This window comes from Arthrobacter sp. TJ-170 (assembly GCF_058269305.1).
This window is the reverse complement of record NZ_JBZCNL010000003.1, coordinates 1-112,693: the sequence shown is the minus strand read 5'-3', so window position 1 is coordinate 112,693 and position 112,693 is coordinate 1. Positions and strand designations below refer to the sequence as shown.

113 protein-coding genes, 4 tRNA genes, 1 pseudogene and 1 riboswitch (1 of these 119 cut by a window edge) are annotated in these 112,693 nt (G+C 63.2%); of the genes and pseudogenes, 56 read left to right on the top strand and 62 right to left on the bottom strand.

What is annotated here, in order from left to right:
- Positions 1-240 carry the 3' portion of a response regulator transcription factor gene (locus AC4D1W_RS07445; RefSeq protein ID WP_490898293.1) on the top strand. 531 nt of this gene lie to the left of the window's left edge, so only the last 240 of its 771 coding nucleotides appear in the window; its start codon lies off the left edge, out of view; the stop codon is at positions 238-240.
- Positions 221-1,768, top strand: coding sequence for a sensor histidine kinase (locus tag AC4D1W_RS07440; protein ID WP_490898292.1), 1,548 nt, complete (start codon positions 221-223; stop codon positions 1,766-1,768). Before AC4D1W_RS07445 ends, AC4D1W_RS07440 begins: the two co-directional genes overlap by 20 nt.
- Positions 1,769-1,854: 86 nt before the next feature.
- On the opposite strand, the gene AC4D1W_RS07435 is transcribed toward AC4D1W_RS07440, so the two are convergent.
- Entirely contained in the window at positions 1,855-2,103 is a 249-nt protein-coding gene (locus AC4D1W_RS07435) for a hypothetical protein (protein WP_490898291.1), read from the bottom strand.
- Positions 2,104-2,198: 95 nt separating this feature from the next.
- On the opposite strand from AC4D1W_RS07435, the gene AC4D1W_RS07430 reads away from it, so the two are divergent.
- The 5 genes from AC4D1W_RS07430 (at position 2,199) to AC4D1W_RS07410 (ending at position 6,424) form a co-directional block, all read left to right on the top strand.
- Positions 2,199-2,357, top strand: a complete 159-nt coding sequence (locus tag AC4D1W_RS07430; RefSeq protein ID WP_490898499.1) for a hypothetical protein — start codon at positions 2,199-2,201, stop codon at positions 2,355-2,357.
- 222 nt (positions 2,358-2,579) lie between these two features.
- Positions 2,580-2,654, top strand: a riboswitch (cyclic di-GMP riboswitch).
- A gap of 290 nt (positions 2,655-2,944) precedes the next feature.
- Entirely contained in the window at positions 2,945-4,300 is a 1,356-nt protein-coding gene (locus AC4D1W_RS07425) for an FG-GAP-like repeat-containing protein (RefSeq protein WP_490898290.1), read from the top strand.
- A gap of 256 nt (positions 4,301-4,556) precedes the next feature.
- Positions 4,557-5,717 (top strand): glycosyltransferase family 2 protein, encoded by a 1,161-nt coding sequence (locus AC4D1W_RS07420; protein ID WP_490898289.1) that lies wholly within the window; start codon positions 4,557-4,559, stop codon positions 5,715-5,717.
- Between the two features lie 3 nt (positions 5,718-5,720).
- Positions 5,721-5,918 carry a hypothetical protein gene (locus AC4D1W_RS07415; RefSeq protein ID WP_490891309.1) on the top strand — a complete coding sequence of 66 codons (198 nt, stop codon included), beginning with the start codon at positions 5,721-5,723 and terminating at the stop codon, positions 5,916-5,918.
- 113 nt (positions 5,919-6,031) lie between these two features.
- Positions 6,032-6,424, top strand: a complete 393-nt coding sequence (locus tag AC4D1W_RS07410; protein ID WP_490898288.1) for an Hpt domain-containing protein — start codon at positions 6,032-6,034, stop codon at positions 6,422-6,424.
- On the opposite strand, the gene AC4D1W_RS07405 is transcribed toward AC4D1W_RS07410, so the two are convergent.
- The 4 genes from AC4D1W_RS07405 to AC4D1W_RS07390 all read right to left on the bottom strand — a co-directional run bounded on the left by AC4D1W_RS07405 (position 6,421) and on the right by AC4D1W_RS07390 (position 13,517).
- The gene (locus tag AC4D1W_RS07405) at positions 6,421-9,066 is read right to left on the bottom strand and encodes a LuxR C-terminal-related transcriptional regulator (RefSeq protein WP_490898287.1); all 2,646 of its coding nucleotides are present in this window, start codon (positions 9,064-9,066) and stop codon (positions 6,421-6,423) included. The two genes, AC4D1W_RS07410 and AC4D1W_RS07405, sit on opposite strands and share 4 nt — an antisense overlap.
- A 461-nt stretch (positions 9,067-9,527) precedes the next feature.
- The gene (locus AC4D1W_RS07400) at positions 9,528-10,679 is read right to left on the bottom strand and encodes a mannitol-1-phosphate 5-dehydrogenase (protein WP_490898286.1); all 1,152 of its coding nucleotides are present in this window, start codon (positions 10,677-10,679) and stop codon (positions 9,528-9,530) included.
- Entirely contained in the window at positions 10,679-12,739 is a 2,061-nt protein-coding gene (locus AC4D1W_RS07395) for a PTS mannitol transporter subunit IICBA (protein WP_490898285.1), read from the bottom strand. The genes AC4D1W_RS07400 and AC4D1W_RS07395 overlap by 1 nt, the downstream gene beginning before the upstream one ends.
- 58 nt (positions 12,740-12,797) lie before the next feature.
- Positions 12,798-13,517, bottom strand: a complete 720-nt coding sequence (locus AC4D1W_RS07390) for a TetR/AcrR family transcriptional regulator (RefSeq protein ID WP_490891303.1) — start codon at positions 13,515-13,517, stop codon at positions 12,798-12,800.
- Between the two features lie 111 nt (positions 13,518-13,628).
- Between AC4D1W_RS07390 and ptsP (AC4D1W_RS07385) the strand changes: the two genes are divergently transcribed.
- From ptsP (AC4D1W_RS07385) to AC4D1W_RS07375, 3 genes are all read left to right on the top strand, one after another.
- Positions 13,629-15,314 carry a phosphoenolpyruvate--protein phosphotransferase gene (gene ptsP / locus AC4D1W_RS07385; protein WP_490891302.1) on the top strand — a complete coding sequence of 562 codons (1,686 nt, stop codon included), beginning with the start codon at positions 13,629-13,631 and terminating at the stop codon, positions 15,312-15,314.
- Positions 15,315-15,393: 79 nt separating this feature from the next.
- Positions 15,394-15,609 carry a hypothetical protein gene (locus AC4D1W_RS07380; protein WP_490891301.1) on the top strand — a complete coding sequence of 72 codons (216 nt, stop codon included), beginning with the start codon at positions 15,394-15,396 and terminating at the stop codon, positions 15,607-15,609.
- A 61-nt stretch (positions 15,610-15,670) separates the two neighbouring features.
- Positions 15,671-16,318 (top strand): hypothetical protein, encoded by a 648-nt coding sequence (locus tag AC4D1W_RS07375; protein ID WP_490898284.1) that lies wholly within the window; start codon positions 15,671-15,673, stop codon positions 16,316-16,318.
- Between the two features lie 90 nt (positions 16,319-16,408).
- Here the strand turns inward: AC4D1W_RS07375 and AC4D1W_RS07370 are convergent, their stop codons facing one another.
- The 3 genes from AC4D1W_RS07370 to sigK are packed head-to-tail and all read right to left on the bottom strand — an operon-like array spanning position 16,409 to position 18,546.
- On the bottom strand, positions 16,409-16,831 hold the full coding sequence (locus AC4D1W_RS07370; protein ID WP_490891299.1) for a DUF3151 domain-containing protein: 423 nt from the start codon (positions 16,829-16,831) through the stop codon (positions 16,409-16,411).
- Positions 16,831-17,889: a class II fructose-bisphosphate aldolase gene (fbaA, locus tag AC4D1W_RS07365; RefSeq protein ID WP_490891297.1), complete on the bottom strand. Its 1,059-nt coding sequence runs from the start codon at positions 17,887-17,889 to the stop codon at positions 16,831-16,833. Before fbaA ends, AC4D1W_RS07370 begins: the two co-directional genes overlap by 1 nt.
- 57 nt (positions 17,890-17,946) lie before the next feature.
- Positions 17,947-18,546: an ECF RNA polymerase sigma factor SigK gene (sigK, locus tag AC4D1W_RS07360; protein ID WP_490891295.1), complete on the bottom strand. Its 600-nt coding sequence runs from the start codon at positions 18,544-18,546 to the stop codon at positions 17,947-17,949.
- Between the two features lie 164 nt (positions 18,547-18,710).
- On the opposite strand from sigK, the gene AC4D1W_RS07355 reads away from it, so the two are divergent.
- On the top strand, positions 18,711-19,217 hold the full coding sequence (locus tag AC4D1W_RS07355; protein ID WP_490898283.1) for a MarR family winged helix-turn-helix transcriptional regulator: 507 nt from the start codon (positions 18,711-18,713) through the stop codon (positions 19,215-19,217).
- Here AC4D1W_RS07355 and AC4D1W_RS07350 read toward each other — a convergent pair.
- Positions 19,214-19,861, bottom strand: coding sequence for a TrmH family RNA methyltransferase (locus AC4D1W_RS07350; RefSeq protein WP_490898282.1), 648 nt, complete (start codon positions 19,859-19,861; stop codon positions 19,214-19,216). The genes AC4D1W_RS07355 and AC4D1W_RS07350 overlap by 4 nt on opposite strands.
- A gap of 64 nt (positions 19,862-19,925) precedes the next feature.
- On the opposite strand from AC4D1W_RS07350, the gene AC4D1W_RS07345 reads away from it, so the two are divergent.
- Entirely contained in the window at positions 19,926-20,705 is a 780-nt protein-coding gene (locus AC4D1W_RS07345) for an HAD-IIA family hydrolase (protein WP_490891290.1), read from the top strand.
- 12 nt (positions 20,706-20,717) lie between these two features.
- Here AC4D1W_RS07345 and AC4D1W_RS07340 read toward each other — a convergent pair whose 3' ends face one another.
- The 3 genes from AC4D1W_RS07340 to AC4D1W_RS07330 form a co-directional block, all read right to left on the bottom strand.
- Positions 20,718-21,713, bottom strand: coding sequence for a thioesterase domain-containing protein (locus AC4D1W_RS07340; protein WP_490898281.1), 996 nt, complete (start codon positions 21,711-21,713; stop codon positions 20,718-20,720).
- Positions 21,713-22,276: an orotate phosphoribosyltransferase gene (gene pyrE, locus AC4D1W_RS07335; protein WP_490891288.1), complete on the bottom strand. Its 564-nt coding sequence runs from the start codon at positions 22,274-22,276 to the stop codon at positions 21,713-21,715. The genes AC4D1W_RS07340 and pyrE overlap by 1 nt, the downstream gene beginning before the upstream one ends.
- Before the next feature lie 79 nt (positions 22,277-22,355).
- A complete protein-coding gene (locus tag AC4D1W_RS07330; protein ID WP_490891287.1) occupies positions 22,356-23,399 on the bottom strand; it encodes an ROK family protein in 1,044 nt (347 codons plus the stop codon).
- A gap of 287 nt (positions 23,400-23,686) precedes the next feature.
- Between AC4D1W_RS07330 and AC4D1W_RS07325 the strand changes: the two genes are divergently transcribed.
- The 12 genes from AC4D1W_RS07325 (at position 23,687) to AC4D1W_RS07270 (ending at position 36,222) form a co-directional block, all read left to right on the top strand.
- Positions 23,687-25,192, top strand: coding sequence for a sugar ABC transporter ATP-binding protein (locus tag AC4D1W_RS07325; protein WP_490891285.1), 1,506 nt, complete (start codon positions 23,687-23,689; stop codon positions 25,190-25,192).
- Positions 25,189-26,202, top strand: a complete 1,014-nt coding sequence (locus tag AC4D1W_RS07320) for an ABC transporter permease (RefSeq protein ID WP_490891283.1) — start codon at positions 25,189-25,191, stop codon at positions 26,200-26,202. Before AC4D1W_RS07325 ends, AC4D1W_RS07320 begins: the two co-directional genes overlap by 4 nt.
- Positions 26,199-27,308, top strand: a complete 1,110-nt coding sequence (locus AC4D1W_RS07315) for an ABC transporter permease (RefSeq protein ID WP_490898280.1) — start codon at positions 26,199-26,201, stop codon at positions 27,306-27,308. Before AC4D1W_RS07320 ends, AC4D1W_RS07315 begins: the two co-directional genes overlap by 4 nt.
- Complete coding sequence (locus tag AC4D1W_RS07310; protein WP_490898488.1) at positions 27,308-28,537, top strand: substrate-binding domain-containing protein; 1,230 nt, start codon at positions 27,308-27,310, stop codon at positions 28,535-28,537. Before AC4D1W_RS07315 ends, AC4D1W_RS07310 begins: the two co-directional genes overlap by 1 nt.
- 83 nt (positions 28,538-28,620) lie before the next feature.
- Entirely contained in the window at positions 28,621-29,493 is an 873-nt protein-coding gene (locus AC4D1W_RS07305) for a sugar phosphate isomerase/epimerase family protein (RefSeq protein ID WP_490898279.1), read from the top strand.
- Positions 29,490-30,659 (top strand): Gfo/Idh/MocA family protein, encoded by a 1,170-nt coding sequence (locus tag AC4D1W_RS07300; RefSeq protein ID WP_490898278.1) that lies wholly within the window; start codon positions 29,490-29,492, stop codon positions 30,657-30,659. Before AC4D1W_RS07305 ends, AC4D1W_RS07300 begins: the two co-directional genes overlap by 4 nt.
- Before the next feature lie 44 nt (positions 30,660-30,703).
- Positions 30,704-31,450 (top strand): sugar phosphate isomerase/epimerase family protein, encoded by a 747-nt coding sequence (locus AC4D1W_RS07295; protein WP_490898277.1) that lies wholly within the window; start codon positions 30,704-30,706, stop codon positions 31,448-31,450.
- Positions 31,447-32,550 (top strand): Gfo/Idh/MocA family protein, encoded by a 1,104-nt coding sequence (locus tag AC4D1W_RS07290; RefSeq protein WP_490898276.1) that lies wholly within the window; start codon positions 31,447-31,449, stop codon positions 32,548-32,550. The genes AC4D1W_RS07295 and AC4D1W_RS07290 overlap by 4 nt, the downstream gene beginning before the upstream one ends.
- Before the next feature lie 23 nt (positions 32,551-32,573).
- Positions 32,574-33,572, top strand: a complete 999-nt coding sequence (locus AC4D1W_RS07285; protein WP_490898275.1) for a sugar phosphate isomerase/epimerase family protein — start codon at positions 32,574-32,576, stop codon at positions 33,570-33,572.
- Positions 33,573-33,656: 84 nt separating this feature from the next.
- Complete coding sequence (gene nadE / locus AC4D1W_RS07280) at positions 33,657-34,493, top strand: NAD(+) synthase (RefSeq protein WP_490891275.1); 837 nt, start codon at positions 33,657-33,659, stop codon at positions 34,491-34,493.
- Between the two features lie 76 nt (positions 34,494-34,569).
- Positions 34,570-35,370 carry an exodeoxyribonuclease III gene (locus AC4D1W_RS07275; RefSeq protein ID WP_490891274.1) on the top strand — a complete coding sequence of 267 codons (801 nt, stop codon included), beginning with the start codon at positions 34,570-34,572 and terminating at the stop codon, positions 35,368-35,370.
- Positions 35,371-35,373: 3 nt separating this feature from the next.
- The gene (locus tag AC4D1W_RS07270; protein WP_490891273.1) at positions 35,374-36,222 is read left to right on the top strand and encodes a DUF8083 family protein; all 849 of its coding nucleotides are present in this window, start codon (positions 35,374-35,376) and stop codon (positions 36,220-36,222) included.
- Here AC4D1W_RS07270 and AC4D1W_RS07265 read toward each other — a convergent pair.
- The 5 genes from AC4D1W_RS07265 to AC4D1W_RS07245 form a co-directional block, all read right to left on the bottom strand.
- The gene (locus AC4D1W_RS07265; protein ID WP_490898274.1) at positions 36,219-36,947 is read right to left on the bottom strand and encodes an alanine--tRNA ligase-related protein; all 729 of its coding nucleotides are present in this window, start codon (positions 36,945-36,947) and stop codon (positions 36,219-36,221) included. The two genes, AC4D1W_RS07270 and AC4D1W_RS07265, sit on opposite strands and share 4 nt — an antisense overlap.
- Before the next feature lie 30 nt (positions 36,948-36,977).
- The gene (locus tag AC4D1W_RS07260; RefSeq protein ID WP_490891269.1) at positions 36,978-37,988 is read right to left on the bottom strand and encodes a LacI family DNA-binding transcriptional regulator; all 1,011 of its coding nucleotides are present in this window, start codon (positions 37,986-37,988) and stop codon (positions 36,978-36,980) included.
- Between the two features lie 6 nt (positions 37,989-37,994).
- Entirely contained in the window at positions 37,995-38,939 is a 945-nt protein-coding gene (locus tag AC4D1W_RS07255) for a carbohydrate ABC transporter permease (protein ID WP_490891267.1), read from the bottom strand.
- Positions 38,936-39,901: a carbohydrate ABC transporter permease gene (locus AC4D1W_RS07250; RefSeq protein WP_490891265.1), complete on the bottom strand. Its 966-nt coding sequence runs from the start codon at positions 39,899-39,901 to the stop codon at positions 38,936-38,938. Before AC4D1W_RS07250 ends, AC4D1W_RS07255 begins: the two co-directional genes overlap by 4 nt.
- A gap of 97 nt (positions 39,902-39,998) precedes the next feature.
- Positions 39,999-41,351 carry an ABC transporter substrate-binding protein gene (locus tag AC4D1W_RS07245; protein ID WP_490891263.1) on the bottom strand — a complete coding sequence of 451 codons (1,353 nt, stop codon included), beginning with the start codon at positions 41,349-41,351 and terminating at the stop codon, positions 39,999-40,001.
- A gap of 159 nt (positions 41,352-41,510) precedes the next feature.
- Between AC4D1W_RS07245 and AC4D1W_RS07240 the strand changes: the two genes are divergently transcribed.
- Positions 41,511-43,226, top strand: a complete 1,716-nt coding sequence (locus tag AC4D1W_RS07240; protein WP_490898273.1) for a glycoside hydrolase family 13 protein — start codon at positions 41,511-41,513, stop codon at positions 43,224-43,226.
- Between the two features lie 41 nt (positions 43,227-43,267).
- Here the strand turns inward: AC4D1W_RS07240 and AC4D1W_RS07235 are convergent, their stop codons facing one another.
- The 12 genes from AC4D1W_RS07235 to AC4D1W_RS07180 all read right to left on the bottom strand — a co-directional run bounded on the left by AC4D1W_RS07235 (position 43,268) and on the right by AC4D1W_RS07180 (position 49,456).
- Positions 43,268-43,876 (bottom strand): hypothetical protein, encoded by a 609-nt coding sequence (locus AC4D1W_RS07235; RefSeq protein ID WP_490898272.1) that lies wholly within the window; start codon positions 43,874-43,876, stop codon positions 43,268-43,270.
- Positions 43,873-44,460 (bottom strand): DUF6286 domain-containing protein, encoded by a 588-nt coding sequence (locus AC4D1W_RS07230; RefSeq protein WP_490898271.1) that lies wholly within the window; start codon positions 44,458-44,460, stop codon positions 43,873-43,875. Before AC4D1W_RS07230 ends, AC4D1W_RS07235 begins: the two co-directional genes overlap by 4 nt.
- Positions 44,457-44,831 (bottom strand): hypothetical protein, encoded by a 375-nt coding sequence (locus tag AC4D1W_RS07225; protein WP_490891258.1) that lies wholly within the window; start codon positions 44,829-44,831, stop codon positions 44,457-44,459. The genes AC4D1W_RS07230 and AC4D1W_RS07225 overlap by 4 nt, the downstream gene beginning before the upstream one ends.
- Positions 44,828-45,019, bottom strand: coding sequence for a DUF2273 domain-containing protein (locus tag AC4D1W_RS07220; RefSeq protein WP_490891257.1), 192 nt, complete (start codon positions 45,017-45,019; stop codon positions 44,828-44,830). The genes AC4D1W_RS07225 and AC4D1W_RS07220 overlap by 4 nt, the downstream gene beginning before the upstream one ends.
- 8 nt (positions 45,020-45,027) lie before the next feature.
- Positions 45,028-45,468, bottom strand: coding sequence for an Asp23/Gls24 family envelope stress response protein (locus AC4D1W_RS07215; RefSeq protein WP_490891256.1), 441 nt, complete (start codon positions 45,466-45,468; stop codon positions 45,028-45,030).
- A 67-nt stretch (positions 45,469-45,535) separates the two neighbouring features.
- The gene (locus tag AC4D1W_RS07210) at positions 45,536-46,012 is read right to left on the bottom strand and encodes a hypothetical protein (RefSeq protein ID WP_490891255.1); all 477 of its coding nucleotides are present in this window, start codon (positions 46,010-46,012) and stop codon (positions 45,536-45,538) included.
- A gap of 135 nt (positions 46,013-46,147) precedes the next feature.
- On the bottom strand, positions 46,148-47,596 hold the full coding sequence (locus AC4D1W_RS07205) for a glycosyltransferase family 2 protein (RefSeq protein ID WP_490898270.1): 1,449 nt from the start codon (positions 47,594-47,596) through the stop codon (positions 46,148-46,150).
- An 8-nt stretch (positions 47,597-47,604) separates the two neighbouring features.
- A complete protein-coding gene (locus tag AC4D1W_RS07200; protein ID WP_490898269.1) occupies positions 47,605-48,576 on the bottom strand; it encodes a HEAT repeat domain-containing protein in 972 nt (323 codons plus the stop codon).
- 5 nt (positions 48,577-48,581) lie between these two features.
- Positions 48,582-48,950: a response regulator transcription factor gene (locus AC4D1W_RS07195; protein ID WP_490898268.1), complete on the bottom strand. Its 369-nt coding sequence runs from the start codon at positions 48,948-48,950 to the stop codon at positions 48,582-48,584.
- 163 nt (positions 48,951-49,113) lie between these two features.
- Positions 49,114-49,189 (bottom strand) — tRNA-Phe (locus AC4D1W_RS07190).
- 56 nt (positions 49,190-49,245) lie between these two features.
- Positions 49,246-49,319 (bottom strand) — tRNA-Asp (locus tag AC4D1W_RS07185).
- A 64-nt stretch (positions 49,320-49,383) separates the two neighbouring features.
- Positions 49,384-49,456 (bottom strand) — tRNA-Glu (locus AC4D1W_RS07180).
- 141 nt (positions 49,457-49,597) lie between these two features.
- Between AC4D1W_RS07180 and AC4D1W_RS07175 the strand changes: the two genes are divergently transcribed.
- Both AC4D1W_RS07175 and AC4D1W_RS07170 read left to right on the top strand, forming a co-directional pair.
- Entirely contained in the window at positions 49,598-49,957 is a 360-nt protein-coding gene (locus tag AC4D1W_RS07175) for a metallopeptidase family protein (protein WP_490898487.1), read from the top strand.
- Positions 49,958-49,994: 37 nt separating this feature from the next.
- Positions 49,995-50,912: a cation diffusion facilitator family transporter gene (locus AC4D1W_RS07170; RefSeq protein ID WP_490898267.1), complete on the top strand. Its 918-nt coding sequence runs from the start codon at positions 49,995-49,997 to the stop codon at positions 50,910-50,912.
- Positions 50,913-50,931: 19 nt separating this feature from the next.
- Here AC4D1W_RS07170 and AC4D1W_RS07165 read toward each other — a convergent pair whose 3' ends face one another.
- Positions 50,932-51,948, bottom strand: coding sequence for a universal stress protein (locus AC4D1W_RS07165; RefSeq protein ID WP_490898266.1), 1,017 nt, complete (start codon positions 51,946-51,948; stop codon positions 50,932-50,934).
- Between the two features lie 261 nt (positions 51,949-52,209).
- On the opposite strand from AC4D1W_RS07165, the gene AC4D1W_RS07160 reads away from it, so the two are divergent.
- Positions 52,210-52,902 carry an FAD-dependent monooxygenase gene (locus AC4D1W_RS07160; protein ID WP_490898265.1) on the top strand — a complete coding sequence of 231 codons (693 nt, stop codon included), beginning with the start codon at positions 52,210-52,212 and terminating at the stop codon, positions 52,900-52,902.
- Positions 52,903-52,910: 8 nt separating this feature from the next.
- Here AC4D1W_RS07160 and AC4D1W_RS07155 read toward each other — a convergent pair whose 3' ends face one another.
- Positions 52,911-53,561: a copper resistance CopC family protein gene (locus AC4D1W_RS07155; protein ID WP_490898264.1), complete on the bottom strand. Its 651-nt coding sequence runs from the start codon at positions 53,559-53,561 to the stop codon at positions 52,911-52,913.
- A 112-nt stretch (positions 53,562-53,673) separates the two neighbouring features.
- Here AC4D1W_RS07155 and AC4D1W_RS07150 point away from each other — a divergent pair, with 112 nt between their 5' ends.
- Positions 53,674-55,104, top strand: a complete 1,431-nt coding sequence (locus AC4D1W_RS07150; protein ID WP_490898486.1) for an NCS2 family permease — start codon at positions 53,674-53,676, stop codon at positions 55,102-55,104.
- 105 nt (positions 55,105-55,209) lie between these two features.
- On the opposite strand, the gene AC4D1W_RS07145 is transcribed toward AC4D1W_RS07150, so the two are convergent.
- The gene (locus tag AC4D1W_RS07145; RefSeq protein WP_490898263.1) at positions 55,210-56,034 is read right to left on the bottom strand and encodes a 3-hydroxybutyrate dehydrogenase; all 825 of its coding nucleotides are present in this window, start codon (positions 56,032-56,034) and stop codon (positions 55,210-55,212) included.
- Between the two features lie 2 nt (positions 56,035-56,036).
- A pseudogene (locus AC4D1W_RS07140) lies at positions 56,037-57,427 on the bottom strand (MFS transporter).
- 180 nt (positions 57,428-57,607) lie between these two features.
- Between AC4D1W_RS07140 and AC4D1W_RS07135 the strand changes: the two are divergent.
- The gene (locus AC4D1W_RS07135; RefSeq protein WP_490898262.1) at positions 57,608-58,504 is read left to right on the top strand and encodes a LysR family transcriptional regulator; all 897 of its coding nucleotides are present in this window, start codon (positions 57,608-57,610) and stop codon (positions 58,502-58,504) included.
- A 10-nt stretch (positions 58,505-58,514) separates the two neighbouring features.
- On the opposite strand, the gene AC4D1W_RS07130 is transcribed toward AC4D1W_RS07135, so the two are convergent.
- From AC4D1W_RS07130 to AC4D1W_RS07105, 6 genes are all read right to left on the bottom strand, one after another.
- Positions 58,515-59,351, bottom strand: a complete 837-nt coding sequence (locus AC4D1W_RS07130; protein WP_490898261.1) for a spermidine synthase — start codon at positions 59,349-59,351, stop codon at positions 58,515-58,517.
- A 34-nt stretch (positions 59,352-59,385) separates the two neighbouring features.
- Entirely contained in the window at positions 59,386-59,700 is a 315-nt protein-coding gene (locus AC4D1W_RS07125) for a TM2 domain-containing protein (RefSeq protein ID WP_490898260.1), read from the bottom strand.
- Position 59,701: 1 nt separating this feature from the next.
- Complete coding sequence (locus AC4D1W_RS07120) at positions 59,702-60,256, bottom strand: GNAT family N-acetyltransferase (RefSeq protein ID WP_490898259.1); 555 nt, start codon at positions 60,254-60,256, stop codon at positions 59,702-59,704.
- 91 nt (positions 60,257-60,347) lie between these two features.
- Entirely contained in the window at positions 60,348-60,992 is a 645-nt protein-coding gene (locus AC4D1W_RS07115) for an O-methyltransferase (RefSeq protein WP_490898258.1), read from the bottom strand.
- Entirely contained in the window at positions 60,989-61,342 is a 354-nt protein-coding gene (locus AC4D1W_RS07110; protein WP_490898257.1) for a thiamine-binding protein, read from the bottom strand. The genes AC4D1W_RS07115 and AC4D1W_RS07110 overlap by 4 nt, the downstream gene beginning before the upstream one ends.
- 67 nt (positions 61,343-61,409) lie before the next feature.
- Entirely contained in the window at positions 61,410-61,925 is a 516-nt protein-coding gene (locus AC4D1W_RS07105; protein WP_490898256.1) for a cupin domain-containing protein, read from the bottom strand.
- A 179-nt stretch (positions 61,926-62,104) separates the two neighbouring features.
- Here AC4D1W_RS07105 and pta point away from each other — a divergent pair, with 179 nt between their 5' ends.
- Positions 62,105-64,198 (top strand): phosphate acetyltransferase, encoded by a 2,094-nt coding sequence (gene pta, locus AC4D1W_RS07100; RefSeq protein WP_490898255.1) that lies wholly within the window; start codon positions 62,105-62,107, stop codon positions 64,196-64,198.
- A complete protein-coding gene (locus AC4D1W_RS07095) occupies positions 64,195-65,322 on the top strand; it encodes an acetate/propionate family kinase (protein ID WP_490898254.1) in 1,128 nt (375 codons plus the stop codon). The genes pta and AC4D1W_RS07095 overlap by 4 nt, the downstream gene beginning before the upstream one ends.
- 72 nt (positions 65,323-65,394) lie before the next feature.
- On the opposite strand, the gene AC4D1W_RS07090 is transcribed toward AC4D1W_RS07095, so the two are convergent.
- Together AC4D1W_RS07090 and AC4D1W_RS07085 are read right to left on the bottom strand one after the other, a co-directional pair.
- A complete protein-coding gene (locus AC4D1W_RS07090; RefSeq protein ID WP_490898253.1) occupies positions 65,395-65,706 on the bottom strand; it encodes an AzlD domain-containing protein in 312 nt (103 codons plus the stop codon).
- Positions 65,703-66,422 carry an AzlC family ABC transporter permease gene (locus tag AC4D1W_RS07085; RefSeq protein WP_490898252.1) on the bottom strand — a complete coding sequence of 240 codons (720 nt, stop codon included), beginning with the start codon at positions 66,420-66,422 and terminating at the stop codon, positions 65,703-65,705. Before AC4D1W_RS07085 ends, AC4D1W_RS07090 begins: the two co-directional genes overlap by 4 nt.
- Positions 66,423-66,522: 100 nt before the next feature.
- Between AC4D1W_RS07085 and AC4D1W_RS07080 the strand changes: the two genes are divergently transcribed.
- A complete protein-coding gene (locus AC4D1W_RS07080) occupies positions 66,523-67,698 on the top strand; it encodes a zinc-dependent alcohol dehydrogenase (protein WP_490898251.1) in 1,176 nt (391 codons plus the stop codon).
- Here the strand turns inward: AC4D1W_RS07080 and AC4D1W_RS07075 are convergent.
- Together AC4D1W_RS07075 and AC4D1W_RS07070 are read right to left on the bottom strand one after the other, a co-directional pair.
- Complete coding sequence (locus AC4D1W_RS07075) at positions 67,688-69,490, bottom strand: glycoside hydrolase family 15 protein (protein WP_490891203.1); 1,803 nt, start codon at positions 69,488-69,490, stop codon at positions 67,688-67,690. The genes AC4D1W_RS07080 and AC4D1W_RS07075 overlap by 11 nt on opposite strands.
- Positions 69,491-69,502: 12 nt before the next feature.
- Positions 69,503-70,393: a glycerophosphodiester phosphodiesterase family protein gene (locus AC4D1W_RS07070; protein ID WP_490891202.1), complete on the bottom strand. Its 891-nt coding sequence runs from the start codon at positions 70,391-70,393 to the stop codon at positions 69,503-69,505.
- A 134-nt stretch (positions 70,394-70,527) separates the two neighbouring features.
- On the opposite strand from AC4D1W_RS07070, the gene AC4D1W_RS07065 reads away from it, so the two are divergent.
- Entirely contained in the window at positions 70,528-71,733 is a 1,206-nt protein-coding gene (locus AC4D1W_RS07065; RefSeq protein WP_490898485.1) for a DUF445 domain-containing protein, read from the top strand.
- Between the two features lie 15 nt (positions 71,734-71,748).
- Here the strand turns inward: AC4D1W_RS07065 and AC4D1W_RS07060 are convergent, their stop codons facing one another.
- Positions 71,749-72,522, bottom strand: a complete 774-nt coding sequence (locus tag AC4D1W_RS07060) for a hypothetical protein (RefSeq protein ID WP_490891201.1) — start codon at positions 72,520-72,522, stop codon at positions 71,749-71,751.
- Between the two features lie 111 nt (positions 72,523-72,633).
- A complete protein-coding gene (locus AC4D1W_RS07055) occupies positions 72,634-72,900 on the bottom strand; it encodes a GlsB/YeaQ/YmgE family stress response membrane protein (protein ID WP_490891200.1) in 267 nt (88 codons plus the stop codon).
- Between the two features lie 647 nt (positions 72,901-73,547).
- On the opposite strand from AC4D1W_RS07055, the gene AC4D1W_RS07050 reads away from it, so the two are divergent.
- Genes AC4D1W_RS07050 through AC4D1W_RS07030 form a run of 5 tightly spaced genes read left to right on the top strand, consistent with a single transcriptional unit; the run spans position 73,548 to position 79,439 of the window.
- Positions 73,548-74,315 (top strand): DeoR/GlpR family DNA-binding transcription regulator, encoded by a 768-nt coding sequence (locus AC4D1W_RS07050; RefSeq protein WP_490898249.1) that lies wholly within the window; start codon positions 73,548-73,550, stop codon positions 74,313-74,315.
- Complete coding sequence (locus AC4D1W_RS07045; protein ID WP_490891198.1) at positions 74,312-75,292, top strand: 1-phosphofructokinase family hexose kinase; 981 nt, start codon at positions 74,312-74,314, stop codon at positions 75,290-75,292. The genes AC4D1W_RS07050 and AC4D1W_RS07045 overlap by 4 nt, the downstream gene beginning before the upstream one ends.
- Positions 75,293-75,309: 17 nt before the next feature.
- On the top strand, positions 75,310-77,391 hold the full coding sequence (locus AC4D1W_RS07040; RefSeq protein WP_490891197.1) for a PTS fructose transporter subunit IIABC: 2,082 nt from the start codon (positions 75,310-75,312) through the stop codon (positions 77,389-77,391).
- 23 nt (positions 77,392-77,414) lie between these two features.
- Entirely contained in the window at positions 77,415-79,133 is a 1,719-nt protein-coding gene (gene ptsP, locus AC4D1W_RS07035) for a phosphoenolpyruvate--protein phosphotransferase (protein ID WP_490898248.1), read from the top strand.
- Between the two features lie 30 nt (positions 79,134-79,163).
- Entirely contained in the window at positions 79,164-79,439 is a 276-nt protein-coding gene (locus AC4D1W_RS07030; RefSeq protein WP_490891195.1) for an HPr family phosphocarrier protein, read from the top strand.
- A gap of 217 nt (positions 79,440-79,656) precedes the next feature.
- Here the strand turns inward: AC4D1W_RS07030 and AC4D1W_RS07025 are convergent, their stop codons facing one another.
- From AC4D1W_RS07025 to AC4D1W_RS07015, 3 genes are all read right to left on the bottom strand, one after another.
- Entirely contained in the window at positions 79,657-80,388 is a 732-nt protein-coding gene (locus AC4D1W_RS07025) for a hypothetical protein (protein WP_490898247.1), read from the bottom strand.
- Entirely contained in the window at positions 80,385-81,119 is a 735-nt protein-coding gene (locus AC4D1W_RS07020; RefSeq protein ID WP_490898246.1) for a hypothetical protein, read from the bottom strand. The genes AC4D1W_RS07025 and AC4D1W_RS07020 overlap by 4 nt, the downstream gene beginning before the upstream one ends.
- Before the next feature lie 155 nt (positions 81,120-81,274).
- Complete coding sequence (locus AC4D1W_RS07015; RefSeq protein WP_490891192.1) at positions 81,275-81,487, bottom strand: hypothetical protein; 213 nt, start codon at positions 81,485-81,487, stop codon at positions 81,275-81,277.
- 403 nt (positions 81,488-81,890) lie between these two features.
- Here AC4D1W_RS07015 and AC4D1W_RS07010 point away from each other — a divergent pair, with 403 nt between their 5' ends.
- Positions 81,891-82,367, top strand: a complete 477-nt coding sequence (locus AC4D1W_RS07010) for a hypothetical protein (protein WP_490898245.1) — start codon at positions 81,891-81,893, stop codon at positions 82,365-82,367.
- On the opposite strand, the gene AC4D1W_RS07005 is transcribed toward AC4D1W_RS07010, so the two are convergent.
- The 3 genes from AC4D1W_RS07005 to AC4D1W_RS06995 form a co-directional block, all read right to left on the bottom strand.
- Entirely contained in the window at positions 82,364-83,650 is a 1,287-nt protein-coding gene (locus AC4D1W_RS07005) for an endonuclease/exonuclease/phosphatase family protein (RefSeq protein ID WP_490898244.1), read from the bottom strand. The two genes, AC4D1W_RS07010 and AC4D1W_RS07005, sit on opposite strands and share 4 nt — an antisense overlap.
- Positions 83,651-83,680: 30 nt before the next feature.
- Positions 83,681-84,286 carry a hypothetical protein gene (locus AC4D1W_RS07000; RefSeq protein ID WP_490898243.1) on the bottom strand — a complete coding sequence of 202 codons (606 nt, stop codon included), beginning with the start codon at positions 84,284-84,286 and terminating at the stop codon, positions 83,681-83,683.
- Positions 84,287-84,471: 185 nt separating this feature from the next.
- A tRNA-Lys gene (locus AC4D1W_RS06995) sits at positions 84,472-84,544 on the bottom strand.
- Between the two features lie 141 nt (positions 84,545-84,685).
- On the opposite strand from AC4D1W_RS06995, the gene AC4D1W_RS06990 reads away from it, so the two are divergent.
- Positions 84,686-85,333 (top strand): hypothetical protein, encoded by a 648-nt coding sequence (locus tag AC4D1W_RS06990; protein ID WP_490891188.1) that lies wholly within the window; start codon positions 84,686-84,688, stop codon positions 85,331-85,333.
- Positions 85,334-85,361: 28 nt separating this feature from the next.
- On the opposite strand, the gene AC4D1W_RS06985 is transcribed toward AC4D1W_RS06990, so the two are convergent.
- Positions 85,362-86,768 (bottom strand): hypothetical protein, encoded by a 1,407-nt coding sequence (locus AC4D1W_RS06985; protein WP_490898242.1) that lies wholly within the window; start codon positions 86,766-86,768, stop codon positions 85,362-85,364.
- Positions 86,765-87,373, bottom strand: a complete 609-nt coding sequence (locus AC4D1W_RS06980; protein ID WP_490898241.1) for a class I SAM-dependent methyltransferase — start codon at positions 87,371-87,373, stop codon at positions 86,765-86,767. The genes AC4D1W_RS06985 and AC4D1W_RS06980 overlap by 4 nt, the downstream gene beginning before the upstream one ends.
- 221 nt (positions 87,374-87,594) lie before the next feature.
- Here AC4D1W_RS06980 and AC4D1W_RS06975 point away from each other — a divergent pair, with 221 nt between their 5' ends.
- Complete coding sequence (locus AC4D1W_RS06975) at positions 87,595-89,001, top strand: dihydrolipoyl dehydrogenase family protein (RefSeq protein ID WP_490898240.1); 1,407 nt, start codon at positions 87,595-87,597, stop codon at positions 88,999-89,001.
- A 2-nt stretch (positions 89,002-89,003) separates the two neighbouring features.
- Here the strand turns inward: AC4D1W_RS06975 and AC4D1W_RS06970 are convergent, their stop codons facing one another.
- Both AC4D1W_RS06970 and AC4D1W_RS06965 read right to left on the bottom strand, forming a co-directional pair.
- Positions 89,004-89,639, bottom strand: coding sequence for a CDP-alcohol phosphatidyltransferase family protein (locus tag AC4D1W_RS06970; protein WP_490891184.1), 636 nt, complete (start codon positions 89,637-89,639; stop codon positions 89,004-89,006).
- Positions 89,632-90,309 (bottom strand): TVP38/TMEM64 family protein, encoded by a 678-nt coding sequence (locus tag AC4D1W_RS06965; RefSeq protein WP_490898239.1) that lies wholly within the window; start codon positions 90,307-90,309, stop codon positions 89,632-89,634. Before AC4D1W_RS06965 ends, AC4D1W_RS06970 begins: the two co-directional genes overlap by 8 nt.
- Positions 90,310-90,397: 88 nt before the next feature.
- Here AC4D1W_RS06965 and AC4D1W_RS06960 point away from each other — a divergent pair, with 88 nt between their 5' ends.
- The 8 genes from AC4D1W_RS06960 (at position 90,398) to AC4D1W_RS06925 (ending at position 98,046) form a co-directional block, all read left to right on the top strand.
- Positions 90,398-91,651 carry an ABC transporter substrate-binding protein gene (locus tag AC4D1W_RS06960; RefSeq protein WP_490898238.1) on the top strand — a complete coding sequence of 418 codons (1,254 nt, stop codon included), beginning with the start codon at positions 90,398-90,400 and terminating at the stop codon, positions 91,649-91,651.
- The gene (locus AC4D1W_RS06955) at positions 91,651-92,484 is read left to right on the top strand and encodes an ABC transporter permease subunit (protein ID WP_490898237.1); all 834 of its coding nucleotides are present in this window, start codon (positions 91,651-91,653) and stop codon (positions 92,482-92,484) included. Before AC4D1W_RS06960 ends, AC4D1W_RS06955 begins: the two co-directional genes overlap by 1 nt.
- A 59-nt stretch (positions 92,485-92,543) precedes the next feature.
- The gene (locus AC4D1W_RS06950) at positions 92,544-93,311 is read left to right on the top strand and encodes an ABC transporter permease (protein ID WP_490898236.1); all 768 of its coding nucleotides are present in this window, start codon (positions 92,544-92,546) and stop codon (positions 93,309-93,311) included.
- Positions 93,308-94,354: an ABC transporter ATP-binding protein gene (locus AC4D1W_RS06945; protein WP_490898235.1), complete on the top strand. Its 1,047-nt coding sequence runs from the start codon at positions 93,308-93,310 to the stop codon at positions 94,352-94,354. Before AC4D1W_RS06950 ends, AC4D1W_RS06945 begins: the two co-directional genes overlap by 4 nt.
- A 212-nt stretch (positions 94,355-94,566) precedes the next feature.
- Positions 94,567-95,265 carry a Crp/Fnr family transcriptional regulator gene (locus AC4D1W_RS06940; RefSeq protein ID WP_490898234.1) on the top strand — a complete coding sequence of 233 codons (699 nt, stop codon included), beginning with the start codon at positions 94,567-94,569 and terminating at the stop codon, positions 95,263-95,265.
- A gap of 25 nt (positions 95,266-95,290) precedes the next feature.
- Entirely contained in the window at positions 95,291-96,142 is an 852-nt protein-coding gene (locus tag AC4D1W_RS06935) for an alpha/beta fold hydrolase (protein ID WP_490898233.1), read from the top strand.
- Between the two features lie 275 nt (positions 96,143-96,417).
- The gene (locus AC4D1W_RS06930; protein WP_490891174.1) at positions 96,418-97,035 is read left to right on the top strand and encodes a DUF47 domain-containing protein; all 618 of its coding nucleotides are present in this window, start codon (positions 96,418-96,420) and stop codon (positions 97,033-97,035) included.
- Positions 97,036-98,046: an inorganic phosphate transporter gene (locus tag AC4D1W_RS06925; protein WP_490891173.1), complete on the top strand. Its 1,011-nt coding sequence runs from the start codon at positions 97,036-97,038 to the stop codon at positions 98,044-98,046.
- A 9-nt stretch (positions 98,047-98,055) separates the two neighbouring features.
- On the opposite strand, the gene pstB is transcribed toward AC4D1W_RS06925, so the two are convergent.
- The 4 genes from pstB to pstS form a co-directional block, all read right to left on the bottom strand.
- Positions 98,056-98,835, bottom strand: coding sequence for a phosphate ABC transporter ATP-binding protein PstB (gene pstB, locus AC4D1W_RS06920; RefSeq protein ID WP_490891172.1), 780 nt, complete (start codon positions 98,833-98,835; stop codon positions 98,056-98,058).
- A gap of 28 nt (positions 98,836-98,863) precedes the next feature.
- Positions 98,864-99,967: a phosphate ABC transporter permease PstA gene (gene pstA / locus AC4D1W_RS06915; RefSeq protein WP_490898232.1), complete on the bottom strand. Its 1,104-nt coding sequence runs from the start codon at positions 99,965-99,967 to the stop codon at positions 98,864-98,866.
- The gene (pstC, locus tag AC4D1W_RS06910; protein WP_490891170.1) at positions 99,967-100,899 is read right to left on the bottom strand and encodes a phosphate ABC transporter permease subunit PstC; all 933 of its coding nucleotides are present in this window, start codon (positions 100,897-100,899) and stop codon (positions 99,967-99,969) included. Before pstC ends, pstA begins: the two co-directional genes overlap by 1 nt.
- Before the next feature lie 148 nt (positions 100,900-101,047).
- On the bottom strand, positions 101,048-102,163 hold the full coding sequence (gene pstS, locus AC4D1W_RS06905) for a phosphate ABC transporter substrate-binding protein PstS (RefSeq protein WP_490891169.1): 1,116 nt from the start codon (positions 102,161-102,163) through the stop codon (positions 101,048-101,050).
- A 244-nt stretch (positions 102,164-102,407) separates the two neighbouring features.
- Between pstS and AC4D1W_RS06900 the strand changes: the two genes are divergently transcribed.
- The 4 genes from AC4D1W_RS06900 (at position 102,408) to disA (ending at position 106,957) form a co-directional block, all read left to right on the top strand.
- The gene (locus AC4D1W_RS06900; protein ID WP_490891168.1) at positions 102,408-103,169 is read left to right on the top strand and encodes a DUF8692 domain-containing protein; all 762 of its coding nucleotides are present in this window, start codon (positions 102,408-102,410) and stop codon (positions 103,167-103,169) included.
- A 10-nt stretch (positions 103,170-103,179) separates the two neighbouring features.
- Positions 103,180-104,307, top strand: a complete 1,128-nt coding sequence (locus AC4D1W_RS06895) for an FUSC family protein (protein ID WP_490891167.1) — start codon at positions 103,180-103,182, stop codon at positions 104,305-104,307.
- A 41-nt stretch (positions 104,308-104,348) separates the two neighbouring features.
- On the top strand, positions 104,349-105,725 hold the full coding sequence (radA, locus tag AC4D1W_RS06890) for a DNA repair protein RadA (RefSeq protein WP_490898231.1): 1,377 nt from the start codon (positions 104,349-104,351) through the stop codon (positions 105,723-105,725).
- 155 nt (positions 105,726-105,880) lie between these two features.
- On the top strand, positions 105,881-106,957 hold the full coding sequence (gene disA, locus AC4D1W_RS06885; protein ID WP_490891165.1) for a DNA integrity scanning diadenylate cyclase DisA: 1,077 nt from the start codon (positions 105,881-105,883) through the stop codon (positions 106,955-106,957).
- A 34-nt stretch (positions 106,958-106,991) separates the two neighbouring features.
- On the opposite strand, the gene AC4D1W_RS06880 is transcribed toward disA, so the two are convergent.
- From AC4D1W_RS06880 to hisD, 3 genes are all read right to left on the bottom strand, one after another.
- Positions 106,992-107,657, bottom strand: a complete 666-nt coding sequence (locus AC4D1W_RS06880; RefSeq protein WP_490898230.1) for a DUF4232 domain-containing protein — start codon at positions 107,655-107,657, stop codon at positions 106,992-106,994.
- 80 nt (positions 107,658-107,737) lie between these two features.
- A complete protein-coding gene (locus AC4D1W_RS06875; RefSeq protein WP_490898484.1) occupies positions 107,738-108,526 on the bottom strand; it encodes a nitrilase-related carbon-nitrogen hydrolase in 789 nt (262 codons plus the stop codon).
- Between the two features lie 47 nt (positions 108,527-108,573).
- Positions 108,574-109,926, bottom strand: a complete 1,353-nt coding sequence (gene hisD, locus AC4D1W_RS06870; protein ID WP_490898483.1) for a histidinol dehydrogenase — start codon at positions 109,924-109,926, stop codon at positions 108,574-108,576.
- A 72-nt stretch (positions 109,927-109,998) separates the two neighbouring features.
- Here hisD and AC4D1W_RS06865 point away from each other — a divergent pair, with 72 nt between their 5' ends.
- Complete coding sequence (locus AC4D1W_RS06865) at positions 109,999-110,907, top strand: LysR family transcriptional regulator (protein ID WP_490891162.1); 909 nt, start codon at positions 109,999-110,001, stop codon at positions 110,905-110,907.
- Between the two features lie 129 nt (positions 110,908-111,036).
- Positions 111,037-112,503: a purine-cytosine permease family protein gene (locus tag AC4D1W_RS06860; RefSeq protein WP_490898229.1), complete on the top strand. Its 1,467-nt coding sequence runs from the start codon at positions 111,037-111,039 to the stop codon at positions 112,501-112,503.
- Positions 112,504-112,693 lie beyond the last annotated feature (190 nt).

The following is a 112,693-nucleotide window of genomic DNA, read 5'->3' as shown; positions in this document are numbered from 1 at the left end:
ACGCAGTTCAACCTACTTCGTTTCCTGATGGAAAATTCCCGGCGGGTCTTGAGTAGAAGCCAGATTTTGGAACATGTCTGGAATTACGATTTTGACGGCCAGTTGAACGTCGTCGAACTGAACATTTCCTACCTGCGGAAAAAGATCGACGTGGGCCGTGAACCCATGATTCATACTGTGCGCGGCGCAGGGTATGTCCTCAAGCCAGCAAAGGAAGATCATGGAGAAGCTACCAGCTGAACCCGTAGGGGCTGCACGGATTCAAAATTCCTCCTTCGGCTGGCCGGTTTCCTCATGGAAACTGCGAACCAAACTGTTGCTGATAACTCTGGTCCTGCTCACCGTCATCTGCGGTTCGCTGGGAATTCTGAGCTACGCCGCTATGAATGTGATCCTTACCCAACAGCTCGACAGCCAACTGCATAGAGCCTCGAACCGGACGATTAGGTTTGGAGATCCCATACCCCCACGAAGGTCACAGATGGATCGAAGCTCTGTGGACGTTCCCGCTCAGGGGGCAGGCACACTTAGCGCATACCGATCGGACGGTGAGGTCTTTTATTCCGGGTTGCACTCCATCGGAGGGGAACACCAGGATTTATCGACAGCCGACATCGAGGTGGTCAACAGTCTGCCCGAAAGTCGCGAGCCTGTTGACCGCTCACTGTCTATTGGTCACTACCGTTTGATCGCTGTAGATGACACGGAAGGTCATATCCTCGTCACGGGTATACCGACTGCTGACAGGGACGCCACCTTGAACGCACTGGCCAGCGCAATGGCCACGATCTCCCTAGCCGGACTCATTTTCACCGGGATCTCAGCGGCAATCGTTATCCGCCGGACCCTCCGTCCCTTGGATCACTTATCGAAGGTAGCAACAAATGTCGCCGAATTACCCCTGGATGTGGGTGAAGTTGTCCTGGCTGCGCGTGCTTCCCCAGGTTCTCCTCAAACTGAAATGGGCAACGTGGGACACGCCTTCAATAGAATGCTCGACAACGTTGCAAGCGCCCTAACCGCACGACAACGCAGCGAGACTCAAGTCCGTCAATTCGTCGCAGATGCCAGCCATGAGCTGCGAACACCTTTGGCTGCGATCCGCGGCCACTCTGAGTTGATCCGTATGACAGAACACCTCGGACCAAAAGGCGACGCTTCACTGCGCAGGGTTGAATCAGAAACACTAAGAATGACCACACTGGTCGAAGACCTGCTCCTGCTCGCCTGGCTCGATGAAGGACACTCCGGTGCGGAGGAAGATGTCGATGTAACAGAACTCATCATCGAATCAGTCAGTGATGTGCGGATCACCGCTCCGGAGCAACACTGGAGCGTCCGCCTCCCCGACGAGCCCGTGGTCGTGCGCGGGAATGCGAACCATCTGCGCCAAGTCCTCATAAACCTTCTCACAAACGCTCATAAGCACACCGATCCTGGGACCACCGTCGTTACAAGCCTGACTGTGAAAAGTAGCGAAATCATCCTCACGGTGACGGATGATGGCCCGGGCATCGCCTCCGATTTCGTCGATCACATCTTCTCCCGCTTCACCCGTGCCGACAAAGCACGAACCGGCGGACACGGGACGTCAGGGTTGGGACTGTCGATCGCCCATGCAATTGTCTGCGCTCACCACGGGGCAATCCATGTCGATAGTCGACCCGGTCGCACCACTTTCACCGTCCGTCTTCCAAGGAACACCCAACCGGACCCGGACTCTGTGAACCCAAAAAGAGAACCCAATGCTTGGTCAGGGACCAGTTAACAGGCAGAACGTGACAGCCATTCACTCACGCCCTCGGCGCGTCAAATGGTTGTGACGGCACCGGCAGGGATGCGAAGCGTCGTCTCCTACCTCTTGACTCGTCTGGGCATGCTCCGTGCGAGGTAGGCTGCCGCGCCACCGGCCACGATGACCGACACGACCACTGCTACAAGCATGGCGTAGAGCCCGAGCAGCGCGGACATCGGATCTGCAGGACGTTGAAGGAAGGCCAATCCGCCGGCCATTCCGATCACCCAGAAGAGGACACACGAAAGAAGGGCCACCGCCGCTGTAACGACGGCGGGTTGGCGTCGGTATGACTTCCACTCGCTCATGAATCCATGGTGCGACCGTCAGCCGTGGCCCGGCATGATTGACCAACCCCGTGTCGGTCACATTCAGTGGGGGCAGTTTTTCACCCTGAGCACCATTGACTGCGGCCTCCTCGCAGATCGAACTGGCCGGCTACTGCTCCGTGCTGCACTCCCTGGCCCTGACCGGCTCCACCGGGGACTACGGCCGGAGGCTGAGCGCCGTCGTCATCGGCTTCGGGGCGACTGCACGCTGCAGGACCCCAACGCGCCGTTGACCTCCCTGCGCACCGAGGACCTGGACGCCCGGTAGTTACGTCACCTCCTTGCCCCGTCGCCTTGGGTGACCGCGAAGCCGAGTAGACCGGCAGATCTCCTTGGAAGAAGCTGCGTCATTTTTGCGTGCTAGCTGGGTCTAATTGGCGTCTTCTCCGAGGGGTCACCTCCCATAATCGAGGAGCCGCTATTTCTGATCAGTGCAACGCGTATGGGCAACCGCTCATCGATAAAGGCAAACCCGGTGTGAGCCGGGGACGCAAAGCCACGGGGCCCCAGGGGCCAGCCGGGCTACCAACAGCAGGGGGCCCTCGCTCGAATGTCTTACGCAAGCCGTGCTTCCAGGAGCAAAGCATCTGATACTCGCCGCCCGGCTCGTCCTATGCGATGGCTCAAACCCCTCGCCCTGCTGACTGTTTCGAGCTTACTCATGCTCCCTGCGATAGGAGGGCCAGCGCAGGCGACCGAAAGCACGTCCACGGCCGCTGACCCGGGCCCAGCCGGCAGCTTCGCCTGGCAAGGATTCAATTGGGAAAAACGATTCTGGGGTGGTGCGCCCCAGTACAACGGAGCTTTCGACCCAGGAAATGTGAGTGATCCAGACATCAACGGACACGTCACCCTGACTCTCTCTAACCCGACGGGGACAGCGCCGGTGGGCGCGGAGTTCCAATCGACGCGTGAAGGTTTCGGGTACGGAACCTACAGCACAACGGTGGAGAAGAACCTGGCGTCGCTGCAAAAGGAAGTGGTGTGGGGGTGCTTGTTCACCTACGATCCGGCTGCTGCCCCGGGATACAACGAAATCGACCTGTGCGAGGCATCAGCATGGGGAGGCGGGGCAGCCTACGGCGAATCATGGCCCGTGAGCCAAGGTCACGGTTACTGGTTCGACGCAACCAAACCGCCGGGTCAGGGCAACAACACGATTACCTTCGGGGTGACCAACGATTCCGTCCTGACACACCGGATGATCTGGGAACCCGGGAAACTGACTTTCGAAACCTTCGCCGGCGAGGGTTTCACGGGACGCGTGCTGAAACGCACAGTGCTCGAAGGTGCAACGGTTCCGGTTCCGGCCAAAGAAGCCATCCACTTCAACCTATGGGTGACAGGAGGCGGAGGAGGCAAACCATCCGCAGTGAAGCCCGAGAAAGTTGTGATCCGGGACTTCTCATTCACTCCAGCTCCCGCTGCGGTCCCCTTCAACGGCAACAGCAGTCCGGACGTCCTGGCTCGTGACACCCTAGGCAGGCTGTGGCTGTACGTTGGCAACGGAACCGGCGGATGGCTCGGGCGTACCCAGGTGGGCTCCGGCTGGCTGGGCTTCACAAGCATCCTCACACCCGGCGACTTCAACGGCGACGGAAACCCGGACGTGCTTGGCCGCGACAAGTACGGAGCGTTTTGGCTCTACCCGGGCAACCGTGCAGGCGGCTTGGATTCGCGTGTGAAGGTGGGCTCCGGTTGGCATGGGTTCACGAGCCTGACTGCGCCTGGAGACTTCAACGGCGACGGGAATGTTGACGTGATGGCGCGTGACATGTACGGCGCTCTGCACCTGTATCCCGGCAACGGCAGCGGGGGCTGGAAGTCCCGGGTAAAAATCGGATCCGGTTGGCAGGGCTTCAACGCCATCGTCGGCCCCGGCGACTTCAACGGCGATGGCAACGCCGACGTGCTGGCCCGCGATTCGAAGGGCGGTTTGTACCTGTACGCCGGCAACGGCGCCGGCGGCTGGAAGTCCGGCACCCGGATCGGCTCCGGCTGGCAGGGCTTCTCCAGCCTCGTCGCGCCGGGCGACTTCAATGGTGACGGAACCGTCGACGTCCTCGCCCGCGACCAGTACGGTGCGCTGTGGCTCTATGGCGGCGACGGCTCCGGAGGGTGGAAGCCGCGCGTCCAAGTCGGCTCAGGCTGGAACATCATGAACAGCATTTCCTGACACCGCCACGCGCTGCCGGCCTACTCCATTGGGAGGACTCCGTGCTCCTACTGCCCGGTACGAGTATCACGCGAGTCATACGGGTGCCGAACACCTCCATGCTCCACGTAGTACCCCCGTAGCACCGGGTGAAAACCTTGCTGACTGCACGTAATCACTGCGTAAATTACTCATATATTCGCGTGAAAATTACGCGTGTGAAGCGGAAATATCCCGAATAGTCTCCTTAACAATCACTAATTGTCGAGGAGACACTATGCATGCTGCGCCAGCACGGGAGCGTCGCGACGCTCTGGCGCGGGAGCGTCGTCATGCGGCTATATCGCGGACCAATTCACGAGTAGTTGCACTTATTCCCGCTCATAATGAGGAAACACTTATCCTCCAGGCGGTGCGAGGCCTCGTAGGGCAATCCTCACCCCCTGACGAGATAGTGGTTATCGCGGATAACTGCACGGACGGGACCGTTGAACTCGTGCGCAGCTCAGGGCTTCCGGCTGTTTCGGTATATGAAACTCAGGGGAACACGGCGAAGAAAGCAGGAGCGCTCAATCAGTTCCTGGCCGGACTGCTGCCAACGCTGCATGACGACGACACCATACTGGTGCAGGATGCTGACTCGATCCTCGATGCCAACTTCGTGGTCAACGCCGAACGGCACATCAAGGCCGACCCCTCCTTGGGTGCTGTCGGAGGGACCTTTCGTGCCGTACCGCCGAGCTCAGGCGCACCCATTGCTGAACGATTCATCGTCCATCTGCAGGACAATGAATACGCCCGTTACGCCCGGGATGTACGCCGGCTCAAAGGCAAATGCCTGGTGGTCACCGGAACGGCTGCAGTATTCCGGGTCAGCACCCTTCGGAGAATTGCGCGGGCGCGATTGGAAGGGAAGCTTCCCGCCGGCGACGGCCTAGGCGGCGTCTATGACACGACGGTTCTGACGGAAGACAACGAACTGAGCTTCGCCGTCATGACGGTCGGGATGAGACTTCTCGCGCCGGCGGATTGCCTCCTCGTAACCGATGCCATGACCTCCTGGCAAGAACTCTGGATGCAGCGGCTGCGGTGGAAGCGCGGAGCCGTCGAGAACTGCTTCCAGTACGGCTTCACTCGCGTGACCGCCGGCTACTGGGGACGCCAGCTTCTCAGCCTGGCCGGAATCCTCGTGACACTTGCATATATCGCCTCATTGATCTCGAGCCTTGTACTTTTCGGCGGCCTAAGCATCCATCCGTTCTGGCTCGGCATAACCGGCATATTCGTGTTGGAAAGATTCATAACCTTAAAGGACAAGACTTGGACTAACCGAATCCTAAGCACAACCATGTATGAACTCCCTTACGACTTTTTCCTACAAGTTATTCACGCCCGGGCGTATTTCGATGTAATGCGCCGATCCGAAAGGAAATGGTAATTCATGTATAACAACCCAACCTCACCCCTGGCAGCAGGCGTCGGTTCAGGTGCTCTGGCCTACACCGGAGCCGGAGATTTCTTCTGGGCAGGGCTGGCAGGATTTGCGCTGCTCGCGACGGGTATGGCCATAGCCCGGATGGTGCCCCGCTCAGAAGTGGCAACCCAATCCTCCGGCGATGCCTCGGATCACACGGCCTAAAGGGACTTGGGGGGCGGGAGCGGTCATATACCGGGCCCGTCCGCCCGCCGTCGTCTTTGTAAGAACGAACAGGTGCGCGTCCAACCTCAAACAGCCGCTCACGGAGAAGTCCAATGCCAACGAAAGACCCGCCGCTACTACTTGACCTCACTGCGCTGAGGGCAATGGAAAGCGACTTCCACGATGCAACACCGGTGCGTAACTTCGTTCAGGACTTCATCAGTATCTGGGATGCCCGGTACGCGCGCTTGCTTGACGCGTCTGCGGACGAGGATCGCCGGGCGGCAATCAACGTCCTTATGGGCATCAAGGTTTCCTCGGTGATGCTCGGAGCCGACCAACTGAAATCAGTGGCAGAAGACATAGAGTTGCGCGTTCGCAAAGGTTCCGCGCGTGTGTCAGACAGCCTGTTGATCGCACTGCACGACTGCGGTGAAAGGACCGTACGGGAGCTTACCGACGTGTATCTACAGCCAGTTGCGACCCGTCATGATCGGGTCCTTTAGTTCTCGAGCGCATCGAGAAGATCACTGCGGCTGTTCACCCCCAACTTCACATAAATCTGGTACAGATGTCCCTCAACAGTCCGTACCGAGACCTGCATTCGACCGGCCATCTCCTTGTTGCTCATCCCAGCCTTCGCGAGCCTTGCGACCTCTTCCTCGCGTGGAGTCAGAAGGTTGAGCCGCCGCTCTATATAGGTGTCTTCCTCGTAGGTTGTGCTATTGACGATCACTCGCTGGACTTGCCGCATGAGCACCCGATCACCAGAGGAAACGGCCATGGCACGAGCCGCCTCGGTGATTTCGGCCGCAAGCAGCTGATGACCCATCGACTCGGCCATATGGACGGCTTTCAGCAGCAGCTCTGGGTCTTTTGCGGTCAGGCCGTTGGCGAAAAGGGAGCAAACATCGGAGAAGGGACCCTGGGTGCGGCGCGCCGTATCCAGGAGAGCCGCGGCTGCCGATCGATCGCCCAAACGCACAAGCGCAGCGCGGGCTGGCAGCTCCAATCCGAAGTGGCCCGCCTTGAACTCCTCTTCCGCCAACTCCCGCAGATTGTCTAGCGCCTCGGCTGTAGAACCCAGCAACGCAAGCGTCAATGCCCGGAAATAGTGCACACCGAAAAGTGGCTGGCGCACCGGCGTTGCCCGGCCCACGTCCTGAAGCGGCAACATCAACGAGCTCGCCTTGGCCAAGTTCCCTTGCAAGGCATGGCAGTAAGCCGTCGCAGCAGCGCCGACACACCGTAAACCTACGGGATCCCAGACTTGCAGCTGGGCAAAAGCAGGGACAAGGAGTTCCAGAGCTTCGCCTGCCTGACCGTGATGGGCGAGCTCCAACCCTTCCATCAGCTCCCCCGCTGTCCCGTCCCCGGACAACGAGTATCGGTTCTGCGCGACCTGGCTGAAGCCGTCACCGTGTCGGCCGGTGATGAGAAAGATCAGTTGCAGACGAAAGGCCAAACGGGCACGTATTTGTTCGGGCATCGGCAGCGACTGCGCGGAGGATGCAATCCGCTCAGCAAGACCGAGGGCGTCGTGTTGACGGTCAGTTACCGCGTGCGCCAACGCCAATAGTCCCTGAAGTTGAATTTCCACTTCAGGGCAATGAACGTTCAGCTGTCCCTGCTGTCCCTGCTGTCCCTCCAGCAGGGACCGGACTACGTCATGCCGGCCCTCCCCTGCGGCTCGCTCGACCTCTGCCAGGAGGACCTCGCCCTCCCCAAGGGCAGGTTTGGGCGTGCTGAACGCGGGACGCATCGAAGGGTTTCCCTGGCCGGTCAGGATGGAACGCGCGATCTCCAACTGGACCCGGACCGCCCCGCCTTCCGGGATTACGAGCCGCTTCAATTCAGCCCCGGAGAACTGCCTGGACGCCGCTGCAACGAATGTTCGCATCAACCGGGCGGCGGACGTCTCATCGTCAGTTCGAAGGTGGGCATTTGCCGTCTCGAGGAGCAGCGGCAAATGCGTACTGTTGTCACCACTTATGCCGGCAACGATTTTGAGTGCGGTCTCGGGGTCATCGTGGTCATTAGCAACAGAGGCAGCGTACAGCCCCACATCCGCGTCCAACGGCAGCCCGCATTCGAGGGTCCACTCCGCATACCTCACGGGATGAATTGGAGGAGCTCCGGGGCTGGAATGGGTTTCCTTGATCCTTGCCAAGTGGCCGACTCTCCGGAAGGGGCCAACGCGTCCTCGAACCACCGCAGCAACCAGACGATCCGCGCGCACGAGGTGGTGCGTGTCCTGGGCGAATATGATTGCTCCGATAGCGTGCAGATGGTCCAAGTCCTCAACCCGACCGAGATCGGAGGCCATCGCGAGCGGCATGTGACCTGCCAGCGACAGCATCTCAAGTAGAGAAATTTGTTGGTCAGTCAGTGGGCCCAGGTGTGCCAGAACCGCATCTGCTGTCGGCTGTGACACTCTAAGAGGCCCGCGGCCGAGGACGTATATATTGCCCTGACGCATGATCTTCCCTGAACTGATGAAGTCATGTATCAGCAGCTGCATAAGCCGGGCGTTTCCAGCGCTGTACTCCCACAATGCGTGGACGGCACTGCGAGACAGCCTGCCCCTGACTGCCCGAGCTAATAGTCGTCGTGCTTCGAAGAGCGACAGTTTATCCAGGTCGATCCGGAGCAGGGCCCCCTCCAACCAAAGGGTCATCAGACTGGACGGGGAGCGTGTCAGGTCCCTGCAGGCAATCAGCAGCTTCACTGACCGATCAAGCGCCAGTTGGGCCACTACGTCCGCCGAGTCCACATCGAGACTGTCTGCATTGTCGACGACTACGACGGTCTGTCCGCCATTCGCTTTTTCGTTGAAGTGGCGCGCCAAGGACTCAGCAACCATCTGAGGGTCCTGCTCCGCGCTGATACCGAGCTCGTTCAGGAGAAAGCCCAGAGCACTAAGAGGCTTGTTCGCAGACAGTGCCGTCCCCCGCAGATGAACGACGTGGGCGCCCACAGCTTCGTCCTCGAGTACCTCCTGCAGAAGACTGGACTTGCCCACGCCCGGCTTGCCCACCACGACTGATCCAAAGAGATAGTTTGAAGACAGGGATCGGAGAACTTCTGAGACTACTTGTTGCCGGTCGGCGATAGGTACGGTGGAGTTAGCCAGCCATGTTGCACTCACGCCAACACCTCATTCCAACCAGCGCACAGTAGGGACAGAGACGGATCTCCGTACGCGAGTAAACGGGAGGCGGGTTTTGCTGGCCTCGTAGCAAACCCACGCCCATCAGTGATACGAGCGGCGCCACGAACATGCTTACACCACCCTGAAAGGTATGTTCGGATCCGCGCACTGGTTGGATGGGTTCGGCTGGGTGGTGATCCTTGTTCGTCATTGGGTGAGGGCGACAGCAATGAGCGCGCGGACTTCCGCGTCGTTTTCGATGATGACTGCTTGGTGTGCTTTCTTCATCCGGTCCCCGCCCGTCTGTGCCGTGACCAACGGCTCGTATCCAGCAGTATAGTGACGCACCATTGAACTCGCGGTGTCAACCCCTAAATTGGACCTGCACGCGCCCAACGACGACGGCGCCGCACCCCGGGGAGAGTACGGCGCCGCGGCTTGCTACAGCTTAGCCGGCGTCAGACGGAAGCAGCCTGTCGCTCTTCCACCAGCTTCCGGATGGCCGGGAACAGCGGATGGTCCTGGTCCAGCCCGGTGATGCGCTCTGTTGCCTCATCGGCGTCCGAGGATGCGAGGAGCCGCCCCAGTTCCACCGCCTCGGCGTCCTCAGAATCGTCGAACCGTAACGCCACCGCAATCGCCTTCAACAGCGCATCCGGCGTGGTTCCGCGCTCAGCGAGCTCAGCGGCCGGTCCGATGAACCGTTCGTTCCGGCTGAGCTTGCGCAGGGGCGCGCGGCCCACCCGGTTGACGGTGTCCGGCAGATGCGGGTTGGTGAAACGCCCGAGGATTTTTTGGACGTACGCTTCCTGCTCTTCGGCGTCGAAGCCGTGTTTGTCCACCAGGAGCTGTTTGGTTTCCCCGAGAACTGCACGGACGTTACCGGCGACCTCCTGATCGGCCATCGCCTCCGAGATCTTCTCGAGTCCAGCCTCGTATCCGAAGTAGGCCGCGGACGCATGACCGGTATTCACGGTGAACAGCTTCCGTTCAATGTACGGACCCAACCGGTCCACGAACATCGCTCCCGGAATCGCCGGCGGGTTATCCCCGAACGGAGTACGGTCAATAACCCATTCGTAGAAGGTCTCCACCGTCACGTCGAGGCCCTGGCCGGGCTCCTGGTTCGGGACGATGCGGTCCACCGCAGTGTTCGCGAAGACCGCTCGATCGGCAAGGCTGCCTTTCGACTCGTCCCAGGAAGCTTCGATCGATTCGCGCAGGATGTCGGTCGCATTGATCGCGTTCTCGCACGCCATGACCTGCAGCGGCGCGGAATCACCCGCCCGCGCCGCTATCCCCTCGGCGATCACTGGAGCCACGAACTTCAGGATGTGCGGCCCTACCGCTGTGGTGACGATGTCCGCGGTGGCGATCTCCTCAACCAGCCGGTTCTCCTCGGTGTTCGAGTTCACCGCCCGGAAGTTGTCGACCGTATGCTCCGCCGGTTGCTCGCCCACCTCGTGGACGCGGTAACTCTCCGCGCCTGCCAACTCGCTGATCAGGGCGTCCGCGACGTCCGCGAACACCACCTCGTAGCCCGCCTGGTGGAGGAGCAGCCCAACAAAGCCGCGCCCAATGTTCCCTGCTCCGAAGTGAACTGCCTTCACTATGCGTTGACCTTTCGGAAGATTTCGAGGATTTCTTCGGACGACGTTGCAGCCTCCAACTGAGCTACCTGCGCCTTATCGGTGAACACCTTCGCGATGGAGGACAGGATGTGCAGGTGCTCGTTGTTCACGCCGGCGACGCCGACCACGAACTTGACTTCCTTGCCATTCCAGTCGAGACCGTCGGGGTAACGGACGACGGACACAGCGGACTTGCGGATGTGGTCCTTGGCCGCGTTGGTGCCGTGCGGTATCGCGAGGAAGCTTCCCATGTAGGTGGAGACTGACTCCTCGCGCTCATGCATCGCCTGAATGTAGCCCTCATCGACCGCCCCTCGGGCCAGCAGCAACTGTCCTGCCTCGTCGATGGCTGCGTCACGGTTTGTGGCCGTACCGCTGAGCACAACGCTCTCGGCTACCAGGACGTCCGACGGCGACTCGCTCACCGCTTCTGCGGCGTGAGCTCCCGCGGCGTGGGCACCACCGGTCCGGGCAGCTGCGTCGGCGTTGGACGCGTCCGCGCCTCCCGGCGTCCCGGCGGCAGGCGGTGCGTCGCCAGAACCCTCCGAGTCACCGGTGCGGCTTTCCTTGACCAGTTCCACGATCTCGTCATACTTCGGGCTGTTCATGAAGTTGTCCACCGAGACGTGCACGGCGCTGGCGGTTGCGGGCTGGGCCCGCTCCGTCAGGTCCTGGTGTGTGATGACAACGTCGTAGTCATCACGAAGGTTGGCGATGGAGGCGTTGGTCACCTTGACGTCAGGGTAACCGGCGGCCTTGATCTTGTTTCGCAGAACAGATGCGCCCATCGCGCTGGAGCCCATACCGGCGTCGCAGGCGAAGACGATGTTCTGGATGGGCCCGGACATGACAGCTACGGCGCCGGCGCCGGTGAGTGCGGAGGAAACCGAGCTCTTCTTGCCCTTCATGGATTCCATCCGGGTGGTGGCAGCGGCGAGGTCATCCGCGTCGTCGATGTCTTTCCGCTTTGCGGTCTTCAGGATTATCGATGCCACCAGGAAGGACACCGCTGCCGCAAGGATCACCGAAAGAATCACACCGAAGTAGCTGTCTCGGGCGGTCTGTACGAGCACGGCGAAGATCGAACCCGGCGCCGCCGGTGCTACGAGGCCTGAATTGGTGATGGCAAGCGTTGCAACGCCCGTCATGCCGCCGGCGATCGCTGCCAGGATCAGCAGCGGGCGCATCAGCACGTAGGGGAAGTAGATCTCGTGGATACCACCGAGGAAGTGGATGATCACGGCTCCGGGTGCGGATGCCTTGGCAGCACCGCGACCGAAGAACATGTACGCCAGGAGGATGCCCAGACCGGGTCCGGGGTTGGCTTCGAGGAGGAAGAGGATCGACTTGCCGTCCTCGAGCGACTGCTGGACACCCAGCGGCGTAAGTACGCCGTGGTTGATGGCATTATTCAGGAAGAGGACCTTGGCAGGCTCAATGAAGATGCTGGTGAGCGGCAGAAGCCCGTTGTTCACCAGGAACTGTACAACGTTGCCGGCCGCCGTGCTGAATGCCTCAACCAGCGGGGAGATACCGTAGAAACCGATCAGTGCGAGCAATCCACCCCAGATGCCGGCGGAGAAATTGTTGACCAGCATTTCGAAGCCCGGCTTGATTTTGCCGTCCCAGATGCTGTCGATCTTTTTCATAGTCCAGCCACCGAGGGGACCCATGATCATGGCACCGATGAACATGGGAATACCGGCACCCACAATCACGCCCATGGTGCCGATCGCGCCAACGACGCCGCCCCGGACGTCGTAGACCATCCGCCCGCCGGTGTAGGCAATGAGAAGCGGCAACAGGTAGGTGATCATGGGGCCGACAAGCCCGGTGTTCGGGTTGCCTTCCGCATCCGTGCCGAAGCCGCCGAGTTCAGGTACCGGCAGCCAACCCGCTTCGATGAACAGCGCGGTAATGAGGCCCCACGCAATAAATGCACCGATGTTGGGCATGATCATGCCGGACAGGAACGTCCCGAACTTCTGGACGCCGACCCTCATACCGCCTCGGGGCTTTGCAACTGTCTCTGTTGCCATGTGATTTCCTAACCGTGAGTCCCGCTTCAGCGCAGGATGGTCCGATAGATGTGGAGGACTAACTGGTGGATATGCGATGGAGCCATTCAAGGAAGAGCTTTAGTTCGGAACTGGACAGCTGATCGGAATGCGAAGCCTGCAGTGCAGCATTTAGCGCAATCGCGGCCACCACGACCGACGATTTTCCGGACGACTCGGCTTCATTCTGGTCCGCCTGGTCCGAGGACACCGCGAAAATCATGGCGTCCCGGGTCATGGTGGAGAGGTCGAGGTTCCGGTCAGCGACAGCTTCTGCGATCAGCATGAGCGTCACTCCCACGTTGGCCGCCAGGATGCTCCTGGCCGCCTCCCGCGGCTGAACACTTAGCTGGCCGGCAGCAGCCGCCTTGTTCAGCATCTCTTCCATGAGCGCCTCGGCATCAGCGACGATGGCGGGGCGGCTTTCCGGACGGAGGTTACCGAACATCACCAGGTAGAGCTCCGGCTGGTTGAGTCCGAATTGCACGTGGTTGTCCCACATCCGCCGGATGTCCTCCAGCGGCTGACCGGACGGAGCGAAATCCCGCTCGCCCGCCACGTACTCTTCGAACCCAGCTGAAATCACCGCATCAAACAGGCCTTCCTTGTCACCGAAGTGGTGGTACAGGGTGGGCGCGCTTACCGCCGCCAGCTGAGTGATCTGGCGAGTGGAGATGGGAGCTCCAGCGGAGTTGGCCAGCAGTTCTGCGGCTGCACGCAGCAGTCTCATCTTCGCCGGTGGCTGGCCTTCGAAACTCATGGCCGCTAGCCTAGCACCTATAGCAACGCTATATGAACTGCGTCACAGACTAATTTCGCTAGAGTAAATTCTTACGCGGTGACGGACATCGGCAGGAAATGAGGACCTTCAGTGCAGAACTTCCAAGGAGTAGGCGTAAGCCCAGGCCGAGTGATCGGCCCGATCCGTCAGATGCCCAAACCCGTCAGTGAACCTCCGACCGGCGAGCAGCTGCCCGCCGGCGTAGAGGCCGAGGAGGCAACCGCCGAGCTGAAACAGGCCGCCACGGCGGTCCACGACAAACTGAAGGCACGCGCAGAGCGCGCCTCCGGCGACGGCAAAGCGGTTCTTGAGGCCACGGCGCTGATGGCCAAGGACACCATGCTCCTGAAGGGTGCCGCGAAACTGATCGCGAGGGGTACGTCCAACCAGCGTGCCGTCTGGGAGTCCGCCGCCTCGGTCTCCGAGATGCTCCACAACCTCGGCGGATACATGGCTGAACGCGCTACGGACGTGCTTGACGTCCGCGCCCGCATTGTTGCTGAGCTCCGCGGACAGGCAGCACCCGGAATCCCGGCCTCCAACACGCCGTTCATCCTCGTCGCGGAGGACCTCGCCCCGGCGGACACCGCAACGCTTGACCCGGCCACCGTGCTTGCCCTCGTGACCTCCGGCGGCGGCCCCCAGTCGCACACTGCCATCATCGCCCGTTCCCTCGGCCTCCCTGCCGTGGTGGCTGCGGCCGGCATCGACGAACTACCCGACGGCGCCGAGGTGTACGTCGACGGTGCAGCCGGAACTGTCGTCGTAGAACCGGGCGACACGGAACGCGCTGCCGCGGTTGCGTGGAGCGAGACAGCCTCGCTCCTGGCCGACTTCGAGGGCCAGGGCACGACGGCGGACGGCCACTTGGTCCCCCTCCTCGCCAACGTAGGCGGGGCGAAGGACGCGGTAGCGGCCGCCGGGCTCGGAGCCGAAGGAGTCGGCCTCTTCCGGACCGAGTTCTGCTTCCTCGAGCGTGACAGCGAGCCGACGGTGGAGGAGCAGGCCGCTGCCTACCAGGGAGTGTTCGACGCCTTCCCCGGCAAGAAGGTGGTCCTCCGGACGCTCGACGCCGGGGCGGACAAGCCGCTTCCCTTCCTGACCGACGCAACCGAGCCCAACCCTGCCCTCGGCGTCCGGGGCTACCGCACGGACCTCACGTCTCCCGGTGTTCTCGGTCGCCAACTTGAGGCCATCGCCCGTGCCGCACAGCAGTCGGAGGCGGACGTCTGGGTAATGGCGCCGATGATCTCGACGGCGGACGAGGCCGCGAAGTTCGCCTCCATGTGTGCCGAGGCCGGGCTGAAGACGCCGGGGGTCATGGTGGAAGTGCCCTCCGCCGCCCTGACCGCCGATGCGATCCTGCAGGAGGTGTCCTTCGCGAGCCTTGGGACCAATGACCTCACGCAGTACGCCATGGCCGCCGACCGCCAACTGGGGCCGCTGGCCGCCCTCAACACTCCTTGGCAACCGGCGGTGCTACGCCTCGTGCGCCTCTCCGTGGAAGGCGCCGGCACGGAAGGCAACGGCAAGCCGGTGGGCGTGTGCGGTGAGGCCGCAGCGGATCCTGCCCTCGCCGTCGTACTTGTGGGCCTGGGTGTCACCACGCTGTCCATGACAGCGCGGTCTCTGGCTGCCGTCGCGGCCGTTCTCAAGACCGTGACATTGGAGCAGGCGCAGGAACTGGCGCGGCTCGCGCTCACCGCGCGCACCGCCGAGGACGCACGTAATCTGGTCCGCGAGAAGCTTCCCGTACTGGACGAGCTGGGGCTCTGACGCTGTCGAGCGCCTTGACGCCGGCTGTCGCCGGGGCGTAGGACTCAGATGTCAGTTATTGCGAGCGTGAGGAGAGACCATGAGCGAAAGCACGTCGGACGAGCCGCAGGAAATCAACGAGGACCTGCCGGGCAAGCCGCCCGTTGACCCGGACGTCCAGTCCGATCCCGCCGCTGACGCCAGCAACCAGGGCGACTGGACCGGCGAGGGCGGGGCGACGCCGTCGGGCGCCGCAACGGACAGTGCGGATGACGACCGCCCCGTCAACGAGGAAGACGAGCAGCGCGAGGGTTAACGGCGGCGGTGCGCTCGTCGGTCCAGTGGCGCGGACGGGCGCACCGTACATAATGGAAACCATGAGCGCCGAGACCGAACAATTCGTAGGACATATCGCGAGCCTGGGCACCACATCAGGGGTGCGCATCGTGATAGGCATGTGGGCCAGCTCCCCCCTGGGCGCATTCACCGACGTCATGGTGCAGAGCGCGGAAGGTACGCGCACGCTGCTGGCGCCGACGCAGACCGTTGCGGACTACGTTGCCGGAGCCTATTCCTTCGATATTGTGCGCACGGTTCCCTTGACCGTCAGCCTGGGTGAAGACTCGCTCGCTCTTGACGCCGGACCCCTGAAGGTCCGGGCGGACCTGGGCGAGATGACCACGGTCGGGCGTGTGCTCGGCCTCGTTCCCCGGTCAATCGGAACCCATCCGCGCTGGCTCACCGCGATCAACCCGATCGCCAGGGTGCTCATGCCCGGTGTGCGCACCGCAGGCACCACGAAGGACGGCCGCCGGCAGTACTACGGCGTCACCGGTTCCCGGCTGATTACGTCCGCAACGGCGTCGTGGGCGGGCGATCCGCTCGGCGTGCTGACCAATGTGCGTCCGCGGGTACGTTTCGGGTTCAGTTCCGTACCGAAGAAGCCGCAGGTTGTAGACGTGACGACGACGGTTCTGCCACTGACGGAATCGCCCTCCCGCGACACGGCGGGCGACCTCCTCTAGATCATCGCTAAAGAACCATCGACGAACAGTACAGCGCCTGAGGGCCGCTCTCCCGCGGGAGGGCGGCCCTCAGTCATTACTGCCGAATGGTCAGGTTCCGGCGAGCTTTTCGCTTGCCTCGGGATCCGATTCACGCAGCAATTTGGCGATGCGTTCCGCTTCCTCGATCTCTCCGATGGAGGCAGCAGCACGGCCGAGCGCGTTCAACGCCCGCAGGAACCCACGGTTGGGTTCGTGTGAGTACGGCACCGGACCGGCACCACGCCACCCATTGCGCCGAAGGGAGTCCAGTCCACGATGGTAGCCGGTGCGCGCGTAGGCGTAGGACTCGATGGTCCGGCCTTCGCGGTACGCCTCGTCGGCGAGAATTGCCCACACCAACGACGACGTCGGGTGCTTGGCCGCCAGATCGACAGCCTCCTCCCCGGCCGCCAACCGCGACACCACATCAGGTTCCTCGGGCAGAAGGGTGGGCTCGGGGCCGAGGAGGTTCCTGCGGAACTCGTCGGACATCAGAGTTTCTTGCCGGCTGAGCCAAGGGACTTGGCCGCCTCGACAACGCGGGCAGCCAGGCCGGCTTCTGCGGAGGCGCCCCATACACGGGGGTCGTAGGTCTTCTTGTTGCCGACCTCGCCGTCGACCTTCAGAACGCCGTCGTAGTTCTTGAACATGTGGTCCGCTACCGGGCGGGTGAACGCGTACTGGGTGTCGGTGTCGATATTCATCTTGATCACGCCGTAGGAAACGGCGTCGGCGATCTCCTGGTCAGAGGAGCCGGAACCACCGTGGAACACGAGGTCAAACGGGTTGTCCTTGCCGATCTTCTGGCCCACCTGCTCCTGGATTTCCTTGAGAATCTCGGGGCGCAGCTTCACGCCACCGGGCTTGTAGACGCCGTGCACGTTTCCGAACGTGAGCGCAGTGATGTAGCGGCCATTCTCTCCGGCGCCGAGAGCGTCGATGGTTGCCATCGCGTCCTCGACCGTGGTGTAAAGCTTGTCGTTGATGGCGTTTTCGACGCCGTCTTCCTCACCGCCGACGGTGCCGATCTCAACTTCGAGGATGATCTTCGCCGCCGCGGCGCGGGGCAGGATCTCCTTGGCGATCCGCAGGTTCTCCTCGAGGGTTTCCGCGGAGCCGTCCCACATGTGCGACTGAAACAGGGGGTCCTCGCCGCGCTTGACGGCTTCCTCGGATGCAGCCAGCAACGGCAGCACGAAGTCGTCGAGCTTGTCCTTCGGGCAGTGATCGGTGTGCAGGGCGATGTTCACGTCATAGCTCTTCGCAACCTCCTTCGCGAACGCTGCGAACCCGAGGGAACCGGCAACCATGTCCTTGACGGAGGCTCCGGACCAGTAGGCCGCACCGCCGGTGGAAACCTGCACGATGCCGTCGGATCCTGCCTCGGCGAAACCACGGATAGCCGCGTTCAGGGTCTGGGAAGACGTAACGTTCACCGCGGGGTAGGCGAAGCCGCCTGCCTTCGCGCGGTCGATCATCTCGGCGTAAATGTCCGGTGTGGCGATGGGCATGGCAACTCCTCGTATGGTTTTGGGCGACTTGAGGCTCATGGGACATGCACCTCACTTCCGTCCCATCCTAACGAGGGCGGTAAATGCGTGGAAACCTTACGACACCAAGGAGGAATCCGGTTCGAGCGCGCTCCTCAGCCGCCCGAGCCCGTCCCTGATACGGGCCTTCACCGTTCCAAGCGGGGCTTCAAGCGCCTCAGCGACCTGAGCATAGGTAAGCCCCTTGTAATAGGCCATCTCAATTGCCTGCCGCTGCTTCTCGGTCAGTGCGGCGAGCGCCGTCCTCACCGCGAGCGATTCGTCCCACGCAATGACCGACTCGGTGACCTCATCGAACGGGGTGAGGACTTCCGTGGAGGACCAGCGGTCCAGCCTGTCGCGATGTGCCTGTTCGGAGCGGATCCTGTCAACCGCGCGCCGGTGCGCGAGAGTCATGAGCCAGGCAAAAGGCGAGCCAAGATCGGAAGAGAATTCACCGGCCTTATTCCAGACCTGGAGGAAAACCTCCTGGGTCACCTCCTCGGAAATGGTCGGGTCGACGACGATCCTGCGGACCAGGCCGAATACCCGCGCGCTGGTGAGACGGTAAAGAGAAGCAAAGGACTGCTCATCGCCGAGTCCCACCCGGGTCAACAGGTAGGCGAGGTCCGGCTCGGTTGACCGCCGGACAGACGGCGCTTCCCCGGGGAATGTCATTGCGAGACCAATAACTGCACCTCGTCGGGACCGATGAGCGACATCCTGGGCACCTCCGTACAGTTACTAGGCAACCTAGTAATTCGATAGTCTTCTCACTAGAGAACCTATATACAAGCTGACCATCCCGCAAGGCCGACTAGCAAAATGCTAGGATGTTGCGCATGAGCACCGTTCCGCAAGTCGCCCCCAGCCCCTCGGGGTACTGGTATGAGCGAGCAGAGGGAATGGACGTTCTCAATGCGCTTCGGGACTATCGGGCCGCCGAGACAGCCATGCGTCGTCGTACCCGTTCCTCAATGGGAATGAATGAGAACGACCTCCTGGCGCTGCGTTACCTCTTTGAGGCGCAGCGGGACGGACGCGAAGTCAGCCCCAAGGAGCTCGCCACGAAGCTCGGTATCTCATCAGCGTCGACCACCACGCTGATCGACCGGCTGGCTCGGATGGGTCATGTCATGCGCAAGCCGCACCCCAGGGACCGCCGGGCGCTGGTGTTGGAGGCGACCGCCGAATCAGACTGCGAAGTTCGCGAAACCATGGGCGACATGCACAAACGGATGATGAACGTAGCCCGGACCCTCACACCCGAGGACGCCGCCGTCGTCGTTGATTTCCTGAACCGCATGCGGGAGGCCGTGGACACGATCGACAGCCGTCGCCGCGCCTAGCTTCGAGGAATGACCGGTTGCCCGAAGACGTGGCGCCGCACCCAGCCGTGCATGGCTATGGCAGCTGCCGCTGACGCGTTGATCGACCGGGTGGAGCCGAACTGGGCAATGGACAGCGTGGCATCGGCTGCAGCATGGACTTCGTCCGTAAGACCTGGGCCCTCCTGGCCGAACACCAGGACGCAATTGCGCGGAAGCTCGTAGGTTTCGAGCGGAACGGAGTCTGGAAAGTTGTCGATACCGATGACCCTGAGGCCGGCCGACTGCGCCCACTCGACGAATTCCTCCACCGTGGGATGGTGCCGTACGTGCTGGTAGCGGTCCGTGACCATGGCCCCGCGACGGTTCCACCGGCGTCGTCCGATGATGTGGACCTCACGCGCGAGAAACGCATTGGCGGTGCGTACCACTGAGCCAATGTTCAGGTCGTGCTGCCAATTCTCGATGGCAACGTGGAAGTCGTGTCGCTTCGAATCGAGGTCCGCGACGATGGCGTCGTGGTTCCAGTAGCGGTACTCATCGACAACGTTGCGGGTATCACCGTGCGCCAGCAGTTCCGGATCCCACTGGGGTCCGGACGGCCAGACGCCCTCCCAGGGCCCCACGCCCACGGCTGCCGGGGGGTTCTCGACGGTTTTATCCACCCCCCAAGACTAAGGTGAAAGACTGAAGGTCGGATTTATGTCCCTTTCAACACGGAAGAAGCGAATGCGCGAAAACGAACACATCGAATGCTGGCTGACCGATATGGATGGCGTCCTCGTCCATGAAAACCAGGCCATCCCAGGAGCTGCAGAGCTGATTGAACGCTGGGTAGCCACGTCCCGCCGGTTCCTCGTCCTCACGAATAACTCGATCTACACACCGCGGGACCTCGCTGCGCGGCTCAAGGCGTCCGGGCTGGAGGTCCCGGAGGAGAACCTGTGGACCTCGGCGCTTGCCACCGCCCAGTTCCTGCAGGATCAGCTGCCCGGCGGTCGCGCCTACGTGATCGGTGAGGCCGGACTAACGACGGCGCTGCATGAGGCAGGCTTTGTTCTTACCGACCAGAACCCGGACTATGTGGTTCTCGGCGAGACCCGCACCTACTCCTTCGAAGCGATCACGAAAGCCATCCGCCTCATCCTCGACGGCGCCCGGTTCATCGCCACCAACCCGGACACCACCGGCCCCTCCAAGGAGGGCCCGCTTCCCGCCACCGGCGCAATAGCGGCACTCATCACGGCAGCCACCAACCGCGAACCCTATATCGTCGGCAAGCCCAACCCGATGATGTTCCGCTCGGCCATGAACCAGATTGACGCACATTCGGAGACCACGGCCATGGTGGGTGACCGCATGGACACCGACATCATCGCGGGCATGGAAGCGGGGCTGCACACCGTCCTCGTCCTTACCGGCATTACGCAGCGCGCAGACATAGATGCTTACCCGTTCCGTCCGGCTCAGATTGTGGACTCCGTACAGGACCTCATCGAGCAGGTGTGACCGCCGCGGGTTTCAGTAGAAGCTCTTGGTTGCTCCACCCGTCGGTATCGGGAGGAAATCCTGCTGCAGTTCCTGGACCACGGCCTGATAGATCAACGGATTCCATTGCGGGCTGGCGTGTGCCGGCAGTGCACCTTCGGTGATCAGGTCGGCTGAGACCATGCTGTCGGGAAATGCCGCCGCCCAGCCGGGCCGCGCCGTGGCATAATCCACCGTGCGGTCGTTCGGGTTGCCGACGAAAGCCAGTTTCGTGTTGCCCAGGTTGAACCGGGCAACGTTGTAGTGGAAAATATATGAGGCCTGCGACTGGATCAGCACACTGGACGGAGCCAGCGGCGAAAGCTGCTCAAGGGTCTGATCGACAATCTGGGACCAGGTGCGCTCGTTCTTGTGCACAATGCGCTCGGCCAGCTCATACCCCCCGCGAAGCACAGTCGGGACGCGGTAACCGGCCTCGTACAGGTAGACCACGCCGTCGAACATGGCCTGGTCGATGACGTCGAACCGGACATGCGGACTGGAATCCAGCACGATGAAGCGGACCTCGACGCCCACCTCCCGCAGCCGTGATGCAACCTCGACAGCCACCATCCCACCGAAACTGTGCCCGTAAAAGTACAGTGTCTTGATCTGCTGAGTGCGGATGTACCGCCGGAGGGAACCCACAATGGTGGAGACGTCGAGGCCGAGGTTGGAGTAGCCCATCACGGCCAGCCGTGCCCGCCGGCTCAGAACCGGGCGGAGCGAGTTCATGATCCACACGCCCTCCTCCCAGCTGGTCTTGTATCCCGGGAAGAGGATCCAGAGAGCGTTTGGGAAAGTGGCGTCCGCATATTCGTCCGCCACGGGAATGATAGTCAGTTCCTCCCGGGCCTCCTGGATCTGCCGCGTGACGAACAGGTCCGTAGCCAGCGCCAGGCTAAGGGCGGATCCCGTGAGGAAACGACGACGCGACATGCCCTTCAGGGCATGCGCGTATTCCAGTAGCCGCTCGGGATCGTTGGTCATTACTCCAGACCGAGTTCATCCTTGCTGTAAGCGAAGAGGTAGGGGACGCCGGCGTCTGCCTCGATCCGTTCCTTTGAGCCGGTATCGCGGTCCACGATGACGGCGACTGCCTTTACATTGCCGCCGGCCCTGCGCACGCCCTCCACCGCAGTTAGCGCGGACCCACCGGTAGTCGAGGTGTCTTCGAGAACGACGACGTCGCGGCCGGCGACATCGGGACCCTCAACCTGGCGTCCCATTCCGTACGTTTTCTGGGCCTTGCGGACAACAAAGGCGTCGATAGCGCGTCCATCCCGTGAGGCGACGTGCATGAGCGCAGTTCCGACGGGGTCGGCCCCCATTGTCAGCCCACCGGCGCACTGGAAGGTGATACCGGCGTCGTCGAGCAGGTCCAGCATGACCTCACCCACCAGAGCAGAGGCTTCGTGATGCAGGGTGACGCGGCGGAGATCGATGTAGTAATCAGCTTCCTTGCCGCTCGAGAGCGTTACCTTCCCCCTCACCACCGCCAGGTCCAGAATGAGATCGCGGAGTCGGTCACGGGCGGTGGGGAGATCGGTCATGGGATCCAGTTTAGTAGGCCCCGTCCTGTAGCCCGATACGTACGACGCCGGGCTGGGTGTCAAGCCTTCGGACGGCGAGTCAGGTGGTGAATGTACTGGCTGCCTCGATGGCTTCAGGCGAAAGAACATGCGAGATTGCCATCGCCGCCGCGCCCAAGACACCGGCCCGCTGCCCTGCCACCGACGGCACAATCCGAAGGTGTTCAGTGGCAAGAGGAAGCGAACGGCGGTAGACCACCTCACGGATTCCAGCCAGCAAGTGCTCCCCCGCCTGGGCCAGGGAGCCGCCAATGACCACGACGGAGGGGTTGATGAGGTTCACACAGGTGGCTAGGACGTCACCGATGTCCCTACCAGCCTGCCTGATCACTCCAATGGCAGAAGCGTCTCCTGACCTCACCAGTTCGATCACGTCGCGGCTGCTCGCGAGGTCCCTTCCGGTCAGTTCGTTCAGTGCGGAGGCGAGGGCCGGCCCGCCGGCGAGCGCCTCAAGGCAGCCCGTGTTGCCGCATCGGCACAGAAGTTCCCCTCCCCGAGGAACACGCACATGCCCGAGGTCGCCGGCGGTCCCTTGCGCACCGCGCTGCAACTGTCCTCCCGAGATGATCCCCGCCCCAATTCCGGTGGCGACCTTGATGAACATCAGGTCGGTCACCTCCGGCCAGCTCCCCGTCTGCTCACCCAGAGCCATGATGTTCACGTCGTTGTCCACGAGAACAGGGACATCGAAGCTGCGCTGCACAAAGTGGGGAACATCGAAACGGTCCCAACCGGGCATGATGGGCGGGTTGATGGGCATGCCCGTCTCATGCTCAACGGGGCCCGGAAGTCCGATTCCGATTGCTGCCAACTCAGATAGCCCCCGCTTCCCTCTGTCGAGGAGCAATCCGACAGCATCGATCAACCAACCGAGTACTCTTTCCGGTCCATCAGAGATGGTAATTTCTGCGCGCTCACTGACGATTTCTTTTCCGGACAGATCTGTCAGAACGACTATGGCATGCGTAGCTCCAATGTCGGCTCCGACCACAACGCGGGCGCCGGGATTCAGAGCAAACAACGACGGCGGCCGTCCGCCGGTCGACGCTGCGCCTCCGTAGGGAGCTATCAATCCGGTGCGCATGAGCCAGTCCACCCGAGATGCCACTGTAGAGCGGGCCAACCCGGTCAACAGTGCAAGCTCAGCGCGAGTGCGTGGCTGACCGTCCCGCAACAGTTGGAATACTTCGCTAGCCCCGGGCGCGGGCAGCGATGAGGACCGCTGAGTCGGGAATTCTGCGGTTGACTTGGGCACGCTTTTAGTAAAACACGCAACACTTCATGTCGTCACGCAGGTCGCTATCGGGCGTTCGTCGCCTGACTTTTGCCTGACTCTCGACAGAAGTATGCGACCTGTGTCACAGTGAAAACGTGGATGACGAAGTCAACGATCCAGTCCTGAGAGTCGAAGGGCTCACGAAGGCCTTCTATGGCGTTCAGGTCCTCAAGAATGCACACCTGGAACTGCATGCAGGTGAAGTGCACGGGCTTGTCGGTGAGAACGGTGCCGGGAAATCAACGTTGATGAAGCTCCTGGCAGGCGTCTACCAGCGGGATGCCGGGACTGTGGAGATTGCCGGCAAGTCCGTCGATTTCCATCACCCGACCCAGGCCCATGAGGCCGGGTTGTCGACCGTGTTCCAGGAGTTCAATCTGCTACCTGACCGCACCGTTGCGGAGAATATCTACCTTGGCCGGGAACCTCGCAAGGGGCCACTCGTGGACCGCAAGGCGATGCACGCCAACACTGCTGAACTGCTGGGTCAGTTAGGCATCACGAGCATCGAGCCCTCCACCGAGGTGCGATCCCTGTCCGTCGCACAGCAGCAGATCGTCGAGATCGCGAAGGCTGTAAGTTATGACGCCCGCATCATCTCGATGGATGAGCCAACGGCCGCACTGGCGGGGCCAGAGGTCGCGCTGCTGTACGCGATCATCCGCCGTTTGAAGGATCGCGGCACTGCAATCCTCTACGTTTCACACCGGCTCAAGGAGATTTTCGATCTATGCGACACCATCACCGTGCTGAAAGACGGCGAGGTCGTCGGAACTCAGCCCGCGTCGAGCATGGACGACGCCGCTCTCGTGCGCATGATGGTTGGCCGCCCCATCTCGGCGTTCTTCCCGGACAAACTGGCCGGAACTGAACGCGGCAACGCGCTACTGACGATCGACGAGGGCGGAAATTTCCAGCTCGATTCGATTAATCTCACTCTTCACGCGGGTGAGATTGTCGGAGTCGCCGGCCTGCAGGGTTCGGGACGCACCGAACTGGTCGAGGCGATATTCGGGAGCCAACCTTTCACCCGTGGCCGGATGGAACTTGCCGGTGAACCCTACGAAGCACACAGTCCACGCCACGCGATCCGCCATCGTATTGCCCTCATTACCGAGGACCGGAAGTCGCAGGGGCTGAGCCTCAACCAGTCCATCCTGGACAACGCGCTTGGCGTCATCCGGTCCGTCTTCCCGGGGAAAACAGCAGCTGCCCGGGCGGGCGTACCCGGCGTATTCTCTTCGCTCGAGGTGGTCGCTCGCGACCTCGACCAGGAAGTTCAGTATCTCTCCGGCGGGAACCAGCAGAAGGTAGTGCTTGCCAAGTGGCTTGCGATCAACCCGCAGGTTGTCCTGTTGGATGAACCCACGCGCGGGATCGACGTCGGGGCGAAAGTCGCCGTCTATAACTTGATGCGCTCCCTCGCGGCGGAAGGAAGGGCCATTCTGATGGTCTCGAGTGAACTACCCGAAGTACTCGGCATGTCGGACCGAATCGTGGTCATGCGCGATGGCCGGATCGCAGGCGAGGTGTCCCCTGACAGCAGTGAAGAACAGGTCCTGCACCTCGCAACCGGTGCGCGAACGGAGGCCTTGTCATGAAGCGTCTGTCCTCAACCCACGTCGTTTACGCCGTAGTTCTGCTGACCATCATTGTGGGCGCAATCCTCGTCGGCGCTGCGGGACGCAACTTCTTCAGCACCGGCAATATATCCGCCGTCTTGACCGGCACCAGCGTGCTGGGTTTCATCGCCATCGGGCAAACCCTCGTGATCCTGGTGGGCAGTCTGGACCTCTCAGTTCCGTACGTTGTGAGCATGAGCAGCCTCATCGGAGCAGGGATTATGGCCAATCAGGCGTCCAACATCCTCCCCGCTGTTCTGCTCGCGCTACTCACCGCGGCGGTAATAGGACTGCTGAACGGGATCATCGTGTCCGGGCTCAAGATTCACGGTTTCATCGCCACGCTGGGCGTGGGCCTCATCGTTAGTGGCTACCTCGCTACCAACTACAAGGGCAGTTCAGGTCAGACGCCCCTGGAGTTCCGGCTCATCGGTGCCACTGGAATCGGTCCCGTTCCGATCTCAACACTGATTATGCTGGCATGCGCCGCCATAGTACTGCTCATGCTCACGAGAACGAGGCTGGGTCATCATATCTATGCAGTCGGCGGCGACATTTCGGTGGCGCGAATGTCCGGGATTCAGACCCACACTCCCATCATCGCAGCACACGTCATCTGCTCAGTGATGGCGGGGCTCGCCGGCCTGCTGCTCGCTGCGCGCCTCGGCGTCGGCAGCCCGACAATCGGTACGCAGGGCGGGTACGCTCTGCTCTCCATCGCTGCGGTCGTACTCGGCGGCACGCTGCTCTCGGGCGGGAAGGGGTCACTGGTAGGCACTCTTGGCGGTGTTCTCATCTTCGCGATGATCGACAACATCATGAGCGTCATGCAGATCAACCCGTTCCTCAAAGACGTTGTGCGCGGGATCGTGATCGTGGTGGCGGTCGCCGTCTACGCGCGGCGCAAGACCACCAGCCGCACTGACAGATTTCCCACGACGCCGCGATTCAGGGGGAAGGATGCCATCAGGCAGGAGGTCGCCGCATGAGTACCGCTACCACGGCCCGTAACCAGCCTCTGAAGCAGAACCGGTCGTCTTCCGCGGAACGGTTCCTTCGCGCGCTGCGGACTCCGAGCGGAGCAGTCTTCGTACTCCTCCTCGTCCTCCTCATCGCCGTCATCGCGGCCAACCCCTCCTTCGGCGAGCCAGGGTCGCTGATCCGCTTCATCGGAAGGACGGCGCCCATAGCTATCGCAGCAATGGGTCAGTACTTCGTCATCGTAAGCGGCGAATTTGACCTATCGATGGGGTCAGTGGTGACCGCGCAGGTCATCATCGCAGGGAACCTTATCGGCCAGGATGACAGCCGAGCAATTCCAGTACTTGTTCTCATGCTGGTATTCGGTGCCTTCGTCGGCCTGGTCAACGGCCTGATCACCACTTTGCTGAAAGTGCCGAGCTTCATTGTCACGCTCGGAATGATGCTTGCCCTGCTCGGGCTGGTGCTCTACTGGACAGGGGGCGCTGCCACAGGCAACCCTGCGGACAGTTTTCGGCAGATTGGTCGAGGCGGCATCGAGAGTATCCCCGTAGTGGAGGTGCTGCCCTACCCCGTGATCATCCTCGTGGTTCTGGCTGTCGGCGCGTTCTGGATGATGCGCCGCCCGTACGGCCGTACGCTCATCGCAGTAGGTGACAATGCGCAGGCCGCCGCTCTGACTGGCGCACGGGTCTGGTGGGTCCGGACGAGGGCATTCATGCTTTCATCGCTCGCCGCGACGGTGGCCGGAGTCATCCTCGTCGGCTATGCCGGCGTGCACCCTTCAGTAGGGCGAGGCTATGAGTTCACCGCTATCACCGCCGTCGTGCTTGGCGGGGTCGTCCTCGGGGGCGGACGAGGCTGGGTCCTTTCCGCAGCGGCCGGCGCCTTCGCGCTCGAGATGTTGTTCACACTGCTGAATTTCGTCGGAGTCCAATCCACCTGGCGCGATACCGTCCAGGGCGCCATCATCATTCTCGCCGTTGCTGCGGGAACCCTAACCTGGCAGCGCCGTCGGCGCCGTCGGAGCAGTACCGCTCATGAACCGCAACATGCAGTAGCAGAAACAGTTGCACCATTGCCCGCTGTGGGCACCGATGAGGGAGGAAAATGATGCGCCGACGCATCCCAACACAGGTCACCGTGCTCGCAGCCGCAACGCTGCTCGCCCTGACCGCCTGTACCACTGATTCATCAATAGAAAACCCACCCTCCGCCGACGCCGGCGGAGATCCGGCAGCCACTCCAGCTGAAGAAAGCAGCGATGAATGGTTTGTCCAGGAGGAATACGACGAGCAGTTCGAGCAACGATCGGCCACCTTCGAGGGTGACCCTGAAGCACCGTGGCTACAGTACATCGACGGTGAAATGACCGATACCTCGCAGTTCGCTGCCGAGGGCGGCCAGAAGGTCTGCTTCGCCAACGCCTCGATTTCCAACCCGTGGCGCCAGACCGGCTGGATCACCATGAACGAGCAGCTCAAGGTTCTGCAGGAGTCGGGGGTCATTTCCGAGATGGAGACCCGCGATGCGCAGGACGATGACAATACACAAATCGCCGACATCGATTACTTCATCGCCGAGGGCAACTGTGATGCGTTTGTCATCTCGCCGAACTCCACGGCGGCGCTTACCCCGGCGGTGGAACGGGCATGCGAAACCGGCAAGCCCGTAGTGGTCTTCGACCGGGGGGTCCAAACCGACTGTGCGACAACGTTCATTCACCCAATCGGCGGTTTCGCCTGGGGAATTGACTCCGCGAACTTCCTTGTCGATAACCTCGAAGAGGGCAACAAGGTCGTAGCCTTGAGGATTCTCCCCGGCGTGGACGTGCTTGAGCAGCGCTGGGCGGCAGCGGAGAAGATCTTCGAAGAGAACGGCATCGAAGCGGTGGATTACTTCACCGGTGCCGATCCGACCGAGATCAAGAAGATCATCTCCGACGAGCTGGCCACCGGGGATGTCCATGGCGTCTGGATGGATGCAGGTGACGGCGCGGTCGCAGCCATCGAGGCTTTCGAGGACGCCGGCGTGGACTACCCCGTGATGACCGGTGAGGACGAGATGAGTTTCCTGCGCAAGTGGGAAGATACCGGTCTGACCGGACTTGCGCCCGTCTACTCGAACTTCCAGTGGCGCACGCCGCTCCTGGCGCTCGAGAAGATCTTCGCCGGAGAGGAGATCCCAGCCGAATGGGTCCTGCCGCAGGAACCGATTACCGAAGACCAGCGCGCCGATTTCCTGGCTGATAACGAGGGCATGCCAGACGGTCACTACGCGAAGTTCGGTGGAGAGGACCTCCCGGGCTACCCCGACGTCTGGCAGGAACGCATCATCCCGTAACCCATCCATGAGTTGTCGCCTGGTTGCCCGCTCGACGCCGTTGAGTGAGCAACCAGGCGGCAAGAACGTCAGGACTGAGAAACATGCACCGGCCTATCGGCGTCAACACCTGGGTGTGGGAATCGCCCCTGACCGACGCAACCATAGCCGAGCTCCTTCCGCGAATCGCAGGACAGGGCTTTGACGCGGTCGAGTTGCCGCTCGAGAACATCGGAGACTTCTCCGCACAGTCGGTCGCCAGCTCCCTCTCGGGCCTGAAGCCCTACATTGTCGGAGCAATGGCTCCCGGACGTGACCTGGTGCTTGCCGATCCCGCCACGATTACGGAGACGCAGCGGTACTTGAGCGCCTGCATACAGTTGGCTCACGAGGTCGGTGCCCCCGCCGTCTGTGGTCCGTTCTATTCGTCCACCGGCCGGCTGTGGCGCATGAGCAAGGATGAACGCAGCGAAGCCTATGCCGAACTACGCCGCAATCTTGCTCCACTGGCCGGCGAAGCGGCGAGCGTGGGCGTCGTGCTCGGCATCGAACCGCTCAACCGCTACGAAACATCGCTCCTCAACACCACTGCCCAGGCGCTGGAGGCGCTCGACCCTCTGCTCAGCCACGGAGTCGGGCTAGCGCTCGATACCTACCACCTGGGAATTGAAGAGCGGTCATCTGCCGACGCGATCAGGGCAGCCGGTGAACATCTGGTGCACCTGCAGGTCTGTGGGAATGATCGCGGCACCCCCGGCGGCGACCAGACTGACTGGGACGGCATCTTCGACGCCCTGGATACCATCGGTTATACCGGCGCGCTCAACATCGAAAGTTTCACAGCACTCAACGCGAGCATCGCCACGGCGGCCTCAATCTGGCGACCGCTGGCTGCCACGCAAGACAGACTGGCCGAGGACGGCCTCGCATTCCTGCGCATCATGCAGGACAGCACTACTAAGGAGAGACAGATATGACGACGGCGGCGCCAGCTCCCACTGCGGGAAACCTTCGTCCTGCCAGCCCGCTCGGAGTGGCTGTGCTTGGTTATTCGTTCATGGGGAAGGCCCACTCCAACGCGTGGCGGAACGTCAACGCGTTCCATCCATCACCGCAGGTGGCTCAGAGAGTGCTGGTCGGCCGGGATGCCGCGCAGGTAGACGAAGCCGCACGGCAGTACGGCTGGGAGGAAAGCCTCACCGACTGGAGGCAGGTCCTCGACCGGGATGACATTCATATCGTCGACATCTGCACACCGGGCAACCTACACGCAGAGATAGCCATTGCAGCACTCGAGGCCGGCAAGCATGTAATCGTCGAGAAGCCCCTGGCCAATACCCTTGCGGAAGCCGAGCTCATGGTCACGGCGGCGCAGCGCGCACGAGCCCGCGGGGTCCACTCGATGGTCGCCTTCAACTACCGCCGGGTTCCCGCACTCGCCCTCGCAAGGAAACTCATCGGCGAAGGCCGCCTCGGGGAGGTCAGGCAACTGCGTGTGAGCTACCTGCAGGACTGGCTAGCCGACGATGAGGCACCGATGACATGGCGACTACGACAGGAAACGGCTGGATCGGGCGCACTCGGCGACTTGGCCTCGCACGCCACCGACCAGGTGCGGTTCCTATGCGGTTCACCTATTGAGTCAGTCAGCGGGTCAATGAATACCTTTGTGAAGACACGCACGGGTCCAACCGGCCCGGAGCAGGTGACCGTCGACGACGCTGCCTGGGCAACCCTACGTCTCGCTTCCGGTGCGGTTGCCAGCCTGGAGGTGTCCCGTTTTGCCACCGGGCGTAAGAACTCGTTCGAGGTTGAGGTCTATGGGTCTCGAGGAAGCCTCTCCTTCAATCTCGAACGGTTGAATGAGTTGCAGTTCTTCGACGCAACAACGGATGTCGACTCCCAGGGCTTCAGGACCATCATGGTCACCGAACCCACGCACCCTTACCTGGAGGCGTGGTGGCCAGCCGGGCACATCGTTGGCTGGGACTCCACCTTCATCAATCAGGCGGCTGAATTCACCAATTCGATACGGACAGGTACCGCCCCCACGCCTTCCTTCGAGGACGGGCTCGAAGTACAGAAGGTGCTGGCCGCGATCGAAACGAGCGCTGCGCAGTCCAGCGCCGCCGTCGCACTCTGACCCACCTAGCTCTACTGCCAAAACCCCCACCGAAGGAGCAATGCGTGCAACTCTCCGTACAGCTGTACACCGTCCGAGACGCCCTCGAGTCAGACTTGGATACCACCATCGACAGACTTGCGTCGATGGGCTTCGAACGGGTCGAGCCCTATAACTTCGCGGCCAATACCGATGCGTTGGGTGCGGCACTCTCGCGTAACGGGATAAGCGCGCCCTCGGGCCATGCACCGCTGCTCGACGGCGACCGGGACCTCATCTTCGAGGCCGCCCAAACGTTGGGCATCGGTACTGTCATCGACCCTCTTGTCGATCCCGTCCGCTGGACTACCGAGGAGGCGATCGTACAGACCGCCCAGGCACTCAATGAGGTTGCCGCCCTCGGAGCTGAATACGGCATTACGGTCGGTTACCACAATCACTGGTGGGAAGTCGGAACCGACTTCGGCGGCCGCACCGGGCTTGAGGTGCTCGCTGAAGCCCTGGACCCCGCCGTCGTGCTTGAAGTGGACACCTACTGGGTGGCTGTGGGTGGCCATGATCCCGCGGAGCTGCTCGGGAAGCTGGGCGACCGGGTCCGCTTCATCCACATCAAGGACGGGGCCGTCGACCAGGACAACAAGTCGCAGGTGGCCGTGGGCGCCGGGCGGATGAATATTCCCTCGGTGCTCGCGGCGGCCGCCTCCGTGGAGGTAGGCGTCATCGAACTGGACGACAGTGCCGGAGACCTGTTCCAGGCGCTGGAGGACAGCCTTCGGTATCTGCAGGCTGACGCGAAGCAGACGAACGCATGAGCGGGACTGTGGGGGTCGGCATCATTGGTGCCGGTGTTATCAGCAAGGAGTACCTGACCAACCTGACGGCGTTCCCTGATGTGCAGGTTCATATCGTCGCGGACCTCTTCGGGGAGGCGGCCCAGTCGCGTGCCGAGGACTTCGGTGTCCCGGCATGGGGGACGGTCGAGGATGCGCTGCAGCACCCCGAGGTAGAGATTATCGTCAACCTCACCACTCCCGCTGCGCATGTGCCGGTCGCGCTGGACGCGGTGGCGGCCGGGAAGCATGTGTGGAGTGAGAAGCCCTTCTCCCTCGACCGGGAGTCAGGCCTGTCTCTTCTGAAGGCGGCGTCCGACGCTGGCCTGAGGTTGGGATGCGCCCCGGACACGTTCCTCGGTGCCGGCCTGCAGACCGGCCTCCGCATGATCCAGCGCGGCGATATCGGAGTCCCGCTCACTGCGCTGACTCTCATGCAGTCCCCCGGTCCGGAAGCCTGGCACCCCAACCCGGCGTTCCTGTTCCAGGAGGGCGCCGGTCCGTTATTCGACATGGGGCCCTACTACCTGACGGCCCTTGTCCAGGCTTTCGGCACGGTGAAAACCGTGGCCGCGCTCGGGTCCCGCTCGCGGGAGACCCGCGTGATCGGTTCCGGCCCGCGCGCCGGCGAGAAGTTCGCCGTTACCGTTCCCACGCACGTGAGCGCGCTGGTCCAGTTCGAGAGCGGCGCCTCCTCCACAAGCAACTTCAGTTTCGATTCCCCGCTCCCCCGGCACGGTTTCGTGGAGATCACCGGATCGGAAGCCACTATTGCCTTCCCGGACCCGAACATGTTCGACGGCGCCATCCGCCTCCACCGCCACGGCGCCGATGACTGGGAAACCCTCCCGGCCGTCGGTTCCACCTTCGGCCGCGGCACCGGAGTGCTCGACATGGCCCGCTCGATCCGCGCGGGTGTTCCGCACCGTGCACAGGGTGAAACGGCCTTCCACGTCCTCGACACCATGGCTTCGATTGCCGAATCGGTGGAAAACCGCACGTTCATTGACGTCGCTAGTTCCGCTGTGGCGGCCGAGCCCCTGCCCGAGGACTGGGACCCCACCACCCGGACGCTTTCCTGACCACTCACGCAAGGAGAAGATTTATGGCACGCAACTTCACCCTGTTCACCGGCCAGTGGGCGGACCTGCCGTTCGAGAAGGTAGCCGAACTCGCCGGCCAGTGGGGGTACGACGGGCTGGAGATCGCAGTCTCCGGTGATCATCTCGACGCCTGGCGCTGGGACGATGACGACTACATCCAGGAGCGGGTCGACATCCTGGAGCGCAACAACCTCAAGGTGTGGACCATCTCGAACCACCTCAAGGGCCAGGCTGTCTGTGACAACCCGATCGATTTCCGCCACGAAGCCATCGTCGGCCCCAAGGTCTGGGGCGACGGCGACCCCGAGGGCGTCCGGCAACGCGCCGCCGAGGAAATGAAGCTCACCGCACGGCTCGCCAAGAAGCTCGGCGTGAAGACCGTCGTCGGCTTCACCGGCTCGTCCATCTGGCAGTACGTCGCCATGTTCCCTCCAGTCAGCCAGGACGTGATCGACGCCGGCTACCAGGACTTCGCCGACCGCTGGAACCCCATCCTCGACGTATTCGATGAGTGCGGCGTGCGCTTCGCCCACGAGGTACACCCCTCCGAGATCGCCTACGACTACTGGTCCACTCGCCGCACGCTCGACGCCGTCGGAAACCGGCCCGCTTTCGGGCTCAACTGGGATCCGAGCCACTTCATGTGGCAGCAGATCGACCCGGTGGCCTTCATCTCCGACTTCGCGGACCGGATCTACCACGTGGACTGCAAGGACACGAAGATGCGGATGGGCGGAGGCCGTAACGGCATTCTGTCCTCGCACCTGCCCTGGGGAGATCCCCGCCGCGGCTGGGATTTTGTCTCGACCGGACGCGGCGACGTCCCATGGGAGGACAGCTTCCGGGCCCTCACCGCAATCGGCTATGACGGGCCCATCTCGGTTGAGTGGGAGGACGCCGGCATGGACCGTCTCGACGGTGCCCCCGAGGCGCTCGCTTTCCTCAAGAAGTTCGACTTCGCGCCGTCGTCGTTGTCCTTCGACGCTGCGTTCAAGCAGTAACCCACTGAAGTTTTTGTAGCCGATCTGCTGCTCTGATCTTGTTTTAACGGCAGATCCGCGACAAAAACTTAGTAACCTGTCCCCATGCGTGAACTCCAGGCGAAGATCATCGACGAAATGGGCGTAAGCCCCACCATCGACCCTGTAAAGGAGATCCGCCAGCGCGTGGACTTCCTGAAGGACTACGTCCAGGCCTCCGGGACCAAGGGCTTCGTGCTCGGGATCAGCGGCGGCCTGGACTCCACCCTCGCGGGAAAGCTGGCGCAGCAGGCGGCGGAGGAATTGCGGGCCGAGGGAACCGAAGCCTTCTTCGTGGCCGCCCGTCTGCCATATAAGGTCCAGCATGACGAGGATGACGCGCAGTCTGCCCTGGCCTTCATTTCTCCGGACCGGTCCGTCGTCTACAACGTTGCTCCCGCCGTCGACGGTTTTCAGCGCGAGTTTTCCAGTGCTGCCGGCAAAGAGATGTCCGATTTCAACAAGGGCAACGTGAAGGCCCGTGTACGCATGGTGGCCCAGTACGCACTGGCTGGCGAGGACAACCTGCTGGTCATCGGCACGGACCATGGAGCGGAATCCGTCACGGGCTTCTTCACGAAATACGGCGACGGCGGTGCGGACATCCTCCCGCTGTTTGGTCTGAACAAGAGGCAGAACCGCCAGCTCCTCAAGGAACTCGGCGCGGAGGAACGCCTCTACAACAAGATTCCCACCGCGGACCTGCTCGACGAGAACCCGGGGCAGACCGACGAGCACGAACTGGGCCTCACCTACGACCAGATCGACGACTACCTTGAGGGCCGTGATGTCCCCGAGGAAGCAGCCCGGCTCATCGAGCGCCGCTACCTGATGACCCGGCACAAGCGCACGGTCCCGGTCACCATCCACGATTCCTGGTGGCGCGGCACACCAGAATCCTGACCGCGGGGCGGGCGCCCTGACGCCTGATGGAGGACCGGTACCAAGCAAAACCCGCCGATTGGGTAACGTAGCCCCTGTGAAGATTGCGACCTGGAACGTCAATTCCCTCCGAGCCCGTGCCGACCGTGTGGAGGCCTGGCTCGACCGCTCCGACGTGGACGTTCTTGCCATCCAGGAAACCAAGTGCAAGGACGAGAACTTCCCCTGGGACATGTTCGAGAAGAGCGGCTACGAGGTGGCGCACTTCGGCACGAGCCAGTGGAACGGCGTCGCCATCGCTTCCCGTGTGGGTTTGACCGACGTCGAGCGCACCTTCCCGGGACAGCCCCTGTTCGGGAAGGACACCGACCCTGTGCAGGAGGCCCGCGCAATCGGCGCCACGTGCGGCGGCGTACGGGTGTGGAGCCTGTACGTCCCGAATGGCCGGGCGCTCGGAGATCCGCACATGGCGTACAAGATCGAATGGCTCGAACTGCTGCGCAAGCACGCCGTCGGGCTGCTGGAGGCGGACCCGTCAGCCCAGGTGGCGCTGACCGGTGACTGGAACATTGCGCCGCAGGATGAAGACGTCTGGGACATCGACCTCTTCCTCAACAACGGCTACACGCACGTCAGTCCGCCGGAGCGCGCCGCGTTCCATGCTTTCGAGGACTCCGGCTTCACCGACGTCGTCCGTCCGCACACCCCCGGCCCCGGCGTGTACACCTACTGGGACTACAAGCAGCTCAGCTTCCCCAAACGCATGGGAATGCGCATCGACTTCGTGCTGGCCTCCCCTGCCCTCGCCGAACGTGTCGGCGGAGCTTCGATCGACCGTGAGGAACGCAAGGGCAAGGGCGCATCCGACCATGCACCCGTCATCGTGGAGCTGACCTGACCCATGGTTCACATGCCGGGCACCGGCCGCAGCTTCCCCTACGTTTCCTTCCTGCGGGTTTATGAACCACTCGACGCGTTCAGCGACGCCCAGCAGCTCGCAATCCTGGAACAGCGGACCCGCGAGCGCCGGCTCACCGAGGCGATGGATCGTTTCGATGCGATGCGGCGCGTCACGCGTGCCGTCTCGGACCCTTTCCCGCACCATGCGCAGGACCTCGTGCGTGTGCTTCACTTCCCCCGCGGCAACGGCACCACCGCGCCCTTTTACTGCCCCAACCAGTTGGCCGTGCGCACCTTCCTCGCCGCCGAGTCCCTCGAGCAGACCATTCGCGGTCCGCTGATGGACGTGCTCCTCCCGGACATTGCCCGCGAGGCGCACCAGGCGCGGCTCGATCCGGAGACGCTCGCCGAGTCCACGGCGAAGCTGCACACCCGGTCCGCTACCTGGGGCGTCCCGTTCGCCTGGTTTGTGCTCATCCACGAGGACGACCTCACCGAGGTAGTGGACGACGACGGCGAAGTCCACACCGTCCGCGTGTCCGTCACCATCAGCGAGTGCATCGACCGTGCACGGCGCGCGGTCGCCAGCCTTGCGATCGCCGCCCCGGAACTGGACCTGCTTGAAGAGCTGACCGAGATCACTGAGTGGCTGGAGTCCTTCCGCCGTGATGCCGTCGTCGAACTGGACTACGGACCGGTGGCGGACCTGGTGTTCCCGGATGAGTCACCCATGGATGTCCGGATGGGCATCGAGTGCCTCGCGGAAGTGGACATGACCGGCGCGGCCGCAGCCTACCGGCGCCTCGCGTCGCGCTGGGTTCCCATCCGCCAGCTCGCCCGCGCCTCCTAGTTGACGCCGTCGACGGCGTAGGACACTTTCGTGATGCCCTTCTTTGACTTGACCCTGGTGATGTTGAGTTTTCCGACCTCCGCCACATCGCGCACATGGGTCCCGCCGCACGGCACCCCGAAGGTCTGGTTGTAGAGCACAATCCTTGCGGGCTTGTTGGTGGGGATGTTCTCCGGCACGTGCCTGCAGTATTCGCCCATGTCAGCGACCGGCATGAACCGGATCTCGTTGCTGCTGCCCTCATCGATGACCCGCCCGACCTCGCGTTCGATGCGCTGGCGGGTCTCCTCAACGTCTTCGGGGACGTCGCCGTTGTACTCGACGAAGGACATGTGCGGGTAGTGTGCGCCCTTGCCGGGCACCCATGGCAGGCCGAGCCGCTCGACGGCGAGGTCAACAATGTGCCCGGCTGAATGAAGCCGGGTATTCACCGCCCGCCGCTCCGCGTCCACATCCAGTACGACGCCGGCACCCTCCGACGCAGAGCCCCCGCCCAGGTGGTGGACCACCCCGTGCTCGTCCAGACGCACCTCCTCCACGGTGAAGATAGCGTCGCCAGCGGAGATAGTCCCGGTGTCCCAGTCCTGTCCTCCGCCGCGGGGATAAAAGCAGGTTTGGTCGAGTTCGACATCGAGCCGGCCGTCGTCGAGCGTGGTAACCGCCGTAACGGTGGCGGAAGCGGTCAGCACATCAAAGTCATCGAGGTAGAGGAGGTCGGTAGCCATGCGTACAAGCGTAGCGACCGGGGCCCTCAGCTAGCAGGGCGCCGGGCCCGTCGAGGCGCGCCGGATGAGTTCGTGCTGCTGCGTGGGCGGATTCTGCACGGGCGGCACACCTTCCAGCTCGCTCAGGAGGAGTTCTGCTGCGAAGGCGCCCTGTTCTTCGGGCATTTGCCGCACTGTGGTCAGGCCCATGGGTTCGGCAAACTCGTGGTCGTCAATACCCGCGATCGAGAGCTCTTCGGGTACCCGGATGCCGAGCTCGGAAGCCGCAATCAGCGCACCGAAGGCCATCTCGTCGGAGGAGCAGAACAGCGCGGTGGGCCGTTCCCGCGCAGTCGAGAGCATCCGCTTCACCGCGATCTTCGCCTCGTTGAAGCGGAAATCACCGAACACGGACCATTCGTCGCGGACCGTCAACCCGTGGGCGGCCATCGTCGCGTGATAGGACTCTTCACGGATACGGGGTACCTCAAAGTACAGTCCGAAAGAACCGCCTCCGCGCACATGTCCGATCCGGGTGTGCCCTAGTGAAATCAGGTGCTCGACGGCGTCCCGAACGGCTGCGTCATCATCGATGCCGACATGACGCACGCCCTTAACCGAACCGCCCACCACAATGGTGGGCGATTCCAGTTCCCGAAGGGCGCGATGCTCGTCTTCAGTGAGTTCCATGCACATCACCAGGAGAGCATCGATCCGCTTTCGCAGGATCGAACGGTGGAACACACGTTCCCTGTTTACTCCCGTTCCACCCAGACTGAAGACGATGAGGTCATACCCGGCGGCACGGAGTTGACGGTCCACTCCCTCCAGGACGGCCGAGAAATACCAGGTTTCGATCATGGGCAGCAGCACGCCCATCGCCATTGTTCGTCCGGATGCCAATCCGGACGCGGCCGACGACGGCACGTAGCCGAGCTCCCGCGCCGCGCTTAGTACGCGGGCGCGGGTGCTCTCCGACACTCCAGTGAGTCCGCGCAGAGCGCGGGACACGGTCGCGGTTGACACCCCGGTGGCAACCGCAACATCCTCGATGCCGGTCACGTTGCATCAGCCCTTGAGGCCACCAGCAAGCAGCCCGCGGACAAAGTAGCGTTGCAACCCGAAGAAAACGATCAACGGAACGATCATCGAAACGAACGCGCCCGCCGTCAGTCGGTGCCACTCTCCGCCGCGCGTTCCGGTCAGCTCGGCAAGCCGTTGCGTGATGGGCGCGACGTCGCCGGTGCCGCCGGAGAACACCAACGCCACCAACAAGTCATTCCAGACCCACAGGAACTGGAAGATCGCATAGGAAGCGAGTGCTGGAACCGACAGCGGAATGATGATGCGCCAAAAAATGGTCGCGTGCCCGGCACCGTCCACCCTCGCTGCTTCGATGACCTCGCCGGGGATCTCGGCGATGAAGTTGTGCAGGAGGAAGATCGCCAATGGCAGCGCGAAGATCGTGTGCGCCAGCCACAGTTGCGCGTAGGAACCCGAAGGCAGCAACTGGAACTCGCCGATCTGCAGGTTGACGAACAACGTCAGCAGCGGAATCAGCGCCATCTGCAGGGGAATGATCTGCAGTGCGAAGACGAAGACGAACAGAGTGTCCTTGCCGCGGAAACTGCTCCACGCGAAGATGTAGGCCGCCATCGAGGCGACCACCAACGGAATGAGGGTCGCGGGAATGACAATGGCGAGGGAGTTGACGAAGTACTGTCCGAGATTGGGCGACTGGCTGCTTCCTGAGACAAGCACATCCGCATAGTTATCGAGCGTGAGCTCGAAGTTGCCCAGGATGTTCCACCAACCGTTCCGGTTGATATTTGCCTCCGGCCTGAAGGAGGAAATGAACAGTCCGGCAGTGGGCACGGTCCAGATGATCGCGATGATCACCGCAGCGATCGTGGCGCCACGGGAGGTCAAACGCTGTTTCACCCGCCGGGTAATGGGCGGGGCGGCCCGCTGATCGTCGTCCACCGTCATCGGCACGGCTGGTGTCGAGGTCATCGGATCTCCTTCTGCTTCTTGAGTACCCGAGCGTTGTAGATGACCACGGGCAGCACCATCAGGAACAGGACCAGTGCCAGGGCTGCTCCCCGGCCGGGCTCATTGGCCCGGAACGCCTGGGTATACATCTCGTTGGCGATCACCGACGTGTCATAGTTACCAGCCGTCATGGTGCGCACGATGTCGAACACCTTCAGCGTGATAATGGTAATGGTGGTTACCACTACCACCAGTGCGCCGCGGATGGACGGGATGGTGATGTTCCGGAACTGCTGCCATGCGCCCGCGCCGTCGAGCCGCGATGCCTCAATAACATCCGCCGGAATTCCCTTGATTGCCGCGGAAAGAATAACCATGGCAAACCCCACCTGAATCCACACCATTACTGCGATGAGGAAAAAGGTATTCCCCGGGGCGTCGAGCAGGAACTGTCGCGGCTCGCCTCCGAACCAGACGAGAATCTGATTCACTAGGCCGATCTGCTCTTGCTCTGGGCCGCGGTAGGCGTACATGAAATTCCAGATGATGCCCGCGCCGACCATGGAAATGGCCATCGGCATGAACACGAGGGCTTTCAGAACGCGCTCGCCGTGTGCCTTGTCGATGAACACCGCGTACACCAGCCCGATGATCGTCGAGAGCGTGGGAACGAGAATCACCCACAGCACGGTGTTCCTGAGCGTTACGAGCGCTGATGGGTTGGTGAACATCCAGATGAAGTTATCCAGACCGTTGATAGCCCCGTTACGGTCGGTGAACGCGAGGAAAGTGGTCTGCACTGCGGGCCAGACCATGCCCACGATGAGCAGTATCGCGGCCGGAGCCATGAAGCCAATGATCGTCGCTTTGTCGCGGAAAGATTTGGGTGCCCGGTCAACCAGCAGCATGATGATCCCGATGATGGCGGCAAAAATAGCCAAGGCGATCACCACCTGCAGGAATTTCTCGCCGAGATCCTCCATAACGCAGTCTCCTTTGTGGGAATACTCCCCTAAGAGCGAAGAAAGTCAGTAGGAACCCGGCGCACCGCGTAAGCGGTGCGCCGGGTTCGCGAAGGAACTACTGGGGCCAGCTGCTTTCGATGGTGTCAACCACTTCCTGCGTCGGCGTGCCGTTGATCCACTCGACGATGCCGCTCCAGAAGGAGTTGGAGCCTACGGCACCGGGCATCAGGTCAGATGCATCAAACCGGAAGACCGTATCTTCGCTCTGCAGCAGTTCGATGGACTGCTTATCCAGAGGACTCTGGGCAAGCGAGGCATCGAGCGCCTGGTTGGCGCTGATCGCGCCGCCCTCGGAAACGCGGTTGTTGGCGAACTCAGCAGAAGCCATGAAGGCCTGGAAGGCCTCGACCGCAGCCTCGTCCGAGTACGCAGCAACGATTTCGCCGCCGCCCGTGATGGCATTGCTACCGGGTTCCTCGCCCGGCGTCATGAAGGCCCAGACGTCACCGTCTTCGGCGATTTCAGTACCTTCAGGCCAGTTCGATGCCTGGAAGGACGCCTGATGGTGCATGGCGCATGCTCCGTCGAGGACCGGCTGTCCGGCATCGGCAAACGGCGTGGTCAGAATCGAACGCACGTCGCCGAATCCACCGTTGACGTAATCGTCGTTCTTGAGAATTTCACCCACAGAATCAAATGCCTCGACGATCTGGGGATCGTTGAACGGGATTTCGTGGTTGACCCACTGGTCATAGACCTCGGGGCCTGCCTGGCGCAGCACATAGTCTTCGATCCAGTCGGTGCCCGGCCAACCCGTGGCCTCACCGGACTCGAATCCTGCGCACCAGGGCTTCATGGTTCCGTCGGCTGCGATCTCCTCGGTGAGGGTCATCATCTCGTCGAGGGTCTCAGGGATCTCCCACCCGTTCTCCTCGAAGATCGCCGGGGAGTACCAGACGTAGCCTTTCACATTGGCCAACATGGGAGCCCCATAGAACTCGCCGTCGACCGTTCCGTAGCCCTTCCAGTCCTCGGACCAGTTCTCGTCGACAAGTGCTTCAACTGAGTCAGGGGCGGGCAGGACGTTGCCGCCGGCCACCTCAGCTGCGAGCAGACCCGGCTGCGGGAAGATCGCGATGTCCGGCGGGTTGCCGGCCTGTGAGCGGACGCCGATCTGGGTTTCGAATTCCTTCGAGCCTTCGTAGACAATTTCGGCGCCGGTGCACTGTTCGAAATCTGCCCAGGAGTTCTCAAGTCGCTCTGCCTCGATGTCCACGATGGTCGAGTAGACGTTCACCTCTTCGCCGTCGAAGGTTCCGTACTCCTCGTAGGCGGCGCAGTCCGCGGCCGGTTCCTCGCCGCCTCCTCCGTCGCCGTCGCCACCTGACCCACAGGCAGAGAGTGTGAGCGTAAGTACGCTGAGTGCCGCAATCGGCAGTACCGCTTTGCTTCCGCGAATAATCGCCATTAAATGACTCCTTTGTCCGGCAGCCGGGCACTGAGTGGGCGCCGCTGCCTAGCCTCTTGATAACATCAAAGTAAGCGCTTACGTTGTGATCTGCAACACCGAGTGGACCGTACTGCCTGGTCGATATCCAATCGTGACCCGCATCTGAAGAGGAGCCCCATGACCGTCTCCGATCTCTCAACCCCTACTCACCCGGCCCGGAACCAGCGTGGTGCCGCGTGGTGGGAAGACGCCGTCATCTATCAGATCTACCCCCGTTCATTTGCGGACGGGAACGGTGACGGCATGGGAGACCTTCACGGCGTCACCGGCAAACTCCCCTACCTGCAGAACCTGGGAGTCAATGCCGTCTGGCTCTCACCCTTTTACGTCTCACCGCAGGCCGATGCCGGATACGACGTCGCGGATTACCGGGATGTCGACCCCCGGTTCGGCACCCTCCCCGACTTCGACTCCATGCTCGCCGAAGCCCACCGGCGCGGCCTCAAGGTGATCGTCGATCTCGTCCCGAACCACACCTCCGATGAGCACGAGTGGTTCCAGGCCGCCCTGCGCTCCCCGAAGGGCTCCCGCGAACGCGACCGGTACATGTTCCGGGACGGACGCGGCGCGAACGGCGAACTGCCGCCGAACAACTGGCAGTCCATTTTCGGCGGCAACGCCTGGACACGGATCGACGACGGTCAGTGGTACCTGCATCTCTTCGACACCAAGCAGCCGGACCTGAACTGGGAAAACCCCGAAGTTCATGAAGAAATGATCTCCATCCTGCGCTTCTGGCTGGACCGCGGCGTCGACGGCTTTCGCATCGACGTGGCGCACGGCCTGGTCAAGGCCGAGGGACTTCCGGACTGGGCCGGCCGCGAAAGCATGGTCGGTGATGTGCATAACCCGGACGCGGCAGAGGAGGCAGCGGCAACCGAACCTACGCCCCCATACTTCGACCAGCCGGGCGTCCACGCCATCTACCGGGACTGGAACCGGGTCCTCGCCGAGTACCCCGGTGACCGCATGCTCGTGGCCGAAGCGTGGGTGGAGCCGGCCGAACGGCTCTTTCACTATGTACGGCCCGACGAGATGCAACAGGCCTTCAACTTTGACTTCCTGCGCGCCGGCTGGGATGCCAAGCGCCTGAGCGTGAGCATCACCGAGTCCCTCGCGCAGGCTGGGAACGTCGGCGCACCCAGCACGTGGGTGCTGTCGAATCACGACACCGTCCGGCACACCACGCGCTTCGGCCTGCAGGATCCAACGCAGCTCCCCAAGGGCGTAGGAGCGCCGGATGAGCAGCCGGATGAGGCGCTTGGCCTGCGGCGCGGACGCGCGGGAATACTCACCATGCTTGCCCTGCCCGGCTCCGCGTACCTGTACCAGGGTGACGAGCTGGGTCTGCCCGAGCACACGGTGCTCGATGACGCCGTCCGCCAGGATCCAGCGTTCTTCAGGACCGAGGGTGTAGAGCGCGGCCGCGACGGTTGCCGCGTTCCGATTCCGTGGAAGGCAGACGCGCCGGGCTTCGGCTTCAGCACCACGGACGACGACGGCGCCGCCCCCTGGCTGCCGCAGCCCGCCAGCTTCGCCGGCTATGCGGCGGACGTGCAGATTGGCTGCCCGGGATCGGTTCACGAGCTCGTGAAGTCCGCGCTGGCGGAGCGCTCGGCGCGCCGCCTGGGGCGAGGATCACTCGAGTGGGCTCCGGAACACCGCCCCGAGGACGGCATCGTCGCCTTCACCAACGGGTCCGTGCTGCTGGTCGCGAACATGGGTGAGGAGCCCATTGAACTGCCTGCCGGCGTCGTCGTTGTCGCGAGCGCGGAGGATGCGGTGACCGACGGGGCGCTGCAGCCGGACGGCGCTGTGTGGATCGAGCGGTAAGGCACCAGGCCGGGAGGGCACCGTGAGGTTGCGGCTAAGCGCTAGCGCACTCTCTCGGCGCGGGTGAAGCGCGTGCGGGCGCCGGAGCTGATGCTGATCAGCACCGGGGTCTGCACGCCGAGGACATCGTCCAGCGCCGAAACGAGCCCCGAGACCTCTTCCGCCACAACATAGGGCGCTACCCCCTGCCGTGGAAACACCCGCACCTTCAGCGCAGGCCGGCCGCGGAACTCATAGGTCGACACCGCTGAGTTCACCAGGTCCACCCGCTCGTCCAGCGCCGCCTTGAGCGCCTGCTCAGCTACGGCGGCGTTGATGGTGACGCTGCCGGGTACGGGATCGTCGTCGTCGTCATAGGCGAGCGTTCCCGAGCGGCCCTTCCCCTGGTTGGCCACCCACGCGATCATGAGGATAACCAGCAGGACCATGAGCAGGGCCACGACAATCCATAGCCAGCTGTCGCGCTGCCCTGGAAGCGTGGTGGATCCAAGCACGTTGCTGATTGCCTCACCGGCCTGTGCTGCCGTCGACTGCCACCAGCGGTCAACTCCGGGCGCACCGAGAGACAGCGCCAGTGCGCCCACCAGCATCAGGATCGCTCCGAACACCGCCAGCAGGATGCGGTTGATGATTCGCGGGGTCTGGTTCACTGCCCAATCACCCCTGACTGCGCCACGACCACACGGACCTCGGGTACGGGGTCGACGGCGCTGCGGCGGAGTTCGTCCTCCACCGCCGCCTGCACTGACCGGTCGTTGACCGGGATTCCCGACGTTGGGCGCACCTGCACCTCGACAATCCGCCGCCCGATCGTCACCAGTACCTGCTCCGGCGCCACACCCGCGGCGACACGTGCGCGGCGCGCCAGGGAGGAGGCCAGCACCTCCGAATCAACGACGACGGCGGCACGATCGTTCGGTATGCTCAGCCGGGCCCTCCTGCCGGGCAGGAGGGCGGTCAGGAAGAAAAAGAGACCCACCAGGAAGATCAGCGCTCCGGCCGCGGCAAGCACGCTGGTGGATATGCCCGAGGGGAGGGATCCGACCCAACCCGCAGCCTCCTCAGGCCCCAACAGCCACGGCTCCTGTCCGAGCGCCTTCAGTGCCGCCTCGAGCATCACATACAGGGACAGCAGAATGACGAGTACGGCGACGATAGTTGACGGTATCGCTCGGGACGCGTGTGTTTCCCGCCGGATGACGTCCGAGGTCAGGCGGGTGGTTTCGTCGTTCATCTGGCCCTCCCGCCGTCGGAAACGAGAGCGCCTGTGACGCGGATGTCCACGCGGCTCAAGCGCGATCCGCTCAGCTGCATGACGCGGTGCAGAATCTCCCCTTTGGCACGGTGCACCCGCTCCTCAACGGATCCGCCGAACACTTCAACGGCTGACGGATCCGCTGCCACCCTGTGCAGGGGAGGCACTGCGATGGGCAGGGAAAGGATCAGGGCAAGCAATCCCGCGTCGTCGAACCAGCTTGCCCGAATCTCCCGGACAGGCACGTGAAGCACATCGGAGGCAACGCCGCAGGCCGTGCTGGTCAGTGCCTGCGTGCTGATTCGATTGTGACCGGGGAGCCGCACCCGCGCGGCGGATGCGGGGGTCACGAGGACGAACGGCGTCCGGCCAGGGCGTCGCGCACGCTGCGAAGGTCGAGCTTGCCCTCTGCGACCCGGCCAACGAACGCGCCGATGGCCATGAAAAGGGCCACCAGAAGGAAACCCCAGAATTCGAAGATGAGGGCAGCGAAAGCCAGGATGGTACCCACGAGGATCCCGACGACAGTGAGGTTCATGGTGTCTCCTAGCTCGCCGCCGGGCGCGGCTTTTCGGGGGTCTTCGGATCATTCAGGCCGGGCACGTGCACATCATTGACCTCGACGTTGACTTCGATCACCTGCAGGCCCACGAGCTCACCGACCGCAGCGAAGACTGCTGCCCGGACCTGGTCCGCCACCGCCGTGAGCGGGTAGCCGTATTCGGCGACAAGGTTCACGTCCACAGCAGCCTGGATCTCGCCAACCTCCACGTGTACGCCCTGTGCCAGATCACTGGCACCGACGACGTCGCGTAGCGCTCCCAGCGCCCGTCCGGTTCCACTGCCCAGCGCATACACTCCCGGCACCTTACGGGCGGCAATAGCGGCGACCTTGGCAACGGCCGTTTCCGAGATGGTTGTCCTGCCGGTTGCCGAGGCAGCGATCGGCGTTAATCCCGCGGGCCGGGTTTCCTGCTCGTTTTCCATGCTGGGACCCTTTCTCTTTCGCCCAGCCTAACCCTTCCGCTGAACCTTTGACACACACCGGAAACGGTCAGGGGGCGGGCTCGGTGCAGTGATCCGTAAGCCACTCCTGCACCGGCTTCAGCGCTTCCCGGAAGGCGGATTCATCGAACTGGCCGGCCCCGTCCTCACCGCCCTCCGCCGCATCCGCCACCCGAACGAAATGCGGCTTGAGCTCATCGGGCACCTTCCCGTGCAGATGGTCCAGCTGATGCTCAAGCTTCGCCATGCTTTCGGGGTCTTCATCCCCCATGAAACTGAGCGGTGCGAGCAGCACAGAGGAAACCCCAGCGGCCACGACAAGGCAGTCTTCCATTGCGGCTCCGGCGCTCTCCTCCTCGGCCAGCCTCGGGTGCGGTGCCGCCGACCCGGAAGGTGACGGCTGCGTCGCCCTGGACGGTTCGGGCGGCATGCTCAGGCTGCTTGTCGCCTCCGGCGCAGTCCCGGCACAGCCGGACAACACCAGAGCGGCAGCGCTCCAGGTGGCCGCGGCGAACAAGGGTTTCACGCCTGACGATCCTTCCAGTTGCGGGGGCTTGCCGATGGAACTCTCATTCCTGTCGGCTACGCTCCTCGATATTAACGGTCAACCGGGCAAGTCCTCTCCCAGAACCCTGTCCGCCCACACACGCATCGCCCTGGGTTACCGTGACGCGGTTTCGAACCCCGTCCGCGTCATGGTGCCCCACACCTGCTTCTTGCCGCGAAGTGCTGTCCACCACCCCTGGATGCGCCAGACTGCGGTGAGCTGGCGGTACCCGATGTTCTCCAGCACCGAAACCAGCAGCGCGGTCCCCAGGTCACGCCAGCGGTTGTAGCGGTGGAAGGAAGCTTCCTCCACCAGCAGCGCCATCAGGGACACGAAGATGGCATAGAGGTACGCCACCGCAATGAACGCGAGCGCGTAGGGCACATGGACCACGCCGAGCAGCAGGCCCAACGGGACGATGATGATCCCGAAGAGTTCGATTGCCGGGGCAATAAGCTCAAAGATCCAGTAGTACGGCAAAGCGATCATGCCTACAGTTCCGTAGCGCGGGTTGAAGGTCATGCCGCGGTACTTCACGAGGACCTCCCACAGACCGCGGTGCCACCGCCGTCGTTGTCGTGCGAGCACAGCGGCAGTGGAGGGCACCTCAGTCCAGCACACCGGCTCGGCGATGAAGATGACCCGGTACTTTCGTTTAGACCCGCGCATCATCCGGTGCAGCCGCATGACCAGCTCGAAGTCCTCGCCGATGCAATCCGGATCCAGCCCGCCTGCCTGGATCACCAGGTCACGCCGGAACATGCCGAACGCACCCGAAATCAGGATCAGCGAATTCAGCTGCGACCAGCCGGCGCGCCCGAGGAGGAACGAGCGTAGGTACTCAACGATCTGGATGCGGGCGAAGTAATTCTTCGGCATATTCACGCCGACCACTCGGCCCGCCACCACCTCGCACCCGTTGGCGACGCGCACCACACCGCCGGTCGCGATCACCCGTTCGGGGTCATCCGTGAAGGGCTTCGACACCACCAGGAGAGAGTCAGGATCCAGCAGGCTGTCGGCGTCGACCATGACCGCCAGGTCTTTCGACGCCACGTTCAGGCCCATATTCAGCGAGTCCGACCGGCCGGAGTTTTCCTTGTCGATCACGACGATGGGCAGCGCAGTATCGCGTGCACGGTAGATGCTGCGGATGGTTCCGCGGACGGGCACCCTGGTCGAAACCTCCCGCCGGTCTTCAACGAGGTCGTACACATCGATCAGCGTTTGCAGCGTCTCATCCGAGCTGCCGTCGTTGATGACAACGACCTCGTGATCCGGATAACGCAGGTCCAGCACTGCGCGCACCGACGCGGCGATCACGGCTCCTTCGTTGTAGGCGGGCATGAGGACGGAGATGCCCGGGCTCAGCGGAGACGCGGCCGTTATACGGGACCCCGCGAAGGACTGCCGCCGAAGGTGCGCGCTGAAGTTCACGCTGGCAAGAATGATGAGCAGCAGAAGGGAGGTGTTGATGACAATGACGTATGCGAGCACGGGGTACGCCGTCAGCTCGAAGAGCCATTGGATTCCCGATCTCAACGGATCCAGTACGTTGTCCATGCGCTCCCTCAGGCGTCCACGAGGATGCGGCGAACATCCGCATCAGCTCGTTCCATGACCCGGCGGCGCATCTCGCGCGCCTCGACGCCGGGCATCCCCTTGAGCGCTTCGCCGGCTGCCTGCCGGACCGACGACGGCGCCTCGCCTGAGCAGGAGATTTCCGCCAGCGCGCTGATGGCGGGCTTGTAGCTCAGCCTGCCCAGCGATCGCGCGCAGGCCGCAATGACGACGTCGGAGGCGTTCTCCCGCTTACCTTCCGACACCATGCACCGGAACAGCGCCTCCGCCGCTTCGGACATGAGCAACAGTCCGACGACGGCGGCAGACCCGTAGCGAATCCCGGCATCGCGGTCCCTCAGTCCCTCGATGTACACCTCGGGATCCTGCTCGGGCAGATTGAGCAACGCTGTGGCCGCGACAGAGTGGGGGATTCCGCTGGTCAGGGACAGCGCGTCGAGCAGGTTGCCTCCCGCTTCCGGTCGGGCGGTGACACCGAGGGCACGGGCGGCCACCAGGCGCACTTCGAGGCTCCTGTCCCGTAGCGCCACAGTGAGGGGCCTGACAACTTCCCTGCCCCCGAAAATACCAAGCAGTTCCGCCGCACCCGCCCGCTGGATGGCGCTTCGGGAGTTGATGCGCTCCAGGGAACGCCGCAGGAGGCCGCGGCCGGCTAGGACGCGGATCATCGCCTCGCGCACATCTCCGCGGACTTCGGGGATCAGTCGCAGGAGCGTTTCCTCGACGTGGGCGCCAACGGTGCCCGAAGTGGACACGAGATCCCTCACGAGCCCATCCAGCGCGGCATCCTCAGCAACCGCAAGCTCCATGATGCGACGGCGGATGGTCGCATCATGCACCGTCCGGCGACGCTCACGTGCGTGGCGCGAAGTCTTGACGATGACTACGGCGGCGAGCGCAAGAACGCAAGCAACAATCAGTACGACGACGGCGATCGCCAGTACCTCCCAGGAGACCAGCACAGGAATTAGCGGGCGAGAATGCCGGCAACCCGGGCTGCGAGCTCGCGGGGGCTGAACGGCTTGACGACGTAGTCGGTGATTCCGACTGCGAAGCCGTTCTCAATGTCACGTTCCTGGTTCTTCGCCGTCAGAAGGATTACAGGAACGGAGATGGGGGGCTCAGCTGCGCGCATCATCCGGACCATGTCCACTCCGGACATGCCGGGCATCATGACGTCCGAAATCACGAGACTGTAGTCGTTGGCCTTTGCCAGTTCCAGGCCGGCGACGCCGTCACCGGCGGTCTCCACGTCATAACCGCTGGACTGCAGCTTGGTGGCAACGAGATCGCGAATGTCCGCGTCATCGTCGACAACCAGAATCCTATGTGGCATGTTGCAGCCCTTCCCGCGTTGCGTGCATTTGCTCGTTCCCGAGACCTACCCTAATGGACGGGCCTCGGCACTGAATCGATTCGACACTGAAGCGCGGGGAAACGGCCGGGAGTCAAAAGCAAGTGGGCAAAGCAAAAGCCCCCGGTTTCCCAGGGGCTTTCAGTGGTGGCTCCGACCGGCGTCGATCCGGTGACCTTTCGATTTTCAGTCGAACGCTCTACCAACTGAGCTACAGAGCCTTGCAACCATCTTGTGATGATCACCGTCGACGCCCGGATTTCTCCGACCGCCTAAGCGACCCTGACGGGACTTGAACCCGCGACCTCCGCCGTGACAGGGCGGCGCGCTAACCAACTGCGCTACAGGGCCTTGCGATTTTGCAAGAGTTTTATCCTAACAGCACCACGACGGTGCTTTGGACAACTCTCCTGCGTACCCCCAACGGGATTCGAACCCGTGCCGCCGCCGTGAAAGGGCGGTGTCCTAGGCCGCTAGACGATGGGGGCCTGGACCACACAAGTGCTTTACTCCTCGTTGTGGACCTCTAAAACTATAGGGCCTCAATCTCGATTACACAAAACGCGGAAGTTCCGCGCCGGACGTACGGCGGGAGCCGCGGCAGTAGAGTTTCCTGCGTGCCCATTGACATGAGCCTCGAGGACTTCGAGTCCGCCGTCGACGACGCCATCGACCAGATCCCTGACAAGCTTGCGCGCGCGATGAACAATGTGGCGATTTTCGTGAAGGAGGAGTTTGAGCCTGGTCCGGGAGAAGAACCCGACCCCGACCTCCTGGGCCTCTACGAAGGAACCCCGCTAACCGAGCGGGACTCATGGTGGGATGCTGGATCCCTCCCTGACCGGATCAGCATTTTCCGCCAACCGCTCCTGCGCATGTGCGATAGCCGCGAGGAATTGGTGAACGAGATCCTCATCACAGTGATCCACGAGGTTGCGCACCACTTCGGCATCGAGGACGAGCGCCTCCACGAGCTCGGGTGGGGATAAGCGGACTCCACAACAGGCCGGGCTTCATACTGGTTGTATGGGCGCACATTCTCACGGGCATCCCGCCACAGCGACGGGAAAGCACCGCAAATCCCTGATCACGGTCGTCGCTATCACGCTCACCGTCGTGGTCATACAGGTGATCGGAGCTGTGCTGTCCGGATCGCTGGCGCTGCTCGCCGATGCCGGCCACATGCTCTCAGATGCCGCCGGAGTCTTCATAGCGTTGCTTGCTTCCTGGATCGCCGCCCGGCCCGCCACTGCCCGCAGCACCTACGGCTACCAGCGGGCGGAAGTCCTCGCCGCCCTCGCCAACGCAATCATCCTCGTGGTGATTGCCGTCGTCATTACCCTCGAGGCATTCCGAAGGTTCGGTGAGCCGATCGAGGTCCGCACGGACATCATGCTGATAGCCGCGCTGCTCGGCGGCGTCGCCAACCTGGTCTGTCTACTGATCCTGCACGGCGGCCACAAGGAGAGCCTCAATATCCGCGGCGCCTACCTGGAGGTGCTAGGAGACCTGCTGGGGTCGATCGCAGTGGTGGTTGCCGCCGTCGTGATCGCAGTGACGGGATTCCAGCAGGCGGATGCCATTGCGTCCATCCTCATCGCCGTCATGATCCTGCCTCGGGCGTGGAGCCTGCTGAGCGATGTGATCAACGTGCTGCTGGAGTCAGCGCCGAAAGGCGTGGACCCTGCGATGATCCGGGAGCACATCCTCACCGTGGAGGGAGTGGTGGACGCACATGACATTCATGCCTGGACCATCACCTCCGGGGTGCCTGTGTTCTCGGCTCACGTCGTCGTGGATACAGAGAGCCTCAACGCAGAGGGTGTGGACCGGATGCTGGATCGCCTTGTGCACTGCCTGAGCAACCACTTCGATACCGAGCACTGCACGTTCCAGCTCGAGCCGTTGGAGCATGCCGTCCACGAGAGTGCCCAACACGCCTGACGCAGACGAAGGTCCGGCGCTAGGCCGCCATTGGTCCGAAGTTCGACCGGTCCGTCAGGCGCGGGTCCTCACGGTCGGGCACCACGAGTACAGGCCCCTTCGCATGGTGGAGCACGCCCTGGCTGGTGGAGCCGAGCAGCATGCCCGTGAATCCGCCCCGTCCGCGGGTTCCGAGCACAACCAGCTCGGCCGTCCGCGATGCTTCGATCAGGACCTCAACCGGTGGCCCGTCAAGCAGCTCGACTGAAATGTACAACCGCGGGAAGTGGCTCTGCAGCCATGCCTTGCCCGCGTTGAGCTGAACCATGATTTCCTCGTGGAGAGCGTCCCGGTCAACCGGTGTCGGCATCCACGCCAGGGAACCGGTGAACGGCGGCAGTGAACACACCACGCGCAGGGGAAGCCCGCGGGCCTCCGCCTGCTCAGCCGCAAGCAACGATGCCATGCGTGCCTGCTCGGAACCGTCGACGCCGACAACGACAACCTTCTCGACTTCCTCGGCCCTGGGGCAGGGCTCCCCCTTCGGCTGGGGCGCCGACACACCCGCTTCGTCCAGGCGCGGGGCGCAGAAGAGCGGTACGACGACCGTGGGGCACTTTGAGTGCGCGGGCAGAGCGGAACTCACTGAGCCCAGCAGCCTTCCGACGAAGCCTCCCCTGCCCCGTGACCCCACGACCATCAGTTCGGCTTCCTCGGAGAGTTCAAGGAGCACCCCCGCGGCGTCACCGCTCTCCACACGGGGAACAATCTCGATGTTGTGGTGGCCGGCTATCCTGCCGATGGACTGGTCGAGGACCGCCTGTGCCCCCTCCCTGATCACCGAGTCATCCACGGTTGCGTAACCTGCATCCATGCTCGACGCCGCGAAAACGGGGACTGTATACGCAGTTACCACATGCAGCGGGGATCGGCGGCGCTCAGCCTCGTGGGCCGCCCACACCAGGGCGCACATACTCTGATCGGAGCCGTCGACTCCGACAACTATTCCGCGCCCCGGAGAATGCCTCGGCGCGTCCCGCATATATGCCTCACTCATGTCCCGCCTCCTCACGGCTTGCCCCATGTCACACCTTCGCTGAGCCGTTCAGATATTTCTAGCCTACTCTTCAGTAGGAAGACTATTCAGCACCCAAAAAGTTATATAGGCTTCGAGAATCGTTATCGGGCGGATGGTCTCCCTAGGGGTTCCGCCCGCTTTCAGTGCGCTTGGTTGACCCGTTCGCAGCCAAGTGTCCGCACAGCCCGGAAGAGGCGCCGGGCTGTGCGGAATTCTCCTTCCCTCAGGAGGTTTTCATCGATGATGCCGGAGTCGATCACCCACGTGACCGCGGAGTCCTTCACGCAGGCCGCGGCAGAGATGACAACCACTGTGGTGATCGGTTCCGGACTCTCAGGTCTGGCCGTCGCCAGCGAGCTGAGCCGCCGAGGTGTGCAGTCCATCGTGGTCGAGAGCATGGAGTGTCTGAACTCCGGGCCAAACAGGACGGTCATGACCGACTCGGTGTCCCTGTCCGAACGCACTGAGCTCCTGAGGCTCCTGAGGTGCTACGCATCCAGCCATTCGCTGGACATCCGGCAGGAAACCGTGGCGGAGGGCTTGTGCATGGTCGGTTACTCGCAGCATCTTCCAGCGCCCGTGCTCGGCTCCAAAAAGTGGGCGGTGCAGACCCGGAACGGCGTCCTGCTCGCGGACCATGTGGTCCTGACGAAATATCCGCAAAACCAGTTGCGCCGCTTCGTACAGTCTCTTGGTCTCGTCGTAGGAAGTGACATCAAGGCGGCCCTGCGCGCGATAGGCCTTTACCTCATCGGTGTCGGGGAAGTGCTGACGCCCACAACCCGGGAGATCGTCCGTCAGGCAAAGGTCATCAGCGACGCAATTGTCACGCAGGGAGCCGTCGCGGCTCAGGTAATCCAGCCCGTGAAAGCTGCCGCTCTGGCCGCCGCAGTGACCGGCTCAACCAAGCGCACTCCCGTCATCAGCGCCTGACGAGATTTCTACGGGGCTTCGCCGTTTCCCTGCTTGATCCGCCGCCGGGCACCGATACCGAGCACTATGGTGATCGCGATCAGCACGGCAATCATGAGGATGACACCCCAGGACACATCGAAACCCGCTGTGGGTTCCGGGTCCAGCGCTCCCGCCTCGGCAGGTTCAACAGGACCACCCGTGCCTATCGAAGCATCCGGCGTTCCCGAAGCATCCGGCGTTTCCAACATGTCGCTGCCGGCCGAAGCCGTGAATTCGAAGGTTCCCTCGATGGGATGCGAATCGGAGGAAACCACACGCCAGTTCACCGTGTAGGTTCCGGCCGGAGCCCTTTCGCGGACGGCCTGCGTTGCCACGGCGTCCGTGATTGATACGTCGCCTTCGGCCCAGTCCTCGCCGGTCTCATCCAGCACCTGAATCTCTGAGCCGATTGTCGCAGGAACATTGGTGAACGTCAGCTCGATCACCTCGGGGACCGTTTCGAGGGTCGCGCCGGGCTCCGGGTTCGAGGAGCTCAGTTCGTCATGTGCTGACGCCCCGCCCGCCGCGCCAAAGACCACGGCGAACGCAATCATCAGTACGCCGGCGAGGGCCAGGGCCATGCGCTGGACGGAACGGGCAACCGGGCGCGCTGCAACTACTGCGGAATGCTGGTTCATACCCAAAGCCTACGGGAGTGAACAGGCAGGATCCTGAGCCGCTCATTGGATAGACTTTCGAGCGAACTCCCCCACCAGCAGAGGAATACCTGTGCCTGCACTGCGCACCACGATGGACCGCTACTTCCAGCTCACCGAACGCGGCTCAACCTATTCACGAGAAATCAGGGGTGGCATCGCCACCTTCTTCGCTATGAGCTACATCGTGGTGCTCAACCCCCTCATCCTCGCCGGGGCGGATGCCAGCGGCAACGTCCTGGGCCTGGAGCGCGTCGCGGCCGTAACCGCCCTCATCGCGGGCGTGCTCACCATTGCCATGGGAGCCTGGGCCAGGTACCCCTTCGCGCTGGCCACCGGGTTGGGCGTGAATGCCTTCGTGGCGATTACCGTGACCACCAACCCCGAACTCACGTGGCCGCAGGTGATGGGGCTCGTCGTGCTGGCCGGCCTCACCATGCTCGTGCTTGTTCTCACGGGGTTCCGCACGGCCGTCTTCAATGCGGTGCCGGAAAGCCTGAAGACGGCGATCGTCGTCGGAATCGGTCTCTTCATTGCCCTGATCGGCCTGGTCAACGCCGGATTCGTCAGGCGCATCCCTGACGTCGCACAAACCACCGTCCCGGTTGGGCTCGGCTTCGAAGGCGTGCTGCTCGGCTGGCCCATCCTGGTCTTTGTGTTTGGCCTGATCCTCACGATCGCCCTGGTTGTCCGGAAGGTCCGCGGCGGTATCCTGATCGGCGTCATCGCCTCCACGATCCTCGCCGTCATCATTGAAGCGGCGGCAAATGTGGGACCGAGTGTGGGACCCGACGGCGTCAATCCGCAGGGCTGGTCGCTCGTTGTGCCGGAATTCCCCTCCGGGTCCTGGGTCGGCATTCCTGACCTGAGCCTGATCGGCAGCGCCAGCGTCTTCGGTGCTTTCGGTACCCTGGGAGCAACCGCCGCCCTGCTGCTGACCTTCACCATCCTGCTCAGTATCTTCTTCGACGCCATGGGCACAATGGTGGGTCTGGCCAATGAGGCGAAGCTGGTGGACAAGAAAGGCAACATCCCGGGCGTTGATCGGGTCCTCATCGTCGACGCTCTCGGTGCCGTGGCCGGCGGCGCAGGTTCTGTTTCGTCCAACCAGATCTACGTTGAGTCCGGCGCCGGCATCGGCGAAGGCGCACGTACTGGTATCGCCAACATCGTCACCGGCCTGCTGTTCCTGGTGGCGATGTTCCTCACTCCCCTGATCTCACTGGTGCCGTTCGAAGCAGTTGCGCCGGCCCTCGTCGTCGTCGGTTTCATGATGGTTTCCCAGGTGGGCCGGATCAACTGGCAGGACTGGGGCATCGCCATTCCTGCATTCCTGACCTTCACACTGATGCCGTTCACCTACTCGATTGCGAACGGGCTCGGCGCAGGATTCATCGCGTACGTCCTGGTCCGGACATTCCAGGGCAGGGCCAAGGAGATCCACCCGCTCATGTGGGTCGTGGCGGGTGCGTTCGTCATCTTCTTCGGCATTGGCCCCATCGAGCAACTGCTGGGCATCGCCTGACCCTCCCAGCGTTGAGTTGGCAGGACACACCCCGTTTGCACGGGCATACGGGGTGTGTCCTGCCAACCCAAATGGGTGTGTGGGCTCAGCGCAGCGTGTGTGGGCTCAGCGCGCCGACCAGCCGCCGTCCATCGTGTAGGAGGCACCGGTCACCATGCCGGCCTGATCGGATGCCAGCCATGCCACGAGGGAGGCCACCTCTGACGGCTCCACCAGGCGCTTGACCGCGCTCTCGGTTAGCATGATTCGCTCGAGCACCTCGTCCTCGCTGATGTCGTGCAACTTCGCCTGGTCAGCGATCTGGTTCTCCACGAGGGCCGTCCGCACGTAACCGGGATTCACGCAGTTGCTTGTGACCCCGTGCGGCCCCCCTTCCAGGGCAGCGACCTTCGAGAGCCCCTCCAGCCCATGCTTCGCTGACACGTAGGCGGACTTGAAGGGCGAGGCCCTCAATCCGTGCACCGAAGATACGTTGATGATCCTGCCGAACTTCTTCGCATACATCGACGGCAGGGCTGCGCGCATCAGCAGGAACGGCACCTCGAGCATGAGCGTGTGGATGCGCCGGAAGTCGGCCGGATCGAACTCCTCGATTGGCCGGACTACCTGGATACCGGCGTTATTCACGAGGATGTCGGCATCGAGAGACAGGTCCTCCAGCGACGCAGTGTCCAACAGGTCCACGGTCCAGGCCTCCCCCTTCACCTCCTTCGCCACGACGCCGGCACCTTCCGCATCGCGGTCGGCGACGACGACGAATGCCCCCTGCGCCGCGAGCTCCCGGACGCAGGCCGCCCCGATTCCACTCGCCCCGCCGGTGACGACGGCGCGTCGGCCGGCGAGGTATCCGGTTGGGGCAACCGTAGGAGACGACGGCGACTGTGCGGTGGGGCGCAGGCCGCCGCCGTCGTTCTTGTTGGCCGCAGGCATGGCTAGCTTTCCCTGCCGACCGAAATGCCGTGACGTTCTGCGTCGGCGGCGTCGATGTCGCGCAGTGACGTTCCGCGTGTTTCGCGCAGGGTGATGACGGCGATGGCCGTGACCACGCTGGCGCCGAGGACGTAGAGCGCCACTCCGACCCAGGAGCCGGTTTCCTGCAGGATCGCCGTCGCAATGATCGGCGCGAGGGAGCCGGCAAGGATCGAGGTCACCTGGTAACCGAGCGAGACGCCGGAGTAGCGCATGCGGGTGGGAACATCTCCGCCATGATTGCCGGCTGGCCCGCGTACATGAGTGCGTGGAAGCACAGCCCGATGGTCACGGCCAGAATGATGATCACGGGGTTGAGCGTGTCAAACATCGGGAAGGCAAAGAACGCCCAGCTCGCTCCGAGGATTGCACCGGCCAGGTAGACGGGCTTGCGTCCGAAGCGGTCGGACAGGCGGCCGACCTGCGGAATCACGTGGAAGTGCACAACGTGTGCGATCAGCAGCGCGAAAAGCAGCGAGCTGGTGTTGTACTGATGGACCTGTGACAGGTAGACGATGGAGAAGCTCACGATGATGTAGTACAGGATATTCTCTGCAAATCGCAGGCCCATGGCCCCGAGGATGCCGCGGGGGTACTTCTTCACAACTTCGAAGACGCCGTAGCTGATCGCCTTTTCACGCTCAACCTGCTCACGCGCCTCAAGGAAGATCGGGGACTCGCTGACGTGCGTCCTGATGTAGTAGCCGATCACCACGATGATTGCTGAGAGCCAGAACGCTACTCGCCAACCCCAGGCGAGAAATTCATCCTCGGGCAGGATGGAGGACATGGTCAGCAGCACCACGGTAGCCAGGAGGTTTCCAACGGGCACGGCCGACTGGGGCCAGCTGGACCAGAAGCCGCGCGACTTGTTCGGGCTGTGTTCAGCGACCAGCAGGACGGCTCCGCCCCACTCGCCGCCCACTGCGAAGCCCTGAACGAAGCGGAGTATCACCAGAAGCGCCGGCGCCCAGTAGCCAATGGAGTTGAACCCGGGCAGGCATCCCATCAGGAAGGTGGCAACGCCGACCAGGATGATCGTCACCTGGAGGGTGTGCTTGCGGCCCAGCTTGTCGCCGATCTGACCGAAGAAGATGCCGCCGAGCGGGCGGGCGACGAAGCCGACGGCATAGGTAAGGAAGGCCGCAATGATCGCGTCCAGCGGGGTATCCGCGTTGGGGAAGAACACAATGCCGAACACCAGGGAAGCTGCGGTGGCGTAGAGGAAGAACTCGTACCACTCGACAACAGTGCCAACCATCGACGCGGCAACGATCTTCTTCAGGCCGGTGGGGGTTTCCTCGCTGGAGGCCGGGCTGCCTCCTGGTTGGGCTGGGCGCGAACTGACGCTCATGAACTGCTCCTTCTGTGTCGGCTCTGACACTGTTCGTCTATGGGTGAATCGGGGTTGGTCGATTCGACTGCGATGCGCTTGTGACGGCTGTCACCCGGTATGGGCCTCATTGAGTATGGCTGCACACTAATGCGCGCATCAACGGCCAGTTCCGCAGGGCGAATCTGCGAAAATGCAGATGTGTCTCTTCAACCCGATGACTTGCTCATCCTCCTCGCCGTCTCTCATTCCGGTCGCTTCACCTCCGCCGCGGAAACCCTCGGTCTGAATCACACCACGGTGTCCCGGCGAATCGCAGCGCTTGAACGCTCACTGGGCGGACATGTCCTGGTGCGCGCAAGCGGTGGTTGGGAATTGACCGATCTCGGCCTGCGGGCGGTCGCGGCTGCGGAAGAGGTCAAGCGAGCACTGTCGGCGTTGGAAGGCAACGACGACGGCGCCAGCCGGCTTTCCGGCGTCGTACGCATGAGTGCCACAGACGGTTTCAGCGCCTACATTGCGGCACCTGCCTTCGCGCGGCTGCGGCGTGATCATCCCCGGTTCAGTGTTGAGATCGTCGCGGCGACACGGCGGGCATCACAAACGCGCAGCGGTCTTGATCTTGAGGTGGTGGTCGGCCGCCCACAGGTGCATCGTGCGGAGGCGCTCCGGTTGGGCGAGTACATGCTGGGGCTCTACGCGTCACGAGAGTACCTGGCCGAGTACGGGACACCATCGACGATCGAAGACGTGCTTGAGCACCCGCTGGTGTACTTCATCGATTCCATGCTGCAGGTGGACAGCCTGGACGCGCCGCGGCGGCTGCTGCCGGGGATGAAGGATTCGTTGAGCTCGACTAACGTATTTGTCCACGTCGAAGCAACACGGGCCGGTGCCGGCATTGGCCTGCTGCCCTGTTTCATGGCGGACCTGCACGATGACCTGGTGCGGTTGCTGCCGGACGAGGTCGCCGAGCGGCTGGGCTACTGGCTCGTGGCACGTCCGGATTCGCTGCGGCAACCGGCCGTTGCCGCCGTTGTAAGTGCGCTACGTGCAGCGACGGACGCGTTCGAGCACCGGCTGCTCGGCAGGGAGTGAGTCTTTGCCTCTAATCCCTGAGTAGCTGCGCGCCGCTGATGAAACGGGTCACCTGCGTGTTGTGCCACAGGTGCGCCGGCACGCCCCCGCCCAGCAACTCCCGCGCAAGACCCGGATCCTCACCGAGCGACCCATCGCTTCCGGCAATGATGATGTTCCCGTACCGCCGCCCCTTGAGCATCGCCGGGTCCGCAATGATCACGGTGTGGGCGAAAGCAGCGGAGATGGTAGCGGTCTCCCGTCGGGCCATTGCGAGGTCGGGTGAATCGCCGCAGTTGATGACGTAGACGCCGTCGGAGTCCAGCACGCGCTTTGCCTGCTCGACGAATTCGAGGGTGGTGAGCGGCTCCGGCGTGCGGCTGCCCGCGAAGACATCGCGGATGATGAGGTCGCGGCTGTTTTCGGAGAGCGACTCGGTGACCGCGCGCGCCTCACCGACCCGAATCCGTAGTAGTGGCGCGCGTGGCAGATCGAACCATTCCCGCACCAGGCCGGCGAGCGCGCCGTCGAGTTCGACGACGACTTGCCGCGCGTCAGGGAAAGTCACCGCAAAGCTGCGCGCAAGCGAGCAGGCGCCCCCGCCCAAATGGAGGACGCGTAACCGCGCCGTCGACGGCCACTGTGAGGTTGCCAGCGAACTGATCCAGCGCATGTACTCGAAATCGAGCCGTGCTGGATCTGCGAGGTCGATGTGCGAGCTCGGCACGCCGTTGACATGGAGTACCCAGCCATTGGGGTTGAACCGGTCGGAAACCAGTTCGCAGGTTCCGGTGTCGATGATGTGGATGCCAGGAACCGGGCCGCCGTCGGGGCTGGTGATTCCCTTGCGCTCCCGTTGACGTCCCACGAATTCGCTACTCTTTCAACTGGTGCTGTGCCGGCTAGTAGGGACGGACCGCGCCCTGGTTGTGCAGGTATGCGTTGACCTGCCGAACCCGGCCGGGGATGGTGAACAGGTCAATGACCATCATGATCCATAGCGGTATCAGGAAGAGGAACCCGATCAGAATCCCCACCGTGGCGTATCCGGCGAGGCCAAGCGCCAGGTACAGGAAACCCATCCCGTTCTGACGCAGGTAGAACTTGTGGGCGCCGAAGTTCCCGAGCAAAAACCAGAGCAGGTACGCGAGCCAACTTTCCTTCGCGGCGTACACCACCACGTGCTGGGTGGGCTGGTTCCCGTAGTGGTTGGACATGTCATTCCCCTGTCTGTTGTGAGGCTGTTCCGGCCTGGCTGGCGTGTGACGGCGCACTTGTTCGGGCGGAGCGCACCATCCGAATCTCGTTGAGCCCGCTCCACCGATCGGAGAGCTGCTCCCACTCGCCGTCCGGAGCGAAGCCAAGTTTGCGGTAGAAAGCGATGGCGCGTTCGTTCCCCTCGAGCACCCAGACGCAGGCGGCGGCGTCACCGATCGCGGCATCCGCCAACTGCCGCCCGAGAGCCGTGCCGTAATACTCCTCAAGCACGTAGAGCATGAACAGTTCGACGGCGGCAGGCGGGTCATCGCCCCGCGCTGCTCCTCCTGCTGCGATACCGACGATGCCGCCGCGCTCATCGACCGCGACGAAAGGAACATCCTCCTGGCTGTCGTAACCCATCCGCCAGGCTTCCGCCTGCTGTTCAACGGTCTCGTCCAGGCCGTCCAGCACCTCCGGGCCAAGCTTTCCGCGGTAGGCCTGCCTCCAGCCCTGGTTTTTCATCCGCAGCGCAGCCTCAAGCTCGTCTATACGGAGCGGGCGAATAGTGACCATGCCGTTCATGCTATCCCCCGCCCAGGACACTCGGACGTGTTGGCGGTCCCGCCTCCCACAGGGCGGGCGTGGTGCTGCTCGATGTCAGGGTCTAGCTGACGATGGCGACTGCAATCCCATCCCAGTCCTTGGAACCGACCGTCTGCAGGGCTGTTGCCTCGAGGCGCGGATGGCTGCCGAGGATCTCGAGCGCTTTCCTGGTTCCCCGGACGTCATCATCTCCGTCCTCATCCAGTACCGCTCCGCCGCGCACCACGTTATCCAGAACAATGACCGAGCCGGGACGCGACAGCTTTACCGCCCACTCCACGTAGTTGGGGTTGTTCGCCTTGTCGGCATCAATGAAGAACAGGTCATAGGGCCCGGTGAGCGATGGGAGCGTCTCCAGCGCGGCCCCTACATGCACCGTCACTTTATGCCCGACGCCGGCAGCCTCCAGATTCCGCCGCGCCACCTCTGCGTGCGCAGGCTCATACTCGCAACTATCCACCGTGCCGTCGTCGGGAAGGCCCCGGGCAAGCCAGATAGTACTGAAGCCGCCCAGCGTGCCGATTTCAAGTACGCGTTGCGCACCATGGATGCGCGCGAGGAGCATCAGGAATTTGCCCTGTCCGGCGGTCACTTCAATGGCGGGCATCCCCGCGCTGCGAGTGTTCTCTACGGCAGCGAGCAGTGCGTTATCGGGCTGCACGACGGTACGGCTGAGGTAGCGGTCCACCTCCGCCCAGTTGCTCACGAGTGCCCCTGGTACTCATCCATTTCCGCAATGGCGCCCTCAAGGCGTTCCACTTTCCCGGTCAGTTCTCCCGTGCGGCCGGGCCGAATGTCCGCCTTGAGCACCAGGGAGACGCGGCTGCCGTATTTGGCAACTGCCTCGGTAGCGCGTTTCACCACATCCATGACCTCGTCCCATTCACCTTCGATCTCGGTGAACATGGAACTGGTGGAGTTCGGCAGGCCGGAATCACGCACGATCTTCACGGCTTCAGCCACGGCGGCGTGAACGGAACCGACAGCGTCTTCGGCTGTGTCCTCGTGGGCGCCGCTGGGCCGGCCGGAAGGTGCAACTGAGAAGGCTACGAGCATGGAAACAGTCTGTCAGGTTTGGCCGCGCCGGTCACGGGATTTATTCGGCGTCCATCGTTCCGGAGATTCACTGTGGTGCGCCCAGCGGTGGGCCCATGATTTCGATCTGGTGGCGTGTTGCTATTGCTGCGAGCGCGGCCCCGTCCATGGGAGCGGGCTCCGGGAGTTCCCTCCGCTGTGCCGGGGTTCCCGCTTCGGCTGCGAAGTCCTCGAATCCGGCCGGAGCGGTGATCACCAGACAACTGAACGGCTCTTCCCCGACCAGAAAGCTGTGTACCGAACCTCGCGGAAGGAAGGCGAAGTCACCCGGCCCGAGGTCGAACCGGTCACCGTCACTCTCAAAGAGCGCGGTCCCCGAGATGACGTAGAAGGACTCATCCTCAACGAGATGCCTGTGCCTGGGCGGCGAGTACCCTGCGGGATGAAGAATATGAACAATGGAGAGTCGCTGCCCCGTCTCCGACCCGCCCGCCTTGACGGTCACCAGTGAGTTCGTGAACCAGAGGGCCTTGCCTTCGTCGGGGCCGAGCTTGTATGCCGGTCCCCGCGCACCCTCTTCCGGTGTGCTGCCGTCGCTGCCCATCGTGGCACCTCCTCAACGTCGAGATGGTGGGCAATAGGCTACTCAGCTTCAGCGCGCCGTCAATAGCCGGCTTTGCCTCCGGACCGCAAAGGAACGACGGCGGTAACCAGCCGCTGCAGTGAAGCAGGCAACAGTGACCGGCCAGTGACTAAGCACCTGCGATCGTGCAGGATGAAGTAATGACCACCCGCGGTATTTATGTCAGCGCCATGGCTCCCAGTTCCGGCAAGTCCCTCATTTCCCTGGGACTGGCCAGCATGCTGCAGGGGCACGCGGACCGGATCGGTTTCCTGCGACCAATCTCGGAGGCGGAAGACGGCGCCGACGACCCGATGGTCCTGCTCATGCGGCGAGGGTTCGGGCTGGATGCGAGGACCGCCCGAAGCGGAATGACGCGGGCCGAGGCACGCGCGCTGCTGGTCTCCGGCGAACGGGAGGAAATTGATGCCCGCTGCGTTGCCGTGTACAGCGAGATGGCACAGTCCTGCGACGTCATCATCGTGGAGGGAACGGACCTGAGCGGGCAGGACGCCGCCGTCGAGTTCGATCTCAACGCGCGGCTGGCGAACAACCTGGGCGCCATGGTCCTGGCTGTGGTGAGCGCAAAGGACATGACCGCAGCTGAAGCTGCCGACGCCGTCGACGTCGCGCGCCGCGAACTGGACGCAGCACAGGTGTCCCTGCTGGCGATGATGGTGAACCGCGCGGCGGAGGACGCCGTCGACGACATCCGGAGCCAGGTGAGGCCAGGGAAGTCCGGGCGACCGGTTTACGTCATTCCGGAAATGAGCGAAATCTCCCAACCGACCATCGCCGAAGTCGCAAAGGCCCTGGACGCCCGGCACATCGCGGGCGGAGCAACGCTCGAACGGGATGTGTCCGCCATCCGCGTCGCGGCAATGAACGTGGGGCATTTTCTGGAACTGCTCACGGACGGTGCGCTGGTGATTGTTCCCGGCGACCGCGCCGACGTTCTGGTGGCGACCGTGGCGTCGTCATTCTCGCCCGAGTTTCCCGTGCCCTCAGGCATGATCCTCACCGGCGGCATCACGCCGGATCCCAACATCCTCGCCCTGCTGGCCCACGCCACCTTCCCGGTATTCGCGGTCGACGACGACACCTATACCGCCGCCAGACGCGTCAGCGAGGTACGGGGTGAGATTGCAACCGGTCTGCGCCGGAAGGCCGCAGCCGTGCTCGGCGTGTGGGCGCGGCAGGTGGACACAGCGGAACTGCTCGAGCGGCTGGAACTGCCGCGCCCGGTCAGGATGACACCGCTGCGCTTCCTCCACGAGCTCATCGAAAAAGCCCGCAGGGACCGGAAGCACATCGTGCTTCCCGAAGGGCTGGATGAGCGGATCCTCCGCGCGGCAGAAATTCTGCGCCGGAGGGATGTCTGCGACCTGACAATCCTCGGGTCGGAGTCCCAGATCCGTGAACTCGCCGCCGGACAGGGCATTGACCTGTCCGGGCTGACCCTGCTGGATCCTGAAACCTCGGAGCTGCGTGAGGAGTTCGCTGCGGAGTACTCGCGGCTGCGCGCACACAAGAACGTCTCGCTCGAAGACGCACGGGATCGGATGCTCGACGGCTCCTATTTCGGGACCATGATGGTGCAGCTCGGGTACGTCGACGGCATGGTGTCCGGCGCCGCCCATACCACCGCCAACACCATCCGTCCCGCGCTGGAATTTGTGAAGACCAAGGAGGGTGTGAAGATCGTGTCCTCCGTGTTCCTCATGCTCCTCCGGGACCGTGTGCTGGTCTATGGCGACTGCGCAGTCAATCCTGATCCCACCGACGAACAGCTCGCCGACATCGCCATCGCCTCGGCGGAAACGGCAGCTCAGTTCGGTGTTGAACCCCGGGTGGCAATGCTGTCCTACTCCACCGGCGAATCCGGTTCCGGAGGAGCGGTGGACGAGGTCCGGCGCGCGACGGAGCTTGTGCGTTCCCTCCGCCCCGACCTCCCGGTCGAGGGCCCCATCCAGTACGACGCCGCGGTGGATGCTTCCATTGCCCAGTCCAAGCTTCCCGGTTCCTCGGTCGCCGGACAGGCAACGGTATTCATATTCCCTGACTTGAATACTGGTAACAACACCTATAAGGCGGTGCAGCAGTCCGCTGGTGCGGTCGCCGTCGGTCCGGTACTGCAGGGGCTACGGAAGCCGGTGAACGACCTCTCCCGGGGATGCACCGTCGAGGATATCGTGAATACCGTGGCCATCACCGCCGTCCAGGCACAGGGCACTACATCGCAGGAGGCGACATGATCATCCTCGTCATCAACTCGGGCTCATCGTCGCTCAAGTACCAGGTTCGGGATTCCGACAGCGGAGAACGGCTGGCGAACGGTCTGATCGAGCGCATCGGCGACGCCGCTCACGGCGGCCCACAGGATCATACTGAAGCGCTCGACCGAGTCACGGAAGAGCTGGACGCTACGCTGCACGGCAAGCCGATCGACGCCGTCGGACACCGTGTGGTGCACGGCGGAGAACGCTTCAGCGAGCCGGTGCTGATCACCAACGAGATCATTCGCGCGATCGAGCGCCTCAATCCCCTGGCGCCCCTGCACAACCCCGCGAACGTGCAGGGCATCCGTGCCATCGCGGAGCGGTGGCCGGACATGCCGCAGGTCGCGGTCTTCGATACCGCTTTCCACCGCACGCTGCCTGAGCATGCGTGGCGGTACGCCGTGCCCGATGAGCTGTACAAGAAGTTCGGCATCCGCCGCTACGGGTTCCACGGCACGTCCTTTGAGTATGTGACGAGGCACGCCGCCGAGCTGCTGGGCATGCCAACGGAGGAGTTCACGGGTGTGATCGCGCACCTGGGCAACGGCGCGTCCGTCACCGCCGTGCAGAACGGCTGCAGCGTCGATACCTCCATGGGTTTCACCCCGTTGGAAGGCCTCGTGATGGGAACCCGGTCCGGTGACATTGACCCGTCGATCCTGCTGTTCCTCAGCCGCGAAGGCTACACGGAGAAGGATCTCGACCAGCTGCTGAACCGGGAGTCCGGCCTGAAGGGGCTCACGGGGCACAATGACATGCGTGCAATCGAGGAACCGGGCGACCCCGCAGGCACCATCGCTCTCGACATTGCGGCCTACCGCCTCGCGAAGTACATCGGCGGCTATCACGTCGCGGTGGGCGGGGCGCAGGCGATCGTCTTCACGGCCGGCATCGGGGAGAACTCCTGGCGCTTCCGGGAACGGGTGGTGAACCGGCTCGGCGCCCTCGGGGTTTTCATTGACGATGCCGAGAACCAGAAGCCCGGCGGTTCACCGCGCGAGATCAGCACCGAGGAATCGGCCTTCCCGGTTCTTGTGGTGCCCACGGATGAAGAGGCAGCCATTGCGGAAGCGACTGCCGCCGTCGTCGGTTCTGCCTAGCCCGGCCCGTCCATTCGGCAGGACGCGCCCTTAAAACGCGCTCTAACAGGGTGTGTCCTGCCAGCTCACGGCTCAGGGCGCGCCGAGCAGACGCGCCACGGCCGCTGCACCGGCACCCACCAGCACGACGACGAGGAAGGGCGCCCGCAACCACAGCGCCACCCCGGCGGCAACGAGCGCAGCAAGCCGTGCGTCGAGAACCAGCGCCTGGCCGCTTGAGAATGTATTGACGGCCGTCAGCGATGCCAGGAGCCCGATGGTCAAGGTCCCGGCGACCCGGGTCATCCGCGGGTCCTCCATGAGCCGGGCAGGAACAAGGTAGCCGGCGAGCTTCGTGAGATAGCTGACCAGGCAGGCCAGCAGGATCCACATCCAGAGGTTCACGGGTGTCCTTCCGCGGGGTACGGCTCGACATCGGGTTCAAGACCCTCGCGGGGTGGTCCGAAACTGAGCCATCCGAGTAATGCGGCTACGGCGGCGGCCACCAGGATCGGCACGCCGGGCGGCACGAAGGGAACCGCAAGCAGGGTCGCGAGGGCACAGACCACGGCGATGGCCGCCGGCTCGCGCGCCCTGAGCCTCGGCCACAGGAGCCCGAGGAAGGCTGCGACGGCGGCTCCGTCGAGACCCCACCGCGCCGGGTCTCCCAGCGCGTTGCCAAGCAGCGCCCCCACCAGAGTGAACACATTCCACAATACGTATATACCCAGGCCCGCAACCCAAAAGCCCTGCGCCCGTTCCTGCGGTTCGCTCTGACCCGTGGCGGTCGCGGTCGACTCGTCAATGGTCACCTGCGCAGCCACGAACCTCCGCCAGGAACTGGGCTGCAGCAGCGCGTTCATCTGCATGCCGTACACCGCGTTACGAATACCCAAAAGTGCTGAGGCGGACATGGCAGCCGCCCCGCTTCCGCCGCCTCCAACTACACCGATGAAGGCAAACTGCGAACCGCCGCTGAACAGCAGGACGCTCAACGCCATGGTCTGCAGGAGATCCAGCCCCGATGCCACTGACAGAGCACCGAAGGACACCCCGTACAGCCCGGTCGCCACGGCAATCGACAGTCCAACCCGCACGGCCGGGGATTTCGAAAACTTCACCGGCCAAGCGTATGCCGAACCTTCGAGCGCTTCACTTCGAGCGGGCGGGCGGCAATACTGAGAAAGGTCAGCATACTTAGGAATCCGAGGAGGAGTACCGATGAAGGCACTAACCTGGCAGGGTAAGCGCTCCGTGAGCGTGGAGGAAGTCCCTGATCCGCGCATCGAGGAACCCACTGACGCTATTGTTCGCATCACCTCCACCGCAATCTGCGGCTCCGATCTCCACCTGTACGAGGTTCTGGGACCCTACATGCACAAGGGTGACATCCTGGGCCATGAGTCCATGGGCATCGTGGAAGCCGTCGGCAGCAGCGTGACCAACCTCAAGCCCGGCGACCGCGTTGTCATCCCTTTCAACATCTCCTGTGGCCACTGCTGGATGTGCAACAACGGGCTGCAGTCGCAGTGTGAAACCACGCAGGTCCACGAACAGAGCACGGGTGCGCGCATCTTCGGCTACTCGGAGCTTTACGGTTCCGTACCAGGTGGGCAGGCGGAGTACCTCCGCGTACCGCACGCGGATTACGGGCCCGTCAAGGTGGGTGATGATCTCCCCGATGAGCGCTACCTGTACCTCTCCGACATCCTTCCGACCGCCTGGCAGGCGGTGCAGTACGCGGACGTGCCCGACGGCGGCACCCTCGCCGTCTTCGGGCTCGGTCCCGTTGGACAGTTCGCGGCTCGCAGCGGCCGCCACCTGGGCCACCGCGTAATAGCCGTCGAACCGGTTGCGGAGCGGCGGGAGATGGCCGAGCGGCACGGCATTGAGACGATCGACTTCACAAAGGAAGTAGGCGATGTGCTCCGGGAGATGACCAACGGACGCGGACCGGACGCCGTCGTCGACGCCGTCGGCATGGAGGCACACAACTCACCGCTGGGAGCGTTCGCGCAGCACGCCGTCGGGCTGCTGCCTGATCCCATTGCCAGGAAGGCGATCGAAACCGCCGGGGTTGACCGGTTGGCCGTCCTCCACGCTTGCATCGACGCCGTACGCCGCGGCGGGACCGTATCCCTGAGCGGTGTCTACGGCGGAATGGCAAGCCCCATGCCGCTGCTCGTCATGTTCGACAAGCAGATCCAGACCAGGATGGGCCAGTGCAACGTGCGGCGCTGGACGGACGAACTGCTCCCACTCGTTGAGGATCCCTCCGATCCACTGGGCGTGATGGACCTCAAGACCCACGAGCTGCCTCTCGCAGAAGCACCCGGTGCCTACAATATCTTCCAGAAGAAGCAGGACGGCTGCATCAAGGTGGTGCTCAAGCCGTAACAAGCCGCCGTGCCGCGTGGATCGCGTCGGCTGCCCGCACAAGCGCAAGGTGCGAGAACGCCTGGGGGAAGTTTCCGGCCATCCGGGCCTTCTCCGGGTCGTACTCTTCCGACAGGAGGCCGAGCTCGTTGGCGTAGCCGACCAGCTGGTCCATGAGACGCTTGGCCTCGTCGAGGCGCCCGGTGTGCGCGTACTGCTCGACAAGCCAGAATGAACAGGCCAGGAACGGGTGCTCCCCCGGCGCCAGCCCGTCGATTGCCGATTCTGTGCGGTACCGGAGCAGCAGTCCGTGGTCATCCAGAAGCTGGTCCTCCATCTGCGCCACCGTGCCGAGCATCATGGGGTCGTCATAGTCAACGAACCCGACCTGCGGCAACTGCAGCAGCGACGCGTCCACCAGTGAGCTGCCGTAGAACTGCGTGAAAGAGTTGATCTCACGGTCGAAGCCCTGCTCGAGGATCTCCTCCCGCAGCTCATCACGAAGCTTCTCCCACCGATCCGCTTCGCCGTTGAGCCCGTAATCCCTGACCGCGCGCACACCACGGTCGAATGCCGCCCACATCATGACGCGGGAGTGCGTGAAGTATGCCGGTTCCCCTCGCATCTCCCAGATGCCGTGGTCCTTACGGTTCAGGTGCTTCTCTAGGAAACCCAACAGCGCGTGCTGTAGCGGCCAGGAGAATTCACCTTCCTTGACTCCACGTTCACGCAGCTTCTCCAGGGCCACCATGACTTCACCGACGACGTCGGCCTGGTACTGGGTAACGGCCCCGTTGCCGATTCGGACGGGCGCCGAGTCGGCGTAGCCGGGTAAGTGACCCAACACCTTCTCGGGCAGGTTGCGCTCACCGGAGACGCTGTACATGATCTGCAGATCCTCCGGATCGCCGGCGACCGCGCGCAGCAACCAGTTGCGCCATCCGAACGCTTCATCCTGGTAGCCGTGCGTCATCATCGCTTCAAGGGTCAGCGCCGCATCCCGCAGCCAACAGAACCGGTAATCCCAGTTGCGTTCACCACCGAAGGCTTCGGGCAGTGAGGTGGTGGGAGCCGCGACGATGCCGCCCGTATCTTCGTGTGTCAGCGCACGAAGCACCAGAAGCGAACGCTTGACGATCTGGTCGTACTCACCCTGTTTCTCACAGCTCGCCGCCCAACCCTGCCAGTAGTCGATCGTCGCCTGCAGTGTGGCGTCGAAGTCCAACGGCGTGGGCTGTGGACGGTGTGAGGGGTACCAGACCAGCTCAAGGTCGACCTTCTCACCCGCCTGCACAATGAACTCACCCGCGTGGCGATGGTCTGCAGCATGGGGCAGATGTGTGCCGCGCAGCAGCAGGGCATCCGGGCCGGCCATGGCGAGGATGCCGGCTCCACCGTCTTCGTTGGTGCGCCGCACCCATGGCAGGACCTCCCCGTAGCCGAAGCGCACCACGAGTTCCTGCCGCATCGGCACGGCTCCGCTGATCCCTTCGATACGGCGTGCAAGGGACGCCCGGCGGTCGTGAATGGGCATGTAGTCGGTCACAAGGACCTCGCCGGCCTCCGTACGCCATCGGGACTGCACCACGAACGTTGAGTCGATGTACTTCCATTCCACCAGCTCCGCATTGCCGGCGTCATAAGCCGGAGCAACCAGCCATCGCCCGTGGTTCTCGTTGCCCAGAAGAGCGGCGAACACGGACGCCGAATCGAACCGCGGATAGCAGAGCCAGTCGACGCTTCCCCCTCGGGACACGAGCGCGCCTGTGTGGAGGTCGGAGATCAGTGCGTAATCCTCAATCGGCATAGCCATGCGTTAACTCAATCACATACGACCGATGGTGGGCTCCCTCTTCAGCCGGCGAAGAACATCGGCCGGTCGGTTGGTCGTGATTTCCTGGACGCCGAGCTCCCGGAGCAGGTCGACGTCGTCGTCCGTGTCCACGGTCCAGACGCGGAGCCGCAGCCCCGCCGCGAGCCATCGTTTCACCCGCTCGGGATGCGCACGCACGTACTCGATTCCGGGCCCGGCGATCCCCACCGCTCCGCTCGCAATGATGCGCTCACCCTCATGCAGCGCACGGCGCAGGAGATTCATGACGGCGGCGGCGGTGAGGGGCCCCAGGGTTTCGCGCACGTCATCCGGCTTGACGTCGGCGACGAGCTGGCAGACAACGTCGGCCGGGACGCGCTCCAGCAGGTGCCTCACCGAGTCTGGATTGAAACTCATGAAGGTGATGTGCAGGTTCGCGAGGCGGGAGGTTTCCGGGTCATAGCCCTCCCTCATCAGGAAGGCGACCAGGCGTTCCTCGAGCTTGAGGCCGAAGGGGCTCGGGTGCTTCAGCTCAATCGCCAGCTCCAGTTCGCGCCCGTCCTTGCGCAGCAAATCCAGCAGGTCCTCAAGGGTGAGCAGCTGATCGGCCAGTCCGCCGTACTGCGGCGGGATCCTGGCACCCTTCCATGAGGCGAAGTCCAGCTCGCGCAGTTGCCGCAGCGTGTAGTCACCCACTTCCCCCGTACCGCTCGAGGTGCGGTCCAGGGTGGGGTCATGGATACAGACAAGCTGCAGGTCCTCCGTGAGGTGCACGTCGCATTCCACGCCATCCGTATCTTCCGCGAGCGCCTGAAGGAAGGCGGCACGCGTGTGTTCAGCGAACTGCTCGCTCGCGCCCCGATGTGCAAATACCAGGTGTCTGACCGCTTGTTGTTCTGCCACAGGCCTTACGCTAGCGAATCAGCGGCGTGACTGTGCCCGCCGGTGACTGGTTAGATTGGGAATCCAGCACCGATGCGGAGGACTAAGTGAGCATTGCGTTGACCGATACGGAGCGCGCGGCAGGTCTGAGGCGGATGAAGACCGTTGCAACGGGCCTGCTCGCCGTCATGGCGGTGATCTTCCTGGTGGCGTTCGCGCTGCAGGATCAGTATCCGTGGCTACAGTATGTTCGCGCCGCCGCGGAGGGCGGCATGGTGGGTGCTCTGGCCGACTGGTTCGCCGTGACGGCCCTGTTCAAGTACCCGATGGGCCTCAAGATTCCTCATACCGCGATCATTCCGCGCAAGAAGGACCAGATCGGAACGTCCCTGGGGCAATTCGTGGAGGAGAACTTCCTCGAGGAGTCAGTGGTGCAGGAGAAACTCACGTCGCTCGGGATCGCCCAGCGCGCTGGCTCCTGGCTCTCACGGCCGGAGGGCGCCGACCGGGTGGCTGTGGAGGGGGCTGCCCTGATTCGTGGCGCTTTCACCGTGCTGGATGACGATGCAGTCCAGAAGGTCATCGAATCCATGGTTCGCAAACACTTGGTTGACCCGCCGTGGGGTCCGCCGGTTGGGCGGATGGCCGAGCGGATCTTTGAGGAGGGACACCACCACCGCCTCGTGGACCTGCTGGTGGATCGGGCGGCCGAATGGGTGGACACCAATTACGACGTCGTCTCCCGCATAGTTTCCCAGCGCTCCCCTACCTGGGTGCCGCAGTTCGTGGACGGACTGGTGGGCGACAAGGTGTACGTTGAACTCGCGAAATTCATGCGGGCCGTTCAGGCGGATCCGCAGCACGATGTCCGGCTCTCCATTGACAAGTACCTCAAGGACCTGGCCCAGGACCTGCAGTATGACCCGGCGGTCATCGCGAAAGCAGAGGAGATCAAGGCCGGCATTCTCGACGACCCACGCGTGCACGACGTCGCTGTCCGGGCCTGGTCCACGGTCAAGACGGCACTGCTGGAAGCAGTCAATGACCCCGACAGTGAACTGACCCGCAACTTCAAGGCAGCGGTCCGGGATTTCGGGCGCAGACTGACCACTGACGAGGACCTCGCCGACAAGATCAACCGGTGGATTTCCGACGGCGTCGGTTATCTCGTGCGGACCTATCGCAGTGACGTTGCCGGCATCATCTCCGAGACGGTCGAGCGCTGGGACGCCGAGGAGACTTCCCGGAAAATCGAACTGCAGGTCGGTAAGGATCTCCAGTTCATCCGGATCAACGGCACCGTTGTCGGCTCCCTCGCAGGGTTGCTGATCTTCAGCATCGCGCACGCCCTGTTCGGCTGACGCGAAGGGGCGGAATCAGTCCCGGCTGTCCTTTTCGGACGCAGTCAGCTTCTCAAGTTCGGTCAGCAGCTCACCAGGAATGACGGTGGGCGGCGGACCAAAGGCTTCCCTGGTCGCGTCGATGACCGTACGCCCCATCTTGTGGTTGGCCACACCGCCGACAGCTGCACCCACGCCAAACGGTAGGGCCCTGCCCAACAGGGCTCCGCCCTGGCGTGCGAGCATACGCTTGAGGAAACGTTTGCGGATGCTGGCCCCGATACTGCGGACGGAAGGGGCAGACATCGACCCGCCCACAACGTTTCCCCAGTGGCGCGTCACTCCGCCCGCGGATGATCCGATAGTTGCTTGAATCAGGGCTGACCCTTCTTCTCCCATGAGAATGCCCATGACGAGGGTGCGTGCCCGCTCGGGATCCTCGGTGGAGATGCCGTGCAGCTCTGCCACCGACTGGGCATAGAGCGCCGTTGCCTCCAGAAAGCCGACCGTGGCTGCGGCTGAGAGGCCCAGCGCCACTACCGTGCCGATTGCAGGCACGACGGCGGTACCCCCTACCGCGGCTCCGGCCGTTGTGATTGCTACGAGATAGTCCCGTTCAAGTTTTGCGCTCAACTCGGCCGCCGTGGCCGTTGGGTCTTTCCTACGTAGCCTTCGGATATTCGCCAACACTAACGGCCGCTGGATGTCGATAGCCCGTTCCACCGCGCGCTGGACGCCTGGTTTCGGTTGGCCGTGGCGGTCGAATACCGCTCCGCTGGCGAATTTCCCCGCAGGGTTGAAGCGAGCCATTACTGATCCTTCCGTCGAGTAGTTCAAGTTTGGGTTAGGAGGGTTGTGGCTGTCACGCAAAACGCCCCGTCGGGTGGCGCCGACGGGGCGTTCTAGCGGATCTCGCCCTAATTAGGCGTGCGAGCGATTCTTGGTGACGGCACCGTAGATGAGGAGAACGATGATTGCTCCACCAATGGCAAGCAGCCACGAGGAAAGGGAGAAGAATTCGTCCACTCCGACATTGAAGAGCAGGTTACCCAGGAAGCCTCCGAGAAGAGCTCCGACCACGCCGAGGACAAGCGTGATGATCCAGCCGCCACCTTGACGCCCCGGCAGAATCATTTTGGCGATGGCGCCTGCGATAAGACCCAGAAGAAGAAATGCTAGAAAATTCATGAAGTACTCCTTTATTGAACTTCTATCCGCGCGACATGTTTGTCGATTTCGACGGTGCACCGAAGTGCAACTGATACCACCCTACTTCATCAGTGAGCTTAGTAAACGTTTTGGCCTTGCCAGTGCAACCATTAAACTCCTGCTTCGATACTTTGCAACCATCCGTAATCAAAACTTCACCGGCAGCAGGATTGACCTGCAATAGCGCAGACGGCAATTGTGTCCGCGCCGCCCGATTCTCCCGAGCCCGATGCCAGTACGGTGATTACGTAGAGCGTTATTCGCCACCTGTTGCGGCTACTGTGACAAACGGAAGAATTTCCCAAGCAGGTCAAATCCCTGAGTAGTTGGCAGGAGAATCGGTTCCTCCATCGTCCTGATTGCGATCGGTACAATCCTCGCCTTCGCCGTCGGGATCTAACCAAACTCCACCAGTCGGGTTCTCGAACAGCCCGGACGCCTGTCAAGCCACCCGCGCCTCTGCGCGGGTGGCTTCCCTGCTTAAGGCGGTCCGTCCAGATTCGAAACGATTACGTCACACCGATCTGTTTTTTCTTCTGTTTTTCGTTGACAGGCAAACACAAACAAAGATAGAGTCACTGAAACAGACACGCATGTGACACTAGTCACCGGCAAGGAGGGCCAGCTTGTTCGCCGAAGAACGCTACAACAGGATCGCCGCACTGGTTGCCTCCGAGGGCCGCGTAAGCGTCGCGCAGCTGGCCGCCCGTTTCAACATCACGAAAGAAACCGTCCGGCGTGACCTTGCTCTTCTGGAGAAGGACGGGCTCCTGCGCCGCGTTCATGGCGGCGCCGTCCCGGCTACCAGCGCAAGCACCAGCGAGCTCAGCCTGACCAGCCGGGAGGGCCGCAACCAGGCGGAGAAGGCCCGTATCGCCAAGGCAGCCTTGACCATGGTTCCAACGGAGGGCTCAATTGTGCTCGACGGCGGAACCACTACCGGCAGCCTCGCATCGCTCCTCGCGCAGGAAGCCAGTGAGCAGCTCCTGATCATCACCCATTCCGTGCCGGTTGCCCACACCCTCATCGGCTCATCCCTCCAGCTCGAGTTCATTGGAGGGCGCGTCCGCAGCCTCACCAGCGCGTGCGTTGGCAGCGGCACTGTGGCGCGGTACAGCGGCTTCCGCCCGGACGTCGTTTTTATCGGCACCAACGGTGTGCATCCGGAATTCGGACTCAGCACCCCAGACCCAGAGGAGGCCTCCGTGAAGGCGGCAATCGTTCGATCGGCGCGCCGCGTCGTCGTACTGGCGGACGCATCAAAGCTGAACGCGGAGACGCTCGTCGGTTTCGCTGATCTCAGTGAGATCGACGCACTCATCACAGATGTCCAGCCGGAGGCCGGTCTCGCCCGTGCGTTGGCTGACGCGGACGTAGAGCTGGTGGTCGCATGATCGTCACGCTTACCGCCAATCCCAGCCTCGACCGCACGATCGAGCTCGCTGCTCCGCTCACCCGCGGCGCAGTGCAGCGTGCCAGCGCCAACCGTCAGGAATCGGGAGGCAAGGGTGTGAATGTCTGCCGCGCGCTTTCGGCCGGTGGCACAGAGGCTCTTGCGATTCTGCCCGGCCATGACGAAGATCCGGTTCTCATCGGACTTCAGGCCGCGGGCGTGCCTTACCGGAACCTGCCCATCTCCGCGGCGCTGCGCAGCAACGTGACCATCACGGAGCCGGACGGCACCACCACCAAAATCAATGAACCCGGCCCGGCGCTGTCACCCCAGGACGCCGACGCACTCATTGACCTGGTAGTGGACCTGTCCGACGGCGCCCGCTGGCTGGTTCTCGCGGGTTCCCTGCCGCCGGGGCTTGAGTCGGACTTCTATGCGGCGACAGTACGCGCGGTAAGGAACCGACACGGTGACCGGGCGCCGCTGATCGCGATCGACGCATCCGAAGCAGCGCTCATCGAGGCGATTGACGGTAACGCCGCACCGGACCTGCTCAAGCCGAACGCCGAGGAACTCTCCCAGCTCACCGGGCTCGGCGCCGGGGACGACCTCGAAGGCCGGCAGGAGCTCGCTGTCGAAGCTGCCACGCGACTACTCGACCGGGGTGTCCGCGCGGTACTTGCAACCCTGGGCTCCAAGGGCGCCCTGCTGGTCACGGCCGACGGCGCGTGGCATGCGCAGCATCCGCCCATCACTGCGATCTCAACGGTCGGTGCGGGAGACTCCGCACTGGCCGGTTACCTCCTGGCGCATACCCGCGGCGCCAGTGCCCCCGATTGCCTGCGCCAGGCGGTGGCTCACGGCTCTGCTGCGGCATCCCTACCGGGATCCACAGTGCCGGCCCTGCACCAAACCACACCGGACGCCGTCACTGTCCAGGCACTCACCCCAGCCAATACCTCCCCCAACCACCCATAACCTCCGAAGGAATCCCCATGTCCGCAATGATTACGCCCGAACTTGTCGTTCTCGACAAGTCCCTGGGCAACGACCGCGCCGACGTCATTCGCCGACTCGCCGAACTTGTGGTGGCGCAGGGCCGCGCCGACCAGGTGGAAGGGCTGTTCGCCGACGCGCTGGCCCGCGAGGAGAAGACAGCCACCGGCATCCCCGGCGGAATCGCCATTCCACACTGCCGCTCCACTTCTGTTCTTGAGCCCACGCTGGCGATGGCCCGCCTCGAGCCCAAAGTCGACTTCGGCGCCAAGGACGGACCGGCAGACCTCGTGTTCTTCATTGCCGCTCCGGAAGGTGCCGACCAGCAGCACCTCAAGCTCCTGTCCAAGCTGGCACGCTCCCTGATCAAGAAGGACTTCAACGCATCGCTGCGTGCCGCCGCTACCGAGCAGGAGATCGTGGCCCTGGTTGAGGGAGCGCTCGAAACGGCACCGGCACAGAAGGAGGGCGGCGGCGCCACTTCCGCTACCACCCCCCAAGGCGGCGGAGCCACTGCCGTTACCACTCCCGAGGCGGCCGACCCCGGAACCACCACGCCGCCCGAAGCAGCCCGGACCAAACGGCTTGTGGCCGTCACTGCGTGCCCCACTGGGATCGCCCACACGTACATGGCCGCCGACTCACTGGTCGCCGCCGCCAAGGAACGCGGCGTCGACCTCCAGGTTGAGACGCAGGGCTCGTCCGCATCCACTCCCCTTGACCCTTCGATCATTGCGGCGGCAGACGCCGTGATCTTCGCTGTCGACGTCGATGTCCGCGACAAGCACCGCTTCGCCGGCAAGCCGGTCATCAATGCGCCCGTCAAGCGCGGCATCGATGAGCCCGGCGTCATGGTGGATGAAGCGCTCGCAGCGGCGGACAATCCCAACGCTCGCCGGGTCGCCGATTCCTCGATGCAGGGTTCCGACGACGACGGCCGCGGCGAGAGCGTCGGTGGACAACTGAAGCGTGCGCTGCTCACCGGCGTCAGCTACATGATCCCGTTCGTTGCCGGCGGCGGTCTCCTCATTGCCCTGGGCTTCCTGCTCGGCGGCTACGACATCACCGGCTTCGCTGACGACATGGTCCTCAACAACAGCCTGTGGAACCTCCCCACGGAGTTCCCGGAGACGGCGCAGGGCGCGCTCGGCGCCTACCTCGGCGCGGTGTTCTTCAAGATCGGCGCCCTCTCGATGGGCTTCCTGGTGCCGGCGCTTGCCGGATACATCGCCTACGCGCTCGCCGATCGTCCGGGTATCGCTCCGGGCTTCGTCGCCGGTGCGGTTGCCGGCTTCATGGGCGCAGGGTTCCTCGGCGCGATCGTGGGTGGCCTGCTGGCCGGTTATGTCGCCATGAAGATCGGCAAGCTGGCGGTCCCCCGCTGGCTGCGCGGCCTCATGCCGGTGGTAATCATTCCTTTGGTGGCCTCGATCATTGCATCCGGTCTCATGCTTCTGGTACTCGGCGGCCCAATTGCCGCCCTTACCGTTGCCCTCAACGACTGGCTCTCTGGCCTCACCGGCACCGGTGCCGTACTGCTCGGCATCATCCTCGGACTCATGATGGCGGTGGACCTCGGTGGCCCCATCAACAAGGTGGCCTACGCCTTCGCAGTCGCAGGGCTCGGCGCAGGTGCCGTGGCCAACCAGGCTCCGTGGCAGATCATGGCCGCGGTCATGGCCGCCGGCATGGTTCCGCCGCTGGCAATGGCCCTGGCAACCGTCATCGACCGCCGTCGGTTCTCCCTCGCCGAGCGTGAAAACGGCAAGGCTGCGTGGCTCCTCGGCGCTGCTTTCATCTCTGAAGGCGCCATCCCGTTCGCTGCCGCGGACCCGCTGCGCGTCATCCCTGCAGGCATGGTCGGATCTGCGATCACCGGGGCCTTGATCATGGGCACGGGCGTCACCTCCCAGGCACCGCACGGTGGAATCTTCGTATTCTTCGCAATCGGCAATGTCGTTATGTTTGTTGTATCGATCCTGGTGGGCATGATCGTCTCGGCTCTTGTGGTGGTGGCACTGAAGCGGTTCGCTGTACGCAAGCCGGCCGAGGCCACCGCCTCCGAATCGGTTGCAGCCTAGTCCCTAGCTGAGGAGTTGGACCATTGAGCACTTTCACAGGCGTAGGAGTGAGCCCCGGTCGCGTGATCGGGCCGGTGCGGCAGATGCCGCGTCCGGTCTCGGAACCGCCCGCCGGGGACAGATGGTCCAACACCACGGTTGATGATGAGACTGCACGGCTGAACACCGCCGCCAAACAAGTCCAGGCCGAACTCCGGGGGCGGGCTGACTCCGCCACCGGCGACGCCAGGGCAGTCCTTGAGGCGACTGCCATGATGGCGGCAGACCCAATGCTCCTGAAATCGGCCAACACCCTCATCGTGGCCGGCACCTCCGCCGAGCGTGCTGTCTGGGAGGCGGGCGCCCAGGTAGCTGACATGCTGAAGGGACTGGGCGGTTACATGGCGGAGCGGACACAGGACGTCCTGGACGTCCGCTCACGGATCGTCGCCGAACTGCGCGGTCTGCCGGCACCCGGCATACCGACTGCCGATCATCCCTTCGTCCTCGCAGCGGAGGATCTTGCGCCGGCTGATACTGCCACCCTCGACCCGGAGCTGGTGATCGCGCTGATCACCAGCTCCGGGGGGCCGCAGTCCCATACGGCGATCCTTGCCCGCGGGCTGGGCCTGCCCGCCGTCGTCGCAGCCCACGGCGTGGAGGATATCGACGACGACACGGAAGTTTTCGTCGACGGCGCCGCCGGAACTGTGCACGCCGGGCCGGGAGATGTCGAACGGACTGCCGCCGCCCTCTGGGCTGAGCAGTCGCAGGCCCTCGGCAGCTACAGCGGCACCTGCACGACGACGGACGGTCACCGGGTTCCACTGCTCGCCAACGTGGGTGCCGGTGCTGATGCCCGCAAGGCGGCTGAAGCCGGTGCTGAGGGCGTGGGACTTCTCCGCACAGAATTTTGTTTCCTCGACCGGGATACCGAACCGACGGTTGCCGAACAGGCTGCGGCGTATCGGGAAGTGTTCGAAGCCTTCCCCGAAGGGAAGGTTGTGGTGCGCACGCTCGATGCTGGCGCAGACAAGCCCCTGCCGTTCCTCACAGACGCCACCGAACCGAACCCCGCCCTGGGAGTTCGCGGCTACCGGACCGAACTGGCCACTCCCGGGGTGATGGACCGCCAGCTGAAGGCGATCGCCGAAGCGTCCGACGGCGCCACCACGGACATCTGGGTCATGGCGCCCATGATCTCCACCGCCGAGGAAGCCCAGCGATTCGCTGAATCCTGCGCGGCGGCGGGTCTGAAGGTCCCCGGGGTGATGGTTGAAGTGCCGTCTGCAGCCCTGACCGCCCGGCCCATTCTTCAGCGCGTGAACTTCGCGTCAATCGGCACCAACGACCTCACTCAGTACGTGATGGCTGCCGATCGCCAGCTTGGACCGCTCGCCGCCCTCAACGACCCCTGGCAGCCTGCCGTCCTTCAGCTGATCCGCCAGACAGTAGCCGGCGCCGACGCTGCCCGAAGGGATGCTGCGTCAGGTAGTGAAAACAATGGTGACGACGAGAAGTCCGTCGGCGTGTGTGGCGAGGCGGCCGCCGATCCGGCCCTCGCCGTCGTACTGGTGGGTCTGGGTGTCAATTCACTGTCCATGAGCGCGCGGGCGCTGGCCGCGGTAGCCGCCGTCATTGGTTCGGTGTCCCTCGCCGAAGCCAGGGACATCGCCGAGCGTGCGTTGGCTGCCACTACTGCTCTTGAGGCACGCACAGCTGTGCGAGCCTCTTTACCGATTCTCGAAACGCTGGGCCTGTAGGCTCGCAGAAACGCAACCGGAAGGAAGATCATGATCGAACGCAAAGCAACCGTAGCCAGCCGGGTGGGGCTCCATGCCAGGCCTGCAGCCATCTTCGCCGAAGCGGCGGGGGAACTGCCCGTTGAGGTGACCATCGCCCTTGAGGGCAGCCCGGCAGACGAAGCGATGGACGCATCAAGCATCCTGTCCCTCATGAGTCTCGGAGCCGAGAACGGCGATGTAGTTGTGCTCCGTTCGGAGGACGACGGCGCAGAGGAGTCGCTGGACTCCCTGGTGCGCATCCTCGAGACTGACCACGACGCCTAGCAGCAGATCCTGTAGCGGGCCAACTCCCGCAAGTTATACGAAATAGGTGCGTCCACCCGTTCTAATGGACGCACCTATTTCTGTGTAACCCGGAGACCCCCCACGGTCACCGGGAGTTACATAATCATAATTTTGACACACCATGATGAAAACGTGAATAGTGTTTCTCACTTCGATTGAAAAATTTTATCGTGGGCCGCAGGCGGGCCGAGAAGTATCAGTGCTCGCCCGCAAGGAAATTCACGGAACGGTCCTTCTCCGCGCGCTTGCGGGATGACCAGATCATAGTGAGTCCAACCGTCACCAGGACGATCCCACCGAAAGGGAGGAGCACTTCGGCCGCCCCAATATCGAGCGGGAACAACAGAAGCACCGCCATCATCAGCACCATCAGCAACCCAGTACCAATCAGCGCGGCGGACACCCGATGCAGGCTGCGGCGGCTGCGGTCGCGCACGCTCGCAAAAGCCGGGCCCATCAGGCAGGCAGCTACGAATCCCGGGTAGAGGCGGCCCATGTCTGCGTACCAGTGCACCGTGGGCTGATCGGAGTAGGCGGCAAGTCCGGTAGAGGACTGCGGAAGTTCACTCAGGGCGAATAGGACCACCGTCACGAGCACTGTCAACGCCAGAACCGCCATTCCCACGGGTCCTTCGATGCACCTGCGTGCACGGTCCGATCCGAAGGCGGCCGCACAGCGCACCCCCAGTAGCAGCATGACGACGTAGAGGCTGATCCGGATTACAAGGTTCGCCAGATTCGCTCCGCCGAGCAGGCCGTCAACGAAAAGATAGATCGGTGACAGGCTCAGCGCCACTGCGAGCGAAAGAAGAACCAAGACGGCAAACATGCTCCGGCCCTTGCCGCGAACAGCGTCCGGCAGGCGCATGGCCGCGAAGATGACACAGAGCGCGAGCGCCAGCCACTGTATGAATGTTCCACCGTTCATCCGAGGTTCTCCCATAGCGTCTGTTCACGTGAATCGTCCTGCTCCTGTTTTCGCAGGCGCTTTCCCAGTCCGTCGAGCCGGTCCCGCGCTATCAGGATGAGCTCTGAGTCGGGCAGGGCGCTCAGGACCTGCTCCCGACCGTCGTCGGCCCAGCCCCCTTCTTCGGAGGTAAGAAGTCCGGTCACCACCAAACCGTTGGCGAGCGAAACTTCAGAGATCCTGGCGACTTCCACGCACAGCTGGGTGCTCAACCGGCCCGCACTCAGCTGAGCAGAGAGGTTCTGGGGAGCTATTCCGGTTCTGAAGGTGAGTGCCTGGCGCAGTTCGCCGGGGTCGACGGCGTCAAACCAGGCGCGGACTGAATAACGGTGGGGAAGCGGCGAAAGTTTGAAGCTCACGGGGCTGCCCACGCAGTCGGTCTCCTCGCTGCGCCCCAGGATCAGGCGTAGAAGGTCCATCGGGGAGACCTGGCTGAGATATTCCGCCGAGGTGGGCGGCAGGATCCCGGCTGCGAGATCCCGATATCCGTCGAACTCACTGAGCGCCTGCACTGGAGAAATGTTGTACGCGCGCGCAATATTGATCACGGTCTCCACAGAGACTTTTCCACGAACCAGCTGCTGCGCCAGGGTGGACCGCTTGATGTCCGCCTTGCGGCAGAGGTCCGAAACCGTCGCTTCCGGGGCAACCTGGGCACGCCACAGCTGGAATGATTTGGCTGTGACTGTCATCATCACCCTTCAGGTGGATTGCGACTGGACTTTTAACCCCTACTTTGCAGTATAGTTGGAGGTGCTGGCTCCCCATTCTGCGATTCCCCCATACGCAGAACGCGGAGCCAGTTTCACTTTAACCTTCCTCCACCGGCGTGCGGTCGGCAGCCAAGCTACCAGCGCACCTTCTTCTCCCGCTTTCCTTGCCGGTTGCTGGCATGGATGGACTTGTTCCTGCGGCCCGTACTGTGTGCGCTATCCAGCTCCCCGAAGGCCGGGTTCTTCCGGGCGAGCGCTTCGCGGGCGCGTGGATCGTCCACCAGTTTCCTGGCAGCGTCTTCGGTGAGATGGACGTTCAGGGGCTGCTCGTTATCTTGCTGGGTCATGACTCTCCTTCAATGGCTATGACCGGTTGAGCCACTCACCTACAGCCAACCCGTGAACAGCAGCGGTTGTTGCCTCCACTGGTACTCGGCTTCCGTAGGGATCCTTCTGCAATGACTGGGGCAAGGCACGGGAACAGCCGAAGCCGGGCTCATGCGCAGGAGGAGCGGAAACAAACGTGGAGGCGAAGGCCTCAACACGGTCTCTTCGAATGATGTTCTTGTTATTGCGGCGGGCAACGGAAGTGCCCACCCGGCACAATTACTCGAAAATTATTGTTTCCATGCGTTTCAACCTACACGAGCACCCGGACACTGACCAGAGGCTCGGTGGTCTTCCTGCACCGCGCGCACTTACCCCGACGCGGCAGAACTAGTAGATTTCCAGAACAGGCCAGGAGGAACCATGGGCGAGAACACGCCGAACATCGACAACCGGTACAGCCCCATCTACCAGCGCGGCGGCACGGGAACTCCGGCAACCCCTGGCAACCGCAGGACTTCTCCCGGGGAACCGCAGCGGCACCAGCAGCGGCCGGTCGCGCCTTCGGAGGCGCCGGCTAACCCATCGCCCGAAGAGGAGGCGAACGTGGTCGAGGTGATGCCGCAGGGTGGCGGACCTCCCGGCCCCGCCGCAACCACCGGCCAGCGAATCAACCCGTTCGTGCTGGTGCTGTGGCTGCTCGGTGCGGTGCTCCTCGCCCTGGGCCTGTGGGCGGTCTTCGCGCCGCTTCAGGTGGACGAAACCGCGATCAACGGTCCATACCCTCAGTGGATCTTCATCATCAGCCAGTCTGCCGGCGGCATTGTTGTCAGCGGCAGCATTCTTCTCGCTGCGGCCGGCGCGCTCAGCGCAATCTTCTGGGACCGGCGGCGCCGTTAGCGCTTCTTGACGTCCACGTCGACGTACACAAGCCTATGGTCGCTGGTGGGGAACGGGAATACGCCGGTCAGCTCCGAGCCCGGGGTACCAGCCCGCGGCCAAAAGATGCCTGAGCTACGTACCTTCAGCGTCTTCGAGGGAAGCACGTAGTCCACGCGCATGTTGCCTGCTCCGGCGTCTTCGAAGTCAGCGGTGTCCAGGGCCGGATCTCCACGATGCTCCAAGTTCACGCTGCCCTGCAGGACCGATGCTTCCGCGGCGCCCTCCGCGGTGGGCAGCGGGTCCTGTACGTCCTTCAACCCGAGAAGCCGGGCAATCGATCCCGGGCGTGAATCACCGTCAGCCGGGTCGCTGTTGAGATCGCCCAACACCACGAAGTTGGCGCGCCGTTCGAGTCCTCCGCGGGCGCCGTCGTCGTCGTAAATGTAGTTCGCGCTCTGGCCGCCGCGGATGTAATCGGCCCAGAACCGGATCTCGTCGCTGTTTCGCCGCCCATTGCGGTCTTCCTCGCCGTCGAAAACCGGCGGTGTGGGGTGGCTCGCGAGCACATGCACCGTTGAGCCGCCGACGGTCACCGGAACGTCCCAGTGCGACTTGCTGGACAGACGGACAACAGCGAGTTCCTCTTCGGTAAACCAGTCCCTGGGTTTGGACGTCGCGGGGTCATCCGGTAGGAGCGCCCCCGGCATGTCCTTCCAGAGAAAGTTCTGGAACGTACGTACGTTCTCGGTATCGATGGGGTACCTGGAGAAAAGGACCATCCCGTACTGGCCCTCGAACTGACCGAATCCGAGCGCGTCATCCGGGCCACCGACGCTGCCGTCGTTATTCAGGTCCATCCCGCTGGGGATGCCGGTGTTGGATGGTGCGGTATAGACGTAGGGGTAGCTGACCGGTGCCTTGCCGTTCTGGCTCACCTCAAGGTATTTCGTCCGGAAGAGGTCGGCTGCCCTGTTGTCGGCGTCATAATCGAACTCGTTGAGCAGCACCACATCGGGATTGTTGATCTGGATGACCTCGGCGATTCGCCGGGCCTGCTCATTGTCACCGGTGCTCAGATCCGCTGCGAGCGCTCCCTCGGCGGATCGGTTCAGGCTCGCGTTGTAGGTGGCGAAGCGGACGCTCTCCTTGCCCTTGCCCTTGGCCTGTGCGACGCCGGGCTTGCTGTCATGGCGCGCAGTCGCAGCGGGCGCCGACACACCGATAGCAGTGACGGCGAGCGCTCCAACGGTCAGGAGGGCGGCCGCGCGGTGGCGACGTGTATGTGCTGAACCCATGGACATTCCCCTTTGATCCTGAGTGACCGGTCCAGCCTAGCCGTCCCTCCGGTGGGGGGTCGAATGGGCCCCGGCCGCCCGCTCGGCTGCCTCGAACGCCGTCTCCAGCTCAGCGACGGCCCTCTCGTAGTCCGGAGCGGCGGCGTCGTCGTCGGTATCTGCCTGCTCACGCAACGCTGCGGCGTTCCGCATGGCACGCACCAACTGAGCCGTTTCAGGTTGCTTCACGTCCGTCATGTTGGGGTAGTCGATGGCGACAGCCGGATCCAGTTCATAGCTCACCCACCGCTGCAGAACCGATTCGTGGCGGGCCCGCAGGGCTGACCACGCCTGTTCCACACTCTGACGACGACGGCGCGCCTTCCGCTCCTGCTCCCCGCGCCACACCCAGCCGGAGGCCATGCCGAGGCCCAGCACGCCGGCCAGCCCTGTGACAGCTGCGGTCTCCGGGACGAGCACCACGGCGCCCGTGATGGCTCCGAGACAAGCAAATCCGCCCGTGAAGCCGTACCAAAAGACGCCGTCGCGGTCCTCATCGGTTGCCAGGCAGCGTGACACCGCGAGCGCCGTCAGCGCAATGAGGGCACAGATCACGGCGACCGCGAGCGCTGTCTGGACGGGTATCGCCAATAGGGCGGGCATTGGTTTTCCTCCCGGCACCACGTGCCGTTTTGCTGGAAAGAGTCTGCACTTCCAGTACAGACTTCCTGTCCGCGGGAGTCAATGGTCGTTGCCGGAAAGCAACAAGCGGGAGTGATCGGCAACATCCCGATAAGAGAACATCCCCGCCGATACCTCGACGGGGATGTTCCTCGATGCGCTCAAAGTGGGCCCTGTGGGACTCGAACCCACGACCCACGGATTAAAAGTCCGATGCTCTACCAACTGAGCTAAAGGCCCACATCATTCGGGCACCCCGAATGACGTGTCTACTTTATCGCACCCGATCGGGGGATAAGGCAACCTGGCTCCGTTGGGGTGAAACTGCCGAGGTTCTCCGCGTGTCTAGCCCCTCAATAGGCGCAGGAGTATTCTCGAGCCATGGACGGCGAATACATCGACAACAGCCCTCGGCACCACAAACCCAAGCCGTTCGCGCCTGCAGACTTCGAGGTCTTTGCCGGCGGTGCCGACCCCTCCCGGGTCTCGGAGGCCGCCCACCTTGCTGCGCACGCACTGGTTCACCATGGCCGGGAGGCCGAAGACCCGCAGGTGACGCAGCGCCTTGTGCAGCTGGCGGATCAGCAGGGACTGGAGGCTATAGCCGAGCTGTGGGCCGAGAGCCCTGCGCGCTCGCTTCCCGGCGCACTCTGGCGCCTCTATGCCCTGCGTGCCGCCACCCAGCAGAGTCCCGAGAGAATCGCTGCCTACTTCAAAGCCGGCAAGGAGGTGGCTCAGGTTTCGAAGGTTGTTGCCGGCGTCGCTGAGCCGCCCGGCGCCGATGAGGTCCAGAAGATGGCAGACACCATCCTCTCCGGCGCATTCGATGGTGAATTCGATGTAGCGCTTGAGCGTTTCGCTGCTTTCTGCCGGGTTGTTGCCCTGGGCCAGACCAACCACGCTGACGACGCTGAACCGTCCAACGGCGCCCACGCGAGCAAGCTCACCCGCAGTTCGCACCAGCTGGTGAAGACCGCCGAGGACCTGGAGCACGCTGCCGCTTCGTGGCGCCGCGGCGAACTGGACTGACTGTTCGCCTGCAGCGAACAGCCACGGTTCAGTTCTTCACCGCTAACGGCAGCAGCTTCCGCAGGCCACGGTTCTCATCGGGATCGAGAACGGAGTGCTGGACGCACGCAGGCACCAGACGGCCGGTTTCCGGGTGGCTCATGGTGTACATGCACGCCGCCAGCCGCTCCTGCGCCTCCCTGACAGCCGGTGCTTCACTCACCTCTCCGCGTTCCATCAGCTCCCAGGCCGGCGCAACGACGGAAGCGTCCATGAAGTTGTGGACGACGAATGACTTTAAACCCAGTTTCCCGCGTCGCCACGAACGCAGGATGGCTGAAGCCCCGCCCGCCCGATTCAGCATGCGGCGCCCGATTCCGAGTGCTACCGCCACATCACCGGGATGGCGAAACACGGCCCGGACCACCCGGGCTGCCACCACAGCGCGCGGCTGTCCACCGAAAAACATCCCGCCATGGTGGGCAAGGAGGCGATCGCGGGCCGCCGTGTCGACCGGATCGGCCGGATCGATGACGACGGCGAACCTGCCATCGGCCAGCAGTCCGCTCGTATAGCGATTGCAGCGCGGATCACCGAACTGGGTGCCCTGCCATGGCAGCTGCTGGCCTGCCCCTTCCTCGATGCGTTGCCACACTTCGTCAATGCCGACCTCGGTGAAATCCTCCTTCCAGCGGCGGTCGTCACCGATGAACGCCGCCGGCTGAAAGGACAGCATGTTGTAGGGCATTGTCAGAACCGAGCGCGTCACCGCGGCGACTTCCCCGAGATTGGAAGGAGTCACCGTCATGTTGTGCGCAAGGTAGGACCCGATGCCGTGCTCATCACGCAGCCGCCCGAACATTGCGGCGAAGTTGCGCCGGAAAGGGTCGAGCTCCGTCTCGCTCCGCGGCCGAACAGCGCCACGGCGCCCCCGCATCAGGGAGTCAAAGTGTGCGGCGAAGGAAACCCGGTCGAACCGAGGCCTGCCCATCCCGTCAAGTACGACGGCGAGCAGATACTCATAGTCGAAATCACCATGCGTCATAGACATCGGCTCACGCCCGTTAGCGCGCATGATCTGAAGCGCGGCGGCGTGGTCGTCGGGGCTGAGCAGGCTCACTTCCCCGCCGATGAGTTGGGCATGTGCCCGCGGGCCGCGCATGTGCCGCAGGAAGCTCATTTGCCGCTCCACCTCGGTAGCTGTGTGCCGCCCGTCAACCCTGACCTGGTTGGCATCGGCCGAGTGATAGCAGGGTGAGCAGGTCAGGTTGCATTTCGGGAACACGCCATGGGTCCCCTCGCAGCCGACGGCGCAGCGGCCCAGTAGCTGGCTGGGAGTTTTCACGTGGTCGGGCAGCGCTTCCCACCGCGCGTCCATGGCAGCACGCGAGGCGGGGTGTACCGGCCGGGTTTGCAGCTCAATCCGTCGGAGAAGCTCCACCAACTGCATGGTCATCTTTCCTCTCCGGGGGTTGTCCCCGCCCGGTCGCAACCAACCCGGATCTGCAGGTGCTCCCCGCGAGCGGATGCGGCCTCGACGTCTGAACAATCCCGTTCAACACCCGTCCATGGGTGCGCATCGATGTCAGCCCCGCCCAGCCGACAGGCCGCCACGGCCAGGGGCGTCAACACGGAGTAGCGACCGGTGGGCTTCTGCATGTCGACGACGCCCAGCCGCGCCGCCGTCGTCGTCATGGTGCGCATATTCGCCCACGCACGCTCCCACTCCGGCATGAGAGAGAGCGCGTAGGTGGCGAGGGCGGCGTCGGACAGCTCCCTGCCACCGGCGGCCGCCAGCCGTTTTCCGACGTCTGCGGGTGTCATGGTTGTAGCGTCCGCCTGGATAAAAGTGACGTTCCGCCAGCCCCTGCGGGCCGTTCGGCGTCGCGCCTGCTGAAGCATCTCGGCACTGCGGTCAATAGCGACGACGTGTCCCGCCGCTGTGATCTTCTGCTGCAGCAGGGAGAAGTTGAGGCCGGTGCCGCAGCCGACGTCGAGCACCTGCTGACCCGGCGCGAGCCGGAGCATATCGATACCCAGCCGACGTCCGGCACGGTACACGGGGTATTCCCCTGAGAACAGGTCGTACAGAGGCGCGAAAGTGCTGTACTTCTCGATGATCTGACCTCCGGACGCGTTCGGGTGGTGAGCACAGCCTAGGGGTACGCTCCCTGACAAGCTACGGGGAGGCTCACCGGGCTACGGTGTCCTGGATTACAGACGGTTCGCAGGAATGGGGTGACCGTAGGCTGGATGCACTCTTACCCTGACTTTGGAGAGCGATGACGAACGTGGATGATCCAGTTGACTTTCTGGTGCTCGGTGGCGGAACAGCGGGGATCGTAGGTGCAAAGACCGCAGCCCGTCTGGGTGCCCGGACCGTTCTCGTGGAGCAGGCTCGTACAGGAGGCGACTGTCTATGGACTGGATGCGTCCCTTCCAAGACGCTGCTGTCCGCGGCAGCGCATGCGGCCGCAGACCGCCGCTCGGCCGGCGTCGAATCCAACTTCGCGCAGGTGCGTGCCCGGATAACCGCGGCGATCAACGCCATCCAGCCGGAGGACTCCCCGGAATCACTGCAATCTGCCGGCGTTACTGTCCTGAACGGCACGGTTCGTTTCACTGGCGACGGCGAAGCCGACGTGGACGGCAGAAAGATCCGGTTCCGGCACGCGCTCATCGCCACAGGAAGTACCCCCACCGTTCCGCCCATTACCGGCCTGGAGACAGCCCGGATGGTGACGTCGGAGACAATCTGGGACCTCCCCGATCTGCCGCGCAAACTGGTGATCATCGGCGGCGGGCCAATCGCCTGCGAACTGGGGCAGGCCTTCGCACGCCTCGGTTCGAACGTCACCATCCTCGCCCGATCCGGCATTCTGCCCAAGGAGGACCGGCAGGCAGCGGCGCTGGTCAGGCAGAGCCTGAAAGCCGACGGCGTCATCGTTGCGGAGAACGAGAGCGCCGACAGGGTGGAGACCACCGACGCCGGTGACAACACAGTCCATACCTCAAACGGCAGCACGGTCGACGCGGACGTCATCCTGGTTGCCGCCGGCCGCACCCCGCGGACTTCGGGCCTGGGACTTGCGCACGTCGGGGTGGAGTGTGACGACGCCGGCCACGTACAGGTGAATTCAGCGATGCGGTCGTCCAACAGCTTCATCTGGGCTGCCGGGGACGTCACCCAGAACCCGAAATTCACCCATCTGGCGGGGGTTCACGCCAGCACGGCCGCGTCCAATGCAATCCTCGGTCTGCGCAGGCCGGTCAGCAGCACCATCCCCCGGGTGACATACACCTCGCCTGAAGTGGCCGCCGTCGGCGTCACTGATCCCTCCGGTCCCGGCCTGACGTCCTCGAAGGTTGCGCTGGAGGAGACCGACAGGGCGATCACCGAAGATGAAACCGCCGGTTTTGTACAACTGGTCATCGGAAAGCGTGGACGCATTGTCGGAGGCACGATCGTCGGCCCGCGGGCCGGTGAGTCACTGGCAGAACTCACCCTCGCCGTCGAACGGAAGATGAGTACGCGTGAGCTGGCCGGAGTGACCCACCCCTATCCCACCTATAACGACGCCGTGTGGAACGCGGCGATTGCCCATGCCCGCTCCGGGCTGGACTCGCCGCTGGTCAGGATAGCGGTGAAGGTGCTTTCCGCTGTGGCGCGGGTGCGGACCAGACGATGAGGTCAGCGAAGCGCCCGGAAGCCGGCGACTACGCGCTGGGCGGCGCTCACCGACACCACCAGCGCCCACACGAGCGCTATCTGGCCGGCAAAGGCGGGAAAGATCAGCCACAGGCTGTGCACGAGCACCGTTTCCGCGCCCTCAGCGAGTCCACCGAGGAACGAGAGCGAGCGCCCGTCGTCGATCTGTCTGCCGCTTCGCTCCGCGATGGAAGAAAACGCAAGGAAGACGCTGCCGTTGATGTAGTACGCGAACAGAACCAGCAGGAACGGAAGCCACGCGGCGTCGTACGCAGCTGTTGCGCCGATTGCCACGCCGACAACGGTTGCGCCGTAGACAATGAAGTCTGCTGAGATGTCCCAGAAGCCGCCCTGCCCGGCATCCGTCCGGTCTGATGCCGGAGTCCGCTCGAACCTGCGCCGGGCCAACGGTCCGTCGAGTCCGTCCGCGAGGCGGCACAGGAGCCACGCCATGAGGGCTGGTATCCAGAGCTGCCCCGCAGAAAGTGCGGCACTGAGAAGGCCCAGCACGAGGTTCAGCGACGTCAGGCGGTTGGGCGTGATCCAGGGGACGTCGAGCCGTCCCGCAGCCGAATCCAGCAGCGGCGCAATCAGCGGGCGGAGCCGGGAATCAAACATCGGAGCCCCGGTCCTTCCGCCGCGACCTGATCGCGTAGACCGCCCCGGCGATGGTCAGGACTCCCAGCCCTGCAGCTGCTGCCTGGGCCTGCCAACCCAGCTCGAGACCGTACGCTCCGAGGGCGAGGAAACTGACCGTCCCGGGCAGGATCCCGAGTGCCGTCCCCAGGAAGTACGGCCACCAGCCAACGGAAGTAAGCCCGGCAGAGTAGTTGATGGCCGTGAACGGCAGGACGGGCACCAAGCGCACGCCGACCACTGCCGCGAATCCGCGGCGCCGCAGCACCTCGTCGACCTTCGCGACCCGGGTGCCGGTGAATCGTTCGACGGCTTCCCGCCCGAGGTGACGGCCAAGCCAGAACGCCGCGGTGGCCCCCAGCATGGCGGCAAGGTAGACGATGGCGATGCCGGCACCGAAGCCGAACAGAACACCTGCGGCAATGGACAGGACACTTTTAGGAACCGGCGCAAGTGTCAGAGCAGCGTAGCCGAGCGTAAACCCGACAGGCCCCCACCACCCGGCCGAATCGATCATCGCCCGCAGCTCTTCAACGGGAGGAATCGGCAGAAGGAGCACAACCACAGTCATGACAGCGACGAATGCCACGAGAAGCAGCACGCGTTTGAGGGCATCCGGGAAACGGCTGCCCTGACCGTTGTCCTCCGTCACTGCACCTGCCGCCCGTCCAACCCTGTCCTCCCCTGCTGAGGCAAGCCTCGAGCATACTTGACCACACCACTCACCCCTGAAGGAAACAATGGCCCGCCGAAGTCCCCATTCCGTCCTTGCCCGCCGTCTGCCGGTCTGGCCGTCGGCGCTATTGTCGGTGCTCGTGCTGACTTCCTGCGGGAATACCGCGGCAGCACCGGCCGGGGAACTCTCAAGTTTTGATGAAGTGCTGGAAGTCGCGGAAGGCCAGACCGTCGACCTCTGGATGTACGGCGGAGACGAACAGGGCAACGCCTACGTGGACCAGACGCTTGCTCCGGCGGCCGAGGAGCTGGGAATAACTCTTCGCCGGGTTCCCGTCGCTGATACTGCGGATGCAATGAACCGCGTACTGAGCGAACTGCAGGCCGGCCGGGATGACGGCTCAGTGGATCTCGTGTGGGTCAACGGCGCAACCTTCAGCACGGGCCGCCAAGCCGAGGCGTGGCGCTGCGGATGGACAGAGATGCTGCCGAACATGGCCTACACCGATCCGGATGATCCCCTCCTTGCGAACGACTTCGGTACCCCCGTGGATGGCTGCGAAGCGCCCTGGCACAAGGCTCAGTTCACCTACTTCTACAACGCCGATGCCGTGTCCGAGCCGCCCACGAGTCTGGCCGGGCTCCTCGACTGGGCGGAGGCCCACCCCGGGCGCTTTACCTATCCCGCGCCTCCGGACTTCACGGGCAGTGTGTTCCTGCGCGAAGTGATGATTTCCGCAGCCGGCGGGGCTGGAGAGGTTCCACTGTCCTACAGTGAGGACCTTTTCGATGAGCATGCACCGGCTGCTCTTGAGACACTCGCGGACCTTGAACCCTCGCTTTGGCGCGAAGGGGCAACCTACCCGCGGGATGAGCAGGCACTAAACAAGCTGTTCAATGAGGGCCAGGTGGATTTCGGTATGACCTACGGTCCGGCCCGGCTCTCTGAGCTGGTGGCCTCCGGAGCCCTCCCCGAGTCCACCAAAGTCCTGCCTCTGGCGGAGGGCACGGTGGGTAACGCCAGCTTCCTCGCCATCCCGGTGAATGCCACAGACGCGGCCGGCGCCATGGCGGTCGCTAATCTGGCCCTGTCCCCCGCCCAGCAGGCTGCAAAAGCAGACCCCGACATCTGGGGACAATTCACAGTGCTCGACGTCGGCCGACTTGAACCGGAACAGCAGGAACTCTTCACCGTCCTGCCTGAGTCTCCCGTCGTTCCCGCATATGAGGAACTCTCGCGCAACGCTCACTCCGAACTCGGTTCCGACTGGGTACCGGCGCTTGATGAGGCCTGGCGCCGGTCCGTCGCCGGAGGTTGATGGACACACAGCGCAGGGCATTGCTGACCGTCGCCCCAGCGGTCATCCCGGTGGTCCTGGTAGTGATGGGTGCGCTGGTGGCAGCCCTCCTGCAGAGCTTCGGGCTGATGCCGTTCGTCGGCCAACCCGAGTTCAGCACCGAGGCATGGACCGCTGATGGTGAACTCATCGCTGCCACGGGACTTTCCCTCTATATTGCTGCCGCCTCCACTGTGCTGTCGGTGATTGTGGGATTCCTGATCGCCGCCTACGTGCTCTCAGCAGGGTGGCGTGGCCGGGTAATCGGGGCGCTGAGCGCGGCTTCGGTACCCATCCCGCATCTGGTTGCATCGGGGGCGACGGGGTTGCTGCTGTCCGACGCCGGTTTCCTCGCCCGGTTGTTCGGCTTGCCCGATGGGTTCCCCCGGCTGGTTGGGGACGCCTGGTTTGGTGCCGTGATCCTGGAGTTCGCATGGAAGGAATCGGCCTTCGTCGCCCTCGTGGTGGCGGGGAGCATAGCGGGCTCGGCCGGCCAACTCTGCGAAGCGGCGGCCAACCTCGGCGCGTCCGCCCGGCAACGGATGGTCCATGTCGTTCTGCCGCTGGCTGCGCCCTCGCTGGCGATCTCCGCTCTCGTGGTCTTTGTCTACACGCTCGGATCCTATGAGGCGCCCTGGCTCCTTGGTCCCATTGCGCCGGAACCACTGCCGGTACGAGCGGTCCGGCTGTTCGGCGCCATCAACCTCGAGGCCCGGCCGCAGGCGATGGCCACTGCCCTGGCTTCTGTCCTGGCAGGGCTCGCTGCGATTGTCCTCGGGCTCCTGGTGCTTCGACGTCTGAGGGGGTTGCGATGACGGCCGCGCACCGTGTAGGTGCCGGACCACGGCAGCGCCGGTTCAGTCCCAGTACAGGCGTGCATACGCTGCTGGGCGCCATTCTCCTCGTTTGGATCGCGCTGCCGGTCGTGCCCCTCGGGCTGTGGTCCGTTGCCGGGCAGTGGAGGGCACCGAATGTTCTTCCGGCCACCTTCTCTGCCGAGGGCGTACGGGCACTGTGGGCGGGAGAAACCCTTGCAGCCGGTGCGGCGTCGCTGGCCCTGGGTGCGAGTGTCGCGGTGACCGCCACGCCGCTCGGGGCACTGGCTGCCCTTGGTCTTCGGCGGCTCAGGCCAGCGGTCGCCCGACCCATCGAGATCATCCTCCTGGCACCGCTTGCCATTCCACCATTCGCGCTGGTGATGGGGGCGAATGTCGTGCTGCTCAGCGCGCGCGTGCCGACCTTTCCGTCCGTGGTCCTCGTATTGACGGTAACCGCCCTCCCCTACACCGTCTTCATGTTCCGCGCCGCGCTGGCTACCTACGATGATCGCTTTGAGGAGGTGGCCCGAACCCTCGGCGCTCCCATGAGGCAGGTAGTCACACAGGTACGAATCCCGCTGCTTGCCCGGGCCACTGCGCGCGCAGGGTTCCTTGCCTTCCTCGTTGGATGGGGTGACTACATCACTACGGTGCTGGTGGGCGGCGGACAGGTTGTGACGCTGCCCCTCCTGCTCGGCTCTGCGGCATCGGCCACCGGGAACGAGCAAGTGACTGCTGCTCTTTCGCTTGCGATGATAGGACCGCCCTTGATCCTGCTGGCTCTGCTCGCGGGTTCCAGCTTCCGTGGAAGGACCGTGGGATGAGTTCAAGCCTGACCTTCCACGAAGTGTCCCGGCATTTCGGTGACGGGGAAGTTCTCCGGGACGTCTCCCTCGAAATTCCCGCCCGGCGGTGCGTTGCCCTGCTGGGTGCCTCGGGGAGCGGGAAATCCACCCTGCTGCGCATTGCGGCAGGCCTGGATAGACCCTCATCCGGATGCGTTCTGGTGGATGGGCAGGATCTTGAGGGTGTGCCGGCAGAAGGGAGGGAACTCTCCCTGGTGTTTCAGAAGCCGCTGCTCTTTCCGTATCTGACGGTGCTCGACAATGTTGCATTCGCAGGGAAGATGGCCGGTCTGCCCAAAAAGACGGCGCGTTCAGAAGCCCTGGCATTCCTTGAACTCGTCCAGCTTGAGAGCTTCGCCAAGCGAATGCCGGGCCAACTCTCGGGTGGCCAGGAACAAAGGGTTTCCTTGGCACGCGCCCTGGCGAGGAATCCCCGCATCCTCCTGCTCGATGAGCCTTTCAGTTCCCTCGACTTCCGCCTCCGGGAGGACATGTACGCTCTCCTTGCGAAGATTCGCTCCCAACTCGAACCGACGATCGTCCTGGTCACACACGATCGGCGGGAAGCTTCCATATTGGCGGACACGATCGCGGTACTGGACGAGGGCAGGATCCTGCAGCACGGCGCGGTAGCACAGGTGCACTATGAGCCTTCTACCCGGGCGGTCAACCGCATTCTGGGCGGACTCAACGAGGTCCCGGGCACCGTGGCCGGCGGATACCACGAGTCCGGCCTCGGCCGTATCAAGGTTCAGCCGGAGGCACCAAACGGCCCCGGGCTCCTTGTTATCCGGCAGGAAGCCCTGCGCCTTACCCCTGCAGGTGGGGGAGCCGCCGAAGGCACAGTGACGGAAGTGAAGTCGATGGGCGCCCACACCCTGGTCCTGGTCCGGATGGGTGCCGAGGTCCGAGACGGTGGTGACAGCATCGCCGTCGAAGTCGTCGGCGCACCGCCGGTGCGTCCCGGTGACCGCACAGGCGTGATCACGCACGGTGCCGGCGGGTGGGCGGTGCCTGTATGACGGCCGCGCGCAAGGGCAGCTCCCGGTGAGTGTGTCCTGGATTGCAGAACACGCTCGCCGAACGTCCGTAGCGTGTTCGACAACGGGGAAATAGTCTTCAGGAGGGCGATCCCATGGTGACCGAGACAGCCAGCACGTGTGCGCCTGGCCTCGCCCAGGCGCCAAAGGGCGGAGACCAACCCTGGTCCCCTCAGAGACGGGAGACAGACTCTTTGACAACAGGACCTTCTGAATTCACCTGTCTGCGGGAAGTCGACCTTTTCGCCGACCTCAGTCCGGCGGAACTGGAGGCGATGCAACTCATGGTGCCGGAACGGCGGTTCTCGGCAGGTGAGCTCGTCTTCTCCCAGTCGCAACCGGTCACTGCCCTGTTTGTCCTGAAGTCAGGTAGAGTCCGGATCTTCCGGATCACCGAGGACGGCAAAGCCCTGACCATGGCGATCCTCGAGCAGGGCGCCGTTTTCGGTGAGATGCTGCTGGTCGGCCAGCGCATGTACGACAACTATGCCGAAGCGATCGAGGAATCCGTCATCTGCCAACTCACGGTGGACGACGTCGAACGGCACCTCGTCGCCGACCCGCGGATTGCCGTCCGAATCTCCCGGCTACTGGGTGAGCAGGTGGCCCGGCTTGAGGAAAGACTCACGGACCTCGCGCTCCGCCCCTTGTCAGCACGCACCGCGAAAACGCTGCTCACGCTTGCCGAATCGGCACGCCCCGGCAAGCTCGGCCAGCCTCCGGCAATCCGGATCACTCACGAGCAGCTGGCCGGCCTGCTGGGAGCAACCCGTGAAGCGACGAGCAAGACCATGGCTGAATTCGCCACCGAGGGACTGATCCGGCAAAGCCGCGGACGAATCACGGTGAGAGACCCCGACCGGCTGAGGATCATCGCCAAACGGACCTCCTGATAACGAGTCAGCGCAGGCTGACCCCTTGAGCACAAACACCATGAGCCTCACGACGTCTATCTGGAAGGGTTCCGCCATGGAAGAAAAGGCCGGCACAGTAAACGGGAGCACGGTCCGTTGGCTTGAACATGGCAGCGGAAAGCCGGTGGTCCTGATTCATGGGATTCCAACTTCGCCCCGTCTCTGGCGGCGTGTGATGCCGCTCGTCCAGGGCCGCACTCTCGCCTGGGAGATGCCCGGCTACGGCACCAGCATCCGGGAGGGCCAGGATCGAGACCTAAGCCTCAAAGCGCAGGCCGGCTACCTGCTCGACTGGAGCGATTCGTTGCAGCTCGATGCCAAGCCCATCCTGGTGGGCCACGATCTCGGGGGCGGCGTGGCGCAGATCGCGGCTGTACGCCGGCCCAGTACGTTCTCCGGTCTCGTGCTGACAAATGCGGTGGCTTACGATTCCTGGCCCATACCGAGCGTCAAGGCGATGCAAAAGGTTGCCGGGCCGCTGTCACATCTGCCTCATGCCCTTCTTTACCCGGCATTAGCGCAGCTTTTCCACCGGGCGCACGACGACCTCCAGCAGGCCCGGGAAGCGATCGCCCAGCACTGGCCTCCCTACCTGACCCAGGGCGCCGCGCGAAGCATGATGCGCCAGATCCGGGCGCTTGATGTCCAGGACACCCTCGATATTGCACGGGAGATACCACGCCTGGGCCTTCCCTCACGCGTGGTCTGGGGCGCTGCGGACAGGTTCCAGAAGGTTCGCTATGGCGAAAAACTTGCCGCGGACCTCGGCACCGAACTTGTGCGCATACCGGGCGGAAAACACTTCACGCCCGAGGACCACCCCGAGGCGATCGCAGACGCGATCAATTCGCTGTGAGCAGGGCAAACTGCTGACCAATTCTCCTTGGCGGCCCACCGCCGTCGTCATGTCGTTGACATGCAGGCGGGTCAGTAGCAGACTGAAACTGGTGTCGGACCGTGGAACCCCCGGGCTTCAACATTTAGCCGCTTCGAGCGGCCTTCCGCCGAGAGGCGCTCCCGGTTCGGCGCCACTTTTGTGCCCTTAGGTGGCCGGTTGCACAGCACCGGTCACCTAAGCGCGGCACAGGTATTCTTAGGTGGCAACCGTCCGTGCGACCCTAGGTGACTTTAGTGAAGCTCCACCTCTTCCCGCAGGAGAACGCAGGACTGGAACTGCTCTCCAGCATGGCCCAGCAACTGGTCCTCGGAGTCCGCAGCATGTCGGGCATCCTCGGAGCTGCTCGTCAGGATTACGACCAGCTGGCCGAAGAGCTCCATCAGTACGAAGGCACGTCCACCGACCTGCATTTCGCCCTGCTGACCTCAATGCGCACCAGCTTCATCAACCCGCTGCCCCGCGAAGACCTCTATGCCATGTCACGCCTTCTGAGCGAAGCAATGGAAAAGCTCGACGGCGCCGCGGAATTGATTGCCCTCTACAAGCTGAACAAGCTCAGCCGCCGCGCATCCGAGCAACTGGAGGTAATCACGCGCCAGGCGGAACTGACCGCCGAAGCGATGCGGCAGCTGAACTCCCTCGACGATCTCGAGGACTATTGGATTGAAATTTTGCGCCTCGCCAAACGCGCCGAACGTACCCACAGAATCTGGTGCTCGGAGCTGCTCGCGGACCACAAGCCCCTTGTCTATGCCCGGCACCGTGACGTGGCAAACCAACTCGTCGACGTCACCAAGGACATCCGCAAGGTCGCAACTCACGTCGGTGCCATCGTCGTCAAGGAATCGTAGGTGGAGGTCTTCCTCCTCGGTGCCGTAATTCTGTTCGCCGGCGGTTTTGCCTTCATCAACGGTTTCCACGATGTCTCCAATTCCATCGCCACGTCCGTCCGGACCCGGGCCCTGACGCCAACCGTCGCCGTCCTGCTCGCAGCGCTGTTCAACCTCGTCGGTGCGCTGATGAGTGCCAGTCTTGCCACGCTCTTCACCGGTGACAGCATCGATCTTCCCCGTGGTCTGAGCGGCCTCGGCATTCTCCTGGCCGCTCTGCTGTCGGCGTGCGCGTGGGGAATCTTCACCTGGTACCGAGGCAAGCCGTCGTCGTCCACGCATGCGCTCATCGGTGCGCTGGCTGGGGCGGGCGGAGCCGCGGCCGTGCTCGGAGGCGAATCCATCGCGGGTTCCGGCCGGGTGTTCCTGCTGGACATCGCGCTGCCGCTGCTGCTCTCGCCGCTGATCGCCTACCTGCTGGCGTACGTCGTCGTCTTTCCTGCGACATGGCTGCAGCGACACAACTCACCGCGGAAGGTCAACGACGGTAACCGGATGGCGCAGGCTGTCCTGACAGCCGCGTTTGCGCTTGGCCACGGACTGCAGGACGGCCAACGGACCATGGTCGTGATCGTTCTCGCGCTGGTGGGAGCCGGCGTGTATTCCGGGAGCGGCATTCCGCTGTGGGTCCAGGTTTTCGCCGCAGTGCTCCTGGCGGGAGGTTCTCTGCTGGGAGGTTGGCGAATCACCCACACGCTGTCCAACCGGCTGGTGCGCATCGACCCCCTGCGCGGCATGACCGCCCAGGGAGTCAGCGCCGTGATGCTGTTCGTGGGCTCATTGTCGCTGCACATGCCGCTCTCCAGCACGCACACCATGACCTCGGCGATTGTGGGCGCCGGCGCCAATCAACGCTACGCCACGGTTCGCGGCCGCGTGTTGCGGTCCGTACTGCTGGTCTGGATTACGACGGCGCCCGTCACCGCGCTGCTCGCGGCGATCCTCTATCTGGCGATGAGTCCGCTGCTCTAGGCACGGTCTTTATCCGAAGCGGCCGGAGACGTAATCCTCGGTTGCCTTCTGGGAGGGCATGTTGAAGATGTCGGTGGTCTCGCCGTACTCGATCAGCTTGCCGGGCTTGCCGGTGCCCGCAATGTTGAAGAAAGCAGTCTTGTCGGAAACCCGCGCCGCCTGCTGCATGTTGTGGGTAACGATCACCACGGTGTACTCGTTCTTGAGCTCATTGATGAGGTCCTCAATGGCGAGGGTGGAGATCGGGTCAAGTGCAGAGCAGGGCTCGTCCATGAGAATGACCTCAGGAGAGACCGCTATGGCACGCGCAATGCAGAGGCGCTGCTGCTGGCCGCCGGACAGGCCGGAACCGGGACGGGCAAGGCGGTCCTTGACTTCATTCCACAGGTTGGCGCCACGCAGGGACTTTTCGACCAGAGCGTCAGCGTCCGACTTTGAGATGCGCTTGTCATTCAGCTTTACGCCGGCCAGCACGTTGTCGCGGATGGACATGGTGGGGAACGGATTGGGGCGCTGGAAGACCATACCAATCTGGCTGCGGACCGTGACAGGGTCCACTGCGGAGTCGTACAGGTTGTCGCCGTCGAGCAGCACTTCACCCTCAACGCGTGCACCCGGGATAACCTCGTGCATACGGTTCAGGGTCCGCAGGAAGGTGGACTTTCCGCAGCCGGACGGGCCGATGAACGCGGTGACGGAGCGTGCGTCGATGCTGATGTTTACGTCTTCAACAGCGAGGAACTTGCTGTAGTAGACGTTGAGGTCCTTGACGTCGATTCGCTTGGACAATGGGGATCCTTCTGGTTGTGCCGGCGGGTCAGCGGCTGGTCTTGGGAGCGAAGAGGCGGGCGATCATGCGCGCCACGAGGTTCAGGAGCATGACCATGACGATCAGCACCAGCGCCGCCGCCCAGGCACGCTGTGTGCTGGGGTCAGTGGCGGTCGGCGAGGTGGGCGTCAGGATCTGGTAGTAGATGAACGTCGGCAGGGTACTCATCCAATCGCCGAAGACGTTCCAGTTGATCGAGCTGGCAAAGCCGGCGGTTACGAGGATGGGCGCGGTTTCGCCGATTACGCGGGCGATGGCCAGGGTGACGCCGGACGCAATGCCGGAGATCGCTGTCGGGATCACTACGCGTGTGATTGTGCGCCACTTCCTCACGCCGAGCGCGTAGGCGGCTTCCCGGAGCTCGTTCGGGACGATCTTGAGCATCTCCTCGGTGGAGCGCACAACAACCGGGATCATCAGTACTGACAGAGCGACGGCGGCAACAAAACCGGTACGTGTTCCCGGCCCGAACAGCTGGCCGAACAGCGCCGCGGCGAAGAGACCGGCGACGATGGACGGGATACCGGTCATCACGTCAACGAAGAAGGTGATGGCGCGTGCCAGTTTCCCACCCGTGGAGTACTCCACAAGGTATATGGCCGCCAACAGCCCGATCGGCACGGAGATGAGGGTTGCCCACAGGGTGATCTGGAGGGTTCCGACAATGGCATGGTAGGCGCCGCCGAGAACCGGCGATCCTTCTGCAACGGTCTGGTTGTCGATCGCGCCGGTGACACCGTTCATCGACGTGAACAGGAAGTTGTAGGTCAGCCCGGGGAATCCACGTTCCAGAACAGTCCAGATAACCGAGAGCAACGGCAGAAGAGCCACCAGGAAGGATCCGTAGATCAGGAACATGGCCAGTCGGTTCCGGGCTTTGCGGGACCCCTCCACGACGCCGGTGACAGCCGTCCCGGCCACGATGAAGAGGAGTGCGCTGAAGAGGGCCCACGGCACCAGGCCGAAACCGACCAGCGCGGCCAGCGCAGCACCAACTACGACCGACGCTGCCAACACCGCCCAGAGGGTGTGGGTGGGCATCTTGCCCTTGGTCAGTTGGGAGCGACGCGGAGTCAAGGTGGCATTCGCCATTAGTTAGCCCCTGAGAATTCTTTGTGCCGGCTGATGATCCACCGTGCAACGATGTTGACGGCAAGGGTGATGAGGAAGAGAACCAGGCCGGCGGCGATCAGTTCGGCCAGACGCAGCCCAAATGCCTCGGGGAAGTTGAGCGCAATTTCGGCCGCGATTGTCTGGTTTCCGGATTGAATCAGGCTGGCGGTGAGCGCGCCGCCGGAAAGCACCAGGGCCACGGCCATGGTTTCGCCGAGAGCGCGGCCGAGGCCGAGCATTGCTGCACTGATGATTCCGGGGCGGGCGAACGGCAGTACCGCCATGGTGATCATTTCCCAGCGTGTGGCGCCCATGGCGAGCGCTGCTTCTTCGTGCAGCTTCGGCGTCTGGAGGAAGATTTCCCGGCTCAGTGACGTGATGATGGGGAGGACCATGACTGAAAGTACGACGCCAGCGGTGAGCATGGTGCGTCCGGTCTGGCTCGCGGGTCCCTCGAAAATCGGGATCCAGCCGGCGTTGCGCGCGAGCCAGTCGTAGGCGATAGCCATCTGCGGTGCGAGGACCGCGTAACCCCACGCTCCGTAGACCACTGACGGGATAGCCGCGAGCAGGTCGATCACATAGCCGAGTCCCTGGGCGAAGCGCCGCGGAGCGTAATGGGAAATGAACAGGGCGACGCCGATACCGAGCGGGGTGGCAATCAACAGGGCAATGGCCGCCGCGATGACCGTCCCGATGACGATCGGGAAGATGTAGGTAAAGAAACCTTCCCCGCCGGAGATGTCGGCCGGGTCGGCGCGGAAGACCGGAAGAGCCTCAACGATCAGGAAGACTGCAACGCTGAATAGCGCCGCCAGGATCAGGCAGCCTGCGGCGAGGCTGGCCCCGGAGAATATTTTGTCTCCGGATTGACCTGCACCACCTGCTCGTTTCACTGCATTCGTGGACACGGGGGACCTTTCGGCGCTTCGCGGGGATCGTCTGGGACAGTGCTCGCGCAACTGCCCCGCTTATACAAGGTACCTGCAACCCCGTCGGGGCACAGACAGCCAACAGCCCCGCCAGGGCCTCTCGGCCTGGCGGGGCGTCGTTGACTTGTTAGGAAGCAACCTGAATGGTGTCAATCGCTTCCATTGCCTGCTCGCGGAGGGTCTCCGAGATAGGCGCGTTGCCGGCGGAGGACTCGGCCGTCGTCTGGCCTTCCTCACTGACTGCGTAGCTTGCGAAAGCCTTGACCAGGTCTACGGTCTCCTGGTCCTCATAGGCGCTGCAGTAGAGGTGGTAGGAGACAAGCACGATCGGGTATGCACCCGACTCAGTGGTATCGCGCTTGAGGTCGAGGGACATGTCTACTTCGCTGCGTCCTTCAACCGGCTCTGCAACCTCGACGGCGCGTGACGCGGCATCCGCGCTCAGCGCTACGTACTCTTCGCCAACCTTGACCAGTGCCTGTCCCAGGTCACCGACGGCGGATGCGTCCGTGTAGGTGATCGCGCCTTCGGTGGAAGAGGTGGTGGAGACGACGCCGTTAGTACCCTGAGCGTTTTCGGCGACGATCTCGGCAGGCCAGTCTCCGGAGACCTCATAGGTCCAGGCGTCAGGTGCGGCTGCCGAGAGGTACTCAACGAAGTTCTCAGTGGTACCGGAGTCATCGGCGCGGTGAACAACCGTGATCGGCAGGTCGGGCAGTTCCACGCCCTCATTCTGCGATGCGATGGCTTCGTCGTTCCAGTTCTTGATCTCGCCCTTGAAGATGGCGGCGATGGTGGCGGCGTCGAGGTTCAATTCCTTGATCTCAGGAAGGTTGAACGCGACAGCGATCGGAGAGACGTATGCGGGGACGTTGATGGCACCGTCGGGGCCGCAAACCTCCTTGGACGCCTCATACTCCTCGTCATCCAGGTAGGCGTCTGAACCGGCGAATTGCACGCCCTCTGCGAGGAAAGCTTCGCGACCGGCACCGGAACCGTCCGGGGAGTACTGAATGGTAGCTTCAGGATTGGCCTGTTCAAAGCCGGTCTTCCATGCGGTCATGGCTGCGTTCTGGGCGGAGGAACCGGCACCGGTCAGAGTGCCGGAAACGGTGCTTTCGGTAGCGGAGCTCGAGCCGCCTTCAGATCCTGGGCTAACGGCGCTGTCAGAGCCACACGCCGTGAGGGCCAGAGCGGCCACAGAGATTACTGCCGCAGCGCGGCCAAAGCGAAGAGCCTTCACTTGAATATTGCCCCTTCCAGGGTTTAACAGTCGGTGCTCAGAGGGCACCCGCGTTGTCTGTACGAGATTCGGTACGCACCTCACGCTAGGCACCGCAGGTAACGAGACTGACCGGTCAAAGTGAACAGAAGGTGAACGGAGGAAGGATTCTTGCCCCTATTCGCCATGCAACTCTTGTGCTTTGGAATGAATGCGTTATTTAGCTCTGATCTTTCTCCTTGTCACAGCGATTAGCGTGGTACCCATGACCATCGAAAGCAGCTCCGACGGCGGCCTCGCCGAGAACGAAGGCTTTTCCGCTGACCACCCAGGCCATGCGCTCAGGTGGCGCCGCCTGCTGTTCGGTCTCGGCATCGTGCACGTGCTGGTTGTCACCCTGAGCTTCGTCGCTCCCCTGCTGACCGGCCAGCCGAGGGGCGAAACGCTCTTCAGCGTGTACGTCGATGTGAACCAGGAAGGGAACCTCCCCTCCTGGTGGTCCGTTGCACAGCTCGCCGCAGCGACCACCAGCCTCCTGTTCGTTGCAGTGCTGGCCCAACACCAGAAGATCAAGGGATCCGCTGCCTGGTGGATCCTGGGAGGGCTGGTGTTGCTCTTCTGCCTGGATGAGGGCACCGGACTGCACGAACGGATGGACGCACTCGTCCTGCAGTTCGTCGACGTTACTGATTTCACGTTGGTCTGGCTGGTCCTCGGCATCGTGATCGCTGTTGTCGTCCTCGTGCTGGCGATTATCAGCGCCCGCTACCTGCCGGAGAAATCAACCCGGTTGATCGTGCTGGGTGTGGCGACCCTGCTGTTCGCCGCCGTCGGGCTTGAGTTTGTGGCAGGCGAGCTCACGCGCCTTGGCGCGCCGGCGCCGGTACTGCTTGTGCTTTCCCATCTGGAGGAATTCATGGAGCTTGCCGCCGGCTCGCTCCTGCTCGTTGCGCCGCTGGCCGCCGTTCGTACGCGGACAGCCGGCCACCTGACCAGCTTCACCCTCACTCACCGCTCCCGGCGGTAAGGTCAGGCGTATGACCCGGGGATCCCGACTGGACCGCGCACGTTCCTTTGTGCGCAACCGATCCCGGGTCGGGCTGCGGCGCAGCCGCTCGTCGCTGTTTCCCGCCATGCAGATCACCGTCGGCGCAGTGGGTGCGTACGCCTTCGCCGAGCAGGTGCTCGGACATGAGGGCCCGCTCTTCGCTGCCACCTCAGCCCTCATCGCGCTGGGATTCTCCCGTGATCCCCGTTTGCGCCGGGTGCTCGAGGTGGGCTTCGGCTGCACGCTGGGCATCGCCGTGGGCGACGTGCTGTTGGCGGCGCTCGGCACAGGGCTGTGGCAGGCCGCCGTCGTGCTTTTTCTGTCCGTACTGCTCGCCCGGTTCCTGGACAGCGGGACCATCTTCACCACGCAGCTGGCCCTTCAGTCTCTCCTGGTTGTGCTTCTGCCCCCGCCGGAAGGCGGGCCGTTCACGCGGAGCGCGGACGCCATTGTCGGTGGTGTCTTCGCCCTGTTGATCACCATGGCAATACCCCGGGACCCGCGCCGAGAACCCAAGGGCGATGTACGGAAGCTTCTCGGGGAACTCTCGGGGGTGCTCCGGGAGAACGCACGGGCGCTGTCCGCGAGCGACCCGACGCAGGCGTGGCATGCACTGGTCCGGGCGCGCAACTGCCAGCCGCTTATGGACGGCCTGTCCGGTTCAATGCGCGCGGCCGCGGAGGTTGCACGTATGTCCCCGGCGTATCGGAGGCACCGCGGCGAGATTGGCGAGCTCAGGGGGTCGATCGGCTACATCGATCTGGCAATCCGCAACAGCCGGGTGTTCTCACGGCGTCTTACCTCGGTCATCAACCATGCCGCGCTCTCGGATGATGCGGTGCAGTCCCTCTCGCAGGTGATTGAGGATACTGCAGACGCCGTGGATGTTCTGGCGCTCGCCCTGCATTCGTCCTCCACAGCCGAACGGGACCAACATCTGCGCAGGGCGCGCGAGGACCTGGCGGCCGTGGCCACGGTGCTGCATCCGACACGGCTCAACGTGGAGCGTCTCGAGGGTGAGGGGCTGGTCATCCTGTATCGGCCGCTCGTCGTCGACCTGCTCGAGGCCACCGGGCTGTCCCATGAGGACGCCGCCGGGTATCTGCCGAAACTGTGAGCCTCATCAAGACTGTCAGAAGCACCGAGTACGTTTGAGGCATGGCAACAAAGACCTCCCGCTCGCGCACGCAATCCCCCGCCTACCGCTGCGGCGAGTGCGGCTGGAGTACCGCCAAGTGGGTCGGCAGGTGCGGTGAGTGCCAGGCCTGGGGAACGGTGGAAGAGACTGCCGCCGCGGGCGTAGCGCGCACGACGGCGGCCACTACCGTTGCGCACCCGGCCCTCCGGATTGCCGATGTAGACGCCACCACCGCCTCCTTCCAGCCCACCGAAATCGGTGAACTGGACAGGGTCCTTGGCGGTGGGCTCGTCCCGGGCGCCGTAATCCTGGTGGCCGGTGAACCCGGCGTCGGCAAGTCCACGCTGCTGCTCGATGTCGCGGCGCGGGTCGCACGGCTGGGACGAACCGTCCTTTACGTCACCGGTGAAGAATCCTCCGCCCAGGTGAAGCTGCGTGCTGAACGCATCGGCGCCCTCGCGGACACGCTGTACCTCACGGCGGAGTCGGACCTCAGCCAGGCACTCGGCCAGGTTGAGAAGGTCGATCCTGCACTGCTGATCGTGGACTCGGTGCAGACGCTCAGCAGCCCGGACGTCGATGGGAGCGCCGGCGGCGTCACGCAGGTACGGGAGGTGGCTGCCTCACTGATCAACGCGGCGAAAACCCGCGGGATGACCACGCTGCTGGTGGGGCACGTCACCAAGGACGGTTCAATCGCGGGCCCACGCCTGCTGGAGCACCTGGTGGACGTAGTGTGCCAGTTCGAAGGTGAGAGGCACTCGCGTCTCCGCCTGATGCGCGCGGTGAAGAACCGTTACGGTCCCACTGACGAGGTCGGCTGCTTCGACCTGACTGATACCGGCATTGAAGGGCTCGCTGATCCGAGCGGCCTGTTTGTCTCCCGTACCAAGGAGCCTGTGTCAGGCACCTGCATCACGGTGACCCTCGAAGGCCGACGGCCGCTGCTGGCTGAGGTTCAGGCACTGCTGGCCGAGTCGGCGAACGCCCAGCCCCGTCGCGCAACCAGCGGTTTGGACGGCTCAAGGGTTTCAATGCTCCTCGCCGTCCTGCAGCGCCGCGCGTCGCTGCAGCTCCATAAGGATGACAGTTACGTGGCCACGGTCGGCGGGGTGAAACTGACCGAGCCGGCAACGGATCTCTCGGTTGCCCTCGCCATCGCGTCGGCCAAGACCAACCAGGCGCTCCCCTCCCGCATGATTGCGTTCGGGGAAGTGGGTCTCGCCGGTGAGGTGCGGCCCGTCCCCGGTATCTCGCGGCGCATCCAGGAGGCCGAACGCCTTGGGTTCACCCACGCCGTCGTACCGGAATCGCCGAACGGGCCCGGCAAGGTTCCCGCAGGCTTCACTGTGAAGCAGATCAGCACCCTCACCGAGGCCCTGGAACTGCTCTTCTGACCCATCCACGGCACCTGCGGCGTCGTAGATGGGTTGAACTGCGCCGAACGTTACGCTTTTGAGCAGGAACTGGGCCGTCAAGCGGATGCGTGCTCCCATAGGATTAGGAACTGCCGGGCCGTGCATTTGCCTGTCCAGCAGGAAGAGGGAGTGAGATGGTACGCAGTCCGGAGGACGCGCTGAAGGCAACCCTGGCGCGGGTGGCGCCGGGTACGCAGTTGCGCGACGGCCTTGAGCGGATCCTGCGCGGCCGCACCGGCGCCCTGATTGTCCTTGGCTTTGACCGCACAGTGGATTCAATCTGTTCGGGTGGCTTCGACATCGGGATCGACTTCTCACCGACGCGCCTGCGCGAGCTCGCAAAAATGGACGGCGCGATCGTCTGCGACCGCGATGCGAGCAAAATCCTGCGCGCCGGCGTGCAGCTGGTGCCGGACCATCGTATCGAGACGCAGGAATCGGGAACCCGACACCGGACGGCTGAACGCGTTGCCATCCAGACCGGCGTCCCCGTGATCTCGGTGAGCCAATCCATGCAGATCATCGCGCTCTACGTCGACGGCCTCCGTCACGTGCTTGAGGGATCCGAGCCGGTACTGGCTCGTGCCAACCAGGCGCTCGCCACCCTCGAGCGCTACCGTGCCCGGCTCGACCAGGTCACCGGGTCTCTATCCGCGCTGGAAATTGAAGCCATGGTCACCGTCCGCGACGTCGCAGTCACCCTGCAGCGCCAGGAAATGGTACGGCGGATCTCCGAGGAAATCTCGCAGTACGTTCTTGAGCTCGGCATCGACGGCCGCCTCCTCTCACTCCAGGTTGAGGAGCTCACCACCGGCCTGGGTCCGGGCAGCGAGATGGTGCTCCGCGACTACTCCGGGCTGGGCGGCAGCACCACGCCGGTCGAGGATCAGCTGGCACGCCTTCAGGGGTTCAGCTCCACCGACCTCATCGACCTCGGGACCATCGCGAGCGTGCTCGGGTTCAATCCGTCCGCGGACTCACTCGACGCCGTCGTGCAACCCAAGGGTTTCCGGCTGCTATCCGGCATCAAGGCCGTCCCGCCCACCGTTGCCAACCGGCTGGTGGATCACTTCGACGGGCTGCAGAACCTAATGGCCGCCAACATCGATGACCTCATGGCGGTGGACGGTATCGGCGAGCAGCGGGCGCGGACGGTCCGGGAAGGCCTCTCCAGGATCGCGGAGACCAGCCTCCTCGATCGCTTCATGTAAAAAGGCCGCTCTCTTGTGTGGACCGTGCGAGCGTCTACTCGAGCGTGAATGCGACGTCGTCACTGGTGCGCTCACCAAGGCGTGTCTGGAACGCGTACTGGCCCGGTCCCGGCACAACGTCCACCTCGGTGCACTCGGGCGCGCTTCGAATCCGTTCCCACGTGAACCGTGCTGTCTCCGACTCTCCGGGCTCGATAGTCACCTCGAGGTCCTCGGCGCCTTCCTGGCAGTCGCGGGAGGAGAAGATCCGGTCATCGCCACTGGTGATAAGGAACTCCATCTGTGACGTCCCAACGTTCACGGGACAGGGCGCGTCGCCCGTGTTGCTGACCGTCAGGGAGAGAACCGGGGACTGATCAGCCGCGTAGGTCTCGGCGTCGGTGCTGCCGGTGACCTCGATGGAGGCCGGGTTGCACACCGGCTCTGTGGGAGTTGCCGACGGTGTCGGGGACGCCGACGCGCTTGCTGTGGAGGGAGCAGACGGATCAGGAGCAGCGCTTGTGGGAGCGGCCACGGCCGGAGCAGGTGTCCCATCACCGCGAAACATACCCGCGATGGCGATGCCTGCCCATATGAGGCCACCGATGAGTAGGAGGGCGAGCAACGCGACCAGTTGACGGCGCCGCTTGTACACCCGGGGGCTCGGTTTCCCGTGGGGCCTTCTCACCCGGCTGCTGCCTGTACCTCCTGCCGAGCTCATGGTTCAAGGCTAAGAGACGGAGGGCCGGCAGGCCCTCGCACCACGCCGCGAAGCCCTGATAAGCGATGCGTTGACCCACCTTACATATAAAGGTCGGGCCGCCGATCGTGTACCGAATCATTGTGTGGCCCTATCCGGGCACGGTCTGCTGCAATGTCAATGACCGCGTCCAGTCTGCCGAACTCGTCTGTGCTCCCATTAAGCCAACCGTCGGTACCGATTACTGCCGTACCTTGCGTCCAGCGGTGTCCTCTCTCCGTTCCTCTGCGATCGCAGCAAACAATCGCCATCGCGGACGCCCTCGCTGCCGCCATACCCTGAATCACTTCGGGCGCGTGTTCACCGGCCGGACGAGGTATCAAAGGCCAATTCGTCGGTACAGCGGTAATTTCAGCACCTCTGAGGGCGAGAGATCGTGGCATCTCCGGAAATTCAAGGTCATAACAGATGAGGACTCCGACTGCGCCAACCGGGGTGGGAACGACTGGCGGCGGGTGTTCTCCAACAGAAAAGATCGACTTCTCCGCATCCCATAAGTGTGTTTTGCGGTACACATCCTGCACGCCTGCCTGAGTGATAACTGCGGCGCTGTTGAATAGTTCACCGTCTCCCTGCTCACAGAAACCGACAATCAACACCATTTCGGATCTGAGTCTCGCTGCCCAACGATCGAACAGGGGATGATCGGCTCCCAGCGCGCATCGTTCAGCTTCGACGGCTTCAAGGTAGTACCCGCTTGTTGCGAGTTCCGGCAACACCAGCAGCTGCACCCTATCCTCTACAGCTTGTTGGATAGCGTTCTCGATCATGGCGAGGTTCTCTTCGAGCTGTCCAGCTATCGGCGCCAGCTCATGTGCTCGGACCGACACGACCCGCGGGACACCGTAAGCAGCGGAGCGAACAGGATCTTCCAAGCTCACTTCACGGTCACCCCCGGAGTAGTTTCTGTAACCGGATTCAACCTTTGCAAGCGCAAGGACGCTGTAGCGAGATGGGCCATCATTCCTTCGGAGCCAGAGATTACTGCGACCGCGTCGGCGAGACTGGGGGTCGCGTCCCGTTCCACACGCTGGTAGGTGAGAGGCTTCAGGAACCGGGATACCGAGAGCCCGGCGGAGTGTTTCGCACCACCGGCGGTCGGCAGAACATGATTTGTCCCGGCCATTCCTTTGTCAGAATAAGCAACAGTGCTCCACTCGCCAATGAAAAGCGAACCATAATTGCGCAATGTCGAATGGTAATAGTCGTTGTCTCCGGTGAGGAGCTCAAGATGCTCCGGCGCAAGATCGTCCATGAGCGCGACTGCCACCTCGCGGTTGGCTGCGACAGTCACAGAACCATAATCACGCCACGCCGCGCCGGCAATCTCCGCGGTCTCCAGTGTCAGAAGCTGGCGACCAACTTCCTCTATGACTTCATGTCCCAGGTCCGCGGATGTGGTCACCAAAGCTGCAGGAGAGTTGGGACCGTGTTCTGCCTGGCCGAGCAGGTCTGCTGCGACCAGAACCGGGTCGGCCGTCTCGTCGGCAATGACAGCCACTTCCGAAGGTCCGGCGAGCAGGTCAATTGCCGCAGTACCAAATAGCTGACGCTTGGCTTCAGCCACGTACGCGTTTCCTGCGCCTACCAGCATGTCGACCGGGAGATCGCCGAGTAGCCCGAACGCCATCGCGGCCAAAGCCTGCACTCCGCCTAAAACAAAGACACGGTCAACTCCAGAAAGGTGCGCAGCGTACAGCACGGCATCGTTCGCGCGACCGTTCGGCTGGGGTGGCGTACACGAAAGAACAGTCGGTACGCCAGCAATCTTCGCTACTCCAACAGTCATGAAGGCGCTCGCTGTAAGTGGGAACCGGCCAGCGGGCAAATAAGCCCCTACGCGGGAGACCGGAATGTAGCGAACACCAGCCTTAACGCCCGGCACAACCTCGGTTTCGAAATCGACTAGGTGTCTCCGCTGAACCTCTGCAAATGATTGGGTTCGCTCCGCCCCGAGTTCTATTGCAACCCGAAGGTCTAAAGGAAGCCGGGATCCGCTGGAGCTGATGTCGCTTCCGGTCAGCTCGAAATCCCCACCGTCCCATCCATCGAGTTTGCGGGCATAATCCAGAACGGCGTCCATGCCGCCGGCCTCTATGTTGCGCAGCATAGATGACACAGTTTCGACTACGACGGGATCACGTTGAGCGGCGGGCGCATCGATCAAGGGTTCCTTGAGGTGCCGGTAATTGCCGCGGAGATTCTCCAGAACTGAGGGTGTGAATAGCATGCCGTGATCGTACGCATGTGCGCTTACCGCCCACAAGGGCTATAGGAACTATCCAAGGGATAGCCTTAGGCTATGACTCTTACCCAGCTCCGGGCCTTTTTACTCGCCGCAACTCTGGAATCTTTCACCGCTGCTGCCGCTGCATTAGGAACCACCCAGCCGACAGTCTCCGAACTGGTCCGCAAGCTTGAAGCCGAAAGCGGCCTGCAACTCTTCATGCGTGGTGGCAGGAGCTTGGTGCTTACATCGGCGGGAAGGGAGTTACTGCCCTGGGCTCGCAGGACCGTAGATGGAGCAGACGGCGCTGAACAATCGCTGAACGCCTTTCGTGGAATGAAGGGAGGGGTGGCTTCCGTTGGAGTGCTGCGTAACGCCTCTTATTACTTCCTCTCCGATCTTGCTGTGCGATTTCATTCTGAACGTCCGGGTGTTCGGACACGCCTGGTCGGTCAAAACTCTGTCGAGGTGGCCGAAGGCGTGCGCTCCGGGCAACTTGAAGCGGGCCTAGTCGTCCTCCCCATCACTGATGACGGACTTGCCGTGACTCCACTTTTACGTGATGAAGTGGTATGGGCAACCACGGACCCTGCGCGCGCGGCGAAACCGATGACTGTTGAGGCCATCATGGAAGCGCCCCTGATTCTCTATGACGCGCATTATGGATGGGACGATCCAACACGTCGCCAATTAGCCGAGCGCGCGCAGCTCGCTGGCGTTCGTTTGGAGCCGATGATCGAGGTGGAGAATGTGGAATCTGCCCTCGCGCTGGTAGCTCGTGGCGTAGGGGACACCATCGTGTCCCGCGCGGTAACGGCCAGCACCATCTTTCCGGAGCACATCCTCACTGTGCCATTCCGTGAGCCGCTCTACGACACAATCGCAGTGATAACGCGCGAAGACGCGGCACTGTCTCCAGTGACGTCGGAGCTAATTCGTTTGGCTACCGAGATGGTGATGACCAGTCGGGCCGCCGCAGATTGAACATAGGCTCTTCCTATGCCTGACACAAGGAAATATCGTCTTGTGCGATAGGTGGTCACCTCCTAGTCTCAATGCAACCGCAACTACCAGCCACCTGAGGCGTAAGCCGCACTATCCCGGAGGAAAACTATGAGCGGATCGACTAGGGCACCACAGGAGCCTGCTTCACCACCAGAGTTGATCGAAAAGCGCTCAATCGACTGGGTGCCCCTCACTGAGCGCACTGGAAAACCCTGGAGCCTATTTCCTCTATGGTTCATGTCCAACGCCAACGTCACCACCTTGGCAACCGGCATGATCGGTGCAGCACTGGGAGCTTCGTTCCTGACGTCGCTTCTGGCTATCATTTTGGGCGTTGCAGTAGGGACGGTATTCACCGCGTTCCACTCTGCTCAGGGACCTCAGTTGGGTCTCCCGCAAATGATTCAGTCCCGGGCGCAGTTCGGCTTCCGCGGTGTTGCACTTATCTGTGCTGTCGTGGTGTTCAGCCTCGTCGGCTTCAACATGTTCAACCAGATGCTGGCCGCCGAAGTTCTCACCATGACAACCGGTATAGCAATGACCCCGCTCTGGTACTTCATCATCAGCACCCTGGCCCTGGTTCTTGCAGTATTTGGTTACCACTGGATTCATAAAACCCAGAAGTGGCTGACCCTGCTTTTCCTTCTAACTTTCGGTCTTTTCACAGTCGCCGCCGCAATAGCTATTCCTCTGGAAGGCAACCAACTCTCGCTCGCGGGTTTCGATTGGGCACCCTTCCTTGTACAGTTTGGTGCCTCGGCAGCGTACGCCCTTGGATGGGCTCCCTACGTTTCTGACTACTCGCGCTACCTTCCACCGGAAACCAAGCCCGGGAAGGCGTTAGCTTACACCTATGGCGGGGTGTTCGTGGGCGCGGCGTGGCTGATGGTCCTCGGCGCATTCATCGCCGCAGTGTTTCAAGGAACCGCGCCCTTGGAAGGCGTACGGGACGCCGCTGACCAGATACTTCCAGGGTCCGGCTACTGGCTGCTCATTGCCGCACTTCCAGGTTTGGTGAGCGTCATCACCGTCAACATCTATGCAGCGGCCATGGAACTCATCACGGCAGCTGACTCTATAAAGCCCATCCAACCAACCCGCGCAGTTCGTATCATCGCCTGTACTATCATCGCGGTGGCCGCCTTTATCGGCTCGCTTCTTAGCACGGGGGAATTCCTCGCCAACTTCGGCAGCTTCCTCGTTATCCTCCTCTACGTCCTGGTGCCATGGACCTCGGTCAACCTTGTCGACTACTACTTTGTCCGGCGCGGACATTACGCCATCGGGGAGATCTTCAAGCCCAACGGCATCTACGGCAACTGGGGTTGGCGAGGTATGACAGCCTATGGAATTGGCATCCTCGCCATGGCACCCTTTGCCGTTACCGCCTGGTATGTGGGACCGGTCGCACAGGCGCTCGCTGAGGCAGATCTTGCGCTTTTTGTCGGTCTCGCAGCATCAGCTATTGCCTACCTCCTCCTCGCCCGAACGATCGAGCTAAGCGCAGAACGCCGCATCGCGGATGAGGGCCGCAACATCTCCGGACAGGAAGCCGTGCAATTCGGGACGCGATAGACAATCGTGTAGGCAGTGGAGGATCCGAATACTCATGACGCGACGCGAGCCAATCGCAGGCGGTTTGTCGGTGACGGTCGAAAAGTGAGCCATTGTGACGGTTGAAAACTGAGCCACCTGTTCCAAACGATTGGGTGGGTGATCACAGTGGAGGATTGGGCGCTTATTCGGCGGTTGCATCTTGCCGACG

Excerpts from the sequence above, each read along its gene's own strand:
- AC4D1W_RS07440 (WP_490898292.1), top strand. The coding sequence starts at position 221 with ATGGAGAAGCTACCAGCTGAACCCGTAGGGGCTGCACGGATTCAAAAT.
- AC4D1W_RS07435 (WP_490898291.1), bottom strand. The coding sequence starts at position 2,103 with ATGAGCGAGTGGAAGTCATACCGACGCCAACCCGCCGTCGTTACAGCG.
- AC4D1W_RS07420 (WP_490898289.1), top strand. The coding sequence starts at position 4,557 with ATGCATGCTGCGCCAGCACGGGAGCGTCGCGACGCTCTGGCGCGGGAG.
- AC4D1W_RS07415 (WP_490891309.1), top strand. The coding sequence starts at position 5,721 with ATGTATAACAACCCAACCTCACCCCTGGCAGCAGGCGTCGGTTCAGGT.
- AC4D1W_RS07410 (WP_490898288.1), top strand. The coding sequence starts at position 6,032 with ATGCCAACGAAAGACCCGCCGCTACTACTTGACCTCACTGCGCTGAGG.
- AC4D1W_RS07395 (WP_490898285.1), bottom strand. The coding sequence starts at position 12,739 with ATGGCAACAGAGACAGTTGCAAAGCCCCGAGGCGGTATGAGGGTCGGC.
- AC4D1W_RS07390 (WP_490891303.1), bottom strand. The coding sequence starts at position 13,517 with ATGAGTTTCGAAGGCCAGCCACCGGCGAAGATGAGACTGCTGCGTGCA.
- AC4D1W_RS07380 (WP_490891301.1), top strand. The coding sequence starts at position 15,394 with ATGAGCGAAAGCACGTCGGACGAGCCGCAGGAAATCAACGAGGACCTG.
- AC4D1W_RS07375 (WP_490898284.1), top strand. The coding sequence starts at position 15,671 with ATGAGCGCCGAGACCGAACAATTCGTAGGACATATCGCGAGCCTGGGC.
- AC4D1W_RS07370 (WP_490891299.1), bottom strand. The coding sequence starts at position 16,831 with ATGTCCGACGAGTTCCGCAGGAACCTCCTCGGCCCCGAGCCCACCCTT.
- fbaA (WP_490891297.1), bottom strand. The coding sequence starts at position 17,889 with ATGAGCCTCAAGTCGCCCAAAACCATACGAGGAGTTGCCATGCCCATC.
- sigK (WP_490891295.1), bottom strand. The coding sequence starts at position 18,546 with ATGACATTCCCCGGGGAAGCGCCGTCTGTCCGGCGGTCAACCGAGCCG.
- AC4D1W_RS07355 (WP_490898283.1), top strand. The coding sequence starts at position 18,711 with ATGAGCACCGTTCCGCAAGTCGCCCCCAGCCCCTCGGGGTACTGGTAT.
- AC4D1W_RS07345 (WP_490891290.1), top strand. The coding sequence starts at position 19,926 with ATGCGCGAAAACGAACACATCGAATGCTGGCTGACCGATATGGATGGC.
- AC4D1W_RS07340 (WP_490898281.1), bottom strand. The coding sequence starts at position 21,713 with ATGACCAACGATCCCGAGCGGCTACTGGAATACGCGCATGCCCTGAAG.
- pyrE (WP_490891288.1), bottom strand. The coding sequence starts at position 22,276 with ATGACCGATCTCCCCACCGCCCGTGACCGACTCCGCGATCTCATTCTG.
- AC4D1W_RS07330 (WP_490891287.1), bottom strand. The coding sequence starts at position 23,399 with ATGCGCACCGGATTGATAGCTCCCTACGGAGGCGCAGCGTCGACCGGC.
- AC4D1W_RS07320 (WP_490891283.1), top strand. The coding sequence starts at position 25,189 with ATGAAGCGTCTGTCCTCAACCCACGTCGTTTACGCCGTAGTTCTGCTG.
- AC4D1W_RS07315 (WP_490898280.1), top strand. The coding sequence starts at position 26,199 with ATGAGTACCGCTACCACGGCCCGTAACCAGCCTCTGAAGCAGAACCGG.
- AC4D1W_RS07310 (WP_490898488.1), top strand. The coding sequence starts at position 27,308 with ATGCGCCGACGCATCCCAACACAGGTCACCGTGCTCGCAGCCGCAACG.
- AC4D1W_RS07305 (WP_490898279.1), top strand. The coding sequence starts at position 28,621 with ATGCACCGGCCTATCGGCGTCAACACCTGGGTGTGGGAATCGCCCCTG.
- AC4D1W_RS07300 (WP_490898278.1), top strand. The coding sequence starts at position 29,490 with ATGACGACGGCGGCGCCAGCTCCCACTGCGGGAAACCTTCGTCCTGCC.
- AC4D1W_RS07290 (WP_490898276.1), top strand. The coding sequence starts at position 31,447 with ATGAGCGGGACTGTGGGGGTCGGCATCATTGGTGCCGGTGTTATCAGC.
- AC4D1W_RS07285 (WP_490898275.1), top strand. The coding sequence starts at position 32,574 with ATGGCACGCAACTTCACCCTGTTCACCGGCCAGTGGGCGGACCTGCCG.
- nadE (WP_490891275.1), top strand. The coding sequence starts at position 33,657 with ATGCGTGAACTCCAGGCGAAGATCATCGACGAAATGGGCGTAAGCCCC.
- AC4D1W_RS07270 (WP_490891273.1), top strand. The coding sequence starts at position 35,374 with ATGGTTCACATGCCGGGCACCGGCCGCAGCTTCCCCTACGTTTCCTTC.
- AC4D1W_RS07265 (WP_490898274.1), bottom strand. The coding sequence starts at position 36,947 with ATGGCTACCGACCTCCTCTACCTCGATGACTTTGATGTGCTGACCGCT.
- AC4D1W_RS07255 (WP_490891267.1), bottom strand. The coding sequence starts at position 38,939 with ATGACCTCGACACCAGCCGTGCCGATGACGGTGGACGACGATCAGCGG.
- AC4D1W_RS07250 (WP_490891265.1), bottom strand. The coding sequence starts at position 39,901 with ATGGAGGATCTCGGCGAGAAATTCCTGCAGGTGGTGATCGCCTTGGCT.
- AC4D1W_RS07245 (WP_490891263.1), bottom strand. The coding sequence starts at position 41,351 with ATGGCGATTATTCGCGGAAGCAAAGCGGTACTGCCGATTGCGGCACTC.
- AC4D1W_RS07240 (WP_490898273.1), top strand. The coding sequence starts at position 41,511 with ATGACCGTCTCCGATCTCTCAACCCCTACTCACCCGGCCCGGAACCAG.
- AC4D1W_RS07230 (WP_490898271.1), bottom strand. The coding sequence starts at position 44,460 with ATGAACGACGAAACCACCCGCCTGACCTCGGACGTCATCCGGCGGGAA.
- AC4D1W_RS07220 (WP_490891257.1), bottom strand. The coding sequence starts at position 45,019 with ATGAACCTCACTGTCGTCGGGATCCTCGTGGGTACCATCCTGGCTTTC.
- AC4D1W_RS07215 (WP_490891256.1), bottom strand. The coding sequence starts at position 45,468 with ATGGAAAACGAGCAGGAAACCCGGCCCGCGGGATTAACGCCGATCGCT.
- AC4D1W_RS07205 (WP_490898270.1), bottom strand. The coding sequence starts at position 47,596 with ATGGACAACGTACTGGATCCGTTGAGATCGGGAATCCAATGGCTCTTC.
- AC4D1W_RS07195 (WP_490898268.1), bottom strand. The coding sequence starts at position 48,950 with ATGCCACATAGGATTCTGGTTGTCGACGATGACGCGGACATTCGCGAT.
- AC4D1W_RS07175 (WP_490898487.1), top strand. The coding sequence starts at position 49,598 with ATGAGCCTCGAGGACTTCGAGTCCGCCGTCGACGACGCCATCGACCAG.
- AC4D1W_RS07170 (WP_490898267.1), top strand. The coding sequence starts at position 49,995 with ATGGGCGCACATTCTCACGGGCATCCCGCCACAGCGACGGGAAAGCAC.
- AC4D1W_RS07165 (WP_490898266.1), bottom strand. The coding sequence starts at position 51,948 with ATGAGTGAGGCATATATGCGGGACGCGCCGAGGCATTCTCCGGGGCGC.
- AC4D1W_RS07160 (WP_490898265.1), top strand. The coding sequence starts at position 52,210 with ATGATGCCGGAGTCGATCACCCACGTGACCGCGGAGTCCTTCACGCAG.
- AC4D1W_RS07155 (WP_490898264.1), bottom strand. The coding sequence starts at position 53,561 with ATGAACCAGCATTCCGCAGTAGTTGCAGCGCGCCCGGTTGCCCGTTCC.
- AC4D1W_RS07150 (WP_490898486.1), top strand. The coding sequence starts at position 53,674 with ATGGACCGCTACTTCCAGCTCACCGAACGCGGCTCAACCTATTCACGA.
- AC4D1W_RS07145 (WP_490898263.1), bottom strand. The coding sequence starts at position 56,034 with ATGCCTGCGGCCAACAAGAACGACGGCGGCGGCCTGCGCCCCACCGCA.
- AC4D1W_RS07125 (WP_490898260.1), bottom strand. The coding sequence starts at position 59,700 with ATGTCCAACCACTACGGGAACCAGCCCACCCAGCACGTGGTGGTGTAC.
- AC4D1W_RS07120 (WP_490898259.1), bottom strand. The coding sequence starts at position 60,256 with ATGGTCACTATTCGCCCGCTCCGTATAGACGAGCTTGAGGCTGCGCTG.
- AC4D1W_RS07110 (WP_490898257.1), bottom strand. The coding sequence starts at position 61,342 with ATGCTCGTAGCCTTCTCAGTTGCACCTTCCGGCCGGCCCAGCGGCGCC.
- AC4D1W_RS07105 (WP_490898256.1), bottom strand. The coding sequence starts at position 61,925 with ATGGGCAGCGACGGCAGCACACCGGAAGAGGGTGCGCGGGGACCGGCA.
- pta (WP_490898255.1), top strand. The coding sequence starts at position 62,105 with ATGACCACCCGCGGTATTTATGTCAGCGCCATGGCTCCCAGTTCCGGC.
- AC4D1W_RS07095 (WP_490898254.1), top strand. The coding sequence starts at position 64,195 with ATGATCATCCTCGTCATCAACTCGGGCTCATCGTCGCTCAAGTACCAG.
- AC4D1W_RS07080 (WP_490898251.1), top strand. The coding sequence starts at position 66,523 with ATGAAGGCACTAACCTGGCAGGGTAAGCGCTCCGTGAGCGTGGAGGAA.
- AC4D1W_RS07075 (WP_490891203.1), bottom strand. The coding sequence starts at position 69,490 with ATGGCTATGCCGATTGAGGATTACGCACTGATCTCCGACCTCCACACA.
- AC4D1W_RS07065 (WP_490898485.1), top strand. The coding sequence starts at position 70,528 with ATGAAGACCGTTGCAACGGGCCTGCTCGCCGTCATGGCGGTGATCTTC.
- AC4D1W_RS07060 (WP_490891201.1), bottom strand. The coding sequence starts at position 72,522 with ATGGCTCGCTTCAACCCTGCGGGGAAATTCGCCAGCGGAGCGGTATTC.
- AC4D1W_RS07055 (WP_490891200.1), bottom strand. The coding sequence starts at position 72,900 with ATGAATTTTCTAGCATTTCTTCTTCTGGGTCTTATCGCAGGCGCCATC.
- AC4D1W_RS07045 (WP_490891198.1), top strand. The coding sequence starts at position 74,312 with ATGATCGTCACGCTTACCGCCAATCCCAGCCTCGACCGCACGATCGAG.
- AC4D1W_RS07040 (WP_490891197.1), top strand. The coding sequence starts at position 75,310 with ATGTCCGCAATGATTACGCCCGAACTTGTCGTTCTCGACAAGTCCCTG.
- AC4D1W_RS07030 (WP_490891195.1), top strand. The coding sequence starts at position 79,164 with ATGATCGAACGCAAAGCAACCGTAGCCAGCCGGGTGGGGCTCCATGCC.
- AC4D1W_RS07025 (WP_490898247.1), bottom strand. The coding sequence starts at position 80,388 with ATGAACGGTGGAACATTCATACAGTGGCTGGCGCTCGCGCTCTGTGTC.
- AC4D1W_RS07020 (WP_490898246.1), bottom strand. The coding sequence starts at position 81,119 with ATGACAGTCACAGCCAAATCATTCCAGCTGTGGCGTGCCCAGGTTGCC.
- AC4D1W_RS07015 (WP_490891192.1), bottom strand. The coding sequence starts at position 81,487 with ATGACCCAGCAAGATAACGAGCAGCCCCTGAACGTCCATCTCACCGAA.
- AC4D1W_RS07010 (WP_490898245.1), top strand. The coding sequence starts at position 81,891 with ATGGGCGAGAACACGCCGAACATCGACAACCGGTACAGCCCCATCTAC.
- AC4D1W_RS07005 (WP_490898244.1), bottom strand. The coding sequence starts at position 83,650 with ATGTCCATGGGTTCAGCACATACACGTCGCCACCGCGCGGCCGCCCTC.
- AC4D1W_RS07000 (WP_490898243.1), bottom strand. The coding sequence starts at position 84,286 with ATGCCCGCCCTATTGGCGATACCCGTCCAGACAGCGCTCGCGGTCGCC.
- AC4D1W_RS06990 (WP_490891188.1), top strand. The coding sequence starts at position 84,686 with ATGGACGGCGAATACATCGACAACAGCCCTCGGCACCACAAACCCAAG.
- AC4D1W_RS06985 (WP_490898242.1), bottom strand. The coding sequence starts at position 86,768 with ATGACCATGCAGTTGGTGGAGCTTCTCCGACGGATTGAGCTGCAAACC.
- AC4D1W_RS06975 (WP_490898240.1), top strand. The coding sequence starts at position 87,595 with ATGACGAACGTGGATGATCCAGTTGACTTTCTGGTGCTCGGTGGCGGA.
- AC4D1W_RS06970 (WP_490891184.1), bottom strand. The coding sequence starts at position 89,639 with ATGTTTGATTCCCGGCTCCGCCCGCTGATTGCGCCGCTGCTGGATTCG.
- AC4D1W_RS06960 (WP_490898238.1), top strand. The coding sequence starts at position 90,398 with ATGGCCCGCCGAAGTCCCCATTCCGTCCTTGCCCGCCGTCTGCCGGTC.
- AC4D1W_RS06955 (WP_490898237.1), top strand. The coding sequence starts at position 91,651 with ATGGACACACAGCGCAGGGCATTGCTGACCGTCGCCCCAGCGGTCATC.
- AC4D1W_RS06945 (WP_490898235.1), top strand. The coding sequence starts at position 93,308 with ATGAGTTCAAGCCTGACCTTCCACGAAGTGTCCCGGCATTTCGGTGAC.
- pstA (WP_490898232.1), bottom strand. The coding sequence starts at position 99,967 with ATGGCGAATGCCACCTTGACTCCGCGTCGCTCCCAACTGACCAAGGGC.
- AC4D1W_RS06900 (WP_490891168.1), top strand. The coding sequence starts at position 102,408 with ATGACCATCGAAAGCAGCTCCGACGGCGGCCTCGCCGAGAACGAAGGC.
- AC4D1W_RS06895 (WP_490891167.1), top strand. The coding sequence starts at position 103,180 with ATGACCCGGGGATCCCGACTGGACCGCGCACGTTCCTTTGTGCGCAAC.
- radA (WP_490898231.1), top strand. The coding sequence starts at position 104,349 with ATGGCAACAAAGACCTCCCGCTCGCGCACGCAATCCCCCGCCTACCGC.
- disA (WP_490891165.1), top strand. The coding sequence starts at position 105,881 with ATGGTACGCAGTCCGGAGGACGCGCTGAAGGCAACCCTGGCGCGGGTG.
- AC4D1W_RS06880 (WP_490898230.1), bottom strand. The coding sequence starts at position 107,657 with ATGAGCTCGGCAGGAGGTACAGGCAGCAGCCGGGTGAGAAGGCCCCAC.
- hisD (WP_490898483.1), bottom strand. The coding sequence starts at position 109,926 with ATGCTATTCACACCCTCAGTTCTGGAGAATCTCCGCGGCAATTACCGG.
- AC4D1W_RS06865 (WP_490891162.1), top strand. The coding sequence starts at position 109,999 with ATGACTCTTACCCAGCTCCGGGCCTTTTTACTCGCCGCAACTCTGGAA.
- AC4D1W_RS06860 (WP_490898229.1), top strand. The coding sequence starts at position 111,037 with ATGAGCGGATCGACTAGGGCACCACAGGAGCCTGCTTCACCACCAGAG.